The 115,343-nt window shown below is 59.4% G+C and carries 91 protein-coding genes, 4 tRNA genes, 3 rRNA genes and 3 pseudogenes (2 of these 101 cut by a window edge); 32 read left to right on the top strand and 69 right to left on the bottom strand.

The window, feature by feature from the left end:
* Together QF043_RS03230 and QF043_RS03225 are read right to left on the bottom strand one after the other, a co-directional pair.
* Nucleotides 1–290, bottom strand: the 5' end (the start) of a protein-coding gene (locus tag QF043_RS03230) for a MurR/RpiR family transcriptional regulator (RefSeq protein WP_307417488.1). Its footprint begins 571 nt before the window's first position; only the first 290 of its 861 coding nucleotides appear in the window; the start codon lies at nucleotides 288–290; its stop codon lies off the left edge, out of view.
* 39 nt (nucleotides 291–329) lie between these two features.
* Nucleotides 330–1,733, bottom strand: a complete 1,404-nt coding sequence (locus QF043_RS03225; RefSeq protein WP_307417487.1) for a gluconate:H+ symporter — start codon at nucleotides 1,731–1,733, stop codon at nucleotides 330–332.
* Between the two features lie 193 nt (nucleotides 1,734–1,926).
* On the opposite strand from QF043_RS03225, the gene QF043_RS03220 reads away from it, so the two are divergent.
* Nucleotides 1,927–2,319, top strand: a complete 393-nt coding sequence (locus QF043_RS03220; RefSeq protein WP_305455617.1) for a lysozyme inhibitor LprI family protein — start codon at nucleotides 1,927–1,929, stop codon at nucleotides 2,317–2,319.
* On the opposite strand, the gene QF043_RS03215 is transcribed toward QF043_RS03220, so the two are convergent.
* The 5 genes from QF043_RS03215 to QF043_RS03195 all read right to left on the bottom strand — a co-directional run bounded on the left by QF043_RS03215 (nucleotide 2,320) and on the right by QF043_RS03195 (nucleotide 7,366).
* Nucleotides 2,320–3,765 (bottom strand): SulP family inorganic anion transporter, encoded by a 1,446-nt coding sequence (locus tag QF043_RS03215; protein ID WP_307417486.1) that lies wholly within the window; start codon nucleotides 3,763–3,765, stop codon nucleotides 2,320–2,322.
* A 197-nt stretch (nucleotides 3,766–3,962) separates the two neighbouring features.
* Nucleotides 3,963–4,856, bottom strand: a complete 894-nt coding sequence (locus QF043_RS03210) for an NAD-dependent epimerase/dehydratase family protein (protein ID WP_307417485.1) — start codon at nucleotides 4,854–4,856, stop codon at nucleotides 3,963–3,965.
* A gap of 103 nt (nucleotides 4,857–4,959) precedes the next feature.
* Nucleotides 4,960–5,856: a LysR family transcriptional regulator gene (locus QF043_RS03205; protein ID WP_307417484.1), complete on the bottom strand. Its 897-nt coding sequence runs from the start codon at nucleotides 5,854–5,856 to the stop codon at nucleotides 4,960–4,962.
* Nucleotides 5,857–5,886: 30 nt separating this feature from the next.
* A complete protein-coding gene (locus QF043_RS03200; protein ID WP_056858355.1) occupies nucleotides 5,887–6,477 on the bottom strand; it encodes an NAD(P)H-dependent oxidoreductase in 591 nt (196 codons plus the stop codon).
* A gap of 124 nt (nucleotides 6,478–6,601) precedes the next feature.
* Nucleotides 6,602–7,366 carry a sulfite exporter TauE/SafE family protein gene (locus QF043_RS03195; RefSeq protein WP_307417483.1) on the bottom strand — a complete coding sequence of 255 codons (765 nt, stop codon included), beginning with the start codon at nucleotides 7,364–7,366 and terminating at the stop codon, nucleotides 6,602–6,604.
* Between the two features lie 190 nt (nucleotides 7,367–7,556).
* Between QF043_RS03195 and QF043_RS03190 the strand changes: the two genes are divergently transcribed.
* Nucleotides 7,557–8,447 (top strand): LysR substrate-binding domain-containing protein, encoded by an 891-nt coding sequence (locus QF043_RS03190; RefSeq protein WP_307417482.1) that lies wholly within the window; start codon nucleotides 7,557–7,559, stop codon nucleotides 8,445–8,447.
* Here QF043_RS03190 and QF043_RS03185 read toward each other — a convergent pair.
* Together QF043_RS03185 and kynU are read right to left on the bottom strand one after the other, a co-directional pair.
* Nucleotides 8,393–9,799, bottom strand: coding sequence for an amino acid permease (locus QF043_RS03185; RefSeq protein ID WP_307417481.1), 1,407 nt, complete (start codon nucleotides 9,797–9,799; stop codon nucleotides 8,393–8,395). The two genes, QF043_RS03190 and QF043_RS03185, sit on opposite strands and share 55 nt — an antisense overlap.
* 308 nt (nucleotides 9,800–10,107) lie before the next feature.
* On the bottom strand, nucleotides 10,108–11,358 hold the full coding sequence (gene kynU, locus QF043_RS03180; protein ID WP_307417480.1) for a kynureninase: 1,251 nt from the start codon (nucleotides 11,356–11,358) through the stop codon (nucleotides 10,108–10,110).
* A 144-nt stretch (nucleotides 11,359–11,502) separates the two neighbouring features.
* Between kynU and QF043_RS03175 the strand changes: the two genes are divergently transcribed.
* Nucleotides 11,503–11,976, top strand: coding sequence for an Lrp/AsnC family transcriptional regulator (locus QF043_RS03175; protein ID WP_016974903.1), 474 nt, complete (start codon nucleotides 11,503–11,505; stop codon nucleotides 11,974–11,976).
* 154 nt (nucleotides 11,977–12,130) lie between these two features.
* Here the strand turns inward: QF043_RS03175 and catA are convergent, their stop codons facing one another.
* The 3 genes from catA to QF043_RS03160 are packed head-to-tail and all read right to left on the bottom strand — an operon-like array spanning nucleotide 12,131 to nucleotide 14,532.
* Entirely contained in the window at nucleotides 12,131–13,060 is a 930-nt protein-coding gene (catA, locus tag QF043_RS03170; RefSeq protein ID WP_305455632.1) for a catechol 1,2-dioxygenase, read from the bottom strand.
* Between the two features lie 41 nt (nucleotides 13,061–13,101).
* A complete protein-coding gene (gene catC / locus QF043_RS03165; RefSeq protein ID WP_307417478.1) occupies nucleotides 13,102–13,392 on the bottom strand; it encodes a muconolactone Delta-isomerase in 291 nt (96 codons plus the stop codon).
* Nucleotides 13,393–13,404: 12 nt separating this feature from the next.
* Nucleotides 13,405–14,532: a muconate cycloisomerase family protein gene (locus QF043_RS03160; RefSeq protein WP_307417477.1), complete on the bottom strand. Its 1,128-nt coding sequence runs from the start codon at nucleotides 14,530–14,532 to the stop codon at nucleotides 13,405–13,407.
* 114 nt (nucleotides 14,533–14,646) lie between these two features.
* Here QF043_RS03160 and QF043_RS03155 point away from each other — a divergent pair, with 114 nt between their 5' ends.
* Entirely contained in the window at nucleotides 14,647–15,522 is an 876-nt protein-coding gene (locus QF043_RS03155) for a LysR family transcriptional regulator (RefSeq protein WP_307417476.1), read from the top strand.
* Between the two features lie 133 nt (nucleotides 15,523–15,655).
* On the opposite strand, the gene QF043_RS03150 is transcribed toward QF043_RS03155, so the two are convergent.
* Nucleotides 15,656–16,648 carry an AraC family transcriptional regulator gene (locus QF043_RS03150; protein ID WP_307417475.1) on the bottom strand — a complete coding sequence of 331 codons (993 nt, stop codon included), beginning with the start codon at nucleotides 16,646–16,648 and terminating at the stop codon, nucleotides 15,656–15,658.
* 313 nt (nucleotides 16,649–16,961) lie between these two features.
* On the opposite strand from QF043_RS03150, the gene antA reads away from it, so the two are divergent.
* From antA to QF043_RS03130, 4 genes and pseudogenes are all read left to right on the top strand, one after another.
* Nucleotides 16,962–18,353 carry an anthranilate 1,2-dioxygenase large subunit gene (gene antA / locus QF043_RS03145; protein WP_307417474.1) on the top strand — a complete coding sequence of 464 codons (1,392 nt, stop codon included), beginning with the start codon at nucleotides 16,962–16,964 and terminating at the stop codon, nucleotides 18,351–18,353.
* Entirely contained in the window at nucleotides 18,353–18,844 is a 492-nt protein-coding gene (antB, locus tag QF043_RS03140; RefSeq protein WP_307417473.1) for an anthranilate 1,2-dioxygenase small subunit, read from the top strand. The genes antA and antB overlap by 1 nt, the downstream gene beginning before the upstream one ends.
* A 150-nt stretch (nucleotides 18,845–18,994) precedes the next feature.
* Nucleotides 18,995–20,003: pseudogene (antC, locus tag QF043_RS03135) on the top strand (anthranilate 1,2-dioxygenase electron transfer component AntC).
* A gap of 72 nt (nucleotides 20,004–20,075) precedes the next feature.
* Nucleotides 20,076–21,476 carry an amino acid permease gene (locus QF043_RS03130; RefSeq protein ID WP_307417472.1) on the top strand — a complete coding sequence of 467 codons (1,401 nt, stop codon included), beginning with the start codon at nucleotides 20,076–20,078 and terminating at the stop codon, nucleotides 21,474–21,476.
* A gap of 145 nt (nucleotides 21,477–21,621) precedes the next feature.
* Here the strand turns inward: QF043_RS03130 and kynA are convergent, their stop codons facing one another.
* Both kynA and kynB read right to left on the bottom strand, forming a co-directional pair.
* The gene (gene kynA / locus QF043_RS03125; protein WP_307417471.1) at nucleotides 21,622–22,479 is read right to left on the bottom strand and encodes a tryptophan 2,3-dioxygenase; all 858 of its coding nucleotides are present in this window, start codon (nucleotides 22,477–22,479) and stop codon (nucleotides 21,622–21,624) included.
* Nucleotides 22,476–23,126, bottom strand: a complete 651-nt coding sequence (gene kynB, locus QF043_RS03120) for an arylformamidase (protein WP_307417470.1) — start codon at nucleotides 23,124–23,126, stop codon at nucleotides 22,476–22,478. The genes kynA and kynB overlap by 4 nt, the downstream gene beginning before the upstream one ends.
* Nucleotides 23,127–23,500: 374 nt before the next feature.
* On the opposite strand from kynB, the gene QF043_RS03115 reads away from it, so the two are divergent.
* On the top strand, nucleotides 23,501–23,845 hold the full coding sequence (locus tag QF043_RS03115) for a cupin domain-containing protein (RefSeq protein WP_003194115.1): 345 nt from the start codon (nucleotides 23,501–23,503) through the stop codon (nucleotides 23,843–23,845).
* Nucleotides 23,846–23,889: 44 nt separating this feature from the next.
* On the opposite strand, the gene mmsB is transcribed toward QF043_RS03115, so the two are convergent.
* Together mmsB and QF043_RS03105 are read right to left on the bottom strand one after the other, a co-directional pair.
* Entirely contained in the window at nucleotides 23,890–24,777 is an 888-nt protein-coding gene (gene mmsB / locus QF043_RS03110) for a 3-hydroxyisobutyrate dehydrogenase (protein ID WP_307417469.1), read from the bottom strand.
* Nucleotides 24,778–24,792: 15 nt separating this feature from the next.
* Nucleotides 24,793–26,310 (bottom strand): CoA-acylating methylmalonate-semialdehyde dehydrogenase, encoded by a 1,518-nt coding sequence (locus QF043_RS03105; protein ID WP_307417468.1) that lies wholly within the window; start codon nucleotides 26,308–26,310, stop codon nucleotides 24,793–24,795.
* 130 nt (nucleotides 26,311–26,440) lie between these two features.
* On the opposite strand from QF043_RS03105, the gene QF043_RS03100 reads away from it, so the two are divergent.
* Together QF043_RS03100 and QF043_RS03095 are read left to right on the top strand one after the other, a co-directional pair.
* Nucleotides 26,441–27,388 (top strand): LysR family transcriptional regulator, encoded by a 948-nt coding sequence (locus QF043_RS03100; protein ID WP_017137973.1) that lies wholly within the window; start codon nucleotides 26,441–26,443, stop codon nucleotides 27,386–27,388.
* A gap of 331 nt (nucleotides 27,389–27,719) precedes the next feature.
* Nucleotides 27,720–28,010, top strand: coding sequence for a DUF3077 domain-containing protein (locus QF043_RS03095; protein ID WP_307417466.1), 291 nt, complete (start codon nucleotides 27,720–27,722; stop codon nucleotides 28,008–28,010).
* Nucleotides 28,011–29,104: 1,094 nt separating this feature from the next.
* On the opposite strand, the gene QF043_RS03090 is transcribed toward QF043_RS03095, so the two are convergent.
* From QF043_RS03090 to mrcB, 20 genes and pseudogenes are all read right to left on the bottom strand, one after another.
* Nucleotides 29,105–29,596 carry an OmpA family protein gene (locus QF043_RS03090; protein WP_307417465.1) on the bottom strand — a complete coding sequence of 164 codons (492 nt, stop codon included), beginning with the start codon at nucleotides 29,594–29,596 and terminating at the stop codon, nucleotides 29,105–29,107.
* Between the two features lie 4 nt (nucleotides 29,597–29,600).
* Nucleotides 29,601–30,863: a diguanylate cyclase domain-containing protein gene (locus tag QF043_RS03085; protein ID WP_056858374.1), complete on the bottom strand. Its 1,263-nt coding sequence runs from the start codon at nucleotides 30,861–30,863 to the stop codon at nucleotides 29,601–29,603.
* Nucleotides 30,860–31,426: a YfiR family protein gene (locus tag QF043_RS03080; protein WP_307417464.1), complete on the bottom strand. Its 567-nt coding sequence runs from the start codon at nucleotides 31,424–31,426 to the stop codon at nucleotides 30,860–30,862. The genes QF043_RS03085 and QF043_RS03080 overlap by 4 nt, the downstream gene beginning before the upstream one ends.
* A gap of 142 nt (nucleotides 31,427–31,568) precedes the next feature.
* Nucleotides 31,569–33,639: pseudogene (gene recD / locus QF043_RS03075) on the bottom strand (exodeoxyribonuclease V subunit alpha).
* On the bottom strand, nucleotides 33,636–37,310 hold the full coding sequence (gene recB, locus QF043_RS03070) for an exodeoxyribonuclease V subunit beta (RefSeq protein WP_307417463.1): 3,675 nt from the start codon (nucleotides 37,308–37,310) through the stop codon (nucleotides 33,636–33,638). The pseudogene recD and the gene recB overlap by 4 nt, the downstream one beginning before the upstream one ends.
* A complete protein-coding gene (gene recC, locus QF043_RS03065) occupies nucleotides 37,307–40,759 on the bottom strand; it encodes an exodeoxyribonuclease V subunit gamma (protein ID WP_307417462.1) in 3,453 nt (1,150 codons plus the stop codon). Before recC ends, recB begins: the two co-directional genes overlap by 4 nt.
* Before the next feature lie 162 nt (nucleotides 40,760–40,921).
* Nucleotides 40,922–41,037 (bottom strand): 5S ribosomal RNA (gene rrf, locus QF043_RS03060).
* Between the two features lie 169 nt (nucleotides 41,038–41,206).
* Nucleotides 41,207–44,098, bottom strand: a 23S ribosomal RNA gene (locus QF043_RS03055).
* A gap of 237 nt (nucleotides 44,099–44,335) precedes the next feature.
* Nucleotides 44,336–44,411, bottom strand: a tRNA-Ala gene (locus tag QF043_RS03050).
* A 10-nt stretch (nucleotides 44,412–44,421) separates the two neighbouring features.
* A tRNA-Ile gene (locus tag QF043_RS03045) sits at nucleotides 44,422–44,498 on the bottom strand.
* A gap of 122 nt (nucleotides 44,499–44,620) precedes the next feature.
* Nucleotides 44,621–46,157 (bottom strand): 16S ribosomal RNA (locus tag QF043_RS03040).
* The 16S, 23S and 5S rRNA genes sit together here with 2 tRNA genes alongside, the layout of an rRNA operon.
* Nucleotides 46,158–46,645: 488 nt before the next feature.
* Nucleotides 46,646–47,266: a protein-methionine-sulfoxide reductase heme-binding subunit MsrQ gene (gene msrQ / locus QF043_RS03035; RefSeq protein WP_307417461.1), complete on the bottom strand. Its 621-nt coding sequence runs from the start codon at nucleotides 47,264–47,266 to the stop codon at nucleotides 46,646–46,648.
* The gene (msrP, locus tag QF043_RS03030) at nucleotides 47,266–48,279 is read right to left on the bottom strand and encodes a protein-methionine-sulfoxide reductase catalytic subunit MsrP (protein ID WP_236375197.1); all 1,014 of its coding nucleotides are present in this window, start codon (nucleotides 48,277–48,279) and stop codon (nucleotides 47,266–47,268) included. The genes msrQ and msrP overlap by 1 nt, the downstream gene beginning before the upstream one ends.
* Nucleotides 48,280–48,342: 63 nt before the next feature.
* Nucleotides 48,343–49,200, bottom strand: a complete 858-nt coding sequence (gene pssA / locus QF043_RS03025) for a CDP-diacylglycerol--serine O-phosphatidyltransferase (RefSeq protein ID WP_307417459.1) — start codon at nucleotides 49,198–49,200, stop codon at nucleotides 48,343–48,345.
* A gap of 144 nt (nucleotides 49,201–49,344) precedes the next feature.
* Complete coding sequence (ilvC, locus tag QF043_RS03020) at nucleotides 49,345–50,361, bottom strand: ketol-acid reductoisomerase (protein ID WP_307417458.1); 1,017 nt, start codon at nucleotides 50,359–50,361, stop codon at nucleotides 49,345–49,347.
* A gap of 47 nt (nucleotides 50,362–50,408) precedes the next feature.
* Entirely contained in the window at nucleotides 50,409–50,900 is a 492-nt protein-coding gene (gene ilvN, locus QF043_RS03015) for an acetolactate synthase small subunit (protein WP_003176102.1), read from the bottom strand.
* Nucleotides 50,901–50,902: 2 nt separating this feature from the next.
* Entirely contained in the window at nucleotides 50,903–52,627 is a 1,725-nt protein-coding gene (locus QF043_RS03010; protein WP_307417457.1) for an acetolactate synthase 3 large subunit, read from the bottom strand.
* Between the two features lie 431 nt (nucleotides 52,628–53,058).
* On the bottom strand, nucleotides 53,059–53,388 hold the full coding sequence (locus QF043_RS03005) for a YqcC family protein (RefSeq protein ID WP_056859780.1): 330 nt from the start codon (nucleotides 53,386–53,388) through the stop codon (nucleotides 53,059–53,061).
* Nucleotides 53,388–54,125, bottom strand: a complete 738-nt coding sequence (locus QF043_RS03000; protein ID WP_307417456.1) for a M48 family metallopeptidase — start codon at nucleotides 54,123–54,125, stop codon at nucleotides 53,388–53,390. Before QF043_RS03000 ends, QF043_RS03005 begins: the two co-directional genes overlap by 1 nt.
* A gap of 16 nt (nucleotides 54,126–54,141) precedes the next feature.
* Entirely contained in the window at nucleotides 54,142–56,466 is a 2,325-nt protein-coding gene (gene mrcB, locus QF043_RS02995) for a penicillin-binding protein 1B (RefSeq protein ID WP_056859778.1), read from the bottom strand.
* A gap of 118 nt (nucleotides 56,467–56,584) precedes the next feature.
* Here mrcB and QF043_RS02990 point away from each other — a divergent pair, with 118 nt between their 5' ends.
* The 3 genes from QF043_RS02990 (at nucleotide 56,585) to QF043_RS02980 (ending at nucleotide 59,054) form a co-directional block, all read left to right on the top strand.
* Nucleotides 56,585–58,141, top strand: a complete 1,557-nt coding sequence (locus tag QF043_RS02990) for a bifunctional aminoglycoside phosphotransferase/ATP-binding protein (RefSeq protein WP_307417455.1) — start codon at nucleotides 56,585–56,587, stop codon at nucleotides 58,139–58,141.
* 93 nt (nucleotides 58,142–58,234) lie between these two features.
* Nucleotides 58,235–58,579 (top strand): pentapeptide repeat-containing protein, encoded by a 345-nt coding sequence (locus QF043_RS02985; RefSeq protein ID WP_056859776.1) that lies wholly within the window; start codon nucleotides 58,235–58,237, stop codon nucleotides 58,577–58,579.
* Between the two features lie 202 nt (nucleotides 58,580–58,781).
* Nucleotides 58,782–59,054: a TfoX/Sxy family protein gene (locus tag QF043_RS02980; RefSeq protein WP_307417454.1), complete on the top strand. Its 273-nt coding sequence runs from the start codon at nucleotides 58,782–58,784 to the stop codon at nucleotides 59,052–59,054.
* 243 nt (nucleotides 59,055–59,297) lie between these two features.
* Here QF043_RS02980 and QF043_RS02975 read toward each other — a convergent pair whose 3' ends face one another.
* The 3 genes and pseudogenes from QF043_RS02975 to QF043_RS02965 form a co-directional block, all read right to left on the bottom strand.
* Complete coding sequence (locus QF043_RS02975) at nucleotides 59,298–60,065, bottom strand: heme ABC transporter ATP-binding protein (RefSeq protein WP_056859775.1); 768 nt, start codon at nucleotides 60,063–60,065, stop codon at nucleotides 59,298–59,300.
* Complete coding sequence (locus tag QF043_RS02970) at nucleotides 60,065–61,102, bottom strand: iron ABC transporter permease (protein WP_307417453.1); 1,038 nt, start codon at nucleotides 61,100–61,102, stop codon at nucleotides 60,065–60,067. Before QF043_RS02970 ends, QF043_RS02975 begins: the two co-directional genes overlap by 1 nt.
* Nucleotides 61,099–61,978 (bottom strand): annotated as a pseudogene (locus tag QF043_RS02965) (hemin ABC transporter substrate-binding protein). Before QF043_RS02965 ends, QF043_RS02970 begins: the two are co-directional and overlap by 4 nt.
* A 156-nt stretch (nucleotides 61,979–62,134) precedes the next feature.
* Between QF043_RS02965 and QF043_RS02960 the strand changes: the two are divergent.
* Nucleotides 62,135–62,452: a Rieske (2Fe-2S) protein gene (locus tag QF043_RS02960; protein WP_307417452.1), complete on the top strand. Its 318-nt coding sequence runs from the start codon at nucleotides 62,135–62,137 to the stop codon at nucleotides 62,450–62,452.
* Here the strand turns inward: QF043_RS02960 and sfsA are convergent.
* Nucleotides 62,449–63,162, bottom strand: a complete 714-nt coding sequence (gene sfsA / locus QF043_RS02955; RefSeq protein WP_307417451.1) for a DNA/RNA nuclease SfsA — start codon at nucleotides 63,160–63,162, stop codon at nucleotides 62,449–62,451. The genes QF043_RS02960 and sfsA overlap by 4 nt on opposite strands.
* Nucleotides 63,162–64,334 carry a pyridoxal phosphate-dependent aminotransferase gene (locus QF043_RS02950; protein WP_307417450.1) on the bottom strand — a complete coding sequence of 391 codons (1,173 nt, stop codon included), beginning with the start codon at nucleotides 64,332–64,334 and terminating at the stop codon, nucleotides 63,162–63,164. Before QF043_RS02950 ends, sfsA begins: the two co-directional genes overlap by 1 nt.
* A gap of 321 nt (nucleotides 64,335–64,655) precedes the next feature.
* Here QF043_RS02950 and dksA point away from each other — a divergent pair, with 321 nt between their 5' ends.
* The 14 genes from dksA to QF043_RS02880 all read left to right on the top strand — a co-directional run bounded on the left by dksA (nucleotide 64,656) and on the right by QF043_RS02880 (nucleotide 84,244).
* Nucleotides 64,656–65,099 (top strand): RNA polymerase-binding protein DksA, encoded by a 444-nt coding sequence (gene dksA, locus QF043_RS02945; RefSeq protein WP_003194150.1) that lies wholly within the window; start codon nucleotides 64,656–64,658, stop codon nucleotides 65,097–65,099.
* A 95-nt stretch (nucleotides 65,100–65,194) separates the two neighbouring features.
* A complete protein-coding gene (gene gluQRS / locus QF043_RS02940; RefSeq protein WP_307417449.1) occupies nucleotides 65,195–66,082 on the top strand; it encodes a tRNA glutamyl-Q(34) synthetase GluQRS in 888 nt (295 codons plus the stop codon).
* 62 nt (nucleotides 66,083–66,144) lie between these two features.
* Nucleotides 66,145–66,321, top strand: coding sequence for a hypothetical protein (locus QF043_RS02935; RefSeq protein ID WP_003176118.1), 177 nt, complete (start codon nucleotides 66,145–66,147; stop codon nucleotides 66,319–66,321).
* Complete coding sequence (locus QF043_RS02930; RefSeq protein ID WP_305455701.1) at nucleotides 66,305–69,259, top strand: sensor histidine kinase; 2,955 nt, start codon at nucleotides 66,305–66,307, stop codon at nucleotides 69,257–69,259. Before QF043_RS02935 ends, QF043_RS02930 begins: the two co-directional genes overlap by 17 nt.
* Before the next feature lie 22 nt (nucleotides 69,260–69,281).
* Nucleotides 69,282–70,712, top strand: a complete 1,431-nt coding sequence (locus QF043_RS02925) for a sigma-54 dependent transcriptional regulator (protein WP_305455703.1) — start codon at nucleotides 69,282–69,284, stop codon at nucleotides 70,710–70,712.
* 708 nt (nucleotides 70,713–71,420) lie between these two features.
* A complete protein-coding gene (locus QF043_RS02920) occupies nucleotides 71,421–72,824 on the top strand; it encodes a polynucleotide adenylyltransferase PcnB (RefSeq protein ID WP_305455705.1) in 1,404 nt (467 codons plus the stop codon).
* Nucleotides 72,825–72,826: 2 nt separating this feature from the next.
* The gene (folK, locus tag QF043_RS02915) at nucleotides 72,827–73,312 is read left to right on the top strand and encodes a 2-amino-4-hydroxy-6-hydroxymethyldihydropteridine diphosphokinase (protein ID WP_307417448.1); all 486 of its coding nucleotides are present in this window, start codon (nucleotides 72,827–72,829) and stop codon (nucleotides 73,310–73,312) included.
* A 369-nt stretch (nucleotides 73,313–73,681) separates the two neighbouring features.
* Nucleotides 73,682–74,482 (top strand): 3-methyl-2-oxobutanoate hydroxymethyltransferase, encoded by an 801-nt coding sequence (gene panB, locus QF043_RS02910; protein WP_069786517.1) that lies wholly within the window; start codon nucleotides 73,682–73,684, stop codon nucleotides 74,480–74,482.
* Nucleotides 74,479–75,330 (top strand): pantoate--beta-alanine ligase, encoded by an 852-nt coding sequence (gene panC / locus QF043_RS02905; RefSeq protein ID WP_058419971.1) that lies wholly within the window; start codon nucleotides 74,479–74,481, stop codon nucleotides 75,328–75,330. The genes panB and panC overlap by 4 nt, the downstream gene beginning before the upstream one ends.
* Before the next feature lie 224 nt (nucleotides 75,331–75,554).
* Nucleotides 75,555–77,219 carry a glucose-6-phosphate isomerase gene (gene pgi, locus QF043_RS02900; RefSeq protein ID WP_058419970.1) on the top strand — a complete coding sequence of 555 codons (1,665 nt, stop codon included), beginning with the start codon at nucleotides 75,555–75,557 and terminating at the stop codon, nucleotides 77,217–77,219.
* 105 nt (nucleotides 77,220–77,324) lie between these two features.
* On the top strand, nucleotides 77,325–79,262 hold the full coding sequence (acs, locus tag QF043_RS02895) for an acetate--CoA ligase (protein ID WP_307417447.1): 1,938 nt from the start codon (nucleotides 77,325–77,327) through the stop codon (nucleotides 79,260–79,262).
* A gap of 18 nt (nucleotides 79,263–79,280) precedes the next feature.
* Nucleotides 79,281–80,150 (top strand): oxygenase MpaB family protein, encoded by an 870-nt coding sequence (locus QF043_RS02890; RefSeq protein ID WP_307417446.1) that lies wholly within the window; start codon nucleotides 79,281–79,283, stop codon nucleotides 80,148–80,150.
* A gap of 56 nt (nucleotides 80,151–80,206) precedes the next feature.
* The gene (locus QF043_RS02885; protein ID WP_307417445.1) at nucleotides 80,207–81,223 is read left to right on the top strand and encodes a class I SAM-dependent rRNA methyltransferase; all 1,017 of its coding nucleotides are present in this window, start codon (nucleotides 80,207–80,209) and stop codon (nucleotides 81,221–81,223) included.
* 87 nt (nucleotides 81,224–81,310) lie between these two features.
* Entirely contained in the window at nucleotides 81,311–84,244 is a 2,934-nt protein-coding gene (locus QF043_RS02880) for a DUF748 domain-containing protein (protein WP_307417444.1), read from the top strand.
* Between the two features lie 307 nt (nucleotides 84,245–84,551).
* Here QF043_RS02880 and QF043_RS02875 read toward each other — a convergent pair whose 3' ends face one another.
* The 16 genes from QF043_RS02875 to rlmE form a co-directional block, all read right to left on the bottom strand.
* Nucleotides 84,552–85,172, bottom strand: coding sequence for a BON domain-containing protein (locus QF043_RS02875; protein ID WP_307417443.1), 621 nt, complete (start codon nucleotides 85,170–85,172; stop codon nucleotides 84,552–84,554).
* Nucleotides 85,173–85,468: 296 nt separating this feature from the next.
* The gene (gene pnp, locus QF043_RS02870; RefSeq protein WP_307417440.1) at nucleotides 85,469–87,574 is read right to left on the bottom strand and encodes a polyribonucleotide nucleotidyltransferase; all 2,106 of its coding nucleotides are present in this window, start codon (nucleotides 87,572–87,574) and stop codon (nucleotides 85,469–85,471) included.
* Between the two features lie 195 nt (nucleotides 87,575–87,769).
* On the bottom strand, nucleotides 87,770–88,039 hold the full coding sequence (gene rpsO, locus QF043_RS02865) for a 30S ribosomal protein S15 (RefSeq protein ID WP_003176135.1): 270 nt from the start codon (nucleotides 88,037–88,039) through the stop codon (nucleotides 87,770–87,772).
* A gap of 115 nt (nucleotides 88,040–88,154) precedes the next feature.
* The gene (gene truB / locus QF043_RS02860) at nucleotides 88,155–89,072 is read right to left on the bottom strand and encodes a tRNA pseudouridine(55) synthase TruB (RefSeq protein WP_017139248.1); all 918 of its coding nucleotides are present in this window, start codon (nucleotides 89,070–89,072) and stop codon (nucleotides 88,155–88,157) included.
* A 3-nt stretch (nucleotides 89,073–89,075) separates the two neighbouring features.
* On the bottom strand, nucleotides 89,076–89,471 hold the full coding sequence (rbfA, locus tag QF043_RS02855; RefSeq protein WP_003176137.1) for a 30S ribosome-binding factor RbfA: 396 nt from the start codon (nucleotides 89,469–89,471) through the stop codon (nucleotides 89,076–89,078).
* A 159-nt stretch (nucleotides 89,472–89,630) separates the two neighbouring features.
* On the bottom strand, nucleotides 89,631–92,156 hold the full coding sequence (infB, locus tag QF043_RS02850; RefSeq protein ID WP_056858280.1) for a translation initiation factor IF-2: 2,526 nt from the start codon (nucleotides 92,154–92,156) through the stop codon (nucleotides 89,631–89,633).
* A gap of 27 nt (nucleotides 92,157–92,183) precedes the next feature.
* Nucleotides 92,184–93,665, bottom strand: a complete 1,482-nt coding sequence (gene nusA, locus QF043_RS02845; protein ID WP_043051766.1) for a transcription termination factor NusA — start codon at nucleotides 93,663–93,665, stop codon at nucleotides 92,184–92,186.
* 47 nt (nucleotides 93,666–93,712) lie between these two features.
* Complete coding sequence (rimP, locus tag QF043_RS02840) at nucleotides 93,713–94,171, bottom strand: ribosome maturation factor RimP (protein ID WP_032865935.1); 459 nt, start codon at nucleotides 94,169–94,171, stop codon at nucleotides 93,713–93,715.
* Between the two features lie 140 nt (nucleotides 94,172–94,311).
* Nucleotides 94,312–94,388, bottom strand: a tRNA-Met gene (locus QF043_RS02835).
* Nucleotides 94,389–94,484: 96 nt separating this feature from the next.
* Nucleotides 94,485–94,570: transfer RNA gene (locus QF043_RS02830), tRNA-Leu, on the bottom strand.
* Nucleotides 94,571–94,592: 22 nt separating this feature from the next.
* Nucleotides 94,593–94,976 (bottom strand): preprotein translocase subunit SecG, encoded by a 384-nt coding sequence (gene secG, locus QF043_RS02825; RefSeq protein WP_010206600.1) that lies wholly within the window; start codon nucleotides 94,974–94,976, stop codon nucleotides 94,593–94,595.
* 4 nt (nucleotides 94,977–94,980) lie between these two features.
* Entirely contained in the window at nucleotides 94,981–95,736 is a 756-nt protein-coding gene (tpiA, locus tag QF043_RS02820; protein ID WP_307417439.1) for a triose-phosphate isomerase, read from the bottom strand.
* A 66-nt stretch (nucleotides 95,737–95,802) separates the two neighbouring features.
* Nucleotides 95,803–97,140, bottom strand: a complete 1,338-nt coding sequence (gene glmM, locus QF043_RS02815; protein WP_017139252.1) for a phosphoglucosamine mutase — start codon at nucleotides 97,138–97,140, stop codon at nucleotides 95,803–95,805.
* 16 nt (nucleotides 97,141–97,156) lie between these two features.
* Nucleotides 97,157–98,008: a dihydropteroate synthase gene (gene folP, locus QF043_RS02810; protein WP_307417438.1), complete on the bottom strand. Its 852-nt coding sequence runs from the start codon at nucleotides 98,006–98,008 to the stop codon at nucleotides 97,157–97,159.
* Between the two features lie 8 nt (nucleotides 98,009–98,016).
* On the bottom strand, nucleotides 98,017–99,927 hold the full coding sequence (ftsH, locus tag QF043_RS02805; protein WP_017478564.1) for an ATP-dependent zinc metalloprotease FtsH: 1,911 nt from the start codon (nucleotides 99,925–99,927) through the stop codon (nucleotides 98,017–98,019).
* 200 nt (nucleotides 99,928–100,127) lie between these two features.
* Entirely contained in the window at nucleotides 100,128–100,778 is a 651-nt protein-coding gene (gene rlmE / locus QF043_RS02800) for a 23S rRNA (uridine(2552)-2'-O)-methyltransferase RlmE (protein ID WP_017139255.1), read from the bottom strand.
* Nucleotides 100,779–100,883: 105 nt separating this feature from the next.
* Here rlmE and QF043_RS02795 point away from each other — a divergent pair, with 105 nt between their 5' ends.
* Nucleotides 100,884–101,192 carry a YhbY family RNA-binding protein gene (locus QF043_RS02795; RefSeq protein ID WP_017139256.1) on the top strand — a complete coding sequence of 103 codons (309 nt, stop codon included), beginning with the start codon at nucleotides 100,884–100,886 and terminating at the stop codon, nucleotides 101,190–101,192.
* A gap of 8 nt (nucleotides 101,193–101,200) precedes the next feature.
* Here the strand turns inward: QF043_RS02795 and QF043_RS02790 are convergent, their stop codons facing one another.
* The 8 genes from QF043_RS02790 to grpE form a co-directional block, all read right to left on the bottom strand.
* The gene (locus tag QF043_RS02790; RefSeq protein ID WP_307417437.1) at nucleotides 101,201–101,605 is read right to left on the bottom strand and encodes an MFS transporter; all 405 of its coding nucleotides are present in this window, start codon (nucleotides 101,603–101,605) and stop codon (nucleotides 101,201–101,203) included.
* A gap of 28 nt (nucleotides 101,606–101,633) precedes the next feature.
* Nucleotides 101,634–102,110 (bottom strand): transcription elongation factor GreA, encoded by a 477-nt coding sequence (gene greA / locus QF043_RS02785; protein ID WP_056858277.1) that lies wholly within the window; start codon nucleotides 102,108–102,110, stop codon nucleotides 101,634–101,636.
* A complete protein-coding gene (gene carB / locus QF043_RS02780) occupies nucleotides 102,107–105,328 on the bottom strand; it encodes a carbamoyl-phosphate synthase large subunit (protein ID WP_305455736.1) in 3,222 nt (1,073 codons plus the stop codon). The genes greA and carB overlap by 4 nt, the downstream gene beginning before the upstream one ends.
* A gap of 105 nt (nucleotides 105,329–105,433) precedes the next feature.
* Complete coding sequence (gene carA / locus QF043_RS02775) at nucleotides 105,434–106,570, bottom strand: glutamine-hydrolyzing carbamoyl-phosphate synthase small subunit (protein ID WP_305455738.1); 1,137 nt, start codon at nucleotides 106,568–106,570, stop codon at nucleotides 105,434–105,436.
* A 259-nt stretch (nucleotides 106,571–106,829) separates the two neighbouring features.
* Complete coding sequence (dapB, locus tag QF043_RS02770) at nucleotides 106,830–107,636, bottom strand: 4-hydroxy-tetrahydrodipicolinate reductase (protein WP_305455740.1); 807 nt, start codon at nucleotides 107,634–107,636, stop codon at nucleotides 106,830–106,832.
* A 10-nt stretch (nucleotides 107,637–107,646) separates the two neighbouring features.
* On the bottom strand, nucleotides 107,647–108,771 hold the full coding sequence (dnaJ, locus tag QF043_RS02765; protein ID WP_138813803.1) for a molecular chaperone DnaJ: 1,125 nt from the start codon (nucleotides 108,769–108,771) through the stop codon (nucleotides 107,647–107,649).
* 318 nt (nucleotides 108,772–109,089) lie between these two features.
* A complete protein-coding gene (dnaK, locus tag QF043_RS02760) occupies nucleotides 109,090–111,006 on the bottom strand; it encodes a molecular chaperone DnaK (RefSeq protein ID WP_305455747.1) in 1,917 nt (638 codons plus the stop codon).
* A 102-nt stretch (nucleotides 111,007–111,108) separates the two neighbouring features.
* Complete coding sequence (gene grpE, locus QF043_RS02755; protein WP_307417434.1) at nucleotides 111,109–111,669, bottom strand: nucleotide exchange factor GrpE; 561 nt, start codon at nucleotides 111,667–111,669, stop codon at nucleotides 111,109–111,111.
* A 254-nt stretch (nucleotides 111,670–111,923) separates the two neighbouring features.
* On the opposite strand from grpE, the gene recN reads away from it, so the two are divergent.
* A complete protein-coding gene (recN, locus tag QF043_RS02750; protein ID WP_017139265.1) occupies nucleotides 111,924–113,597 on the top strand; it encodes a DNA repair protein RecN in 1,674 nt (557 codons plus the stop codon).
* A gap of 98 nt (nucleotides 113,598–113,695) precedes the next feature.
* On the opposite strand, the gene fur is transcribed toward recN, so the two are convergent.
* The gene (gene fur / locus QF043_RS02745) at nucleotides 113,696–114,100 is read right to left on the bottom strand and encodes a ferric iron uptake transcriptional regulator (protein WP_017139266.1); all 405 of its coding nucleotides are present in this window, start codon (nucleotides 114,098–114,100) and stop codon (nucleotides 113,696–113,698) included.
* A 98-nt stretch (nucleotides 114,101–114,198) separates the two neighbouring features.
* On the opposite strand from fur, the gene QF043_RS02740 reads away from it, so the two are divergent.
* Nucleotides 114,199–114,726 carry an outer membrane protein assembly factor BamE gene (locus QF043_RS02740; RefSeq protein WP_017139267.1) on the top strand — a complete coding sequence of 176 codons (528 nt, stop codon included), beginning with the start codon at nucleotides 114,199–114,201 and terminating at the stop codon, nucleotides 114,724–114,726.
* Nucleotides 114,727–114,789: 63 nt separating this feature from the next.
* Here the strand turns inward: QF043_RS02740 and QF043_RS02735 are convergent, their stop codons facing one another.
* Nucleotides 114,790–115,092 (bottom strand): RnfH family protein, encoded by a 303-nt coding sequence (locus tag QF043_RS02735; RefSeq protein WP_058419958.1) that lies wholly within the window; start codon nucleotides 115,090–115,092, stop codon nucleotides 114,790–114,792.
* A protein-coding gene (locus QF043_RS02730; protein ID WP_056858270.1) for a type II toxin-antitoxin system RatA family toxin crosses the window boundary here: on the bottom strand, nucleotides 115,085–115,343 show its 3' portion. The gene runs 176 nt beyond the window's last position; 259 of the gene's 435 nt are visible here — the last part of the coding sequence; the start codon falls outside the window, past its right edge; its stop codon occupies nucleotides 115,085–115,087. Before QF043_RS02730 ends, QF043_RS02735 begins: the two co-directional genes overlap by 8 nt.

Here is a 115,343-nt window from a genome sequence, read left to right as displayed (position 1 = left end):
AGAATCTGCCGGTGAAACGCCGACTGTTCCGGCAACCCGGCCGGGTCGAGAAAGCGACTGCCCACGCCACTGGCCTGGGCCAATTGCAGGCGCAAATCGCGTAGATCGCGGCAACCGACGCTACGGGCAAACCGCGACAAGGTTGCCGTGCTGACCTCGGCCCGTTGCGACAACGCTTCCAGGCTGGCCGACGCGGCAAAGCCGACGTCATCGAGCATCAGCTTGGCGATGCGGCCTTCGCCGGCGCTGAACGAATCCTGGCGGGCGCGGATCTGGTAGAGGATGTCCATGGCGGCTCCGGCTTACAAAATGAGGCTTATAAAATGAGCTTATAGAACAAGAGAAAGGCCGTAAGTCAGACCAAACGCGACCAAAGAAATCAAAGTCTCCAACACGGTCCAGGTCTTGAAGGTCTGGATCACCGTCATATTGAAGTATTCCTTGATCAGCCAGAAGCCGCCGTCGTTGACGTGGGAAAAGATTACCGAACCCGCACCGGTCGCCAGCACCAGTAATTCAGGGTGTGGATAACCCAGGCCCAAAGCAACGGGCGCGACCACACCCGAGGCCGTGGTCATGGCCACGGTGGCCGAGCCGGTGGCAATGCGCATCAACGCGGCAAACAACCAACCCATCACCAACGGCGACAGCTGGAAGGCATGCGCCAGGCCAAGAATCTCATTGGTCACGCCCGCGTCCACTAGGATGCGGTTCAAGCCGCCGCCCGCGCCCACCAGCAAGGTGATGCTGGCGGTCGGCGCCAGGCACTCATTGGTGAACTTGAGGATCGCTTCGCGGTTGAAGCCCTGGGCCAAACCAAGGGTCCAGAAACTCACCAGCGTGGCGACCAGCAGCGCAATCACCGAGTTGCCGATAAACAGCAGGAATTGGTTGAAGCCAGTGCCCGGCGTGGAAATCACGTTGGCCCAACCACCAATCATCATCAGCACCACCGGCAACAGGATGGTGCCCATGGTCAGGGCAAAACTTGGCAGGCGGGTACGTGGCTCGCGCTCGATAAACTGGCGTTCCAGCGGGTTTTCCGCCGGCAGATGGATACGCGGCACGATGAACTTGGCATAGACGGGACCGGCGATGATCGCCGTGGGAATCCCGATCAGAATCGCGTACAGCACGGTCTGCCCCACCGAGGCGTTATAGGCCAGCACCGCCATCATCGCCGCCGGGTGTGGCGGCACCAGCGCGTGCACCACCGACAGACCGGCGACCATCGGCAAGCCGACCATCAGGATCGATACGCCCACGCGCCGCGCCACGGTAAAGGCGATCGGCACCAGCAACACAAAACCGACCTCGAAAAACAGCGGCAGCCCCACCAGGAACGCGATACACACCATCGCCCAATGGGCGTTGCGCTCGCCGAAACGGTTGATCAGCGTACGCGCCACCTGCTCGGCACCGCCGGATTCGGCCATCATCTTGCCAAGCATGGTGCCCAGCGCCACCACCAGGGCGATATGCCCAAGGGTCTTGCCGACGCCCGCCTCATAGGAGCCCATGATGGTGTCCGCCGGCATGCCGGCCATCAAGGCCAGGCCGATGGACACCAGCGTGATGACGATAAACGGGTTGAGTCGGTAACGTGCAATCAGCACGATCAATGCAATGATGGCGATGGCAGCGTATGCCAACAGCCCAAAGCCCAGTGGTGCGGCCATGCGGTACTCCTTGGAAAGGGTCACGTCGAATTGGTTGTGAAACTCATAAATCATTACCGGGTTGGGTTTTCAATTTTTATGAAAGTAATTTTCGCCCACGGATAAGCGCTGTCGTTCTGGGATATGCCCAACGCCAGCGGATGAAAATTCGGGGGGTGTTCTTACACGAAGTTTTTTGCGCGTGGAAACTCAGCTACCAGGGCCGAGTCTCAGATGGCAGCCCTACTCACAACCAGGAAAACCGACAATGAATCCCAAGACCCTGCTTGTTCCTTTCGCCGCCAGCGCACTGCTGCTCGCCTTTTGCGGCAGCGCCTCGGCCGATGACAGCCCGGCGCTGAAAAAATGCCTGGATGGCGCCAATACCACGGCGGATATGGTTGCCTGCAACGCCACCGAAGCCAAGATCCAGGATGCGCGCCTGAACAAGGCCTACAAAGCCGTCCTTGCACTTCAGGAAGGCAAACAAAAGCAGCAACTGCAGGACGTGCAGCGCCTGTGGATCAAGTACCGGGACGCCAACTGCGGCTTCATCGGCTCCGCGACCGGCGGCACCATCGATCAGGTCAATGGCATCGGCTGCATGCTGGACATGACCCAGACCCGCGCCCAGGAACTGGAAAATATGCTGCCGCTGTAATCAGTCGTGATGCACGCGGGCGCGCTTGAGCAGCTTCTTGCAGCGCTCTGACAAATGCAGCACGCGCACATGTTTGCCGGCCTTGGTGTAGCGCTCGCGCAGGGTCATCAACGCAGCAATCGCCGAGTAGTCGACAAAGCTCAGGTGACGACAATCGAGCGTCACCTGGGCCGGGTCGTTGGCCGGGTCGAACTGGTTCAAAAATGGCGTGGTCGAGGCAAAGAACAGCGTGCCGTGCAGGCGATACAGCTTGCTGCCGTCAGCTTCCAGATGCTCATCGGCGTACAACTCACGGGCCTGTTGCCAGGCGAAGTTCAGCGCCGCAATCACGATGCCGCACAGCACGGCGGTGGCCAGGTCGGTGAACACGGTAATCACCGTGACCGCAATAATCACCAGCACGTCGTTGACCGGCACCTTGTTGATCACCCGCAGCGACGCCCAGGCGAAGGTCTGCTGGGACACCACGAACATCACCCCCACCAGCGCCGCCAGCGGAATGCGCTCAATCAGCGGCGACAGAAACAAAATGAACAACAGGATCATCACCCCGGCAAACACCCCGGAGAAACGCCCGCGCCCGCCGGAGCTTAAGTTGATCACGGTTTGCCCGATCATCGCGCAACCGCCCATGCCGCCAAACAGGCCCGAGACCATGTTCGCCGCGCCCAGGGCCACGCTCTCGCGGTCGGGGTAGCCACGGGTTTCGGTGATTTCATCGGTGAGGTTCAGGGTCAGCAGGGTTTCCAGCAGGCCAACCATCGCCATCAGGAACGCGTAGGGCGCGATGATACCGAGGGTTTCCAGGGTCCAGGGGATCTGCGGCAACGCGAAGGTCGGCAGGCCGCCGGCGATGTGGGCCATATCGCCCAACGTACGGGTCGGCAAGCCCAACAAGTACACCGCCAGCCCGATGCCCAAAATCGCCACCAGCGCCGGCGGCACGGCGCGGGTCAGGCGTGGCAGCAGGTAGACAATCGCCATGGTGGCCGCCACCAGCCCGGCCATCACGTACAACGGCGTGCCGCTCAGCCAGGCTTCACCGCTTTTGAAATGCTCCAGCTGTGCCAGCGCAATGATGATCGCCAGGCCGTTGACGAAACCCAGCATCACCGAGTGCGGCACCATGCGCACCAGTTTGCCCAGCCGTAGCAGGCCGAACGCGACCATGATCAGCCCGCCCAGCAGCACGGTCGCGAGCAGATACTCCACGCCGTGTTGCACCACCAGCGCCACGATCACCACCGCCATTGAACCCGCCGCGCCCGAGACCATGCCCGGCCGGCCGCCGAACAAGGCCGTGAGCGTGCAGATGATAAAGGCGCCGTAGAGGCCCATCAGTGGGTTGAGATGAGCCACCAGGGCAAAGGCGATGCATTCGGGCAGCAGCGCGAAAGACGTGGTGAGGCCGGCCAGGGCATCGGCGCGCAGACGGGTGAGGTTCATGAGGTACCAGGGAGTAGCGAGGGATATGGCGGGGAATGGTACGGAATTGCGGCGGGTGGGGCTAGTAATGTGTAACAACACATGAACCGAGTCGCCTTCATCGCAGGCAAGCCAGCTCCCACATTTTGAATTGCGAATACCTTCAAGTGTGGGAGCTGGCTTGCCTGCGATGGCAGCGCCGCGGTGCTAAGCGAACATCACACCATCTCGTGACGAATCCACTCCACCACCGACGTGCGCTTCGGCGCCCAGCCCAGCAACTCACGCGCATGTTTGCCACGCACCCGGCTGTTGGAACCCAGGCCATAGTTGGCCATTTCATAGCCCCACTCTGCCTCAGCCTCGGCCAATGGCCAGTCCTGCGGCTCGCCCAGGTTCAGCGCTTGGGCAATCGCGGTGGTCATGTCGACAAATGCCGCTTCGCTGCTTTCCACAAAGTAGAACGTGCCCGGGACGTTTTTGGTCAGCGCCAGCAGATACAGGGCCACCACGTCGTCAATGTGCACGTTGGACCAGATGTTCTGGCCGGTGCCCACATGGCGCACCACGCCGCTCTTACGCGCCTGTTTGAGCAGTCGTGGCAATTGCACGCTGTCACGCTTCACGCCCAGGCTGTGACCGTAGATCAGGGTGTTGCAGATTACTGCCGAGTTAACGCCGTCTTTGGCTGCCGCCAGGATCAGGTTGTCGATGGCCACACGCGCGGCCTTGTCGACGGTCGGCTCCGGCAGGTTGTCTTCAACGTAGATGACATCGCTGGCGTTACCGCCCGACGCATCACCGACAATGCTCGAACCGCTGGTGTGCAGGAACGGCTTGTTCGAGCCTTTCAAGGCGGCCAGCAAGGTTTCGACGGCAGCGCGATGGTCGCTGCTGGCGGCGTTGATTACCGCGTCGGCCTGTTGCGCCTGCGCGGTCAACACGGCGGCGTCATCCAGCGTGCCGATCACGGGCGTGATGCCCAGGGCAGTCATTTCAGCCGCTTGCTCGGCGCTGCGCACCAGGCCAGTGACAGTATGGCCGGCCTTGACCAGGCCGGTGGCGATGGAGCCGCCGATAAACCCTGCTGCGCCGGTGACGAATACATTCATGGAGGTTGCTCCTGACGGGGTAAGTGATGGGCCCAGTATCAAGCACTCATTCCTGCCGAATAAGCCCATGTTGCCCAATTCAATCTTGCGCGCAGGTCACGAATCAGCAGGCATATCGCGCCAGCTTGGCCTGAATGAAGTCCAGGAAGCACTGGATGCGCAGCGCCAACTGCGAGTTACGGTAGAACACCGCGTGGATCGGCTGGCGATAGCCGCTGTTGAAGGCTTCCAGCACTGGCACCAGGCGGCCGGCATCGATGTCGGCGATGGTCATGAAGTTCGACAGGCAGCAAATGCCCTGCCCTTCCAGCGCCAACTGACGCACGGTTTCGCCACTGGAGGCGGCAATGCTCGGCTGGATCCGCCAGCGGTCGCCTTCCACGTGGCGCAGCGGCCAGTGGTTGAGGGTTTCGGTCTGGGTAAAGCCCAGCAGCGTATGGTCGGCCAACTCGGCCACGGTCTTCGGCGTGCCGAACTGCTTGAGGTAATCGGGGCTGGCGAGGATGTGCAGCGGCGTGCAGCCCAGTGAGCGTGCATGCAGGGTCGAGTCAGCCAGCGCACCGATACGGATGGCAATGTCAGTGCTTTGCTCCAGCAGGTCGATGATCAGGTCGTCGCTGTTCAGTTCCAGCTGGATATCCGGGTAGAGGCTGCGAAACTCGGCAATGTACGGCACGATCCCATGCAGCATGAACGGCACGGCCGCGTTGATGCGCAGGCGCCCGGAAGGGTTCTTCTGGCGCGACGACAGGCGCTCTTCCAGCGCGTCCATCTGCGCCAGGATCACCTTGGCCTGTTCGAAAAAATACTTGCCCTCTTCGGTCAGGTCCATGCGCCGCGTGGTGCGGTTGATCAGCGTGGTGTCGAGCTTGGCTTCCAGGCGCGACAAGGTGCGGCTGACTGCCGAAGGCGTCTGCCCGACCTGCTCCGCAGCCGCCGAAATCGAGCCGCACTCAATCACGCTGACGAAGATCTGTAGCTCATCGGATCGGGCTTTCACAGGCTGTCCTCTTTATCGGTTGCTGGCAGCTTACACCGAGAAATTGAACACCTGCGCCAGATGCTGCTCGTAGCGCGCCACGTCGGCCTCGATTGCCGGGCGTTTCATCACGTCCACACACAGAAAGGTCGGCAGGCTGGTCATGCCAAGAAACTCGTTGGCCTTGTGAAACGGAAAGTACACGGCGTCCACGCCCTTGGCTTCGAAGAAGTCGGTTGGGTCGTCAAAGGCCTGCTGTGGCGCGTTCCAGGTCAGCGAGAGCATGTACTGCTTGCCCTGGATCAGGCCGCCGCTGCCGTATTTCTGCGACGCATCGGAGCGCGTACGGCCGTCGCTGGCGTACAGGCTGCCGTGGCCTTCGGTAAAGACTTCGTCGATGTACTTCTTGACGATCCACGGCGCGCCCATCCACCAGCCGGGCATTTGGTAGATGATCACATCGGCCCAGAGGAACTTGGCGACTTCTTCAGCCACGTCATAGCCTTCATCGATATGGGTGACTTTGACGTCGATGCCGCCACGGTCGAGCACGGCCACGGCGGCGTCGTGCAAGGTGGTGTTATAGCGGCCGTCGGAGTGGGCGAATTTTTTGCCACCGTTAAGCAGGAGGACTTTTTTCATGGGAGGGATTCCAAAGGGTTGAACATATCTGCCGGCAGGCTATCGACATTCAACCCCTGGAATAAGCGGCGGCGCGGCAAAATACATTTGATCAAAACGCACGAATACGCAGCCTACTATTGATTTACCCGCCTATGAGCAAGTGACCGCCCAGCAACGCCATGCCGACGAAAAATACCCGCTTGAACAGCACCGCACTGATGCGCTGGCGCAGCACCTGGCCCAGCCACATCCCCAGCAACGCGGGTATCAGCGCCAACAGCGAGGCGCTCACTTCGCCACCGCCCAGGGTGCCACGCCAGGTCAGCGCAGCGGCCAACGCCAGCGTGGAAGCGGTGAACGCCAGCCCCAGCGCCTGCACCAATTGATCGCGGTGCAAACCCAGGGCTTGCAGATAGGGCACAGCCGGAATCACGAACACACCGGTCGCCGAAGTGATAAGGCCGGTGACCAGACCGCACAACGGGCCCAGCCAGCGCTCCGTTTGAGGCTTCACCTTGAAGGTCGGCAGGAACAACCCACTTAACGCATACAGCAGCAAGGCGCCACCTAGCGCGCGAACCACCCAGTGCCCGCCGTCCATGCCCAGCCACAAGGTGCCAAGCCCGGTGCCGAGGAAAATCAGCAGCAGCATCGGCCATAGGCGTTTGAGCAAGGCGCTCAAGTGGCCACCGAACGCCAGTTGCCAGAGGTTGGTGACCGTTGAAGGGATGATCAGCAATGCCGCAGCCTGCGCCGGGAGCATAGCCAGGCCGAGCATGCCCATGGCGACGGTGGGCAGGCCCAGACCGATCACGCCTTTGACGGTCCCGGCCAGCAGGAAGGTGCCGATTACCAGCAGGGTCAAGGCGGGGCCGAGGTTTTGGTAGAACGTCAGGAAGGTAGTCATGGGGTGATTTTGCAGGATTTCGTTGAGGTCGAAAATTCACCATATACTGAGGGAGCCTCTTGTTTTTCATGAGGCTGAAATTGCTATCGCAGGCAAGCCAGCTCCCACATGTTGATTGGTGAACACAGTCAAATGTGGGAGCTGGCTTGCCTGCGATAGGGCCAGTGAAGTCACTCGAGAACCCCCAGCCATGCACTTTGACCTGATCGACCTGCGCCTCTACCTGCACACCCTCGACACCGGCAACATCACCGCCGGCGCGGCGCGCAGCCATTTATCCCTGGCCGCCGCCAGCGCGCGCATCCGCGCGATGGAAGCATCACTTGGCATTGAGCTACTCGAACGTAACCGCCGTGGCGTCACCCCAACACCCGCCGGCAAAGCCCTGGCCCGTCACGCCCGCCTGTTGTTGCAACAGGCCGAGCACCTGCAACAGGACCTGGCCGAATACGCCAAGGGCATCAAAGGCCAGGTGCGCCTGCTGTGCAACACCACCGCCCTGAGCGAATACCTGCCGGAACTGCTGGCGGATTTTTTGCGCCAACACCCCAACCTCGATATCGACTTACAGGAGCTGCCGAGCCTGCGCATTACCCAAGCCTTGCGCCAGGGTACAGCAGACCTGGGGATTATCTCCGATGCGGTGGACACCCACGGCTTGCAGACCCTGCCGTTTCGCGATGACCCACTGGTGCTGATCATGCCCCTTGATCATCCGTTGGCGACGGCGAATTTTATCGAAAGCCTGCCATACGATTATGTAGGCCTGACCGCCAGCAGCGCGCTTTCGGTCTACCTGGAAGAACAGGCCTTGCACGCAGGCTTTCGCCTGCAAACCCGCATTCGCGCCGAGGGTTTTGATGGGTTGATCCGCATGGTCGCCGGCGGCGCCGGCCTGGGCATCGTGCCCCAGGCCGCACTGGAACGCTGGCCGACAGAAAAGCGCATCAAGGCCCAGCCATTAACTGAAGACTGGGCCTGTCGCAAACTACTGTTATGCGCCCGCGCCTTCGAGCAATTGCCGGGTTACGCCAAGGCCTTGTTCGACGCCCTGGCCCTGCCCTTGCGGAAAAACCCGTAATACACCGCCGACAGAATCAGCAGGAATGGCACCCCAAACACCAGTGTCATCTTGAAGGCCTCGGTGAAGTACGTGGTGATCATCACCGCCCCCATCAGCACCAGGCCCAGCAGCGTGCTGTAGGGAAACAGGCGCAGCTGGAACGACAGCTTCGGCCCGCCGTGGCGCTTGCGATAACGGCGGAAAAACAGGTGCGTGAGGAAGATCATGAACCAGGTGAAGATCGCGCCAAACATCGAAATCGCCATCATCAAGGTGAACGAGCTTTCCGGGTACACCACGTTCAGCAAGGTCGCCAGGGCAATGCCGGAGCTGGACAGCAGCAACGCGTTCAGCGGAATGCCGCTCTTGCTCAAGGCGCCCATGGACTTGGGCGCAAAGCCTGCACGCGACAGGCTGAACATCATGCGTGTGGTGATGTAGAGCTGGCTGTTCATCGCCGACAACGCGGCGATCAGGATCACGAAGTTCATCACCCCGGTGGCACCGGGAATGCCGATGGTCTGCATCACCGTGACAAACGGGCTCTGGGTCTGGCCGGCCTGGTTCCACGGCACAATGGCGAGCATCAACGCGAGCGTCAGCAGGTAAAACACCACCAACCGCACGATGGTGGCGCGAAAGGCTTTCTTCACCGCCTGCTCCGGGTCGGCGGCTTCACCGGCGGCCACGGCGATCATTTCTACGCTCAGATAGCTGAAGATCGACACGATCACCGCGATCCACATGCCGCTCAACCCATGGGGGAAAAACCCGTCATGGGCTGTGTAATTCTGTATGCCGTAGTCCGGGTTACCGGAACCGAACACCACGTACACGGCAAGGATGATGAAGCCGACGATCGCGGTGATCTTGATGGTCGAGAACCAGTATTCGAAGTTGCCGAAGGTCTTTACGCTGATGGCATTGAGCAGAATCAGCACACTGGAAAACGACACAATCCACACCCACTCCGGCACGTTGGCGAACCAGTACTTCATGTACATCGCCACCGCCGTGACCTCGGCGCCCACGGCCAGCACAATCGCCGCCCAGTAGGCATAACGCACCAGAAAGCCGGCCAGCGGGCTGATGTAAAACTCGGCATAGGCGCCGAACGAGCCCGAGGTGGAGTGCGCCACGGTCATCTCCGCCAGACAGCCCATCAGCAGCAAGGTGATCAACGCACCGATGGCGTAACTCACCAGCACACTCGGCCCGGCATAACCGATGGCGTAGGCGCTGCCCATAAACAGCCCGGTGCCGATGGCGCCACCGATGGCGATCATACTCATCTGACCGGAAGTGAGCTGGCGCCTCAGGCCCAGTTCGCGATGGGTGATCTCTGCAAAGCCTTTGTCTGGCGTGGTCACGTGGTGTGCCCCTTTATTATTGTGATTGCCCTGTTTGGATATTGACGCAGCCCCCCTGTGGGAGCGGGCTTGCCCTAATGCCAGTCAGTTAAGACATCGCCGTTAACTGTGGCGAGGGAGCTTGCTCCCGTTGGACTGCGTAGCAGTCCCATGCTTTTAAAGCAAAGAGCAGGGCCGCTTCGCGCTGGAGCGCCAGCCCGGCCCAGCGGGAGCAAGCTCCCTCGCCACAGGTCGCTGGTTGTCAGTTCTAGCTTTTAACTGACTGGCATTAGGGCTTGCCCGCTTCCACATTTTGATTCGTGTTGTACTTAAGTGACGCTGTTGCGCACTTTGAACTGCGGCTGGTCCCAGGTGTGGTTGTCGAGGATTTCGCCAAGGATCTCCACGGCATCAAATACCTCGGTAAAGCTTGTGTACAACGGCGTAAACCCAAAGCGCATGATGCGCGGCTCACGGTAATCGCCGATCACCCCTCGGGCAATCAAGGCCTGGATCACCGCATAACCTTCCGGGTGTTCGAAACTCACATGGCTGCCGCGTTTGGCATGCTCACGCGGCGTAATCAGCTGCAGCCCGTGGGCGGCGCAACGGGCTTCGACCAACGCGATAAACAGGTCGGTCAAGGCCAGGGATTTGCTGCGCAGGCTGGCCATGTCGGTCTGGGCAAAAATCTCCAGGCCGCATTCGACCATCGCCAACGACGTGATCGGCTGTGTGCCGCACAGGTAGCGCGCGATGCCGACGCTTGGCGCGTATTGAGTTTCCATGGCGAACTGGCGCGTGTGCCCGAACCAGCCCGACAATGGCTGGCGCACCACATCCACCAGCGCCGGGTTGACCCACACAAACGCCTGCGAGCCCGGCCCGCCATTCAGGTATTTGTAAGTGCAGCCAATCGCATAATCGGCCCTAGCCTTGTTCAGGTCGATGGGCACCGCGCCCGCCGAATGCGCCAGGTCCCAGATACTCAGCGCGCCGCATTCGTGGCTCAGGGCAGTGAGCGCCTGCATGTCGTACATGTAGCCGGTCTTGTAATTGACGTGGGTGAGCATCACCACCGCCACGTCCTGGTCGATGGCCTGGGGCAGTTCGTCCGGGCTGTTGACCAAGCGCAGGGAATAGCCCTGTTGCAACAGCTCGGTCAGGCCCTCGGCGATGTACAGGTCGGTGGGAAAGTTACTCGCCTCGCTGACGATCACCTTGCGCGCAGGCTCGCGTTGGCGCTGCACGCTCAAGGCAGCGCTGAGCACCTTGAACAGGTTGATCGAGGTGGTATCGGTAATCACCACTTCACCGTCACGCGCGCCAATCAACGGCGCCAAACGGTTGCCCAGGCGTTGGGACAAGTCAGCCCAACCGGCGCTGTTCCAGCTGCGAATCAAGCCATTGCCCCACTCCTCGGCGATCACCTGCTGCGCTCGCTCCAACGCCGCTACCGGGCGTGCGCCCAGAGAGTTGCCATCGAGGTAGATCACGCCCGCAGGCAAGGCAAACTGTTGACGCAGTGGCGCCAGCGGGTCCTGGGCGTCGAGGGCTAGGCAGTGGCTTAGAGTGGTCATGGGGCGTCCTGATTTTTATAAGTAAGGATGGACCAAATAATGAACGAAGCTTTAGAGAATTTTCGTGCAAAGTGGTAGGTAACAGGCTAATTAAGCTGTAGGAAATTCGAATTTAACCCCCAAACACGCGGATTTATTCTAACCATGATTCTCGACGCCACCGACCTGCGCCTCCTGCATTTTTTGCAACAGGATGGGCGCATCAGCAACCAGGAATTGGCGGAAAAAGTCGCCCTGTCGCCCTCCGCCTGCCTGCGCCGTTTGCGCCTGCTGGAGAGTGAAGGAATCATCAGCGGCTACCGCGCCGTATTGAATGCCGAGCAGCTGGGGATCGAGTTGGAGGCCATCGTGCACCTGTCGTTGCGCCAGGATGTGGAGGACTGGCACGAGACCTTTATCAAGAAGGTGCAAGGTTGGCCGGAGGTGGCCAGCGCCTATGTGATCACCGGCGCCAGCAACTATGTGTTGCGTGTGCAGGCGCGCAACCTCAAGCACTTTTCCGACTTTATCGTGAACCACCTGAACCGCACGGCCGGGGTGATGGATATTCGTTCGGAGATAGTGTTGCAGAAGATCAAGGATCGGGATGAAGTGCTGGACCTGGTCATCCGCAAATAGCCAGCCACACCACAGAAACCCAGTGGGAGCTGGCTTGTTGTGGCGAGGGAGCTTGCTCCCGTGAGCCGGCTTTTTGGGGGCGCTTCGCACCCCAGCGCAAGCAAGCTTGCTCGCCACAACAAGCCAGCTCCCACATTTTTTTGCCCGCGTTTAATCAGTCTTCGAGGGCACGAACGCGCTGCATGCGCTTTTGCTCTACCGGCGCGTCTGCCAGCTGCAACTCAAAGTCAAAATCAATCTGCGCAAACCGCCCTTGCACCCCAAACTCCCGCGCCAATTGCTGATCCTCACTAAACCGAATCTCGGCGATCAACTCATCGCGTGTCGCGTAGGCAAAATCATCATGCAGGTACGGGTCGTCCGACAGGTTGATCTGCGTGGTGAGGTGCCGATGCCCCGGCGCCGAGATGAAGAAGTGGATATGCGCCGGCCGCTGCCCATGGCGCCCCAGTTGGTCGAGCAGTTGCTGAGTCGGCCCGGTCGGCGGGCAACCGTAGCCCGACGGCACGATGCTGCGAAACCGGTAGTTGCCCTGGGCATCGGTCTCGATGCGCCGACGCAGGTTAAATGCTGATTGTGTCGGGTCAAACCACGAATAAGTGCCGCCGGTATTGGCCTGCCACACATCCACAATCGCGCCCGCCAACGGCTTGCCATCGGTGCCCCGCACTTGCCCGCGCATAAACAGCGGCACTGCATCGTCCTTGCCATCGTCCAGCCGCGCTTCGTAGTGGCTCAGCGGTGCGCCGGCCACGTACAGCGGGCCTTCGATGGTGCGTGGCGTACCGCCGGATTTGCCGGCCTCTTGGTCCGCAGCGTCCATCAGCAGGTCCAGGTAATGCTCAAGGCCCAAGCCGGCGGCGAGCAAACCCGCTTCCTGATGCTTGCCCAATTCGTTGAGGTAATTGACCGCCTTCCAGAACTCTTCCGGGGTCACTTCCAGGTCTTCGATGATGTTTACCGTATCGCGCAGGATCCGATAGATCAGCGCCTTGGCGCGCGGGTTGCCGCCGTCATTATGGTTGCCGCTGGCTTCTTCGAGAAACGCCTGGGCGTGGGCAGTCTGGGACAGTCGGATGGACATGGTGCAAATCCTCATCTTGTAATTATTGGGTGCAAACGGGCTTAACGGTCGTCCTCATGGATCGACGAAGGGTGGCGGCACAGGGCGTTCACTTCGATGGCCATGTAGGGAAAAAGCGGCAGTTGCATCAGCAGGTCGTGCAGGTCTTGCACGCTGTCGACGTCGAACACGCTGTAGTTGGCGTAGTGCCCGGCGATGCGCCACAGGTGGCGCCATTTGCCTTCTTGTTGCAGGCGCTGCGCCAGGGCTTTCTCCTCGGCCTTGAGGCTGGCGGCGCGCTCGGGGTGCATGTCCAGCGGCAGGTTCACGGTCATTTTTACGTGGAACAACATGGCAGGCGCCTCTTAGTGTGTGTCACGACGCAAGAACGCCAGGCGCTCTTCATCAATGGCCAGGCCCAGGCCCGGTGCGGTGGAAACATGCAGCTCAAAATCGCGATACACCGGCGGCTCGGTGAGGATGTCTTCGGTGAGCAGCAGCGGGCCGAACAGTTCGGTGCCCCACGCCAGCGTGTTCAGCGTAAGAAAGGCATGCGCCGACGCCAAGGTGCCGATGCCGCCTTCGAGCATGGTGCCGCCGTACAGGCCGATGCCCGCCGCCTCGGCAATTGCGGCGGTGCGCAACACCGCACGCGGGCCGCCGTTTTTGGCGATCTTGAGCGCGAACACTGAAGCCGCACCTTCGCGCGCCAGGTTGAAGGCGTCCTCCACACATTCAATCGATTCATCGGCCATGATCGGCGCCGGGCTCGACAGGTTGAGCCGGGCCATGCCGCCACGGTTGTTGCGCGAAATCGGCTGCTCGATCAGGTCGATGCCGTTGTCGCCCAGCACCTTGCAGGCGCGCAGGGCCACGGCTTCGTCCCAGGCCTGGTTGACGTCGACACGCACACTGGCGCGCTCGCCCAGGGCTTTTTTGATCGCGAGCACATGGGCCAGATCGCGGCTGACCTCACCGGCACCGATCTTCAACTTGAAGAGGCGATGGCGGCGCAGGTCGAGCATCTTTTCGGCTTCGGCGATGTCCTGTTCGGTGTTGCCGCTGGCCAAGGTCCAGGCCACCGGCAAGGCGTCGCGCACGCGCCCGCCGAGCAGTTCGCTCACCGGCAGGTTCAGGCGTTTGCCCAGCGCATCGAGCAAGGCGCTTTCGATGCCGGATTTGGCAAAGGTGTTGCCGCGAATGCTGCGCTCCAGGCGCAACATGGCCGCGTTGATATTGCTTGCGTCCTGACCGATCAGCAGCGGCGCGAAGTGACGGTCAATGTTGACCTTGATGCTGTCCGGGCTTTCGTTGCCGTAGCTCAAACCGCCGATGGTGGTGGACTCACCGATGCCTTCGATGCCGTCGGCGCAACGCAGGCGGATGATCACCAGCGTCTGGTTTTGCATCGTGTGCATCGCCAGCTTGTGCGGGCGAATGGTGGGGAGGTCGACGATGATGGTCTCGATCGACTCAATGGCGCAAATCGGCATGGCTATACCCGTTGGGTTCTTTATAGGTTTGAGCCGATTCTGTGCCGTATTTTTAAAGGCTTCCAATATAGAATGGGTCTCGCACGATACCCTCAAGGTATGAAAGGAGCCGTCATGGAACTGCGTCATCTGCGCTATTTCCAGGTGCTGGGTGAAACCCTCAACTTCACCCGCGCCGCCGTTCGCCTGCACATCGCCCAGCCGCCATTGAGCCGGCAGATCCAGCAACTGGAAGATGAACTGGGCGTGATTCTGCTGGAGCGCGGCCGCCCGTTGCGGCTGACCGAGGCCGGGCGGTTTTTCTATGAGCACGCCAATGTGCTGCTGGAACAACTGGCCAAGGTCTGCGACACCACGCGGCGTATTGGCCAGGGCGAAAAGACCTGGCTGGGCATCGGCTTCGCGCCCTCGACCCTGTACGGCGTGCTGCCGGAGTTGATTCGGCGGCTGCGCAACCATGAGGCGCTGGAGCTGGAATTGGGCTTGTCGGAGATGACCACCTTGCAGCAAGTCGAGGCGCTCAAGGCCGGGCGTATTGATGTGGGCTTCGGGCGCATTCGCATCGACGACCCGGCCATCGTCCAGCGCGTGCTGGTGGAGGATCGACTGGTGGCCGTATTGCCCGCCGGCCACCCCCTGCTCGGCGCGCCCGCCACCCTCGCACAATTGGCCGCAGAGCCGTTTGTGCTCTACCCCGGCAACCCACGCCCCAGCTATGCCGACCATGTAATCGCGCTGTTCGATGCCCATGGCTTGAGCCTCAAAGTGGCGCAGTGGACCAACGAGTTGCAGACGGCGATCGGGCTGGTGGGCGCAGGGATGGGCGTGACGCTGGTGCCGGCCTCGGTGCAGGTGTTGCACCGGGCGGATATTGGCTACACGCCGATTGTGGAAGCCACTGCGACCTCGCCGATTATCCTGAGCCGGCGCGTGAATGATCAGTCGCCAGGGCTGAGTCATTGTTTGCAGTTGGTTGAGGAGTTGATCTGAGTTCTGCCAAACGATGCAATTCCCCTGTGGGAGCTGGCTTGCTCGCGAATGCGGTGGGTCAGCCAGCACATGTATTGACTGACACACCGCATTCGCGAGCAAGCCCGCTCCCACAGTTTGATCCTCATTGTTTTCAGAGGCTGCGCAGGCGCTTGCGCTGCAGGGTTTGGCTGGGGGACTCATCGAATAGTTTGCGATACTCCGCCGAAAACCGCCCCAAGTGGGTAAAGCCCCAGCCCAGCGCGATCTCGGAGATGGTGCGGATGGAACCGTGCTCGAGGATCTCCTGGCGCACGGCACCCAGCCGGTACTTCTTCAGGTAAGCCATCGGCGACAGCGCAAAGTATTTACGAAACGCATCGAACAGTTTGAACCGCGACACACCCGCGGCCACTTCCAAATCCTCCAACTTCAACGCCTCGCGGGCGTTGTCGTGGATGTATTGCCGGGCCCGGATCAAATAGTGCGGCAGCTTCACGCCCAGCACGGCGCGCAGTTCTTCCGAATAGTTGTTCGGCTGGGCCAGGATCAACCCCTTGATCAACGAGCTTTCCAGATCCCGCGTAAACGCCGCCTGCTCATACAACTCGCTGCTGCACTCAAGCTCGGCAATAAAGTAGCGCGCCATGCGCCACCACGACGCCGAAGCACCGTCCACCGCGTCCATCACCGGCTCAAAACGCAGCGGCGCCTCGATAGGCCGTTGCAGCAAACCCTCCAGGGATTCACTCATCGCCGCCCGCGTTATCACCACCTGCAACTTGCGGCAGTCGCCGGATATTGCCAGCACCTGATGCTCGTTGGGCGACAGGATCACGCCCTGGTCACGGTTGGAACTGAGCTGCTGACCGTTCTTGCTCAATTCCTGCTCACCCACCAACGGCAGGCTCAGGCTGTAGCTGCTGAAGTGCTCGGCATCTTCGATATCAATGGTCACGTCGGTGCCGTACTCGATCACACCCAAGGTGGTGGCGCGGGACTTGAACACGTTGGCGCTGTGGTGAAAACGCAGGCGCTCGGGCGTGCTTGTCGCCAGGCGATGCGGCCCGCAAATCCCGGACATCCAGCTGCAGGCGCCTTCCAGGTCGAAGCGTTGAATATGGATTTCGCGTGTATGGCTACTCATCAGGGTGCACCCACGGCGGTTAGGCGGTTGCGCGCTCTGGCGGCGCGTCGTTGGCAATCGACAGCAAGTTCTACGCCACGCCCGCCTGAATGCAACCGGGTGGATAGCAACCGTCGACTATGTGGATAAGCCGCAGGCATTTGCGACCTTCCCTTGGTATGACAGTAGCGCATGGCGTCACCTGAGCGCACTGAGCTGGGTATTTGCTGCCCAATTTTGCGGCCTGCCTTCCCCCATTAAGCGGATAGCCCGCGGCCTGCCCCACTGCCTCTAATAACCCACCGATTAGCCCCTATCAAAAAAGGTGCCTCCCATGAGTGGTGCAAGAAGCGTCGAGCAGTGGAAAACGTTTATCGAAGGTTGCCTGGACTTTCGGCCGGTGGACGACGTGTTCCGCATTGCCCGCGACATGTTCACCGAGCCCGAACTGTTCGATCTGGAGATGGAACTGATCTTCGAAAAAAACTGGATCTACGCCTGCCACGAAAGCGAACTGGCCAATAACCACGACTTCGTGACGATGCGCGCCGGGCGCCAGCCGATGATCATCACCCGCGACGGCGAGGGCCAACTTAATGCGCTGATCAACGCCTGCCAGCATCGCGGCACCACGCTGACGCGCGTCGGCAAGGGCAACCAGTCGACCTTTACCTGCCCGTTCCACGCCTGGTGCTACAAGAGCGACGGCCGACTGGTGAAGGTCAAGGCGCCGGGCGAGTACCCGGAAGGTTTCGACAAAGCCACACGCGGCCTGAAAAAAGCCCGTATCGAAAGCTACAAGGGCTTTGTGTTCATCAGCCTCAACGTGCAAGGCAGCGACAGCCTGGAAGACTTCCTCGGTGACGCCAAAGTGTTCTTCGACATGATGGTCGCGCAGTCCGCCACCGGTGAACTGGAAGTGCTGCCGGGCAAATCCGCCTACACCTACGACGGCAACTGGAAGCTGCAAAACGAAAACGGCCTGGACGGTTATCACGTCAGCACCGTGCACTACAACTACGTGGCCACGGTGCAGCATCGCCAGCAGGTGAATAGCGAAAACGGCAGCGACTCCGCCAGCACCCTGGACTACAGCAAACTCGGCGCCGGCGACGCGAATACCGATGACGGCTGGTTTGCCTTCAACAACGGCCACAGCGTGCTGTTCAGCGACATGCCCAACCCCAGCGTGCGCTCGGGCTACGCCACCATCATGCCGCGCCTGGTGGATGAACACGGCCAGCAGAAAGCCGAGTGGATGATGCACCGCCTGCGCAACCTGAACATCTACCCGAGCCTGTTTTTCCTCGACCAGATCAGCTCACAGCTGCGGATTATTCGCCCGGTGGCGTGGAACAAGACCGAGATCATCAGCCAGTGCCTGGGCGTGAAAAACGAGTCGGCGGCCGACCGCGAAAACCGCATTCGCCAGTTTGAGGATTTCTTCAACGTCTCGGGCATGGGCACGCCGGATGATCTGGTGGAGTTTCGCGAAGCCCAGCGCGGTTTCCAGGGCCGCCTGGAGCGCTGGAGCGATATCTCACGGGGCAGCCATCGCTGGGAAACCGGCCCCACGCCGAACAGCGAAGCCATCGGCATTCAACCGGCCATGACCGGCACCGAATTCACCCACGAAGGCCTGTATGTAAACCAGCACCGTAACTGGCAGCAATTTCTGCTCAAAGGCCTGGACCAGCAAGCGCTGACACTGCGGGAGGTGAAGTGATGGATGCCCAATTGCAGTACCGGATCGAGCAATTCTTTTACCGCAAATCCGAGCTGTGCGACGCCCAGGACTGGGACGCCTACGTGCAGTTGTTCGACCCGCAGAGCGAGTTCCACCTGCCGCAATGGGACTCGGAACACGTGTACACCCGCGACCCCAAACGCGAGATGTCGCTGATCTACTACGCCAACCGTTCGGGCCTGGAAGACCGCGTGTTCCGTTTGCGCACCGGCAAGGCGGCGTCAGCGACGCCGATGCCGCGCACCTTGCACTTGATCAATAACGTGCGGATCGCCGAGCAGGCAGACGGCACGCTGGAGGTGAAACTGAACTGGCACACGCTGTTCTATCGACTCGCCACTTCAGAGCAGTTCTACGGGCTTGCCACTTACCACCTCAAGCCGGAGGGCGACAGCTGGCTGATCACTCGCAAGCACGCACTGTTACTCAACGACACCATCAATTCGGTGCTGGATTTTTATCACCTTTGATCAGGCACATCACACCCTGTGGCGAGGGAGCTTGCTCCCGGTGGACCGGGCTGGCGCTCCAGTGCGCAGCGCTCCCAAGATTTTGGGGCCGCTGCGCAGCCCAGCGCGAGCTTGCTCCCTCGCCACAGGTAAGCGCGTGGAGTTATGCGGATGAATCACAAAGTGGCCTTCAGTTTTGCCGACGGCAAAACCCTGTTTTTCCCGGTAGGCGCGAATGAAATCCTGCTGGATGCGGCATTGCGCAACGGCATCAAGATCCCGCTCGATTGCCGTGAGGGCGTGTGCGGCACCTGCCAGGGCCGTTGCGACTCCGGCGATTACACCCAGGATTATGTCGACGACGAAGCCCTCTCCAGCCTCGACCTCAAGCAACGTAAGATGCTCAGCTGCCAGACGCGGGTGCAGTCCGACGCTACGTTCTATTTCGACTTTGAATCGAGCCTGTGCAATGCGCCGGGGCCGGTGCACGTGCGCGGCAAGGTCAGCGAAGTGCAGCAGGTGTCGGCCAGCACGGCGATTTTGCAGCTGACCCTGGACGACTCACTGGACTTCCTGCCCGGGCAATATGCCCGTCTGTCGGTCCCAGGCACCGACCGTTGGCGTTCGTATTCTTTTGCCAACCGGTCGGGCAATCAATTGCAATTTCTGGTGCGCCTGTTGCCCGATGGTGTCATGAGCAACTACTTGCGCGAACGCTGCCAGGTGGGTGATGAAGTGCTGATGGAGGCGCCATTGGGTGCTTTCTACCTCAGGCATGTCACCCGGCCGCTGATCCTGGTGGCCGGCGGGCACCGGCTTGTCCGCCTTGCTGGGCATGCTCGATGAGCTGGCTGCCAGCGGCTGCAACCAGCCGGTCCATTTGTATTACGGCGTGCGCGGGGCCGAGGACTTGTGCGAAGCCCAACGCATCCAGGCCTACACCTCGACAATCCCCGGCTTTCGCTACACCGAAGTGCTCAGCGACCCGTCGCCCGAGTGGCCGGGCAAACGCGGCTACCTCACCGAACATTTCGACCTGGCCGAATTGCGGGACGGTTCGGCGGATATGTACGTGTGCGGCCCCCCTCCAATGGTCGAATCCATTCAACAATGGCTGGCGGATCAGGCACTTGATGGCGTTCAACTGTATTACGAAAAGTTTACGCAGAGTAATATCTGACCCCTCAGCGGTTCTGAGGGGCTGATGCGGCGTGCACTCACCCTCAAGAAAAACAAGTAGAAGGGAATGTTAATGGCGGATGACATGGTTAACCCGGTAGGCCTCAAGCGTGGTCTGAAGAACCGGCACATTCAGCTGATTGCCTTGGGAGGGGCGATTGGCACAGGGTTGTTCCTCGGTTCGGCCGGGGTACTCAAGTCGGCTGGGCCGTCGATGATCCTGGGCTACGCAATTGCCGGTTTCATTGCGTTCCTGATCATGCGCCAGCTTGGCGAGATGATCGTCGAAGAGCCGGTGGCCGGCTCCTTCAGCCACTTCGCCCACAAATACTGGGGCGGCTACGCCGGCTTCCTGGCGGGCTGGAACTACTGGGTGCTCTACGTGCTGGTGGGCATGGCCGAACTGACGGCCGTGGGCAAATACATCCAGTTCTGGTGGCCGGAGATTCCGACCTGGGTCAGTGCGCTGGTGTTTTTTGTCGCGGTCAACCTGATCAACACCCTCAACGTGAAGTTCTTCGGTGAAGCCGAGTTCTGGTTTGCGATCATCAAGGTGGTGGCGATTGTCGGCATGATCGTGCTCGGCTGCTACCTGCTGTTCAGCGGCACCGGCGGCCCGCAAGCTTCGGTGAGCAACCTGTGGAGCCACGGCGGGTTCTTCCCCAATGGCGGCATGGGGCTGTTGATGTCGATGGCCTTCATCATGTTCTCGTTCGGCGGCCTGGAGCTGGTGGGCATTACCGCCGCCGAGGCCAGCGAGCCGCGTAAAGTGATCCCCAAAGCCATCAACCAGGTGGTCTACCGGATTCTGATTTTCTACGTCGGCGCACTGACCGTGCTGCTGTCGCTGTACCCATGGGACCAACTGCTGCAAACCCTCGGCGCATCGGGCGATGCCTACAGCGGCAGCCCGTTTGTGCAGATCTTCTCGCTGATCGGTAACGACACCGCCGCGCACATCCTCAACTTCGTGGTGCTGACCGCGGCGCTGTCGGTGTACAACAGCGGCGTGTACTGCAACAGCCGCATGCTGTTCGGCCTGGCCGAGCAAGGCGACGCGCCCAAGGCGCTGATGAAGCTCAACAAGCAAGGCGTGCCGATTCGCGCCCTGGCCATTTCGGCCTTGGTGACGATGCTGTGCGTGGTGGTCAACTACGTCGCGCCGCACAGTGCGCTGGAACTGCTGTTCGCGCTGGTGGTTGCCTCGCTGATGATCAACTGGGCGCTGATCAGCCTCACCCACATCAAGTTCCGCAAGGCCATGGGCGAGCAAGGCGTGACGCCGTCGTTCAAGACCTTCTGGTTCCCGTTCAGCAACTACCTGTGCCTGGCGTTCATGGTGATGATCATCAGCGTGATGCTGGCGATTCCGGGGATTAACAACTCGGTGTATGCGATGCCGGTTTGGGTGGGGATTATCTACATTGCCTACCGGTTGCGGATCAGAAACGCGAAAGTAGCCGTGGCGCAGTAACCCCTGTGGGAGCCGGGCTTGCCCGCGATGGCGGTGGGTCAGTCAGTGGATCGGCTGGCTGATACACCGCTATCGCAGGCAAGCCAGCTCCCACATTTGAATGCATTCCAAATGTAGAAAGCCCCGGGATTCCGGGGCTTTTTGTTTAGAGCGTGGAACGCACTCGCCACAGTTCGGGGAACAACACCGTGTCGAGCATCTTGCGCAGATAACCCACGCCTTCCGTGCCGCCAGTGCCGGGCTGGAAGCCGATGATGCGCTCCACCGTGGTCACATGCCGAAAGCGCCACTGGCGGAATGAGTCTTCCAGGTCGATAAACTTCTCGGCCAACTGATACAAATCCCAATACCGGCTCGGGTCGCGGTACACCTCGCGCCACGCCGCCTCCACCGACTCATCGTGAACCGTGGCCGCCGTCGGGTCGCGTTCGGCGCGTTTGGGGTCAATCGCCAACCCGGCTTTAACCATCAGATTGATCGCCTCGTCATACAACGACGGCGTGGCAATCGCCACTTTCAACTGGTTCAACAACTCTGGGCGATGCGCATGCGGGCGCAACAGCGCTGCGCTTTTATTGCCGAGGATAAATTCGATCTCGCGGTACTGGAACGACTGGAACCCTGACGACTGCCCCAAGAAAGGGCGAATCGCCTTGTATTCCGACGGCGTCATGGTTGCCAGCACGGCCCAGGCGTGCACCAGTTGGTCGAAGATCCGCGACACCCTTGCCAGCATCTTGAAGGCCGGCGGCAACTCGCCCAGGCGCACGTGTTCGCGAGCGGCCTTGAGTTCGTGGAGCATCAGTTTCATCCACAGCTCCGAGGTCTGGTGCTGGATGATAAAGAGCATTTCGTTGTGGTCCGGCGACAGCGGGTGCTGGGCACTGAGGACTTTGCCCAGGTCCAGGTAATCGCCGTAGCTCATGGACTCGGAAAAATTCAGTTCGGCGTTATGCCATTCTTCCGGCGGCTGGTAATCAGCTGAGAAGGGACACTGGCTCATCGCGTGGGCTCCTTGAGCGGGCGCAGAATGGCACGGACGGGGCTGGCGTCCAGGTTGGCAAAACGCAGTGGCAGCGCGATCAACTCATAATCGCCCTCCGGCACGTCATCGAGCACGATGCCTTCGAGAATCGCCATGCCATGACGGGCCACGGCGTTGTGCGAATCCATGGTCTTGGACTGTTGCGGGTCCAGGGACGGCGTGTCGATACCGATCAGGCGCACGCCCAGGCTGGCCAGCAGCTCGATGGTTTGCGGGGCGATGGCGGTGAAATTCGAGTCCCATTCGGTCAGCGGTGCTTGTGGATAAGTGCGCAGCAGCACGCGCTCAGGCAAGTTATCCACACGCCCTTGCAATTGATGCGGCTGCACCAGCGCGCCGCTGCCCAGGCAATGCAGCACCCGGCATGGCCCCATATACACATCCAGCGACACCTCGCCGATCGGCGCGCCGTCGGCGCTGTAATGCAGCGGCGCATCCACATGGGCGCCGGTGTGCGGCGAAAAGGTCACGCGCCCCACATTCACCGGGCACTCGGGGCCGAACTGCCATACGCGCGCTTCCTGGAACGGCGTATCGCCCGGCCAGGTCGGCGTCGCCGCGCTCAAGGGCGGGCTGATATCCCACCACGTTTTTATTGGGTTCATTGCAAGGCTCTCACTCGTTCTTGGGTGAATGATACGAGGGCCAGCCGTGCATTTTCTTGCGAATTCCTGCGCAGGACGGGAAATATTTCGCAGTTACTGCGAGGAAACAGCGATTTACCGCGCAAACCTATCACTCATGAGTTCCTCCATTCCCTGTGGGAGCCGGGCTTGCCCGCGATGACGGCGGCACAGCTTGCAGCTCCAGCACCTGACACTCCGCTATCGCGGGCAAGCCCGGCTCCCACAGTGGTTTGCGGCGCCTGATGAATCACGGTGCACCTGCGCTTCTGGGCATCCCGATGTCGAGTTCAGACCACTGGCCCAACGCCCAAGGCCTTAGGGTGGACGCTTCCATTCCCTGCCTCGGAGCCGTCATGTCCAAGCCCATCACCGTACTGCGCGACACCCACCCGCTACCTGTCCTGGATGCCTGCAAGTGGGAAAAGCTCGAGGGCGACCCGCACACCGTCAACCTCAACGCCTACACCAGCGAAGACGGCAGCAAAATCATGGGCACCTGGATCTGCACGCCGGGCAAGTGGTACGTGGAATACGTGAAGTGGGAATACTGCCATTTCCAGGAAGGCTACTGCGTGATCACCCCGGAAGGCATGGCGCCGATTCACCTGCGCGCTGGGGATATCTTTGTGGTGGAACCCGGCATGAAGGGCACGTGGGAAGTGGTCGAGACGGTGCGCAAATATTTCGTGTTTGCGTGAGCTTCAACACTGTGGCGAGGGAGCTTGCTCCCTCGCCACAGTGTTTATTTAGGTTTGCGATAGCTGTTGATGATGGCCGAGAAGTCTAGGCCGCCTTCCCCGCGCTGACTCATCGATTGATACAACTGCTGGGCCACGGCGCCGAGGATTACCGGTTGCTTGGCCTGGCGCGCGGCTTCGGTCGCCAGGCCCAGGTCTTTGAGCATCAGGTCGGCGCCGAATCCACCGGTATACCCACGGGACGACGGCGCAGTTTCAATCACGCCCGGCCATGGGTTGTAGGTGTCGGAACTCCAGCAGCGCCCGGTGGAGCTGTTGATGATGCCGGCCAGCACTTGCGTATCGATGCCTAGCGCATCGCCCAGGGCCATGGCCTCGCTGACGCCGACCATGCTGATGCCGAGCAACAGGTTGTTGCAGATCTTGGCGATCTGGCCGGTGCCGACGTCGCCGCAATGCACGATATTGCGGCCCATCTGCGCCAGCACCGGTTGCAGGGTGGCGAACAGCTCCGGGGTGGCGCCGACCATGAAGGTCAGCGTCCCGGCTTGCGCGCCACCGGTGCCGCCGGAGACGGGGGCGTCGGCCACCACCACGCCTCGTTTTGCCGCCTCGGCGGACACATCGCGAATGGTTTGCGGGTCGATGGTGCTGCAATCCACCGCCGGCACGCCTTTGCCGATGCCAGCAAGCACGCCATCTTCATTCAGCCACACGCTGCGCACATGGGCAGCGGCCGGCAGCATGGTAATCACCAGCTCCGCGCCACTGGCCGCATCACGCGGCGAGTCGCTGATGGCGCCGCCCAGTTCGGCCAACTCCTTGAGCACTGTCTGGTTCAAATCAAACAGGTTAAGCGCATGGCCAGCCTTGATCAGGTTGCGGGCCATGGGCGCGCCCATGTTGCCCAGGCCGATAAATGCAATCTTCATGGTCTTCTCCCCAAATCAGCGCAGGTTGATGGTGGTGTTGACGCCATCGTTGACCGTGTCGTCGTCGAACCAGCGGCTGGTGACGGTTTTGGTCTGGGTGTAGAACTGCACCACTTGCTTGCCATACGGGCCGAGGTCGCCGAGCTTGGAGCCACGGGAACCGGTGAAGCTGAAGAATGGCACCGGCACCGGAATCGGGATGTTGATGCCGACCTGGCCTACATCGATTTCGCTCTGGAACTTACGCGCCGCCGCACCACTTTGGGTGAACAGGCCGGTGCCGTTGCCGAACGGGTTGGCGTTGACCAGCGCGATGGCCTCATCCAGCGTGGCGACTTCCAGCACCACCAGCACCGGGCCGAAGATTTCCTGGGTATAGATCTGCATATCGGTGGTCACGCCCGAGAACAGGGTCGGGCCGACGAAGTTGCCTTGCTCGAAGCCCGGTACCTTGATGTCGCGGCCGTCCAACTCCAGCTTGGCGCCTTCTTTCACGCCGCTTTCGATCAGTTCCAGGATGCGTGCCTTGGCGCGTTTGGAGATCACCGGGCCGACATCCGTGCCCGCTTCACTGCCGGCATTGACCTTGAGTTTTTGCGCCAGCGCTTTCAGGTCCGGCAGCCATTGCTTGGCCGCGCCCACCAACACCACCACCGAGGTGGCCATGCAACGCTGGCCCGCCGCGCCGAAACCGGCACCGACCAGGGCATTCAAGGTGTGTTCGCGGTTGGCGTCCGGCAGCACCACGGCATGGTTCTTGGCGCCCATCATCGACTGCACGCGCTTGCCGTGTTTGCCGGCCAAGTCGTACACGTGGGTGCCGACGGCGGTCGAACCGACGAAGGAAACTGCCTTGATATCTTTATGGGTGCACAGCGCATCCACCACATCCTTGCCGCCGTGCACCACGTTGAGCACGCCGGCCGGCACACCGGCTTCCAGCGCCAGCTCTACCAGCAACATAGTCGACAGCGGGTCCTGCTCGGACGGTTTGAGCACGAAGGTGTTACCGCAGGCAATCGCCATCGGGAACATCCACAGTGGAATCATCGCCGGGAAGTTGAACGGCGTGATGCCTGCACACACGCCGATCGGCTGGCGCAGGGTGTAGGTGTCGACGCCACCGGCGACGTTTTCAGCGAACTCGCCCATCTGCAAGGTGCCGATGGAGCACGCGTGTTCGACCACTTCCAGGCCACGGAAAATATCGCCTTCGGCGTCGGCAATGGTCTTGCCCTGCTCGGCGCTGAGGACTACGGCGATACGCTTGGAATGTTCGCGGATCAAGGCTTGCAGCTTGAGCATGATGCGCATGCGTGCGCCGATCGGCGTGAGCTTCCAGGTTTGAAAAGCGTGATGCGCGGCGTCGATGGCGGCGTTGACTTCATCGGCGGTGGCGAAAGGGACTTTGGCCAGCACCTCTTGAGTGGCCGGGTTAACGATGTCTTGCCAGTGGGTGGTCTTGGACTCGACCCATTCACCGTTGATCAGCAACTTGACCTGTTGCACGGAAATATCGGCAGAAGCGTTCATGTGGTCTCCAATCTTATATTTATGCAGAGACAAGGCGCGTAAGCCGCCTTGGGAAATGAGGCGTTCGGACTGTTTTTGGAGTATAGATGTGCAAATCTCTAATAAGAACGCACATAAAAGCCGGTCCAATATGCAAAAAAACATCACGTCATTGGGCTCCCTGAACTGGGATGACCTGAAGTTTTTCCTCGAAGTGGCCCGCACCCGCAAGGCCAGCGTCGCCGCCAAGCGCCTGGCGGTGGACTACACCACTGTGTCGCGGCGCATCAGCTCACTGGAAGTGTCGCTCGGCACATTGCTGTTCGAAAAATCCCGGACCAACGGCTTCGTGCTCACCACCGAAGGCCAGCGTTTGCTGGGGTATGCGGAGTCCATCGAAAGCACGTTGCACATGGCCTGCGAACAGGTTTCCGGCTCCGGCGTGGCGCTGTCCGGGCATGTGCGCATGGGCTGCACCGAAGGTTTCGGCAGCTTCTTCGTGACGCCGCAGCTCAGCCACTTTGTCGACACTTACCCGGCAATCTCGGTGGATATTTTGCCCCTGCCCCACTTCATCAGCCTGTCCAAGCGCGAAGCCGACATAGTGATCGCCCTGGAACGCCCGGAACACGGGCCGTATGTGTGCTGCAAACTGTGCGACTACAAACTGCAGCTGTACGCAACCCAGGACTACCTCGACCAACACCCGCCGATCCGCAAACCGGCGGATTTGGCCGAGCATCCATTTATCAGCTATGTGGATGATCTGGCGTTCAGCTCGGAGCTGTTGTACCTGGCCAATGTGGTGCCCGGCGCCAGCGCGAGCTTGCGCAGTACCAGCGTGATCGCGCAGTACGTGGCGGCGCAGCAGGGCCGGTCGATGGCGATATTGCCGTGCTTTCTGGCGGCGCAGGATCCACGGTTGTTGCCGGTGCTGGGGGAGCAGATTGCGATAACGCGGCAGTTCTGGATGTATTGCCGGGAGGATTTGCGGAAGCTGAAGCGGATTACGTTGTTGTGGGATTACATCCGTGAGGTGACGGAGCAGAACGCGGGGTTGTTGATGGGGGAAACGCGGGAGATGAGATTCGCGGATTAAAGGGCCATCAGCGACGATTCGCTTTAATTTGCAGGACGTTTCCTAGAGACTCTCTACCCTATTGCGCCTTACCGTTTGGGTCACTAGCCTCCTGACTTCGCTGCTCATCAGCGATCGGGTTTAGCGATCCGGGTTTCAGGCGTAACACTGCTCCCAACAGTATCAGCTGGCTCTCGTCAGCTTTTAGCGTTTTATGGCGGCTGTGTGCGGGAGACTTTCGAGTCTACCCGGGATGCGCTCTGGCCCGGATCGCTAACCTGCACACAGCTGCCACCCTCTTCATGTTTAGCGATGTGATGTGGCAGCTCTACTTCATATTAGAGTGATCATCATGAGCAAAGTCGTCCCCGATCCACCCCTTTCCTCCATCACCACCCTCGGCGTCGTCACCTTCGGCGATTACGGCGAAAACCAAAAACCGCTGTTCCGCGTCAATGCCGGCATGCCCATCGAGCAAGCCCTGGAACACGCCTCCACCCTGCTGTTTTACTCCAAGAAACTCGCCATGGAAGCCGCGATGGATGTACGCGGCGAACAATACGCCTGGGCCGCACACTACCTGTGTGAGATGGGCAAAGCCGTGGTGGATGACCTGACGCAAGCAATGACGCCGATCAGCTAAGCGAACACGCCAGCAAGCACACTGCAAAACAAAATGTGGGAGCGGGCTTGCTCGCGAAAGCGGTGGGTCAGTGAGTAAATCCTCAGCTGACCCACCGCCATCGCGGGCAAGCCCGCTCCCACATTTGGACTGTGGCGGGCACAGGATTCAGGTCTGGCACAAATAAGTGTGGGAGCTGGCTTGCCTGCGATGGCGGTGGGTCAGGCAGGTTATCTGCTGCTGATACACCGCATTCGCGGGCAAGCCCGCTCCCACAGTTGAACTGCGGCGAGCACAGGATTCAGGTCTGGCACAAATAAGTGTGGGAGCTGGCTTGCTTGCGATGGCGGTGGGTCAGGCAGCTTAGTTGCTGCTGATACACCGCATTCGCGAGCAAGCCCGCTCCCACATTTGGACTGTGGCGGGCACAGGATTCAGGTCTGGCACAAATAAGTGTGGGAGCTGGCCTGCCTGCGATGGCGGTGGGTCAGGCAGCTTGATTGTTACTGATGTACCGCATTCGCGAGCAAGCCCGGCTCCCACAGTTGAAAGGTGGTGGGCACAGGATTCAGGTCTGGCACAAATAAGTGTGGGAGCTGGCCTGCCTGCGATGGCGGTGGGTCAGGCAGCTTGATTGTTACTGATGTACCGCATTCGCGAGCAAGCCCGGCTCCCACACTTGAACTGTGGCGGGCACAGGATTCAGGTCTGGCACAAATAAGTGTGGGAGCTGGCTTGCCTGCGATGGCGGTGGGTCAGGCAGGTTATCTGCTGCTGATACACCGCATTCGCGAGCAAGCCCGCTCCCACACTTGAACTACGGCGGGCACAGGATTCAGGTCTGGTGCAAATAAGTGTGGGAGCTGGCTTGCCTGCGATGGCAGTGGGTCAGGCAGCTTGATTGTTACTGATGTACCGCATTCGCGGGCAAGCCCGCTCCCACAGTTGAAGGGTGGTGGGCACAGGATTCAGATCTGGCACAAATGAGTGTGGGAGCTGGCTTGCCTGCGAATGGCGGTGGGTCAGGCAGCTTATCTACTGCTGATACACCGCCATCGCAGGCAAGCCAGCTCCCACAGTTGACCGCATTGGCACGTTGGGATTGAGTGTGGTGCTTAGTCGGCAATCACGACGATCGACACGCGCCGGTTCTCGGTGCGGCCTGCCGCGGTGGTGTTCGACGCCACCGGCTCGCTGCTGCCCAGGCCGCGCAGTTGGACGTTTTCTTCTTTCATACCCACGCTGGTCAGCACCTTGCCCACGCTTTTGGCGCGGCGCAGGGACAGTTGCTGGTTGTAGGTTTCTTTGCCGGAGGCATCGGTGTGGCCGTCGACGCGTACGCGTTCGATGCCGGCGCCCGTCAGGGCTTTGCCGATGCGTTCGACGATGTCGGTGCTGGCTTTGTTGAGGCTTTCGACGTCGCTGCCGAACAGCACTTTGCCGGACAGGCCGAACGCCCAACCTTCGTCGGTCAGTTCAAAGCCTTGTTGTTTAAGCACGGCGATTTGTGCCGGGCTCAGGCCCTTGGGTGGTGGCGTCTGGCAGCCGCCGAGGGCTAAAAAGGCCACCAGCAAAGTGATAAACAGAACACGCGCTTTCGAGAACAAGGGATCAACTCCTGTGTTGAACATTGGCAGCGGTAGGCTCCGCCTCCGCCGTTTGCTGGCCGCCCTGGGACAGCCGCTTGGCTTGGTACATGGCCGCGTCGGCGGCATTGAGCAGGGTGCCGGGAGTGGCGCCATGATCGGGGTAGATGGCGATGCCGATACTGAGGGAGGTCAACACCTGGGTATTGCCGGGCAACGGGATCGGCTTGTCCATGCTGGCAATGATCTTGTCGGCGATGCGCTGGGCATCCTCGGCCTTGTGCAGCGGCGCCAGCAGGATCGCAAATTCATCACCGCCCAGCCGCGCCACCAGGTCATCCTCACGCAGTTGCGCACGTACGCGTTCGGCGACGGCGACCAGCACGGCATCGCCGGCGGCGTGGCCGAAGTTGTCGTTGATGTCTTTGAAGCGGTCGCTGTCGAGGAACAGCACCGCCACCTTCTCATTGACCTTGGCGGCGCTGCGCAGGGCACGGATCATGCGACCCTCGAAAAACGCGCGATTGGGCAAGCCGGTGAGGCTGTCGTGGCTGGCCTGGTGCGCGAGGGTTTCATTTTCACTTTGCAGGTGGCTTTGCCAGGCTTCCATCTCGCCGAGCAGGGCGTTGAAGTCGCTGCCGAGGCTGTCGAGTTCGGCGATCTGCGCCGGTGGCACGCGGCGGTCGAAATCGCGCTCGCTGCGGGCGGCGTGGGCCACGGCGGCGAGGCTTTGCAGCGGTTGGGTGATGCCTTGCAACAGGCGCCGCGCCAGGTACAACGCGACCCAGGCGCTGAGCGCGGTACAGATGAGAATCCCGGCCAGGCCACTGAGCAAAAAGCGCAGCAGGCTGCCGCCATGGCCGATCAAGTGAATGCTGCCGACGGGTTGGCCCTGGTGCAGGATCGGCTGGCTGATGGGTTGTTCGAGCAGGGTGTGCGCCACCGCCAGTTCAACCCTGGAGAGCATGCCGGTATCGGGCCGTATCCATTGCGCCAGCAGCTTGCCGTTGGCATCGAAGACTTCGGCCTGGGCCACTTCTTCGGTGGAGGCGATCAGGCTCAGGGCCTCAGTGGCGGCGGCACTGTCGTCGAACACCACTGCCGCCTCAACGGTATAGTTGATGGAGCGCGCAATCAGGTGCAGGTTGTGCTCGGCATACACGCGCAGCGCCAGCACGCCGAGCAGGGTCAGCGACACACTGGCCAGGGTCACGGCCACCAGTGCCAGGATCAAATGCCCACGGCCAATGACCGAACGCAAGGTCGGCCGCACTTTAGCGGTACTCATGGCGCTGGCGCTCGACGGCGGGACAGTTGCAACACGCTGGGGTGAATACGCACGCCACTGCGGGCGACGGAGTCCAAGTTAACCTCGAACGACACTTGCTCATCGCCCACGCGCAGGCAGAACAGGCTGCCCACGGTGCATTGGTCACCGCCTTCACTGATGCTGAGCACCGGGTGGCCGATCAATGAGGTGAACAGACGGCTGCGTTCATCGGCGGAGAGTTTGCCGATGTAAATGGCGTCGCAGGCGCTGACGATATTGGGATTATCGGCCAGCAGACGCTGCACCACCACCGGGCGGCCAGTGGCCTGGGTGGTGCCTTTGACCAGGTCGTCGGTGTATTGGGTGGGGCCGACGATGCACAAGCGCAGTTGTGCAGGCTCCACCGGCCAACGGGCATAGCTGAGGATGCCGAGTACCACTTGGGTGACCGCCTGGGCGCGGTGATCCGCCAGGCTGGGCGTCTGCGCAAATACGCGCGGGGCGAGCAGGCATAGCACCGCCACCAGTAACATGCGTCTCCAGCTCAAACTGCGCTCTGTGGGCGAGACAGCCACGTTCATGCAGCGATTCTCTCAGCTATTTTACAGGGTGATGCCGCAACGATAGCACAGCGGCGGAAAACCCCACGACTTGGGGGTTTATCAATGCCCGCTATTTTTTCAGAAAAATCAGGCAACTAAATCAGAAATATCTCATGACCCATCAGTCAGTTTTATCAGACGCTGCATCCAATTCCAGCATCAACCCGCTCAGGCGTTTGACCTTGCGCCGCACCGCTTCCTCAAACACCCCGCCTCGCGGTTCGATCAAACTGAACCAGCGTTTGGCGCGGGTGATGCCGGTGTAGATCAGCTCTTTGGTCAGCACCGGGTTCAGCGCATCCGGCAGGATCAGCGCCGTGTGGGTAAATTCCGAGCCCTGGGATTTGTGCACAGTCATGGCGTACACGGTTTCCACATCGTTCAGACGGCTGGGCAGTACAAAACGTACGCCACCCTGACCATCGTTGCGTGGGAAAGCCACACGCAGCACCTGCGGGCCGCCGTCGCTCTCGGGCAGCTTGAGGGCGATGCCGATGTCGCCGTTCATCAAGCCCAGGCCGTAGTCGTTGCGGGTCATCAGCACCGGGCGGCCTTCGTACCATTGGTCATCGCCTTCGATCAGCCGCACTTTGCGCAAGGCGGCGGTGATGCGCAGGTTTAAACCTTCCACACCCCACGGGCCTTTGCGCACGGCGCAGAGCAGCTGGAAGGCGTCAAAGGCTTGCAACAGTTGTTGCGCCCAGTGAGTCCAGGCGGCGTCTTCACGTGGGGTGTCGAGGGCCGGGCGCGCGCTGTGCAGCAGATTCAGGTAATAGCGATAACCCTGGGCATCGTCGCCCTGCCCGTCCAGCACCAGACGCTCAAGGGCGTGATCGTGTTCGCCCTTGAGGCTTAAGCAGAACAGGTCGCTGTGGCTGCGCGCGGCAAGCAGTTTGCGCGCCTCTTCGGCATTTTGCTGGTTGACCCAGCGCGCCAGTTGGCCGATGCCACTGCCTTCGCCGAAGCGTCGCGAGTAGCGCAGCATGACCACTTGCTGGGCGAGCGGATGACTGCCCTCGAGGTCTTCCTGCAGGCCGCTGGCGCTGAGGTCTTCGCCGCTGACCGCTTGCAGCCATTGGCGCGTGTTGGGGTTGTACCAGCCGGCTTCGGCATCACGGCACAAGTCGCCGAGCACGGCGCCGGCTTCTACCGAGGCGAGTTGGTCTTTGTCCCCGAGCAATACCAGGCGTGCGTGGGGCGGCAACGCGTCCAGCAGGTTAGCCATCATTTCCAGGTCGATCATCGAGGCTTCGTCCACCACCAGCACGTCCAATGGCAACGGGTTGCCGATGTGATGGCGAAAATGTCGCGTGCCGGGGCGGCTGCCGAGCAGGCGGTGAACCGTGGTGACCTGGGTGGGGATTTTTTCCCGCACGCTGTCCGGGACATTCAGCGACAACACTTGCTGGCTGATGGATTCGGTGAGGCGTGCGGCGGCTTTGCCGGTGGGCGCGGCGAGGCGAATGCGCAATGGGCTGCTGGCCTCTACGGCCGGGGCCTGCAACAGCGCGAGCAAGCGCACCACCGTAGTGGTTTTGCCGGTGCCGGGGCCGCCGGTGACAATACTGAAGGCCCCGCGTGTGGCCAGGGCGCAGGCGAGTTTTTGCCAGTCAATGACGCCGTCCGGCGGCGGTTGATCGAACAAGGTGTTCAGGCGCTGCGGCAAATCAGTGGCGACGGTTTCCCTGGGTGGCCAGGCGCAGGCGCAACGCCGTGTCGATGCGCCGTTCGTAGGTCCAGTAGCGGCGCAAATACAGGCGTTTGCCGGACAGCACCAGCGGGCGGCTTTGGGCCGATTCACTGCCATCCACAGCCAGCGCGACCAAGTGGCTGGCGGCCAGCGCATGGCACCAGTGGGCGCCATCAAGGCCGTCGAGCAATTGCGAGGGCAGCAGCATGGCGCCGGTTTGCAGGTCGCCTTCGGGGGGCAATGACAGGGCAAAGTCTGGCGCTTTAAGGGTTTCGAACAGGTCCAGGCAGACGTGGCCATGGCCCAGTTGGTGGCTGGTCAATGCGGCGGCCAGCAATACCAGCGGGTCGGCCTGTGGGTCGAGTTCGTGGAGGAAGCCGACGAAGGCTTTGTCCAATGCGCGCAGCCAGCCACGGTCGACCCAGCGTTCCAACAGTTGCACCAGGTCGGCGGCGCGGCTGAGGGGCAGCAGGTCCTCAAGCGGTAATGGCGACAGGCTCATAGCAGCACTCCTTGTTCCCAGGCGGGCTCAACCTTGGGCGGTATGGGTTTGCCCTGGAACAACAGGTCCAAGCCTTCGATCAGCTCCCGTGGCGGCCGGGTGAAATACGCGCCTTGGCTGGTGGCCTGGGTGCCACGCAGGAACAGGTACAGCGCGCCGCCGACGTGGCGGTCGTAGTCGTAATCCGGCAGGCGTGCCTTCAACTGGCGGTGCAGGGCCAGCAGGTAAAGTACGTATTGCAGGTCGTACCGGTGCTCGAGGATCGACTGTTCCATGGCGTCCTGCGTGTAGGCCGAATCGTCAGGCCCAAGCCAGTTGGATTTGTAATCGGCCACGTAATAGCGCCCGTCGTGTTCGAACGTAAGGTCGATAAAACCCTTGAACATGCCGTTGAGCAGCACCGGTTCGGCGGCCACTCGGGACACGCCTTTATGGGTGTATTGGCACACCAGCTTGTCGAGGGCCAGCACGTCGACTTTGTGGCTGGCGAACCAGAACTCCATTTCGATCTGGTAGTGCTGCAGGCTGCTGAGGGCGACTAGATCGTTATCTACCGGCAGCGGTGTTTGCAGCAAATGGCCGAGCCAGCCGCTGAGGGTGACGATCCAGCCTTCCCAGTTGCGTCGGTTACAGCGCGCGCCCACGGCTTTTTCGATGGCCTCGGGCGTCACGTTGAAACCTTCCTCGCCCGCCCATTCCAACAAGCCATGGAGAAAGGTGCCGGGGTTAGGGCCCCGTGGGAAACGGTGAATGTCACCGCCAGACGCTGCCACTTCACGCGGCGCGTCGGGGTCCAGGCGTTCGTCGTCGAACAGCTTCTGGGCTTGTGGGCTTTCTGGTGCTTCAAGGGTTGCGGCGCTCAAGCTGTCGCCAATTCTCAAAGCGCTGTAGGAAGCGATCCACCAATTTTCAGCGGCCTTGCGCTTGGGCAGTAGCGGTGCAAGCAAGGTGGCCTCGTTGCGCGGCGGGTGGAACAGGCTGTCTTGCGCATCGGGCACGGGGGTGTAGTGGATGGCAGCGCAGCCCTCCTGCAAGTCCAGCAGCCAGCGCGCCAAGCCGGCGGATTCGCCCAACGAGGCACCGCCACCGAGCAGATAACCCAGCGCGGACAGGTGCAAGACCGAGCTGCTGTTATTGCCCCGTTTAAGATCGGCAATGCCCAACCAGCACGCGTGTTTGGCGCGCGTGAGGGCGACGTAGAACAACCGCAGGTCTTCGGCGAGGCGCTCGTCGTCAGCTTGGGCAATCAGCTCGGCGGTCGGCCGCAGGCTGACCTGGGATTTGCCCTGTTCGTCGTGGTAATGCAGCGGCAAGCGACTGCCATCCACCGGCTTGGCCGAGCAGATAAACGGCAGGAAGACCAGGTCGTATTCCAGGCCCTTGGACTTGTGGATGGTCACCACCTTGACCAATTGTTCGTCGCTTTCCAGGCGCAGAATCTGTTCTTCACCGGCCTGGCCCGACAGCGCCAGGTGTTCGGCCAGGTGGCGAATCAATGCCTGCTCGCCGTCCAGCTCTGACGCGGCCTGTTGCAGCAATTCACTCAGGTGCAACAGGTTGGTCAGTACGCGTTCGCCGTCACTGCGGGCAATCAGGGTTTGCGGCAGCTTGAAATCATGCAGCAGGCGTCGCAGCATCGGCAGCACGCCTTGGGTACGCCAGATCGCGCGATAACCACGGAACTGCATCACGCGGGTTTCCCACGCCAGTTCGTCCTGGTTCAGACGCTCCAGTTCTGCCAGTGAAAGGTTCAAAGTGACGCAGGCCAGGGCGGCGCGCAGTGGGCGCTCGACGTCCGGCTCGGCGCAGGCCTTGAGCCAGGTCAGCAGGTCGTGGGCTTCCTGGGCGGCGAACACCGAATCCTTGTCAGACAGATAAACGCTACGTACACCACGGGCGGCCAGTTCGGCGCGCACGGCTTGGGCTTCCTTGCCGTCGCGCACCAGGATGGCGATGTCTGACGGGAGTACGCCTTTTAAGCTGCCATCCGGTTGTAGGAAACCCGCGCGGCCCTGCTGCCCGCCATTGAGCAATTCAACAATTTGTGTGGCACAGGCGGCCGCCAGTTGTTGGCGATAGACCGCGTTGGAAATCGGCTGGTCGGTGGGCAGGTGCCACAGGTTCATCGCCGGCAGGGTTTGACCATCGACCTGCAACTGCTCTTTGCGGCCTTGGGACAGCACCGAGTGGAACGGCACTGGGTTGTCGCCATTCGGTTCACGGAACAGGAACGCGCCACGGCCGGTCTCGGCACGCTGGAACACATGGTTGACCGCCTCGACCATCGCGTGGCTGGAACGGAAGTTGGTGCCCAGGGTGTGATGGCGGCCGGTGGTGGACTGGCGGGCGCGCAGGTAGGTGTAGATGTCGGCGCCACGGAACGCGTAGATCGCCTGCTTGGGGTCGCCGATCAGGAACAGGCCACTGTCGAGGTGGTTTTCTTCGATGCGGTAGATGCTGTCGAAGATGCTGTACTGCACCGGGTCGGTGTCCTGGAATTCGTCGATCAGGGCGACCGGGAACTGCTCACGGATCACACTGGCCAAGCGCTCGCCGCCGTCGGCTTGCAGGGCGGCGTTGAGGCGGATGAGCATGTCGTCGAAGCCCATTTCGGCGCGGCGGCGTTTTTCTTCTTCGAAGCGTTTACCGACCCAACCGGCGGCGTGTTGTAACACGGCGGCGTCGGGGGTCGGCAGCGCATCGAGGCTGGCCTTGAGGCTGGCCATGGCGTCGATGCCGGGGTGACGCGGCGGCTCGCCCTTCCAGGCTTCGGCCATGCCATCGGGGGTGAGGCGGGTGAAGCCGGTGCCGATGTCGAGTTGTTCGAGGGTTTCATCAGCGGCCCAGGTGCTGATCTTTTCGAACCAGGGTTCGAAGTAACGCGCCTGCATTTTGCGGCCGTCGACGGCTTTGGCTTCGACAGCCTGCAGGCAGATAGCGCGCAGCTCGATGGCCCATTGTTGCCAGGGTGCCTTGAGCGCGACCAGCGCTTGGCGGCGCTCTTGCAAGCAAGCGTTGATCAACTCGGCCGGCTCACGGGTGTCATCGGTGGGCCGCTCGCTGCCGAACAGCGCGCGCACGCGTGGCATCAGCGCGGCGGGGCCGCTCCAGTTTTTGCGTACCCAGTTGAGCGCATCGTCGTGCATTGGGTAGCAGAACAACCGCCAATAATCGCGCAGCACTTCGCCGAGCAGGTCGCTGTGGTCGGTTTCCAGGGTCTGGGTGAACAGGCTGCCGCTGTCGAACGCGTGTTCGCGCAGCATGCGTTGGCACCAACTGTGGATGGTCGACACTGCGGCTTCGTCCATCCATTGGGCGGCGATGTCCAGGCGATTGGCACAGGCCGGCCATTGTTCGGGCAGGTATTGGTCACGCAGGTCGGCAATCAGCGCGTCTGGTTGCTCGATTTCGTCACGAAAAAAACGTGCAGCTTCAGCCAGGCGGATGCGGATGCGTTCGCGCAGCTCTTTGGTGGCGGCGTCGGTAAAGGTCACCACCAGGATTTGCGGCGGCAGCAGCTCGCGGCCAAAGCCGGATTCGTCACCACCGTGGCCAAGCACCAGGCGCAGGTACAGCGCGGAAATGGTGAAGGTCTTGCCGGTGCCGGCGCTGGCTTCAATCAGCTGGCTGCCTTTGAGTGGGAAGGCCAGGGCCAAAGGTTTACTGATCATGCGCTGGCCTCCTCGCTGCTGAGTGATCGCCATGGGGCGTTGATCAAGGGCCGATACAGGGTTTCGGCCCAGCCTTCGAATTCTTCGCTGGCGATGAGCGAAGCGTAATCCGGGAATTGGCGGGTGAGCGCCGGGGTTTCGCGGCGTTCGCCGTCGGTGGTCAGGCCGTCGCCTTCGTAGGCTTTGCTGGCGGCTGCCTGCGCCTTGTCCGGATCGGTTTGGCCGAGCCAGGCGAAGGCGGTTTTCACGGCTACGGGCAGCGGTTTGCGCATGCCGGTGTGCCAGGCCAGTAACAGGTTGCCGAGTATGTCCTGGGCGATGGTTTTTTCCAGCGGGGCCAGCAGCAAGGTGTCGTCACTGGCGACCAGCCCGGTACTCAGTGGCAAGCCGCAGGCGCAGGCCACCACATGATTGACCCACGGGCGGATCAGGCGATGCCACTTGCGGGTTTTGATCGAGCCGATGCTGTTGGGAATGGTGGTGACGCTTAAAAATCCGCCATCACTGCGCCGATGCAGACCACTGATCCAGCCTTCCAGCTCGATGCCTTGATGCTCAAAACTGATCGGTTCGGCGGCGGTTTGTGGCGTGGGCCAGAGCGCCAGTAGATGTTGATAACGCTGCAATAGATCGGGCAATGGCTCGACCAATTCATTACGCAGGCATTCGCCGAAACCGACCATGGGCAGCAGGCCACTGCCTTGCAGGCGCAGGGCTTGGGCGTTCAGGGCCTGGTCTATGTGATCGGGCTGGGCCAAGGCTGCATTGAGCAGGCTGTCGCTGAGGCTGTAGCGCTGCAATGCATCGAGAACGAAAGGTTCTTCATCGGCCAGCGGGACTTCGGCGGCCTCGAAGAACACTTTCAGACGCTGGCTGAAGAAGTGTTTGACGGGGTTGCGCACAAAGTCTTGCAACTGACCGAGGCTCAGAGGTTCTTCCTGGTGGTGCTCTACCAGTTCGTCTTGATTGGCTGAGGCTACCGCAGCTTCGTGGAGCAGCTGCCATTCGCGGGCGTAGCTGAACAGCGCATCACCTTCGTGGAAGTAGCGGGCGCTGAAGGGTTGGAGTGGGTGCTCCTGAGTCATGGCTTCCAGCAGCGGTTCTTGTGTGTCTGCGTTATGCCAGCCGCTGGCGAGGTGGTCACGCAGCTGGCCGATCAATACCGAGGCCGGGCGGTCGCTGTTGTCGCGGATGCTGCGGCCTACCCAGCTGATATAGAGCTGATCGCGGGCCGACAGCAGCGCTTCGAGCAGCAGGTAGCGGTCGTCTTCGCGGCGTGAACGGTCGCCGGGGCGGTAGTCACTGCCCATCAGGTCGAAGTCCAGCGGCGGTTGGGCGCGCGGGTAATCGCCGTCGTTCATGCCGAGCAGGCAGACCAGCTTGAACGGGATGGCGCGCATGGGCATCAGGGTGCAGAAATTGACAGCCCCAGCGAGGAAGCGCTGGGACAGGCGGCCCTGGTCGAGGCCGGCGAGCCAGGCTTCGCGGACGACGGTAAGGGGTAACTCGTCCTGCAGGCCGACGGACTCACAGGTTTCCAGCCAGTCTTCCCGCAGCTGCTCAAGTTGGCCAAGCAGATAGTCGTCGTGCTCGCTGCTGGGCAGGAAGAACAGCTGCATCAGGCGTTGCAGGCGCTCGCCCCATTCTTGAGGTTTTGCCGGTTGCGACAAGGCTTGATGAGCCTGGTTTAGCGCATCGAGCAAAGCGACCAGTGGGCCGATCAACGCGGCGTCGAGGCCGCCGATTTCATCGTAGGGCTCAATGCCATCACAGGCGATTCCGGTGCCTACGGCATAACCCAGGAGCATGCGCCGCAGGCCGAATCGCCAGCTGTTTTGCTCAAGCTCCTGGGGCAGGCCGAGGCCGGCGCGCTGTTCGGCGTTGAGGCCCCAGCGGATGCCGGCGCCTTCGATCCAACGGTGCAGCGTGGGCAGGTCGCGTTCCTTGATGGAAAAACGTTCGCGCAGGGCGGGGACGTCGAGCAGGTCGAGGATTTCACTGACGGGAAAGCGGCTGTCGGGGAGCTTTAGCAGGTGCTCGACGGCGATCAGCAGTGGATCGCGGCCACGCTGGCCTTGGTCGGTGAGGGTGAACGGGATGAAACGCGGGTCGTTCCGCTCAAGCTGGCCGAAGACCGCGCGGATGTGCGGCGCGTAGCTGTCGACGTCGGGGACCATGACGATGATGTCACGCGGGCGCAGTGTGGGGTCGGCGCTGAAGCGTTGGAGCAATTGGTCATGGAGGATTTCCACTTCGCGTTGGGCGCTGTGGGCGATGTGGAAACGGATGGAGCTGTCGTGATTCAGATCGACGCCCGGCCACAGTTCGCGGGTTTCATTGAGTGGGCGCAGTTCGAGGATGTCGTCCTGCAACTGATTGAGCAGCGTGGTGGGTTGGCTGTCGCTGAACAGGTCGATGCGGCCATCACGGAAGGCGGCGCGGTAGCTGTTGGGGTCGTCGTAGCTGTCCAGCAGGCTGATGTAGTCACGGCCCTGTTTGCCCCAGGCGGCCAACAGTGGGTGCGCATGCTGGTGCAGGGTTTGCGGGTCGATGGTGACGGGCATACCGGCTTTGCGCGCCTGGCGTTTGTACTCGTTACGCAGCAGGTCTTTGTCGGCAACGATGTCGGACCAGTGGTGGCGGCAAGGGTTGTGTACGCACAGCAAGACTTGGCTGAAGCGTGCCAGGCCGGCAAGTGCTTCCAGCGCTTGGGCGGGCAAGGATGAGATGCCGAAAACGATGACTCGGGACGGCAGGCCTTGGGGGGCTTTTTCGAGGGAGTTGATCCGCTCGATAAAACGCTGATGAACACCGGCGCGGCTTTCGGCCATGCCCTCTTCGCCTACATCCAGTAGCAGTGCACGCCAGAGTTCTGCCTGCCAGCAATTCGCCGGGTTCAGGGGCTTTGTGTCGCCTCGGCCGTTGCGCAGTTGGTGGCGACCGGCCGCCCAATCTTCCAGCCAGTCGGCGCGGTAGACCTGGTATTGGTCGAACAAGTCGGCCAGGCGTTCCGCCAGTTGATAGCGTTTGCGCAGGTCGGTGTCGTCGGTAAGAAATCGCTGCAGGGGCTCGAAGTGCGGTTGGTCAATGAGCTCCGGGAGCAGGCGCATCAGGCGCCAAGTCAGCGGGGCTTTATCGAGCAGGGATTTGGGCGGGATTTCGTCTTTGCCCAAAACCATGCGATAGAGCTGCCACATAAAGCTGCCGGGGAGCTGCACGTCGATAGCCGCAGCGATGCCGCAGCCGCCCATATCATCTTCTTCGGGATCTTCGGCCAAGGCCAGCTTGAGCCATTGAGCAATGCCATTGCTCTGGACCAGGGCGATTTCGTTTTCCAGAGGAGCCAGGGGATAACGGCGCATCCAGCTGACTACCAGACTGCGCAGTTCGTCCAGGCGGTTGCCGTGAACCACCATGAATCCAGCGCTGAGGGACGTCGCATCCGGCATAACGGCTTCCTTGGGAAAAGCAAAATCGAGGCATGGACTTTAGCATTGAAGGCGGTCACAGACTGCAAGTGAGAAACGCTTGATACGTTGCGTGGCCACACTTTTCGACCGCCCAAAACAAAACCCCTGATTGCGTTAGCAATCAGGGGTTTCGGAATTTAATCTTGACGATGACCTACTCTCACATGGGGAAACCCCACACTACCATCGGCGATGCATCGTTTCACTACTGAGTTCGGGATGGGATCAGGTGGTTCCAATGCTCTATGGTCGTCAAGAAATTCGGGTACTGAGTCGTAGCCAGCTGGCTTCGCTTCAGCAAATTGGGTATGTGACAGCTTTCGGTGTTTTGTGAGCGTCGAACTTTCGGTTCATCTCGTCTTCACACACCGCAATCTGGACTCTTTCGTCTTTTCAACTAGGAGCATCAAATTGCTTGGGTGTTATATGGTCAAGCCTCACGGGCAATTAGTATTGGTTAGCTCAACGCCTCACAGCGCTTACACACCCAACCTATCAACGTCGTAGTCTTCGACGGCCCTTCAGGGGACTCAAGGTCCCAGTGAGATCTCATCTTGAGGCTAGTTTCCCGCTTAGATGCTTTCAGCGGTTATCTATTCCGAACATAGCTACCCGGCAATGCCACTGGCGTGACAACCGGAACACCAGAGGTTCGTCCACTCCGGTCCTCTCGTACTAGGAGCAGCCCCTCTCAAATCTCAAACGTCCACGGCAGATAGGGACCGAACTGTCTCACGACGTTCTAAACCCAGCTCGCGTACCACTTTAAATGGCGAACAGCCATACCCTTGGGACCGGCTTCAGCCCCAGGATGTGATGAGCCGACATCGAGGTGCCAAACACCGCCGTCGATATGAACTCTTGGGCGGTATCAGCCTGTTATCCCCGGAGTACCTTTTATCCGTTGAGCGATGGCCCTTCCATACAGAACCACCGGATCACTAAGACCTACTTTCGTACCTGCTCGACGTGTCTGTCTCGCAGTCAAGCGCGCTTTTGCCTTTATACTCTACGACCGATTTCCGACCGGTCTGAGCGCACCTTCGTACTCCTCCGTTACTCTTTAGGAGGAGACCGCCCCAGTCAAACTACCCACCATACACTGTCCTCGATCCGGATAACGGACCTGAGTTAGAACCTCAAAGTTGCCAGGGTGGTATTTCAAGGTTGGCTCCACGCAGACTGGCGTCCACGCTTCAAAGCCTCCCACCTATCCTACACAAGCAAATTCAAAGTCCAGTGCAAAGCTATAGTAAAGGTTCACGGGGTCTTTCCGTCTAGCCGCGGATACACTGCATCTTCACAGCGATTTCAATTTCACTGAGTCTCGGGTGGAGACAGCGCCGCCATCGTTACGCCATTCGTGCAGGTCGGAACTTACCCGACAAGGAATTTCGCTACCTTAGGACCGTTATAGTTACGGCCGCCGTTTACCGGGGCTTCGATCAAGAGCTTCGCGTTAGCTAACCCCATCAATTAACCTTCCGGCACCGGGCAGGCGTCACACCCTATACGTCCACTTTCGTGTTTGCAGAGTGCTGTGTTTTTAATAAACAGTCGCAGCGGCCTGGTATCTTCGACCGGCATGAGCTTACGGAGCAAGTCCTTCACCCTCACCGGCGCACCTTCTCCCGAAGTTACGGTGCCATTTTGCCTAGTTCCTTCACCCGAGTTCTCTCAAGCGCCTTGGTATTCTCTACCCAACCACCTGTGTCGGTTTGGGGTACGGTTCCTGGTTACCTGAAGCTTAGAAGCTTTTCTTGGAAGCATGGCATCAACCACTTCGTTAACTAAAAGTTAACTCGTCATCAGCTCTCGGCCTTAAGATCCCGGATTTACCTAAGATCTCAGCCTACCACCTTAAACTTGGACAACCAACGCCAAGCTGGCCTAGCCTTCTCCGTCCCTCCATCGCAATAACCAGAAGTACAGGAATATTAACCTGTTTTCCATCGACTACGCTTTTCAGCCTCGCCTTAGGGACCGACTAACCCTGCGTCGATTAACGTTGCGCAGGAAACCTTGGTCTTTCGGCGTGGGTGTTTTTCACACCCATTGTCGTTACTCATGTCAGCATTCGCACTTCTGATACCTCCAGCAAGCTTCTCAACTCACCTTCACAGGCTTACAGAACGCTCCTCTACCGCATCACTTACGTGATACCCGTAGCTTCGGTGTATGGTTTGAGCCCCGTTACATCTTCCGCGCAGGCCGACTCGACTAGTGAGCTATTACGCTTTCTTTAAAGGGTGGCTGCTTCTAAGCCAACCTCCTAGCTGTCTAAGCCTTCCCACATCGTTTCCCACTTAACCATAACTTTGGGACCTTAGCTGACGGTCTGGGTTGTTTCCCTTTTCACGACGGACGTTAGCACCCGCCGTGTGTCTCCCATGCTCGGCACTTGTAGGTATTCGGAGTTTGCATCGGTTTGGTAAGTCGGGATGACCCCCTAGCCGAAACAGTGCTCTACCCCCTACAGTGATACATGAGGCGCTACCTAAATAGCTTTCGAGGAGAACCAGCTATCTCCGAGCTTGATTAGCCTTTCACTCCGATCCACAGGTCATCCGCTAACTTTTCAACGGTAGTCGGTTCGGTCCTCCAGTTAGTGTTACCCAACCTTCAACCTGCCCATGGATAGATCGCCCGGTTTCGGGTCTATTCCCAGCGACTAGACGCCCTATTAAGACTCGCTTTCGCTACGCCTCCCCTATTCGGTTAAGCTCGCCACTGAAAATAAGTCGCTGACCCATTATACAAAAGGTACGCAGTCACCCAACAAAGTGGGCTCCCACTGCTTGTACGCATACGGTTTCAGGATCTATTTCACTCCCCTCTCCGGGGTTCTTTTCGCCTTTCCCTCACGGTACTAGTTCACTATCGGTCAGTCAGTAGTATTTAGCCTTGGAGGATGGTCCCCCCATATTCAGACAAAGTTTCTCGTGCTCCGTCCTACTCGATTTCATGACTAAGAGATTTTCGCGTACAGGGCTATCACCCACTATGGCCGCACTTTCCAGAGCGTTCCGCTAATCTCAAAGCCACTTAAGGGCTAGTCCCCGTTCGCTCGCCACTACTAAGGGAATCTCGGTTGATTTCTTTTCCTCAGGGTACTTAGATGTTTCAGTTCCCCTGGTTCGCCTCTTACGCCTATGTATTCAGCGTAAGATAACCATCTTATGATGGCTGGGTTCCCCCATTCAGACATCTCCGGATCAAAGTCTGTTTGCCGACTCCCCGAAGCTTTTCGCAGGCTACCACGTCTTTCATCGCCTCTGACTGCCAAGGCATCCACCGTATGCGCTTCTTCACTTGACCATATAACCCCAAGCAATCTGGTTATACTGTGAAGACAACATTCGCCGAAAATTCGAATTTCTCAATTAAGAGAACTCACAAATTTTACCTTAGCCTGATCCGTTACCAGTGAAAGTAACGTTCAGTCTATCTTTCTATCACATACCCAAATTTTTAAAGAACGATCTAATCAAAGACTAGAAATCAATATTCACTTCAGAATATTCATTTCTAAACTCTAACAGCAGAAGCAGTTAATGGTGGAGCCAAACGGGATCGAACCGTTGACCTCCTGCGTGCAAGGCAGGCGCTCTCCCAGCTGAGCTATGGCCCCATAACAAAATTGGTGGGTCTGGGCAGATTCGAACTGCCGACCTCACCCTTATCAGGGGTGCGCTCTAACCAACTGAGCTACAGACCCAATTTCGAGCGTCACTGATTAGCTAAGAGCTATCAGCTTGGAGCTTAAAGCTGCTTCTATCGTCTTCTTCAATGAATCAAGCAATTCGTGTGGGAACTTATGGAGCAGCTGATGTCGTCGATTAAGGAGGTGATCCAGCCGCAGGTTCCCCTACGGCTACCTTGTTACGACTTCACCCCAGTCATGAATCACACCGTGGTAACCGTCCTCCCGAGGGTTAGACTAGCTACTTCTGGTGCAACCCACTCCCATGGTGTGACGGGCGGTGTGTACAAGGCCCGGGAACGTATTCACCGCGACATTCTGATTCGCGATTACTAGCGATTCCGACTTCACGCAGTCGAGTTGCAGACTGCGATCCGGACTACGATCGGTTTTGTGGGATTAGCTCCACCTCGCGGCTTGGCAACCCTCTGTACCGACCATTGTAGCACGTGTGTAGCCCAGGCCGTAAGGGCCATGATGACTTGACGTCATCCCCACCTTCCTCCGGTTTGTCACCGGCAGTCTCCTTAGAGTGCCCACCATAACGTGCTGGTAACTAAGGACAAGGGTTGCGCTCGTTACGGGACTTAACCCAACATCTCACGACACGAGCTGACGACAGCCATGCAGCACCTGTCTCAATGTTCCCGAAGGCACCAATCTATCTCTAGAAAGTTCATTGGATGTCAAGGCCTGGTAAGGTTCTTCGCGTTGCTTCGAATTAAACCACATGCTCCACCGCTTGTGCGGGCCCCCGTCAATTCATTTGAGTTTTAACCTTGCGGCCGTACTCCCCAGGCGGTCAACTTAATGCGTTAGCTGCGCCACTAAAAGCTCAAGGCTTCCAACGGCTAGTTGACATCGTTTACGGCGTGGACTACCAGGGTATCTAATCCTGTTTGCTCCCCACGCTTTCGCACCTCAGTGTCAGTATTAGTCCAGGTGGTCGCCTTCGCCACTGGTGTTCCTTCCTATATCTACGCATTTCACCGCTACACAGGAAATTCCACCACCCTCTACCATACTCTAGTCAGTCAGTTTTGAATGCAGTTCCCAGGTTGAGCCCGGGGATTTCACATCCAACTTAACAAACCACCTACGCGCGCTTTACGCCCAGTAATTCCGATTAACGCTTGCACCCTCTGTATTACCGCGGCTGCTGGCACAGAGTTAGCCGGTGCTTATTCTGTCGGTAACGTCAAAACACTAACGTATTAGGTTAATGCCCTTCCTCCCAACTTAAAGTGCTTTACAATCCGAAGACCTTCTTCACACACGCGGCATGGCTGGATCAGGCTTTCGCCCATTGTCCAATATTCCCCACTGCTGCCTCCCGTAGGAGTCTGGACCGTGTCTCAGTTCCAGTGTGACTGATCATCCTCTCAGACCAGTTACGGATCGTCGCCTTGGTGAGCCATTACCTCACCAACTAGCTAATCCGACCTAGGCTCATCTGATAGCGCAAGGCCCGAAGGTCCCCTGCTTTCTCCCGTAGGACGTATGCGGTATTAGCGTCCGTTTCCGAACGTTATCCCCCACTACCAGGCAGATTCCTAGGCTTTACTCACCCGTCCGCCGCTCTCAAGAGGAGCAAGCTCCTCTCTACCGCTCGACTTGCATGTGTTAGGCCTGCCGCCAGCGTTCAATCTGAGCCATGATCAAACTCTTCAGTTCAAACATCTTTGGGTTTTTAAGAAACCCTAAACTTGGCTCAGCAATCGTTGGTTACATCTTTGATTTCTCGCGGAGTAACTTGTGATGCTGATAATCTTGTTGACTATCAGTCTGACTCCACAAGCACCCACACGAATTGCTTGATTCAGTTGTTAAAGAGCGGTTGGTTAAGATCTTTCGTCTCAACCGAGGCGCGCATTCTACAGCAGCCTCATTTGCTGTCAAGTGGTTATTTTCAGAAGTTTTCGAAGAATTCTTCAACAACTTCAACCACTTGCGCTTACGATCTCTCGTTAGCGGGAGGCGAATTCTACAGCGTTACACGCTGCTGTCAACACCTCTTTTTCAACTTCCTTCTGGCTTCGATGAACTGAAGCAACTTGCTGCCGAAAACTTCATAACTCTTTGTTTACCAAGGAGTTTTACGTTTCGACTGCGCCGGAAGTGGGGCGAATTATAGACAGATATAAAACGCCGTCAATCCTTAATTACGTTTTTGTCGCAGAAAGTGGTTTTTTCGCAATAAGGCGGGGAATCCGGCGCATCACTGGCGGGATCCGCAGCACCAGCAGCAGCGCCCCTATAGATGCATAGACCGCCCACTCCTTCAGGTCGGCCCGCACAATCCACAACATATGCAACAAACCGAGCCCAAGAATTACGTACACCAGGCGGTGCAGCTTCTTCCAACGACTGCCCAACCGACGCTGGCTATAGCGATTGGATGTCACTGCCAGTACCAACAAGCCAAGGAAACCCAACGCACCGACAATAATGTAGGGCCGTTTACGCAGCTCCACGCCGAACTGCGACCAATCCAGCCCCAGGATAAAGACGCAGTACGCGGCCAGATGCAGCGCCACATACGCAAAACACCACAGCCCCAATTGTCGGCGCACCGCAATCCACCCTGCCCACCCGCTGAGCTTTTGCAACGGCGTCATGCCCAACGTGATCAGCAACAGGATCAAGGTGCCAAGCCCCAACCGATCCATCAACACTTTGCCTGGATCAGGCCCGAGCACAGAACTCCACGCCTCGTACAGCCAGAAAAATGGCCATATCGCGGCGGCTATAAAGACGCCAATGCGCCAGATTAGATAACGCATCAGTAGTTCTTCCGCAGATCCAGGCCCGTATAGAGAGAAGCGACCTCATCCGAATAGCCGTTGAACATTTGCGTCTCGCGCACATTCGGGCTGAACAGACCGCTCGGCAAACGGCGCTCACGCGCCTGAGTCCAGCGAGGGTGGTCGACGGTCGGATTCACATTTGCGTAGAACCCATATTCATTGGCCGCAATACTTTGCCAAGTCGTCTTCGGCTGCTCGCTGACCAAGCTGATCCGCACAATCGACTTCACGCTCTTGAAGCCGTACTTCCACGGCACTACAAGACGCAATGGCGCGCCGTTCTGGTTCGGTAATTCCCGTCCATACATCCCCACGGCCAGGATCGCCAACGGATTCATTGCTTCATCCAGACGCAGCCCTTCTACATAAGGCCAGTCGATCAAGCCGAAGCTGGAGCGCTGGCCCGGCATGCTTTTGGGATCCTGCAGCGTTTCAAAGCGGATGTACTTGGCTTTAGCGGTCGGCTCAACCTGCTTGAGCAAGGCTGAAATAGGAAAGCCCATCCACGGGATCACCATCGACCACGCCTCGACACAACGCAGACGGTAGATACGCTCTTCCAATTGATAAGGCTTCATGAAGTCTTCCAGGGCATAGCGCCCGGGTTTACCGACTTCTCCATCAATCACCACACTCCAGGGTTCAGTCTTGAGTGAACCGGCATTCTTTGCCGGGTCGCCCTTGTCCGTACCGAACTCATAGAAGTTGTTGTAGTGGGTGGCGTCCTTGAACGGGGTGATGGCTTCGTCTTTTACCGTAACCGCCTGCCATTGGGTATTGGGCAGTTTCTCGGCAAACCAGCCTGGGGCATTGCCCGGCTCCACATCGGCATAACGCGCCGCATCGTCGGCACTGGCCCAACGCGGCAGCGCAGTGGCCGCAACGCCCGCAAGCGCACCGCCGAGCAAGCTGCGACGAGAAAGATAGAAGGATTCAGGCGTGACATCCGACTCGTGACAATCGGACGCTTTAGGGATCTTGATTAACATGGCAACTCCGCAGCATTGGAGAACTGATGCACCAATAGACTGCGGAGTATGGGGGAAATTACATTAAGACAATGTTTTGTCGCGGCGCAGATGCAACAGGTATTGAATCGGCCCCGAAGCGGCATACACCAGGAACGCCAGCAGCAGAATACGCGGCGGATCACTGAAGACGACCGCAAACACCAGCACAACCACCAGGATCGCCACGAAAGGCACGCGCCCCTTGAGGTCGAACTCCTTGAAGCTGTTGTACTTGATGTTGCTGACCATCAGCATGCCGGCGGCTGCAACCATCAAGGCCACCAGGAACGACATCTTCGAACCCTGGATACCGTAGTCACTGAACGCCCAGACGATACCGGCCACTACACCTGCCGCCGCCGGGCTGGCCAGGCCGATGAAGTAACGCTTGTCGGCAGTACCCACTTGGGTGTTGAAGCGTGCCAGACGCAACGCGGCGCCGGCGACATAGATGAAGGCAACCATCCAGCCGACCTTGCCCATGTCACCCAGCGCCCAGGCAAACGCCAGCAGTGCCGGCGCAACGCCGAAGGCCACCATGTCCGACAGCGAGTCGTACTCGGCACCGAAAGCGCTTTGGGTATTGGTCATGCGCGCCACCCGGCCATCCAGGCCGTCGAGCACCATGGCCACGAAGATGGCGATAGCGGCAAAGCCGAAATACTTGCTGGCACTCGCCGCATCACCCGCCGCCAATGCGCTTTGCGCACTCATGGAGTTGATGATGGAGTAGAACCCGGCAAACAGGTTCGCCGTGGTGAACAGATTGGGCAGAAGATAGATGCCACGATGCCGGACCTTGCGACCTTCCGCATCATGCCCTTCTTCGACATGCTCATCGATCGGTAGCAGGCTTTCGGCGTCAGAGGCCTGGTTTGGCTCTTCGGGACGTTCGGTCATGGACTTTACCTTGCAACGGTGTGAAAAGAATTCGACAAATACTTGCAGGGCGTGTTCGCCCGCAAACGATGCAGCTTTATACCAGAACCCGCCCCCAAACGAAAAAACGCGGCCTAAGCCGCGTTTTCTCTTGATGCGTACGACTTAGTTTTTAGCTTTGTCGACGATCTTGTTGGCACCGATCCACGGCATCATGGAGCGCAGTTGCTCGCCGATCACTTCGATACCGTGAGCGGCGTTGTTACGACGCTTGGCGGTCATCGAAGGGTAGCCGGTAGCGCCTTCGCTGATGAACATTTTGGCGTATTCGCCGTCCTGAATACGTTTCAGGGCGTTGCGCATGGCCTGACGGGATTCGGCGTTGATCACTTCCGGGCCGGTCACGTACTCGCCGTATTCGGCGTTGTTGGAGATCGAGTAGTTCATGTTGGCGATACCGCCTTCGTACATGAGGTCAACGATCAGCTTCAGTTCGTGCAGGCATTCGAAGTAGGCCATTTCCGGCGCGTAGCCAGCTTCAACCAGGGTTTCGAAACCAGCTTTTACCAGTTCAACGGTACCGCCGCACAGAACGGCTTGTTCGCCGAACAGGTCGGTTTCGGTCTCGTCCTTGAAGGTGGTTTCGATGATGCCGGTACGACCGCCACCCACGCCGGCGGCGTAGGACAGTGCAACGTTTTTGGCGTTGCCCGAAGCGTCCTGGTAGATCGCGATCAGGTCAGGGATACCGCCGCCTTTGACGAACTCGGAACGCACGGTGTGGCCCGGTGCTTTCGGCGCGATCATGATCACGTCGAGGTCATCGCGTGGCACAACCTGGTTGTAGTGAATCGCGAAGCCGTGGGAGAAGGCCAGGGTGGCGCCCTTCTTGATGTTCGGCTCGATTTCGTTCTTGTACAGCGCGGACTGGAACTCGTCCGGGGTCAGGATCATGACCAGGTCGGCAGCGGCAACGGCGGAAGCCACGTCAGTCACTTTCAGGCCGTGGGCTTCAGCTTTGGCAACAGTGGTCGAGCCTTTGCGCAGGCCGACAGTCACGTCAACGCCGGAATCTTTCAGGTTGCACGCTTGGGCGTGGCCCTGGGAACCGTAGCCGATGATGGCGACTTTCTTGCCCTGGATGATCGACAGGTCACAATCTTTATCGTAATAAACTTTCATGAGGTTCCTCTATATATCCAGGCCGTAAGGCCATTCGCTAATTTGGGTTAGATGCTGAGTACTTTGTCGCCACGGGCAATCCCGGTGACACCACTGCGTACCGTTTCCAGAATCGAGGCCGTCCCGATCGACTGGATGAAGCTGTCCAGCTTGTCGCTTGTACCGGTCAGTTGAACGGTATAAACGCTGGCGCTCACATCGACGATCTGCCCGCGATAAATATCGGTGGTGCGTTTGATCTCGGCACGTTGGGCACCCGTGGCCTTGACTTTAACCAGCATCAGCTCGCGCTCGATGTGGGCACTTTCCGACAGGTCGACCAGCTTGACCACTTCGATCAGCTTGTTGAGGTTCTTGGTGATCTGCTCGATCACCTCATCGTGGCCAACAGTAGTCAACGTCAGGCGCGACAGGGTCGGGTCTTCGGTCGGCGCCACGGTCAGGCTTTCGATGTTGTAGTTGCGTTGCGAAAACAGGCCGACAACACGAGACAGAGCGCCGGGTTCGTTCTCCAGAAGCAGGGAGATAATGTGCCGCATGATTAGGTACGCTCCGTCTTGTTCAGCCACATGTCGCGCATAGAGCCGTCTTTGATCTGCATCGGGTAGACGTGCTCGCTGGTATCCACTTGAATATCGAGGAACACCAGGCGGTCCTTCATGGCGAACGCCTCTTCCATCTTCGGCTTCAGATCTTTCAAATCGGTGATGCGCATGCCGACGTGGCCGTAGGCTTCAACCAACTTGATGAAATCCGGCAGCGATTCCATGTAGGAATGGGAGTGACGGCTGTTGTAGCTCATGTCCTGCCACTGACGAACCATGCCCAGCACGCCGTTGTTCAAGCACACGATCTTCACCGGAAGACCGTACTGCAGGCACGTCGACAGTTCCTGGATGTTCATCTGGATGCTGCCCTCACCCGTCACGCAGGCGACGTCGGTGTCCGGGAAGCTCAGTTTGATCCCCATGGCCGCAGGGAAACCAAAGCCCATCGTGCCCAGGCCACCGGAGTTGATCCAGCGGTTAGGCTTGTCGAACTTGTAGTACTGCGCGGCGAACATCTGGTGCTGGCCTACGTCGGAGGTCACAAAGGCGTCGCCCTTGGTCACTTCGCACAGGGTTTCGATCACGGTTTGTGGCTTGATGATGCTGCCGTCGCCCTTGTCGTAAGGGAACAGGCCGCGGTCACCGCGCCATTCGTCGATCTGCTTCCACCAGCTGGCAACCGATTCCTTGTTCGGCGTTTCGCCGATGTCCTTGAGCGCCGCAACCATTTCGGTCAGCACGCTTTCTACCGGACCCACAATCGGCACGTCGGCCTTGATGGTCTTGGAGATGGACGCCGGGTCGATGTCGATGTGGATGATTTTGGCATTCGGGCAGAATTTGCTCGGACCATTGATCACACGGTCATCAAACCGCGCGCCCACCGCCAGGATGACGTCGGCGTGGTGCATGGCCAGGTTGGCGGTGTAGCTGCCGTGCATGCCAAGCATGCCGACGAACTGACGGTCCGTACCCGGGAATGCGCCGAGGCCCATCAGGGTATTGGTCACCGGCAGGTTGAGCAGCTTGGCCAATTCGGTCAGAGGTGCAGAACCGCCGCCCAGAATCACGCCACCGCCGGAGTACAGCACTGGGCGCTTGGCCGCCAAGAGCATTTCTGCCGCCTTGCGGATTTGCCCCGAGTGCCCACGAACGGCAGGGCTGTAGGAACGCAGCTTGGCTTTCTTGGGAAAGATGTATTCGAATTTCTCGGCCGGGTTGGTCATGTCTTTCGGGATATCAACCACTACAGGGCCCGGGCGACCGGACTGTGCGAGGTAGAAGGCCTTTTTCATGACTTCCGGGATTTCCGACGCGTGCTTGATCATGAAGCTGTGTTTCACGATCGGCCGGGAGATACCGATCATGTCGGTTTCCTGGAATGCATCGGTCCCGACCATGGTGCTGGGCACCTGGCCAGAAATGATCACCATCGGGATGGAGTCCATATAGGCAGTCGCGATGCCGGTAATGGCATTGGTTGCGCCTGGGCCGGAGGTGACCAGTACCACACCGGCTTTACCGGTGGCACGGGCGTAGCCGTCAGCCATATGGGTCGCGGCCTGTTCGTGGCGAACCAGGATGTGGGTAACAGCCGGTTCCTTGAACAGTGCGTCGTAAACATGCAGCAGAGCACCACCTGGGTACCCGTAGATATAGTCGACGCCTTCGTCACGCAAAAAGCGGACGAGCATCTCACCGCCAGATAAAAGCTCCACGTTGTTCACCTCTAAAACGCCAGAATACCGTCCGTTAAAAACCGACGGGTCTTAATAGGTTTACTTCTCAACAGAGCATGAGCGACGGTGGTCGCCGACTACGTCAGCACTGACTGAGCAAGTATTGGGATCGTCCCAAGTGTTGCGGGCTTTTCCCACCCAGCGCGAGGTAACGCGTTGCGGGTGTTACAGGTCGGCGCGGATATGCGCCTCATGATCTGCTGAGCGGGCCTGCTTCTGGCAGTCCCGATACAGCGGACTTTGGATTCTTCTGTTTCAGCCCCTTCAAGTCAAGCAATAATTGCGCTTTTTTCCAACTAAGCGCATGAGAACGAAGATTAAAGGGGTTTGAGGAGGGATAAAACTCGCCTGAATGTCGTCAAGCGGTAGAAATGTGCGCAAGACTGCCGGAAAACCCGGCAGTCAGGCAATTAACGAGCGTCGACGATCAATTGGTCGAACTTTTTCAGCGCATTGCGTAGGCCAATGCTCTCAAGCGGGCGATCGGCGTAAACCATCTCCGCCATCTCGAGTATTCCCGATGCATTGGGCAATGGCAGGTCCTGCTCGAGGATCTGCTTCATGCGCACCAGGAAGATCCATTGCAGCCACTGGTGAAAGTCCAGCGTGTCCACCGAAAACGGCTCGACGCTGCCAAGCGCTTCAGCGCTGGGGGACACCTCGTCCCACCAACCCTGCACCCGTAACTCACGCTCAATCAGCAACAGCTGTTCGGCAATTGCCGGAAACCGTGCATCCATCAGAGGCTGACCTTGGCTTTTTGCCGCGCCTGGGCAGCACCGGCGGCGTCGCCTTGTGCGGCACGCGCGTCACCAATCAAAGCCCACAGGTTGGCTTGCAGGTCGGGGCGACCGTTGGCCAACGTCAGGCCGCGACGGGCGAACTGCTCGGCTTGCGGCGCGTCGCCTTGGGCCAGGCGCACCTGGGCCAGGCGATACAGCACTTGCGGCTCACGCGGCGCCACACGCTGGGCGCGCTCAAGGCTCGACGATGCCCCGTTCAGGTCACCACCGGATTGTTGCTGCTGGGCGGTGGTCAGCAAAGCCAGCACCGGCCCGTCCAGTTGCTCGTCAGCCGACAGGCCGCCCGCGTTAGATGAAGACGGAATACCGCTCGGCGTCGACGGCGGCATGTTGTAAGTGCCCTGATTGATCGGCGCCGTCTGGATCGGTGCGGAGTTGGCCGGCCCCGATGTGCTTGGCCCTGGCGTCCAAGGCTCGGCACTGATCGGCGCCGACGTCGCAGCACCGCCGCCCGGCACCATCACCACCACACCCGAATCCTGCGGTATGGACTGAGGCGTAGCTTGGGCAGGACGCTTGACCACGGTCTGACGGAAACCGCCAGTGGCCGAGATACGGTCGTTATTGGAAACGTTCGTGCTTGAGTCCACCACGGGAATGGAACCGCGCTGCACGCTGGAGCAACCGCCGAGCATAACCAGGGCGGTAATAGCTGGAATCCACAACTTGTTCACTTGAAACCCTCTTTGCTTAATGCATCCAGCCCTTGACCCAATCCATCACCGAATCCGCGTCAGCGGGGGCACTGCCACCGCACGCAGCACCAGCAGGTGGCTCGCTGCCGCGAATATACGGCATCTGTACCGCGCCCGGACAGTTGGCGTCGGAGCCTTGTCCGGTGTGCGGATCAATCCACGCCTGCACGATGTTGTCCGGCTGCGGCATGTTCAGCGGCAACGGATCGGCCTTGCGCATGAAACTGGTCCACACCTGCAGCGCACCGGTCGCACCGGTGAACGGGGTTTTGCCGTTATCGTCGCGGCCCAGCCACACCACGGCCAGCACATCCTGGCCGAAGCCTGCGAACCAGCTGTCACGCGAATCGTTACTGGTGCCGGTTTTGCCCGCCAGCGTCAGGTTCGACGGCAGCACGCTGTACACCGAACGCCCGGTACCTTCACGCATCACGCGCTGCATGGCGTTCTGGATCAGGTAGATGGAGCCCGCGTCAAAGCGCTGCTGGATCTGGAATGGGTAACGCTTGAGCGGCTCGCCCTCGGCGGTCAGCACACTGCGAATGCCGCGCATCGGGGTATTGAAGCCACCGTTGGCGAGGGTCTGGTACATCGTCGCCACTTCCATCGGGGTCATGGCGCCAGCGCCCAGCAGCATCGATGGGAACGCCGGGAACTCACGGGTGATGCCCAGTCGCCCCAGGGTTTTCAGCACATTCGGCACGCCCACTTCAAGCCCAAGGCGCGAGGTAGAGATGTTGTAGGAATGCGCCAGGCCCTGGTACAGGAACACAGTGCCGTGGGAGCGACGATCAAAGTTCTGCGGCGTCCACACCTGGCCATCCGCGCCCTTGACCGACAGCGGGTCATCCGACAGCCAACTGGTCAGGGTGTATTTGCTTGGTTTTTCCAGGGCCGTGAGGTAAACCGCCGGTTTGACCAGCGAGCCGATCGGCCGCACCGCATCTAGCGCACGGTTGAAACCGGCAAAACTGGCCTGGCGGCTGCCAATCATGGCCTGCACTTCACCGGTTTCCGGGTTGGTTACCACCATCGCCGCTTCGACTTCATCCGAGCCTTTACGGCCGGTCAGGCGCTTGAAGGTGTCGTTGACCGACGCTTCGGCTTTCATCTGCAAGATCGGGTCAAAACTGGTGAAGATCCGCAGGCCCTCTTCGGTCAAGTCTTCGTCGCGGTAGTCTTCACGTAGCTGGCGTTTGACCAGATCGATAAAGCCCGGGAATGAACTGTCGGCCAGCTTGCCGCGAGTGGTAACACCCAGTGGCATTTTTTTCGCCGCCGCGACTTGTTCAGCGGTGGCCACGCCCTGCTGTTCGAGTACATCCAGCACCAGGTTACGGCGCTCAAGCGCACGTTCCGGGTTGCGGCGCGGGTTGTAATAGGACGGGCCCTTGACCATCCCCACCAGCAACGCGACTTGATGCAATTTCAATTCGGACAAAGGCTGGCCAAAGAAGAACTGGCTGGCCAAGCCGAAACCGTGCACGGCGCGCTGCCCATCCTGGCCGACAAAGACCTCGTTGAGGTACGCCTCGAGAATCTCCTGCTTGCTGTAATGCAGCTCCAGCAGCATGGCCATCATGGCTTCGGTGAGTTTACGGGTCAGGCTGCGCTCGTTGGTCAGGTAAAAGTTCTTGACCAATTGTTGCGTGAGCGTACTGCCGCCCTGGGTCATCTTGCCGCCGGAAGTGTTGACCCAGATGGCGCGGGCAATCGACTTGGGCGACACCCCCCAGTGGCTGTAGAAATCGCGGTCTTCAACGGCGATCAGCGTATCGAGCAGGTACGGTGGCACCTGATCGAGCTTGATCAGGATACGATCTTCGAGGTTCTTGGGGTAAATACCGCCGATCATCAGCGGTTCCAGGCGCACCACAGGTAACTTGGAGCCATTGAGCGACGACAGCTCGGCAACGTAGTCGCCGGAGAAGCGCACGCGTACCGGCTGGGCTTTCTCCAGGCCTTCATAGAACTGGAAGCCACGGGTATTCAGGTCGACGGTATTGCCGCTGACCGCGGCGGCGCCAGGGCCGTTACTCACGGGTTCGCGGCGATAGCCCAAGGCGTCGAGTTCGGTAAGGAAGTCTTCCTTGCTCAGCTTTTGGCCGGTGAACAATTCCAGCGGGCGTGCATACACCTTGGCCGGGATGGTCCAGCGCTTGCCGGAGAATTTCTCCTGGACCACGGCGTCGAGGTACACCGCGAAGCCTGCGAGCACCACAAGGCCTACCAGGCTTAGCTTGATGGCCCAGCCCAGCCACGGGCGCAGGCCGCGTGAAGGAGGTTTTTTACGGGAACGGGGAGATCGGGTTCGAGTCATGGCGGCGGATTATACGCACTTTATTGACGATCAACATGAGCCGGACAGCGGTTTGCACGACCGACTGTAACCGCCATAATGCCGGCCATGATTTCCCCCAGACTTTGAAGGATCGCCCGTGAGCCAGTCCCTGATCGCAGCCCTGCAAAACCCGGCTTTGTATCCCCATCCGGTTGAAGCGTTCCAAGTCATTGAGACCCATATTTCCTGGGTCATACTGACCGGCCCGTATGCTTATAAGCTGAAGAAGCCGATGAACTTCGGCTTTCTGGATTTCACCCATCTGGACGACCGCGGCCACTTCTGCCGCGAAGAGCTGCGCCTTAACCAGCGCCTGACTGAAGATTTGTATCTTGACGTGTTGCCAATCACCGGCAGCGCCGAAGCCCCGCAATTGGGCGGAGATGGCCCGGTCATCGAATACGCGCTGAAAATGCGCCAATTCCCGCAAAGCCAGCTGCTCAGCACCCTGCAAGCCAATGGCGAGGTCACCAGCGCGCACATTGACGACATGGCCAAGCAGATTGCGCACTTCCACCTCAGCGCCCCGAAAGTGCCGCAAGACCACCCCGCCGGCACGCCGGATGAAGTGATGGCGCCGGTTCGCCAGAACTTCGACCAGATCCGCCCGTTCCTCAGCGACAAGGCCGACCTGGCTCAACTCGATGCCCTGCAAGCCTGGGCCGAAGCCAGCTTCGAACGCCTCAAGCCACTGCTGGCCCAGCGCAAGCTCGAAGGGTTCACTCGCGAATGTCACGGTGATATCCACTTGGGCAACGCCACCTTGATCGATGGCCAGGTGGTGATCTTCGACTGCATCGAGTTCAACGAGCCGTTCCGCTTCACCGATGTGTATGCCGACACGGCCTTCCTGGCGATGGACCTGGAAGACCGCGGCCTCAAATCCCTGGCGCGCCGTTTTATCAGCCAGTACCTGGAGCTGACCGGCGACTATCAGGGCCTTGAAGTGCTGAACTTCTATAAAGCCTACCGTGCACTGGTGCGCGCCAAGGTGTCGTTGTTCAGCATGCCAAGCGAGGCCAGCCCGGTGCAACGCGCCACCACCCTGCGCCAATACCGCAACTACGCGAACCTGGCGGAAAGCTACAGCACCATTCCATCGCGCTTCCTGGCGATAACCCACGGTGTTTCGGCCGTCGGTAAAAGCCACGTGGCCATGCGCCTGGTGGAAGCCTTGGGAGCCGTGCGCCTGCGTTCGGACGTGGAACGCAAGCGCCTGTTTGGTGAACAGAAGGTCGAGAACACCCCGCAAGCCGGTATCTACGCCGCCGAAGCCAGCGCTGCCACCTACGCTCGCTTGAATGAAATCGCCGATACCGTCTTGCGTGCTGGCTACCCGGTGGTGCTGGACGCGACCTTCCTGAAAAGCGCACAACGCAACGCCGCCGCCAAGATTGCCGAGGCCACCGGCGCGCCTTTCCTGATCCTCGATTGCAACGCACCGCAAGCCGTTATCGCTAGCTGGCTGGCGCAACGTCAGGCGGATAAAAACGATCCTTCCGACGCGACACTCACCATTATCGAAGAGCAACAGGCCAACCGTGACCCGCTGACCGCCGAAGAACTGCTGCTGAGCAAACGCGTGGAAACCAACGAGAGCGGCACACTCGACGCTCTGGTGGCGCACATTCGCCAGCGCCTGCCCGGCCTGTAAGAAATATTTCTTGGTCGTGTCGCCGATCTTCGGTGCACGACCGAGCAATAGTGGCACTATAATGGCGTCATAATTCCAACAGGAGTCGCCGTCATGAGTCAGCCCAAGCTTCTTGATACCCCGCTCTACGCACTCCTGCATAAAGACGACATTCGCGGCTTCAACCAGGAGCGCCCCAAAGACGGCACCATCGACATGCGCGGTGGCGACTTCCGCGGCCTGGACCTGCGTGACCTGAACGCCACGGGCGTGGATTTCACCGACGCCTACTTCCGCTCTGCCGACCTGCGCGGCCTGGACCTGCGCGAGTGCTCATTGGAAGGCGCCAGCCTGGCCCATGCGCAGATTTCCGGCACCTACTTCTCCCCCGAACTGACGGCTGACGAGATCCTGATGTCGGTCAATTTCGGCACTCGTTTGCGCTACCGCACCAAGTAACCTCATCTTTCGGGCCCCAGCTACGCCTCACGCGTAGCGGCGCCTCCTGCCTGCTTGTCGGCAATACCTTCAAAAATTCTTATAAGCTTTTCAGCCGTTCCTGACCAAAGAACCACGCTTTTCCTACTGAGCGCTACACTCCTTTTCAGGCTTGCCTGGTCACGATACCCACCGCACCATTCGGCCGTCGCAAGGAGGCTTGATGAACGATGAGCTGCAACACCTGAAAAACCTGGGCAAGACGTCGGCGCAGTGGCTGCATGCGGTGGGCATCCACAGTGCGTCCGACCTACGCCGCCTGGGAGCTGTAGATGCCTACCGAGCCGTTCGCACTCGCGGGTTTCGGGCCTCGAAAGTGCTGCTGTATGCAATTGAAGGAGCCTTGATGGACGTGCACTGGAACGACATCCCGACGGAGCGCAAGGAGGCATTGAACCGTCAGCTGGAGGCGATTTCAGTGCGCCAGAAGATTTAGGCCTGCAAGAATTTCCAATGTTTACGGCCAGTTCGAACGTGTGTTTGAGAAAAACCGCAGAGCATTGAAAAACAGAGGTTGACTCTCAAATGAGAATCGTTATGATTATCACAACTGGTCGCGAGATCAGCCGATAACTGACAGACCATTGGTTCGGACTCTCAGATTATCTCCTCATCAGGCTAATCACGGTTATTTGACCCGGCTCTTGCCGGGTCTTTTTTTACCTGTAAAAAAGCCGATTCAGCGCGCAATGATCAATGGATGACCGCGCTCCGGGTGCGGCTGTACCAACACCTCCAAACCAAACACCGCTTTAAGTGGCTCAGGCCGCATCACCTGCGCCGGTGTGTCCAGCGCGTGTGGGCGCCCTTGCTCCAGCAACAGAATCCGGTCGCAATAACGCGCCGCCAGGTTCAGGTCATGGAGAATCACCAGCACCGCAGCGCCGCGATCAGCGAAAGTACGTATAGCCTGCAGGGTCGTGTGTTGGTGCAAGGGGTCAAGCATCGAGGTCGGCTCATCCAACAGCAGCGTCTGCCCGGCTTCCCCCGGCCATAACTGCGCCAACACTCGCGCAAGATGTACACGCTGGCGTTCGCCACCCGACAACGCCAGGTAGCTGCGCCCGCTCAAATGGCCCACGTCTGCCGCGTGCAGCGCCGCCTGGATGATTTCGTCATCACGCACGCGTCCGGTCTGATGGGGCAAGCGGCCCATGCCTACAACCTCCTCGACACGGAATGCGAAATCCAGCGTGGAAGTCTGCGGCAACACTGCCAAACGTTGGGCACGTTGCGGCCCGCTCCAGTCCGTCAAGGCTTGCTGATCCAGCCACACCTTGCCCTGATCCGGCTTCAACTCACCGCACAACGCACCGAGCAGCGTGCTCTTGCCTGCTCCGTTAGGGCCGAGCACACCGAGCACTTCACCCGGCAGCAAGTCCAGGGTGACATCCGCCAGCACGGTTTTATCGCCACGCCGGACCTGCAACGCTTCTACTCGCAGCATCAGGCGCGCCCTCGCAACAACAAATAAAGAAAAAACGGCGCGCCGATAAAGGCCGTCACGATGCCGATCGGCAGTTCAGCCGGCGCCAGCGCCAGGCGTGCCACCAAGTCAGCAAACAGCAACAGGCTCGCGCCCGCGAGCACAGACGCCGGCAACAGCACCCGATGATCCGGCCCGGCCAACAAGCGCACCAGATGCGGCACCACCAGCCCGACAAACCCGATCATGCCCGCCGCCGCTACCGCCGCGCCCACACCCAGGGCTGTGCAGAACACCAGTTCACGCTTGAGCCCTTCAACATCGATCCCAAGGTGATTGGCCTCGGACTCACCCAGCAGCAGTGCATTCAAGGCTTTTGCCCGACGCGGCAACCACAGCGCCACACCGGCGCTCACCAACAGCAATGGCCACAACCGCGAATAGCTGGCGCCATTGAGGCTGCCCAAGTTCCAGAAGGTCAGGGTACGCAAGGTGGCGTCGTCGGCCAGATAGGTAAACAACCCCACCGCCGAACTGGCCAAGGCGGTAAGCGCGATACCGGCCAGCAGCATTGTCGCGACATTGGTCTGACCGTTACGGCGCCCCAGGCGATAAACCAGAGCCGTAACGCCCAAGCCGCCAAGAAACGCGCACAACGACAACAGGTAAGGCCCGACCGCATCCGGCAGGCCACCAAAAAAAGAACCGCCGACGATCGCAACAGCCGCACCCAGCGCCGCACCGCTGGACACACCGACCAACCCCGGATCGGCCAACGGGTTGCGAAACAAGCCCTGCATCGCCACGCCCGACAATGCCAACACACCGCCCACCGCCAAACCCAGCAAGGTTCGCGGCAAACGAATCTGCCCAAGGATCAATTCGGCCTGCTCCAGGCCTTGGGCTTCAATCGGTACGCCCATCAGGCGCAAGGCGGCCTTGAGCGTATCCAGCAACGGCAGGCTGACCGGCCCCAACGCCAATGAAAGCCAGGTTGCCAGAAGGCATAACAGCGCCAGCCCGATAAACAGCGTTTTCGGTTTAACCAGAGTCGTCATTGGGCAGGTTTAGCCTGGGACGGATAAAAACCCGGCAGACAGTTGCACCAGGCTTTGCGGCAAACGCGGCCCAAGCCCACCGACCAGCAGGGTCGGGTCCAGCTCAAACACGCGGCCATTTTTAGCCGCCGGCGTTGAGGCCAGAATCGGGTTTTCCTTGAACAAGGCCGCCCGCGCCGCATCGCCGGTGAGGGCACGATCAGCAAACACCAGCACATCGGGGCTCAGACCGGCCAGCGACTCCACCGAAAACGGCTTATAGCCGGTGTGGGTCGCGAGGTTATGCCCGCCCGCCTGCTGCAACAGCCAATCCGCGGCCGTGTCCTTGCCCGCGATCAGCGGCTTGCCGCCTGCATGCCCGAGCAACAGCAGCACACCCGGCGCCTTCTGCGTGGCCTGGGCCTTGGCGACCCAGGCTTTCTGCTGATCCAGCTTTTGTTCATATCCGGTAAACAATTCGTTGGCCTTGGTTTCATCACCCAACAGCTTGCCCAGGTGCTGAAGGTTGCCTTTCAACGTCGGCAAATCCGGCTCGGCCGAGAACATCTCCACCTGCACGCCCGCACCGCGAATCTGCGCCAGCACCGGCGGCGGCCCCATTTCTTCAGTGCCCACCAACACCTGCGGGCGCAGGCTTAAAATCCCTTCCGCGGACAATTGGCGCTGGTAACCAATGCTCGGCAACGCCTTGAGCGATTCAGGGTGCTGACTGGTGGTATCCACGCCCACCAGCTTTGGCTCCCCGCCCAGCGCCGTGACCCATTCCGATAGCGCCCCACCGGCACTGACCCAGCGTTGCGGCAGTTCAGAGGCGTATGCCCCGTGGTTGACCAGCAGTGAGGCAACAAGCGCAATAGCGCTGGTACTCAGGCGCATAACAGGGTTTCCTTCCAAGGGCAGGGCCACTCAAGCACTCATGGATGTGACAGTTAAACCCTGTCTGGCATCGTACAGAGCACCCAATCAGCTAACGGGCGAAGCCGGCATTTGATAATTGTTTGCATTTGAACGTCAAGGCACTTAAGGATCGTTATGAAGTTTCTCTGCCCCTCGGATGCACTGGCGCCCAACAGTAGCCGCGGTTTTGAAATAGACGGTTGCAAAGTAATGGCCGTGCGCCGTGACGGCGTTGCCTACTTCTACCTCAACCGCTGCCCCCATCGCGGCATCCCACTGGAATGGCAGCCTGACCAGTTCTTGGACAGCAGCGCCAGCCTGATCCAGTGCGCCACCCACGGCGCCTTGTTCCTGATCGAAAGCGGCGAGTGCATTGCCGGGCCATGCGCGGGCCAAAGCCTTAAAGCCCTGCCCGGCCGTGAAGACGCGCAAGGCCTGTGGGTTGAACTCTAGTCGCCGATCATCACGTCCAGACGCCGGTCGATGATAATTTCCTGCGGCGTGACCCTCGCACCGTAGGCCAACACCTCTACGCCGGCCGCCTTGGCCTCGCGCAGCGCAGCGGCGTAGCCCGCATCGATTTCCACCGCCGGGCGTACAGCGTCGATCCCCGACAGGTTTACGCAATACAACTGCACCGCACGCACACCCTCACGCGCCAGGTGCGCCAATTCACGCAAATGCTTGGCGCCACGCTGGGTCACCGCGTCGGGAAAGGCCGCCACCGACGAGCCGTCAAAGCCCAGGGTGACGCTTTTGACTTCCACATAGGCCGCGCCGTGTGGGTAATCCAGGCGAAAATCGATACGGCTTTTTTCCTGGCCATAAGGCACTTCGCGCTTGAGGGCAGTAAAACCGTTGAGTTCAGTGATCACCCCGGCGCGCAACGCTTCTTCCACCAGTGGGTTGGCGCGCGCAGTGTTGACGCACGCCAGCCGGCCTTGGGGGGTTTCGGCAATTTCCCAGGTGCCCGGCAACTTGCGTTTGGGGTCTGTGGAGCGACTGAACCAGACCTGGCCGCCCTCCACCATGCAATTGAGCATCGAGCCGGTGTTGGGACAGTGAATGGTCAGCAACTCGCCGGTCAGCGTTTCGATGTCGGTGAGAAAGCGCTTGTAACGGCGGATCAGCCGCCCTTCTTCGAGGGGAGGATTAAAGCGCATCAGCCTTGCCAGCTCCGCAAGCCACGGGCGATGCGTTCTACCGCTTCCTGTAGCCGATCAAGGTTTTGCGTGTAGGCAAAACGCACATGGTGGCCGGCCTGATAACGACCGAAATCCAGGCCTGGCGTAAACGCCACATGCTCGGTTTCGAGGAAATGACGGCAAAACGCGAAGGCATCACCGCCGAACGCGCTGATATCGGCGTACAAGTAGAACGCGCCTTCGGGCTCTACGGCGATGCCGAAACCCAACTCGCGCAAGGCTGGCAGCAGGAAATCCCGGCGGCGCCCGAACTCGGCGCGGCGCTCTTCCAGAATGCTCAGGGTTTGCTCGGTGAAACACGCCAGCGCCGCGTACTGGGCCATGCTCGGCGCGCTGATGTAGAGGTTTTGCGCCAACTTCTCCAATTCGCCCACCGCCGCCGGTGGCGCCACCAGCCAGCCGAGGCGCCAGCCGGTCATGCCGAAATACTTCGAAAAACTATTTAAGACGAAGGCCTCGTCGTCGACTTCCAGCACGCTGGCGGCATCGGTGCCGTAGGTGAGGCCGTGATAGATCTCGTCCACCACCAAATGACCGTTACGCGCCTTGATTGCACTCGACAACCCCGCCAGTTTGTCGCGGCTGAGAATCGTGCCGGTGGGGTTGGCCGGTGAAGCAACCAGCGCGCCAACGCTGTCTGCATTCCAGTGTTTGGCCACCAGCTCGGCGGTCAATTGGTAGCGCACGTCCGGGCCAACCGGCACCAGCTGCGCAGCGCCTTCTACCAACCGCAGGAAATGTCGGTTGCACGGGTAGCCTGGGTCGGCCAACAGCCAATGCTTGCCCGGATCGACCAGCAGGCTGCTGGCCAGCAGCAACGCGCCAGAGCCACCGGGCGTGATCAGAATGCGCTCGGGGTCGACGCTCAGGCCGTAGCGCTGCTGGTAAAAACCACTGATGGCGTGGCGCAACTCGGGCAGCCCACGGGCCGCGGTATAACGCGTCTTGCCGTTAGCCAGCGCAGCCTGGCCGGCCTGGATAATAGGCTCGGCCGTAGTGAAATCCGGCTCGCCGATCTCCAGGTGGATAACATCATGGCCGGCCGCCTGCAGCTCATTGGCTCGCGCCAGCAACGCCATAACGTGAAAAGGTTCGATGGCGCGACTGCGCGCACTGTAGGGCTGAGCCATTAGCCTTCCTTAGACGGTGAGGACAAAATTCGGATTCTACCGAACCCGCGCGGTAAAACATGCTCTATTGCCTGCTCGGTCATCCGTGATGAACCGAGCAAGCGCCTGCAAAACGACTAAAATCAACCTTCGAGACACGCTATACCCAGCCATGGCGGGCTATGACAGTTTGCAAGCCTGCCACGTTGGGCCTCGACAACCGGGAGTGGCGCACCCCGAATCTATCTGGTAAGTTCGCCCGCTTGCAGCCGCAGGGCCGGCAGGTGTCGGTGACGTTGCAATCCTGCGCAATGGATTAGAAGAGTGAGAGGCGGTCTATTCATGTCCACCCAAGCAAAGCAACAGCAGACTCAAGGCCTCGGCGGCTTCGAACCCTATGTGGAAAAAAAGGGCGAGGAGTACATGGGCGAGCCCATGCGCGAGCACTTCACCAAGATCCTGAACAAGTGGAAACAGGACTTGATGCAGGAGGTTGATCGTACCGTTGACCATATGAAGGACGAAGCAGCCAACTTTCCTGATCCGGCCGACCGTGCGAGCCAGGAAGAAGAGTTCGCCCTTGAACTGCGAGCGCGTGATCGAGAGCGCAAGCTGATCAAGAAGATCGACAAGACCCTGCAGCTGATCAAGGACGAGGAATACGGCTGGTGCGAATCCTGCGGCGTCGAGATTGGTATTCGTCGCCTGGAAGCCCGCCCAACCGCGGACCTGTGCGTAGACTGCAAGACCTTGGCTGAAATCAAGGAAAAACAGGTCGGCAAGTAATCCTGCCGAGCTGAATGCAAAAAACAAAAAATGGGGCGTGCAAACGCTCCATTTTTGTTTCTGGCGTTCAGTGGTTTTCCAGTAGTATCCGGCCCATGACAGCCTCTACCTATATCGGGCGTTTCGCCCCCACGCCCAGCGGCCACCTGCACTTCGGTTCGCTGGTTGCCGCCCTCGCCTCCTACCTTGATGCCCGCGCCAATCACGGCCGCTGGTTGATGCGCATGGAAGACCTAGACCCACCCCGTGAAGAACCCGGCGCGCAGGCGGCGATCCTGCACGCCCTGGAAAGCTATGGCTTCGAGTGGGATGGGGAACTGGTCCGACAAAGCGAGCGGCATGAGGCCTACGCCAAAGTCTTTAACGACATGTTCAACCACGGCCTGGCTTACGCCTGCACCTGCTCGCGTAAACAGTTGGAGCCCTACCACGGGATCTATCCAGGCCTGTGCCGCAACCTCGGGCATGAGCAGCAAGACGCGGCGATCCGCTTGCGCGTACCGGAGCTGGAGTATCACTTCACCGACCGCGTGCAAGGCGAATTCCGACAGCACCTGGGGCGTGATGTGGGCGATTTCATCATCCGCCGTCGCGATGGCCTGTATGCCTATCAACTGGCGGTGGTGCTTGATGATGCCTGGCAGGGTGTCACCGACATCGTGCGCGGCGCCGACCTGCTCGATTCCACGCCGCGCCAGCTGTACCTGCAGGAACTGCTGGGCCTGCGCCAGCCGCGTTACCTGCACGTGCCGCTGATCACTCAGCCGGACGGCAACAAGCTGGGCAAATCCTACCGCTCGCCGCCGTTGACACAAGGCCAGGCCACCCCTTTGCTATTAAGAGCGCTGCGCGCCCTCGGCCAGCAACCCGGCAACGAACTGCTGCACGCCAGCCCACGGGAACTGCTGGATTGGGGCATTGCACACTGGGACGCCAGCCAGATCCCGCGCACACTGACGCTGGCCGAAGCGCAATTGAGTTGAAGGCGCTTGCAGCTTGCCAAGCATCCGTTACCATCGCGGCAGTTTTTTAATCAGAGGCCAACATGTACATCTATCGATTGGTCCTGCTGCTGGTCGTCGGGATCTACCTGTTTTCCCCCGCCATCATGGATTGGTGGATCGACGCCACGGGCGCCTGGTATCGCCCTTATCTGCTGTGGCTGATCCTGATCGTCGTGACCTTCATCCTGCAGAGCCAAAAAGATGCCGATGAGCTTTAGCCTCACCCAGATGCTGCTGATCAGCGCCGCCTACCTGGCCGCGTTGTTCGGGGTTGCCTGGATCAGTGAGCGCGGAATGATTCCGCGGGCGATCATTCGCCATCCGTTGACCTACACCTTGTCCCTGGGCGTCTACGCCAGCGCCTGGGCATTTTATGGCACCGTGGGGCTGGCCTATCAGTATGGCTACGGCTTTCTGTCCAGCTACCTGGGCGTGTCCGGCGCGTTTTTGCTGGCGCCGGTGTTGCTGTACCCGATCCTGAAAATCACCCGCACCTATCAGCTGTCGTCCCTGGCGGACCTGTTTGCCTTCCGCTTTCGCAGCACCTGGGCCGGCGCGCTGACCACGATCTTCATGCTGTTGGGCGTGCTGCCGTTGCTGGCCCTGCAGATCCAGGCCGTGGCCGACTCCATCAGCATCCTCACCCGCGAACCGGTACAGCACCGCGTCGCCCTGGCTTTTTGCGCGCTGATCACGCTGTTCACGATTTTCTTCGGTTCACGCCATATCGCCACGCGCGAGAAGCACGAAGGCCTGGTGTTTGCGATTGCCTTCGAGTCGGTGATCAAGCTGATAGCCATCGGCGGTGTCGGGCTTTATGCGCTGTATGGCGTGTTTGATGGCCCGCAGCAGCTGGAGCTGTGGTTGCTGCAAAACCAGACCGCGCTCGCCGCCCTGCACACCCCGTTGCAGGAAGGCCCATGGCGCACATTGCTGCTGGTGTTTTTCGCCTCGGCGATTGTGATGCCGCACATGTACCACATGACCTTCACCGAGAACCTCAACCCGCGCTCATTGGTCAGCGCCAGCTGGGGTTTGCCGCTGTTCCTGCTGTTGATGAGCCTGGCGGTGCCGCTGATCCTGTGGGCCGGCCTCAAGCTCGGCGCCACGACCAACCCCGAATACTTCACCCTTGGCGTCGGTATTGCCGCCAACAGCAAATCCCTGGCATTGCTGGCTTACGTCGGCGGTTTGTCGGCGGCCAGTGGCTTGATCATCGTCACCACGCTGGCACTCTCCGGCATGGCGCTCAATCACCTGGTGCTGCCGCTGTATCAGCCGCCAGCCGAAGGTAATATCTACCGCTGGCTGAAATGGACGCGCCGCGCGCTGATCGTCGCCATCATCATGGCCGGCTATGGCTTCTACCTGCTGCTGGGCGCCGGGCAAGACCTGGCCAACCTCGGCATCGTCGCATTTGTCGCGACCTTGCAGTTCTTGCCGGGTGTGTTGTCGGTGCTGTACTGGCCCACAGCCAACCGTCGCGGCTTTATCGCCGGGCTGCTGGCAGGCATTCTGGTGTGGATGGTGACCATGCTGCTGCCGCTGGTCGGCAACTTGCAGGGCTTCTATATTCCGCTGCTGAACATGATCTACGTGCTGGACGACACCAGCTGGCACATGGCGGCGATCGCCTCTTTGGCCGCCAACGTGCTGATGTTTACCCTGATCTCGCTGTTCACCAACGCCAGCCCCGAAGAGACCAGCGCCGCCGAGGCCTGTGCGGTGGACAACGTGCGCCGCCCGCAACGTCGCGAGCTGCACGCGGCCTCACCGCAAGAGTTCGCCACCCAGCTGGCCAAGCCGCTGGGCGCCAAGGCTGCACAAAAGGAAGTCGAGCAGGCGCTGCGCGACCTTTACCTGCCGTTTGACGAGCGCCGCCCGTATGCCCTGCGCCGTTTGCGCGACCGCATTGAGGCCAACCTGTCCGGCCTGATGGGCCCGAGCGTGTCCCAGGACATGGTGGAAACCTTCTTGCCCTACAAGGCCGGCGGCGAAAACTACGTCACCGAAGACATCCATTTCATCGAGAGCCGGCTGGAGGACTACCACTCACGCCTCACCGGCCTTGCCGCCGAACTCGACGCCCTGCGCCGTTACCATCGCCAGACCCTGCAGGAACTGCCGATGGGCGTGTGTTCGCTGGCCAAGGATCAAGAGATCCTGATGTGGAACAAGGCTATGGAAGAACTCACCGGCATCGCCGCACAACGTGTTGTGGGTTCGCGTCTGAACACCTTGGGCGAGCCCTGGAAAGAACTGCTGCAAGGCTTTATCAACCTGCCCGACGAGCACTTGCACAAACAGCACCTGGCGCTGGACGGCCAGACCCGCTGGCTCAACCTGCACAAAGCCGCGATCGACGAGCCGCTGGCACCCGGTAACAGTGGCCTGGTGCTGCTGGTGGAAGACCTGACCGAAACCCAGATGCTCGAAGACAAGCTGGTGCACTCCGAGCGCCTGGCCAGCATTGGTCGCCTGGCCGCGGGTGTGGCCCATGAAATCGGCAACCCGATCACCGGTATCGCGTGCCTGGCGCAAAACCTGCGCGAAGAGCGCGAAGAAGACGCCGAAATCACCGAAATCAGCGGGCAGATCCTCGAGCAGACCAAGCGCGTGTCACGCATCGTGCAGTCGCTGATGAGCTTCGCCCACGCCGGCGCGCATCAGAACCTGGACGAAGCGGTGTGCCTGGCGGAAGTGGCACAGGATGCCATTGGGCTGCTGGCCTTGAACCGGCGCAATTTCGAAGTACAGTTTTTTAACCTGTGCGACCCGGACCACTGGGTCGACGGCGACTCCCAACGCTTGGCGCAGGTGCTGATCAACCTGCTTTCAAACGCCCGTGACGCAACCCCTGCCGGCAGTGCGGTACGCGTCAAGAGCGAGGCTTTCGAGCACACGGTCGACCTGATCGTGGAGGATGAAGGCAGCGGTATTCCACAGAACATCATGGACCGATTGTTCGAACCTTTCTTCACCACCAAGGACCCGGGTGAAGGTACCGGTCTGGGCCTTGCACTGGTCTATTCCATCGTTGAAGAGCATTATGGACAAATCACCATCGACAGCCCGGCTGACACCGAAAGCCAACGCGGCACCCGTATTCGGGTGACCTTGCCGCGTCATGTCGAAGCGACGTCCGCTGTGAACTGAGACCGTCGAGAGAATTGAATCAATGCCGCACATTTTGATCGTCGAAGACGAAACCATTATCCGCTCTGCCTTGCGTCGCCTGCTTGAACGTAATCAGTATCAGGTCAGCGAAGCCGGCTCGGTGCAGGAAGCCCAAGAGCGTTTCAGCATTCCCACGTTCGACCTGATTGTCAGCGACCTGCGCCTGCCGGGCGCACCGGGCACCGAGCTGATCAAGCTTGGCCAGGGCACGCCTGTGCTGATCATGACCAGCTATGCCAGCCTGCGCTCGGCGGTGGACTCGATGAAGATGGGCGCGGTGGACTACATCGCCAAGCCTTTCGATCACGACGAAATGCTCCAGGCTGTTGCGCGCATCCTGCGTGACCGTCAGTCGGCTGGCAGTGCGCCGGCCGAGCAGCGTCCTGCCGGCAAGGCTGCCGAGAAGCCGGGTGTCGACAACAGCAACGGCGAGATCGGCATCATCGGCTCCTGCCCACCGATGCAGGACCTGTACAGCAAGATCCGCAAAGTAGCGCCCACCGATTCCAATGTATTGATCCAGGGCGAGTCGGGCACCGGTAAAGAGCTGGTGGCCCGCGCCCTGCACAACCTGTCCAAGCGCGCCAAGGCACCGATGATTTCGGTGAACTGCGCGGCGATCCCCGAATCGCTGATCGAGTCCGAACTGTTCGGCCACGAGAAAGGTGCCTTTACCGGTGCCAGCGCCGGGCGCGCAGGTTTGGTCGAAGCGGCGGACGGCGGCACCTTGTTCCTCGACGAAATTGGCGAACTGCCCCTGGAAGCTCAGGCGCGCCTGCTGCGCGTGTTGCAGGAAGGCGAGATTCGCCGCGTCGGCTCGGTGCAATCACAGAAGGTCGATGTGCGCCTGATCGCCGCGACCCACCGTGACCTCAAGAGCCTGGCCAAGATCGGCCAGTTCCGTGAAGACTTGTATTACCGCCTGCACGTCATTGCCCTCAAATTGCCGGCCTTGCGCGAGCGTGGCGCCGATGTCAACGAGATCGCCAACGCGTTCCTGCTGCGCCAGAGCGCGCGCATCAACCGTACTGACCTCAAGTTTGCCGCCGACGCCGAACAAGCGATTCGGCATTACTCGTGGCCGGGTAACGTGCGCGAACTGGAGAACGCGGTCGAGCGTGCAGTGATTTTGTCGGAGAGCCCGGAAATTTCCGCCGAGCTGCTGGGTATCGATATCGAGCTGAGCGACCTGGAAGACGACGACTTCATCGGCCTGGCCCCGCAACAGGGCGGTGGCAGCAATACCAGCCATGAGCCGACAGAGGATCTGTCACTGGAAGACTACTTCCAGCACTTCGTGCTTGAGCATCAGGACCATATGACCGAGACCGAACTGGCGCGCAAGCTGGGCGTGAGCCGCAAGTGCCTGTGGGAACGCCGCCAACGCCTGGGCATTCCACGGCGCAAGACCGGGGTGGCCAGCGAAAGCTGAGGGCGCGCCCCCACAGGTAACACCCTCAGATGTGAAAAAACTGTTACCGCAGCTTTTTCACGTAACAGAAGCCGGGGCTTACGGTAACGAAGCCCCGGCTTTTTTTCGCCCCTCCAAAAGCCAAAACCAGCTCAAACCCCCGGTTTTGCTGGGCGGCACAAAAGTTGGCACGCACCCTGCTATATGCTTAGTACAAAAACAATAACAAGCTTTGTACAAGACAATAAAAATAAGACGAATCGACTCACGCATAACAAAAACAACACGGCGGAGGCGCAGCTAACTGATTCTTTTGGAGAGGCGTTGCATTTGGGGCTTGCCCCGCAACCAGGCCGAGAACAACAAAAACTGCCCTAAGGCAGAGCCTGAACTGGTTGGATCGTAGATCAGCAACACAGCGACCAAAGCAATCCGTTTGCTCTTGGCTCCCGATTGGGAGTGTCATGAAGGTGAAGCTTCATGGCGAGGGCGATCAACAAAAACAAAAAGCCCGCAACCATAATAAAAATAGAGCACGCAACTACTTCTGGGGGAGCTTCGGCTCCCCTTGTAGTTTCCGGCATTTGACCCGCTCACACCTTTCTTTAAGCTTCTGGCTCAAGCCTTGCAGCTTGTTCCTACACCATCCCTCGACTAAATGCTAGAATCCCCGCCCATCATGCGGTCATTCTTCGTTATGGCCGAACATTCCTTCAAACAGTGCATCCCATGCTGAAGAAGTTGTTCCAGTCATTCCGTTCCCCCTTGCGTCGTACGCAACACATTCGCAGCACGCCTGAAGTGCTTAACAGCAATCAGCATTCATTGCAGCGCGCTCAATTCAGCCGTTATGCAGTGAACATCGTCGAACGTTTGCAGAACGCCGGCTACCAGGCTTATCTGGTGGGCGGCTGCGTACGTGACATGCTGCTCAATATCACGCCCAAGGATTTCGACGTCGCCACCAGCGCCACGCCGGAGCAGGTGCGTGCCGAGTTTCGCAATGCGCGAATCATCGGCCGCCGCTTCAAGTTGGTGCACATCCACTTTGGTCGCGAAATCATCGAGGTCGCGACGTTCCGCGCAGGCCATCCGCAAAACGATGATGAGGAAGACACCAATCAGTCTTCCCGCAACGAGAGCGGCCGTATCCTGCGTGACAACGTGTACGGCACCTTGGAAGAAGACGCGCAGCGCCGCGACTTCACCATCAACGCCCTGTATTACGACCCGGTCAGCGAGCGCATCCTCGATTACGCCAATGGCGTACACGACATTCGCAACAACCTGATCCGTCTGATCGGCGACCCGACCCAGCGTTACCAGGAAGACCCGGTACGCATGCTGCGCGCCGTGCGCTTTGCCGCGAAGCTGAACTTCGGCATCGAGAAACACACCGCTGCGCCGATTCGCGAGCTGGCGCCAATGCTGCGGGAAATCCCTTCGGCGCGCCTGTTCGAAGAAGTGCTGAAGTTGTTCCTCTCGGGTTATGCCGCCGACACGTTCGAAATGCTGGTCGACCTGCAACTGTTCGATCCACTGTTCCCGGCCAGCGCCGAGGCTCTGGAATACAACCCGACGTACACCCACACGCTGATCAGCGAAGCGTTGGTCAACACCGACCTGCGCATCAAGCAGAACAAACCGGTAACGCCGGCGTTCCTGTTTGCCGCCCTGCTGTGGCCCGCCCTGCCCAAGCGCGTATTGCGCCTGCAAGACCGTGGCATGCCGCCGATCCCGGCCATGCAGGAAGCCGCTCACGAGCTGATCGCCGAGCAATGCCAGCGCATCGCCATTCCCAAACGCTTCACCATGCCGATCCGCGAGATCTGGGACATGCAGGAGCGCCTGCCGCGTCGCAGTGGCAAACGCGCCGACCTGTTGCTGGACAACCCGCGCTTCCGTGCCGGCTACGACTTCCTGCTGCTGCGCGAAAGCGCCGGCGAGCAGACCGACGGCCTGGGCGAATGGTGGACTGATTACCAGGACGCCAATGACAGCCAGCGCCGCGACATGATTCGCGACCTCGGCAGCAAAGGCGATGGTGAAGGCGCCGGCCCGAAAAAACGTCGGCGCAGCGGCACCAAGCGCAAACGCAGCGCGGCCGATACCTCGGGCGCTGCGGGCGAATAAACGTGGAACGTATCTACATTGGCATGGGCAGCAATCTCGCTGCCCCGGACCAGCAATTGCACAGTGCTGTCGAAGCCCTGGCGCAATTGCCCGGAACAGCCCTCGTTGGCGTGTCGGCGTTCTATCAAAGTGACTCCCTGCTCCCCGGCCAACCGCGCTACACCAATGCGGTCGCCGCGCTGAACAGCGATCTTGCGCCACTGGATCTGCTCGATGCATTGCAAACCATCGAGAACGACCAGGGCCGCGAGCGCCTGGAACGCTGGGGCCCACGCACCCTGGACCTGGATATCCTGCTGTTTGGCGAGCGCCTGATCGACGCACCGCGCCTCAAGGTGCCGCACTATCAGATGCACCTACGCGCGTTTGTGCTGTACCCGCTGGCAGAACTGGCACCCGCCGACCTGCAACTGCCCAATGGCCAAACACTCAGCGAGCTGCTGGCAGCCTGCCCGTTTGTCGGCCTGGAGCGCCTGCCCGCAACTTGATGCAAGCCCCTGTGGGAGCGGGCTTGCTCGCGAACGCGGTGTATCAGTAAGCATCCAGGGTGGCTGGCCCACCGCATTCGCGAGCAAGCCCGCTCCCACACTCGATCGGACGCGCCTTTAAGAATGGCGTTTCACAGGCTGAATCGAGTCAGTAACAGCGGTAACACCCCACTCGTAACAATGCGGTAACACATCCAATTGACTTCCCGTGTCCTCATCACGACTATAGGCGTCCCGCTGCCGCCAACCCGGCGCTGAAGGGCGCAATCCAGGCCTTATAAGCACTGCTCTCAAGACAGTGCGCCTGTATAAACGAAGACTCACGCGCGTTACTCGCTGTTTCCAAGCGCCTGAACGAGGACCCTTTCCATGCCAGACATTACCCTGACCACCTTGCAGAGCCTCAAGCTCAAAGGTGAAAAAATCACCATGCTGACCTGCTATGACGCCACCTTCGCCCACGCCAGCTGCGAAGCCGGGGTTGAAGTGCTGTTGATTGGCGATTCACTGGGCATGGTTCTTCAAGGGAATGACAGCACCCTGCCGGTCACCACTGACGAACTCGCATACCACACGGCCAGCGTCAAACGCGGCAACAACGGCGCCTTCATCATCGCTGACCTGCCGTTCATGGGTTACGCCACCCTTGAACAAACCTTCCAGAACGCCGGCAAGCTGATGCAAGCCGGTGCCCACATGATCAAAGTCGAAGGCGCGGTGTGGCTGGCGGAGTCGATCCGGCTGCTGGCTGAGCGTGGCGTTCCGGTGTGCGTGCACATGGGCCTGACACCGCAGTCGGTAAACATCTTCGGCGGCTACAAGGTGCAAGGCCGCAATGAAGCCCAGGCGCGGCAGATGCGTGCCGATGCCATTGCCCTGGAGCAAGCCGGCGCCGCGATGATCCTGCTCGAATGCGTGCCCAGCGAACTGGCGGCAGAAATCACCCAGGCCGTCAAAGTGCCGGTAATCGGCATTGGCGCAGGCTCGGCCACCGACGGCCAAGTGCTGGTGGTACATGACATGCTCGGCCTGTCGCTGACCGGCCGAGCGCCCAAATTCGTGAAAAACTTCATGGCCGGCCAAGACAGCATCCAGGCAGCCCTGGCCGCTTACGTGCGTGAAGTCAAAGCCGTGACCTTCCCAGCCGACGAACACGGGTTCTCTGCATGAACACCGTTAAAACCGTAAGAGAACTGCGCGCCGCCGTCGCCCACGCACGCAGTGCCGGCAAACGCATTGGCTTTGTGCCCACCATGGGCAACCTGCACAGCGGCCACGCCACCCTGGTGACCAAGGCCGCACAGCAATCGGACTTTGTGGTGGCGAGCATCTTCGTCAACCCGCTGCAGTTCGGCGCCGGCGAAGACCTGGACAAGTACCCGCGCACGCTGGCGGCCGACCAGGAAAAGCTGCTGCAAGCCGGTTGCAACCTGTTGTTCGCGCCCAGCGTCGACGAAATGTACCCCGGCGGCATGACCGGCCAGACCCGCGTGAGTGTCCCGCAACTGTCCGAAGGCCTGTGCGGCGCCAGCCGGCCTGGGCACTTCGAAGGTGTGGCGACGGTGGTGAGCAAGCTGTTCAACATGGTCCAGCCGGACATGGCCGTGTTTGGCCAGAAGGACTACCAGCAACTGGCGGTCATCCGCGCCATGGTGCATGACCTGAACATGCCTATCCAGATCATCGGCGAGCCTACCGTGCGTGCCGCCGACGGCCTGGCGCTGTCGTCGCGCAACGGTTACCTCAACGAAGAACAGCGCGCGATTGCGCCAGTGCTCTACCGCAGCCTCAGCCAGATTGCAGCAGCTATAAAAGGCGGTGAGCAGGATTTCGCCAAGCTGCGTGCCGAGCAGATCGCGCAGATCGAAGCCGCCGGGTTGCGCATGGATTACCTGGAGGTGCGCCAGGGCGTGCACCTGCGTGCGGCCACGCCTGAGGATCGGGATATTGTCATCCTCGTGGCTGCCTATCTGGGTGCGACACGCCTGATCGACAACCTGCATTTAACCCTCAACTGACCCCGCCAGGCACCTCGCCTGTTGCCCTGATGGCTGTGCCGGTATAAAAAAGTACCGGCAACAGCGCAGACAAAGCCAAGACATATCGACACGCTAGGTTTAATGTAATCGCCCTGCGCCATTGTTGGCGCTGACCGGACTCAAACGCCTGATGAAAGACTCAACGTTCCGGATTTAGAAGTGTCCTAAAGGCAAGTCCCCGTAATAAAAGGAAACCCGCAGCGATGGCGTACTACCGCACTCCTCATGACGTTACCGCTCTGCCCGCTTGGCAAGCGCTCAATCAACATCGCCAAGCCATGCAGGATTTCAGCATGCGCGACGCGTTCAATGCCGATCCCCAGCGCTTTTCCCAGTTCACCTTGAGCAGCTGCGGGCTTTTCCTCGATTACTCGAAAAACCTGATCACTGCCGAAACTCGCACCTTGCTCGTGAACCTGGCCAATGAAGTCGGCCTGAAAGACGCGATCAACGCGCTGTATGCAGGCGAACCGGTCAACTCTTCCGAAGGCCGCCCGGCCCTGCACACCGCGCTGCGCCGCCCGGTGGGCGACAAGCTGTCGGTCAACGGCGTGAACATCATGCCGGACGTGCACAAGGTGCTGAACCAGATCACCGACCTGGTCGGCCGCATCCACGACGGCCTGTGGCGGGGTTACACCGAGAAGCCGATCACTGACGTGGTGAATATCGGCATCGGTGGTTCGTTCCTCGGCCCGGAGCTGGTCTCCGAGGCCTTGCTGTCCTACGCCCACAAAGGCGTGCGCTGCCACTACCTGGCGAACATCGACGGCAGCGAGTTCCACGAGCTGACCCAGAAGCTGCGCGCCGAGACCACGCTGTTTATCGTTTCATCCAAATCCTTCAACACCCTCGAAACCCTGAAAAACGCCCAGGCGGCCCGCGCCTGGTACCTGGCCCAGGGTGGCTCGGAAGCCGAGCTGTATCGTCACTTTATCGCCGTATCGAGCAACAACGCGGCGGCCGTGGCGTTCGGTATCCGTGAAGAGAACATCTTCCCGATGTGGGACTGGGTCGGTGGCCGTTACTCGCTGTGGTCAGCCATTGGCTTGCCAATCGCCCTGGCCATCGGCATGTCCAACTTCAAAGAGCTGTTGTCCGGTGCCTACACCATGGACCAGCACTTCCAGAACGCCTCGTTCGAGCAAAACATGCCGGTGCTGCTGGGCCTGCTGGGCGTGTGGTACGGCAACTTCTGGGGTGCGCAGAGCCATGCGATCCTGCCGTATGACCATTACCTGCGTAACATCACCAAACACTTGCAACAGCTGGACATGGAGTCCAACGGCAAAAGCGTGCGCCAGGACGGCACGCCGGTGTCGACCGATACGGGCCCGGTGATCTGGGGCGGCGTCGGCTGCAACGGTCAGCATGCTTACCACCAGCTGCTGCACCAGGGGACCCAACTGATCCCGGCCGACTTCATTGTGCCGATCGTCAGCTTCAACCCGGTGTCCGACCATCACCAGTGGCTGTACGCCAACTGCCTGTCCCAGAGCCAGGCACTGATGCTCGGCAAGACCCGCAGCGAAGCCGAAGCCGAACTGCGCGAAAAAGGCCTGCCGGAAGCCGAAGTGCAGAAGCTGGCGCCCCACAAGGTGATCCCGGGCAACCGTCCGAGCAACACCATTGTGGTCGAGCGCATCAGCCCACGTCGTTTGGGCGCACTGGTCGCCATGTATGAACACAAAGTGTTTGTACAAAGCGTGGTCTGGGGCATCAACGCCTTCGACCAATGGGGCGTAGAGCTGGGCAAGGAGCTGGGCAAAGGCGTCTACAACCGCCTGACCGGCGCCGAAGAAACCCTGGCTGACGATGCGTCGACCCAGGGCCTGATCAACTACTTCCGCGGTCGTCACCGCGGCTGAGGCCGGTACACCAAGGCCAACGTCCGTTTGGACGTTGGCCTTGAACCCTCTCCCCACAGCGTGCATCTTTATGCCTTGTCGCTAAAACAAGAATAAGGACCGCTCATGTTCGATATCCGCACATTCCCCCGCGCCGATGCCGTCCGCCAGGCCGCGCAGCTCAGTCAAGACGAGTACCAGCGCCTCTATCGCCAATCCATTGAGCAACCCGATACCTTCTGGGCCGAACAGGCCAAGGGCTTTCTCGACTGGATCAAACCCTGGCACACCGTGCAGCACTCAGACATCACCACCGGCGCTGCCCAGTGGTTTGCCGGTGGCCAACTGAACGTCAGCTACAACTGCATTGACCGTCACCTGGCGCAACGCGCCGACCAGCCAGCCTTTATCTGGGAAGGTGACGATCCTGCAAAGTCCTCCAAAATCTCCTACCGCCAACTTCATCAAAACGTCAGCCGCCTGGCCAATGTGCTGAAAAGCCGTGGGGTGAAAAAAGGCGACCGGGTGTGTATCTACATGCCGATGATCCCGGAAGCCGCCTACGCCATGCTGGCCTGCACACGGATTGGCGCGGTGCACTCGGTGGTGTTCGGCGGCTTCTCTCCGGATGCTCTGCGCGACCGCATCCTCGATGCCGACTGTCGCACCGTGATCACCGCCGATGAAGGCGTGCGCGGCGGCAAGCCGGTGGCCTTGAAAAAGAACGTCGACAAAGCCTTGGCCAGTTGCCCGAACGTCAGCACGGTACTGGTGGTGGAGCGCACGGGTGCGGAACTTGGCTGGGTAGAAGGCCGCGACCTCAAGTATCAAGCCGCCCTGGACGCTGCCAGCGCTGATTGCCCGCCCGAGCCAATGGACGCCGAGGACCCGCTGTTTATCCTCTACACCTCCGGCAGCACCGGCAAACCCAAAGGCGTGCTGCACACCACCGGTGGTTACCTGCTGCAAGCGGCGATGACCTTCAAGTACGTGCTCGACTACCGTGACGGCGAAGTGTTCTGGTGCACCGCCGACGTGGGCTGGGTCACCGGCCACAGCTATATCGTGTACGGCCCGCTGGCCAATGGTGCCACTTCGCTGATGTTCGAAGGCGTGCCGAGCTACCCGGACAGCTCGCGTTTCTGGCAGGTCATCGATAAACACCAGGTGAATATCTTCTACACAGCGCCCACCGCACTGCGTGCGCTGATGCGTGAGGGCCACGGGCCACTGGAGAACACCTCGCGCGCCAGCCTGCGCCTGCTGGGCAGCGTCGGTGAGCCGATCAACCCCGAGGCCTGGGATTGGTACTTCAACGCCGTAGGCGAGCAGCGTTGCCCGATTGTCGATACCTGGTGGCAGACCGAAACCGGCGGCATCATGCTCAGCCCGCTGGTCAGCGCGCAACGGATCAAACCCGGTTGCGCGACCCAACCGATGTTTGGCGTACAGCCAGTGCTGCTGGATGAACACGGCAAGGAGCTCAGCGGCGCCGGCAGTGGCGTGCTCGCCATCAAGGCCAGCTGGCCGGGGCAGATTCGCAGCGTCTACGGCGACCCGCAGCGCATGCTCGACACCTATTTCAAACCCTACCCCGGCTACTACTTCACCGGCGACGGTGCGCGCCGCGATGAAGATGGCGACTACTGGATCACCGGCCGCATTGACGACGTGATCAACGTGTCCGGCCACCGCATCGGCACCGCCGAAGTGGAGAGCGCGCTGGTGCTGCATGACCAAGTGGCCGAAGCCGCTGTGGTCGGTTACCCCCACGATGTCAAAGGCCAGGGCATCTATGCCTTTGTCACCCCAATGAACGGCGTCGAGCCCAGCGATGAGCTGAAAAAACACCTGCTGGAGCTGGTCAGCAAGGAAATCGGCAGCTTTGCCAAGCCGGAACTGATCCAATGGGCGCCTGCCTTGCCGAAAACCCGTTCGGGCAAGATCATGCGGCGCATTTTGCGCAAGATCGCCTGCAACGAACTCGACAGCCTCGGCGACACCTCGACCCTGGCCGACCCGAGCGTGGTGGACGGCCTGATCGATAAACGCCTGAACCGATAGGAGCCACCCAGAGTCGCCATGGAATTTATCCGCAGCCGTATCGAAACCCAGCTGATGAGCCTCACCGGCTTGTCACTGGGCCAGTTGGACCTGGAAAACCCCAAGGGCGACCCTGGCCTGTTTGGGCCGGACTCTATCAGCTGGCAGGTGCATGGCGACTTCAGCAGCATGCTGATCGGCGGCATCAGCGCGTTGATGCTGCAAGCCTTGCACCCGCTGGCCCTGGCGGGCGTGTGGGACCACTCCAACTTTCGCCAGGACATGCTCGGGCGCTTGCGCCGCACCTCGCAGTTTATTTCCGGCACCACGTTCGGCTCGCGCCAGGACGCCGAATGGCTGATTGAAAAGGTGCGCACCATCCACCTGCAAGTGGTCGGGCATGCGCCGGATGGTCGAGCGTATGCGGCCAGCGACCCGGAGCTGCTGACGTGGGTACACGTGGCGGAGGTCAGCAATTTCCTGGCGGCGCACCTGCGTTATCGCAACCCGCACCTGTCGGGGCGCGACCAGGACCGCTACTACAGTGAAATTGCCTTGGTGGCCGAGCGACTGGGCGCCCGCCACGTTCCGCGCTCGCGGCAGGAGATTTCCGAATATCTGGTGCGTATTCGTCCGCAACTGCTGTGTGACGATCGCAGCCGCGAAGTGCTGCGCCTGCTGGTCAATGCACCCGCGCCCAGCACCTTGGCCAAACCCTTTGGCAGCTTGATGATGCAGGCCGGCATCGACCTGCTGCCGGACTGGGCCAGCGCTATGCTCGGGCAACACCAAAGCTCGATGCAACGCTTGGTGATCCGCGCAGGGGTGAAACGCAGTGCGCCCTTGCTGCGCTGGGCGATGCGCAATGGTTCGGTGCAACGCGCCCAGCGGCGGATGGGGTTGATGTAGACGACGGCCCATAGCTGTTAAACTTCGCGCCCTCTTTTACCCGCAAGGCGCGCTCCATGACTCCCTTGAATCAGGCGCTGCGCGCCGCTCTCAACCATCGCCAAGACCTGATCAGCGAGTTGCACGCCCAAAGCACCGACTGCTACCGGCTGTTCCATGGCAGCCAGGAAGGCGCCGGCGGCTTGACCATCGACCGTTACGGCCCGCAATTGCTGGTGCAAAGCTTCCACCACTCGCTGCAAACCGAAGAACTGCTGGACCTGCATCAACAGGTCAATCAGTTCATGGGCCTGGAATTGCAGCTGGTGTACAACGACCGTTCCCGTGGCAACTCGCGCATCGACCGTGAAGACACGGTGTACCGCGCCGAGCCCGCGGCATTGGCAGATCAGGTCGGCCACGAATGGGGCCTCAACTACCGTGTACGCGGGCGTCATGCCGGGCAAGACCCACTGCTGTTCCTGGACCTGCGCAACACCCGTGGCTGGGTCAAGGACCACAGCGCCGGCAAAAGCGTGCTGAACCTGTTCGCCTACACCTGTGGCGTAGGCCTGAGCGCCGCGGCCGGGGGCGCAAGCGATGTGTGCAACCTGGACTTCGCCGAAGGCAACTTGGCGGTCGGGCGCGAAAACGGCCTGCTCAACCCGCACTTGCCGACCATGGAATTCGTGCAGTCCGACTACTTCCCGGCGATTCGCCAACTGGCCGGTTTGCCGATCACCCAGCGCCGTGGGCAGAAGCTGCCAGGTTATCCACGCCTTGAGCAGCGCCAGTTCGACCTGGTGCTGCTCGACCCACCTGCGTGGGCCAAGAGTGCTTTCGGCACCGTCGACCTGTTGCGTGACTACCAGAGCCTGCTCAAACCCGCACTGCTGACCACCGCCGACAATGGCGTGCTGATCTGCTGCAACAACTTGGCAAAAGTCAGCATGGAGGACTGGCGCGAACAGGTGCTGCGTTGCGCCGAAAAAGCCGGCCGACCGGTTCGCGAGTGGCAAATCATGACGCCGGGGGCTGACTTCCCTTCGCAAGATCAGCAGCCACCGTTGAAGACCCTGATCCTGCAGTTGTAGTACTTTTCCCAAGGAGCCCGGTACTTCGGAACCGAAAACCCGTGCCATACTCCAAGGCATTCTCGTTCTACATAGATGGCGTCACTCATGCCCAAAGGATTGATCCGCGCCGCTGGCGCCTTGTTGACCGCCCTGGCTCTGTACAGCTTGCTGGGTTTTCTGATTCTGCCGGGCATTGCCCTACGCATTGCCAACCAACAACTGGCCAATTACGCCACGGTGCCGGCCCGTATCGAGCGTATCGAGCTCAACCCGTTCAGCCTGGAACTGACGCTGTGGGGCCTGAAGCTCGGCGAGCCGGGCAAGGAACAAGTCGGTTTCGAGCGCCTGTACGCCAACTTGCAGATCGACAGCCTGTGGACACGCGCCCTGCACCTGGCAGATGTGCAGCTGGACCAGCCGAAGACCGAAGTGCTGTTCGACAAATCCGGTCAGTTGAACCTGGCGCAGCTGTTCAAACTGCCGCCGAGTGAGCCGACCCCGGCCGACCCGAATGCCAAGCCGTTCCCGCTGCGCATCGACAGCATCAAGCTGGCCGGCGGCTATGTGTACTTTCGCGACTTGCGCCCCAGCGAGCCGATCGAATTCCTCTACGACAAACTCGACTTCGAGCTGAAAAACCTCAGCACCTTGCCCGAAGACAACGCCGACATGACCCTGGTGGCCGCCGGCCCTGAGGGCGGGCAGATCGACTGGAAAGGCAATTTCAGCCTGGTGCCGATCACTTCAGAAGGCACCTTGAAAGTCACCGATGGCAAGATGAAAGCCTGGTGGCCGTACGTGCGGGATGCCCTGCCGCTGGTGCTTGAAGACGGCGTGCTGAACTTCAGCACCGACTATAAATTCAGCCTGGCCAAAGAAACCGAACTGAACCTGACCAACACCGCCGCCAGCATCGCGCCTTTTGCGATCAAGGCGCCGGATGGCCGGCCACTGGTGCGCCTGGAGCGCCTGGACGTCAGCGACACCACGGTGGACCTGGCCAAGCAACAAGTGGTGGTCGGCAAGATCCGCAGCAACAAGCTGGAAACCTGGGCCGCCCGCGAAGCCGATGGGCAACTGGACTGGCAGAAACTGTTTGCCAGCCAACCGAGCAAACCGGCCAAGGAACTCAAGCCTGCCAGCGCACCTGCAACCGCCGATACGCCAGACGCCCCAGCTGCCGCCCCCAGCAAACCCTGGCAAGTGCTGCTCAAGGACGTGCAACTGCGCAACTATCAAGTGCACCTGGCGGACCGTGCTGCCAAACCGGAAGTTGCATTGGAGCTGGGCCCGCTGAATGTCGATATGCAGAACTTCGACAGCCTCAACCGCAGCCCCTTTACCCTTAAGGTCGACTCCGGCCTGGGCAAGCAAGGCAAGATCAGCGCAACCGGTGAGGTCAACCTCAACCCGGTCAGCGCCAGGTTGAAAGTGAGCACCCAGGACATCGACCTGCGAGTCGCGCAATCCTATATCAGCCCGTTTATCCGCCTGGAACTGCGCAGCGGTATGTTGGGCAGCAACCTCGATGTGAACCTTAAAAGCACCGAGCCATTGGCGCTGCAGGTCACCGGCCGCGCTCAGGTCGACCAATTGCACACCCTGGACACCCTCAAGACCCGCGACTTTCTCAAGTGGCAGCGCCTGGTACTCGAAGGCGTGAACTACCAGCACGGCGACAGCCTGTCGATCGACAAGGTCAACCTGCTGCAGCCGTATGCGCGCTTTATGATCAACGATGACCGCACCACCAACATCGATGATTTGCTGATCCCGCAACCGGCCGACAATGGCGCCAAGTCGGCAGCCAAGCCGGCGGCGGGCAAAGACAAACCGTTGGGTATTCATATCGGGCAGATTGCGATCAACGACGGTTCGGCCAACTTCGCCGACTTCAGCCTCACGCCCAACTTCGCCACGGCTATCCAGCAACTCAACGGGCAGATTGGCACTATCGACAGTCGCCAGGCCAAACCGGCCAGCGTCGACATCAAGGGCAAGGTGGATCGCTACGCGCCGGTGACGATCAAGGGCAGCGTGAACCCGTTTGACCCGATGGCGGCGCTGGACATCGCCACCAGCTTCAAGCGCGTCGAACTGACCACGTTGACCCCGTATTCCGGCAAGTTCGCGGGCTTCCGCATTCGCAAGGGCCGGCTTAACCTCGATTTGCACTACGTGATCACCAAAGGCCAGTTGAAGGCTGAAAACAAAGTGGTGGTTGAGCAGTTGCAGCTGGGTGAGAAGGTCGACAGTGCCGATGCCGTCGATTTGCCGATTCGCCTGGCCATTGCGCTGCTAAAGGACACTGACGGCAAGATCTCCATCGAACTGCCAGTGACCGGCGACTTGAATAACCCGCAGTTCAGCGTCATGCCGATTGTGTGGCAGACCCTGCGCAATCTGGTGGTGCGCGCAGCCACGGCGCCGTTCAAATTTATCGGCGGGCTGGTCAGCGGTGGCGGCTCGGAAGACCTGGGTAACGTGTCGTTTGCCGCAGGCTCCAGCGAGCTGAACAAAGATGCCGAGGGTGCCCTGAACACCTTGGCCAAGGCACTCAAAGAGCGCCCTACCCTGCGCCTTGAAATCGAAGGCACGGCAGCCGCCAGCAGCGATGGCCCATTCATCGCCGCAGATCGCCTGGAGCGTGAATACCAATACAACTACTACAAAATCCTTCAGCGTCGCGGCGACAAGGTGCCGGCCCAAGCGTCATTGCTGGTGGTGCCGGAGAAAGAAAAACCGCCATTGCTCGAAGGCATTTACCGTACCCGTCTCAAGCAACAACCACCGGCCGAATGGAAAGACCTGAGCAGCGATGATCGCACTGCGAAGCTGCGTGATGGCTTGATCAAGTTCTGGGGCGCCAGTGATGTGTTGCTGCGCCAACTGGGGCAGGACCGTGCCAGCACTATCAAGGACTACCTGGTGGACAAGGGCCAGCTGGAAGATGACCGGGTGTATTTCATTGATGCCAGCGTGGGGCAGGCGGAAAAGGATGGTCGAGTGGTAACGCCGATGCATCTGGATGCTGAGTAACCTTCAGCTAAAACAGATCTAAATGTGGGAGCGGGCTTGTGTGGGAGCTGGCTTGCCTGCGATAGCATCACCCAGGTTTAACTGAACAACCGAGGTGTTTGCATCGCAGGCAAGCCAGCTCCCACAGTTGATCTTCATTTGTCCTGCGAATCTTTCCGACCCCTGAATAGAACAGGCCCCGACACAAGTGCCGGGGCCTGTAATGACCACATCCGTGTGGTCGGTCGCATGAACTTTAGAGGTGCATCGGGTGGATATCTAACTCACCCTAAGCCGCCGCCGTCTAGCTCAGACGATGCTTGTAGCGTTACTGAACGGTCAGACCATCAGCCGATACAGATTTAACGCCTTTGATTTTCTTGGTGATCGCAACTGCGGTGTCTTTCTGAGCCTGGGTCACAGCAGCAGTCGACGACAGCGACACTACACCTTTGTTGGTTTCGACTTTGATGTCGGTACCAGGAATGCCTTTTTCGGTAACCAGGTCAGCTTTTACCTTGGTGGTGATCCAAGTGTCCGAAGTGGACTCTTTGGCACCTGCTGCTGCGCTTTTGGATTTGTCGATGTTATCTGCCTTAGTGGCACCGCCAGCCAGCAGGCCATCAGCGGAAACAGCGGTAACACCTTTGATTTTCTTGGTGATCGCTACGGCAGTGGCTTTCTGCGAATCAGAGATAGCGACTTTAGAGGACAGGGAAACCACGCCTTTGTTGGTTTCAACCTTGATGTCCGAACCAGGAATGCCTTTCTCGGTCAGCAGATCGGATTTAACTTTGGTGGTGATCCAAGTATCCGAAACGCTTTCCTTAGCCGCGGTGGCTTCACCAGCCGCCAGGGTCATTGGGGCTTGGGAAGTCTGAGCAAAGGCTACGTTAGCACCCATGGCCAGAGTCAGAGCGGTAGCAGTAGCGAGAGCGAACTTCTTCATACGAGTAACTCCTGTTTTATGAAAAGTCTGCAGCGTGTAAACCTTGATGCTGCAGCGTTAACAGGGTTATTGCAGGCAGTGTGCCAAGTCATAGAATAAGATTAATTCCTTTATAAACAACAACTTATAAAAACAGCTAATTTTCGAAATCGTGCATCTTGCATGAAGTTGACCGTGCCTGCATGCAAGTTGCGGCTTTTGGAATTTACTAAGCGACTGATTTACCGGTACTTTCCTACGGGCATAAAAAAAGGACTCCGAAGAGTCCTCTTTTTCAGCGTAAAGCCAGCGGGTAATTAAACGCCCGAAGCCTTGGCTGCTGCTACGTCCTTGATGGACAGCTTGATACGGCCACGGTTGTCCACGTCCAGTACCAGCACTTCCACTTCCTGGCCTTCTTTCAGAATGTCGGTCACTTTCTCAACACGAGCGTCGCTCAGCATGGAGATGTGTACCAGACCGTCTTTGCCCGGCAGGATGTTGACGAATGCGCCGAAGTCGACGATGCGCTCAACCTTACCCACGTAGATCTTGCCGATCTCGGCTTCAGCGGTGATGCCCAGAACGCGCTGACGTGCAGCTTCAGCAGCTTCCTTGGTTTCGCCGAAGATCTTGATCGAGCCGTCGTCTTCGATGTCGATCGAAGCCTTGGTTTCTTCACAGATCGCACGGATGGTCGCGCCGCCTTTACCGATAACATCACGGATTTTGTCGGTGTCGATTTTCATCGCGATCATGGTCGGAGCATTTTCCGACAGCTCGGTGCGGGACTGACCAATGATCTGGTTCATCTGACCGAGGATGTTCAGGCGCGCTTCCAGGGCTTGGCCCAGAGCGATTTCCATGATTTCTTCGGTGATGCCCTTGATCTTGATGTCCATCTGCAGCGCGGTAACACCTTTAGCGGTACCGGCTACCTTGAAGTCCATGTCGCCCAGGTGGTCTTCGTCGCCCAGGATGTCGGTCAGGATGGCGAACTTCTCGCCTTCTTTAACCAGGCCCATGGCGATACCGGCAACCGGTGCCTTCATCGGTACACCAGCGTCCATCAGTGCCAGGGAAGCACCGCAAACGGAAGCCATGGAGCTGGAACCGTTGGACTCAGTGATTTCCGACACAACACGGATGGTGTACGGGAACACGTCGGCAGCAGGCAGCATCGCAGCGATCGAACGACGAGCCAGGCGGCCGTGACCGATTTCGCGACGACCAGCGCCGCCCATGCGACCACACTCACCTACCGAGAACGGAGGGAAGTTGTAGTGCAGCATGAACGGGTCTTTTTTCTCGCCTTCCAGGGTGTCCAGCAGCTGTGCGTCACGGGCAGTACCCAGTGTTGCAACGACCAGGGCCTGGGTTTCGCCACGGGTGAACAGCGCCGAACCGTGAGTCTTCGGCAGAACGCCGACTTCGATGTTCAGTGGGCGCACAGTGCGAGTGTCGCGACCGTCGATACGTGGCTTGCCGTTAACGATGTTTTCGCGAACGGTGCGGTATTCGATTTCGCCGAAGGCCGCTTTGACTTCGCTGGAAGAAGGCTGGCCTTCTTCACCGGCCAGCTTGGCCACAACCTGATCCTTCAGCTCGCCCAGGCGCGCGTAACGGTCGGCCTTGACGGTGATGGTGTAGGCGTCGGAGATGGCAGCACCGAACTCGGAGCGGATAGCGCCCAGCAGTTCAGTCGCTTCAGCTTGTGGAGCCCAGGCCCATGTCGGCTTGGAAGCTTCGGCAGCCAGTTCTTTAACGGCTTTGATCACGGACTGGAATTCGTCGTGAGCAAACAGTACAGCGCCCAGCATCTGGTCTTCGGTCAGCTCTTTGGCTTCCGATTCAACCATCAATACGGCTTCAGAGGTACCGGCAACGACCATGTCCAGGCTCGACGCTTTCTGTTGCTCGTAAGTCGGGTTCAGCAGGTAGCCGGTGCTTTCGTGGAAAGCAACGCGCGCCGCGCCGATCGGGCCATCGAAAGGAATGCCGGAGATGGCCAGGGCAGCCGAGGTACCGATCATCGCAGCGATGTCCGGATCGGTCTTCTTGCTGGTGGAAACGACGGTGCAGACAACCTGCACTTCGTTCATGAAGCCTTCTGGGAACAGCGGACGGATCGGACGGTCGATCAGTCGGGAAGTCAGGGTTTCTTTCTCGGAAGGACGGCCTTCACGCTTGAAGAAACCGCCAGGGATCTTACCGGCAGCGTAAGTCTTTTCCTGGTAGTGAACGGAAAGAGGGAAGAAGCCTTTGCTCGGGTCAGCGGTCTTGGCGCCAACAACGGTCACCAATACGGTCACGTCGTCGTCAACGGTAACCAGCACTGCGCCGGAGGCTTGACGGGCGATACGGCCTGTCTCGAGGGTAACGGTCGACTGACCGAACTGGAATTTTTTGATAACCGGGTTCACGGTGTCCTACCTTCTTTGTGGCTCTTGGGGGAACTTGTCTTCTTGCGAAATTCTTGGGCAATGCCGGGAATCGGCCCGACGCTCGTCCAGGGTAAAACGTGTATCCAGATAAAACTTGAGGCTGGGAGCCTGCCATGGGCCAGCGGGAATCCCACTGACACACGGCAGACAACCAACCTCTAGCGCAATCGCTTATTAGCGACGCAGACCCAGGCGACCGATCAGAGCCTGATAACGACCCAGATCCTTGCCTTTCAGGTAGTCCAGCAGCTTACGGCGCTGGTTTACCATGCGGATCAGACCACGACGGGAGTGGTGATCTTTACCGTTGGCCTTGAAGTGACCTTGCAGCTTGTTGATGTTGTGGGTCAGCAGTGCAACTTGCACTTCTGGCGAACCAGTGTCACCAACAGCTTGCTGATAGTCAGCAACGATTTGTGCTTTTTCTTGAACGTCGAGAGCCATGAGGCAATCCTTTTTTCAGGAAACCACCCAAAGGGCAGTTTCAACAGGCCAGGGACAAATCCCTGTATCTAAAAATGAGTGTTGACCGTGCCTGTTAACAGCCACACTCGTTCGGTCATTCTGACCGAATCAGTCGACGCGGCGCTATACGCCCGTCTTCGCTCACTTCACCGATACCGATAAAGCGACCGTTATGATCCTGTACCCGCACCATACCGAACTTTGGAGCGTCCGGGGCACGTACCGGTTGGCCGTTTAGCCAGTAGAACGCGCTGTGCTCCGAGAAGTGCAGCAATGGCCAATCCAGCAAACCGCTGTCCGATGGCATCAGGAAGCGATCAACCGCTTCATTGCCGCCCTCGGCATGTACCGCTTCCAACTCTTCCAGCGTGACCGTCTGGGCCAGGGTGAAAGGTCCGGCTTGAGTACGTCGCAACTCTGCAACGTATGCACCACAGCCCAGTTGCTCACCGATATCTTCCACCAGGGTACGAATATAGGTGCCTTTGCTGCAGTCCACCGACAGTCGTGCGGTGTCGCCTTCACTGGCGAGCAATTCAAGCCGCGCAATAGTAACAGAACGCGGTTCACGCTCCACTACTTCGCCCGCACGTGCCAGCTTGTAAAGAGGCTGGCCATCACGCTTGAGCGCCGAGTACATCGGCGGTATCTGACTGATTTGCCCACGAAAAGCGGGTAAAACGGCCTCGATATCAGCACGACCAACGGTCACGTCGCGAACCTGCAGAACATCACCTTCGGCATCGGCCGTGGTGGTGGTCTTGCCCAGTTGCATGAGGGTTTCGTAACCCTTGTCGGAATCGAGCAGGTATTGCGAGAACTTGGTGGCCTCGCCAAAGCACAACGGCAGTACGCCGGTGGCCAATGGGTCGAGGCTGCCGGTGTGCCCGGCCTTCTCGGCATTGAGCAGCCAGCGAACCTTCTGCAGCGCGGCATTGGAGGTAAAGCCAATGGGTTTGTCGAGCAGAATGATGCCGCTGACGTTGCGACGGATACGTTTGACCTGAGCCACCGCTTACTCCTTGGCGTCTTCAGGTGTGGACGGGTGCTGGCTGTCTTCAGCCACGGCGCGCTCGATCAGTGCCGACAGGTGCGCACCACGCACGACGCTTTCGTCGTAGTGGAAGTGCAACTGGGGAACACTGCGCAGCTTCATTTCACGGGCCAATTGCATGCGCAGGAAGCCAGCAGCCGAATTGAGCACCTTGATGCTTTGCGCGATTTCTTCGCTGTTGTCCTGCCCCATCACGGTGATGAAGATCTTGGCGTGACCCACGTCACGGCTCACTTCAACGGCGGTGATGGTGACCAGGCCAACGCGCGGGTCTTTGACTTCGCGACGGATCAGTTGGGCCAGCTCACGCTGCATCTGATCGCCGATACGTTGGGTACGGCTGTATTCTTTTGCCATGTCTTGTTACCTGTTACTGCCACACGGTGAAACCCGTGGGGTCTGAAAGCGGCAAACGCCCGGCCTGACAAAAGCCAGACCGGGCGTTGCGTTTAGAGTCCGTACGCTGCGCGGGGCATTTGCATGCCCACACGCGGCGTGGCTCCGGAAGTGCGCGAGTTAGAGGCTGCGAGCAACCTGGACCTTCTCGTAGACTTCGATCTTGTCGCCAGCCTTGACGTCGTTGTAGCTCTTGACGCCGATACCGCATTCCATGCCGGCACGTACTTCGGAAGCGTCATCCTTGAAGCGGCGCAGGGATTCCAGCTCGCCTTCGAAGATAACGATGTCTTCACGCAGTACACGGATCGGACGGTTACGGTACACAGTACCTTCGATAACCATGCAACCGGCGATCGCACCGAATTTCGGCGAGCGGAACACGTCACGCACCTCGGCAACACCCAGGATGTTCTCCCGGACATCGCTGCCAAGCATGCCGGTAAGGGCTTTCTTGACGTCTTCGATGATGTCGTAGATGACGTTGTAGTAACGCATGTCCAGGCCTTCCTGCTCGACGATCTTGCGAGCGCCAGCATCGGCACGCACGTTGAAGCCGAACAGTACAGCGTTGGAAGCCAGTGCCAGGTTGGCGTCGGATTCGGTGATACCACCGACACCGCCACCCACAACGCGCACTTGCACTTCGTCGTTACCCAGGCCATTCAAGGCGCCGTTCAACGCTTCGAGGGAACCACGAACGTCAGATTTGAGGACGATGTTAAGCGTCTTCTTCTCTTCCTGGCCCATGTTCTCGAAGATGTTTTCCAGCTTGCCGGCGTGAGCACGGGCCAGCTTGACTTCGCGGAACTTGCCTTGACGGAACAGAGCCACTTCACGGGCTTTCTTCTCGTCGGCCACTACGCTCATCTCGTCGCCAGCGTCCGGGGTACCGTCCAGGCCGAGGATCTCGACCGGGATAGCCGGGCCGGCTTCCTTGATTGGCTTGCCGTTCTCGTCGAGCATGGCACGTACACGGCCGTAGTTCGAACCGACCAGCACCATGTCGCCTTGGCGCAGGGTACCGTCTTGAACCAGAACGGTCGCAACCGGGCCACGGCCCTTGTCGAGGCGCGATTCAACCACAACACCACGGCCAGGAGCCGATGGGGTAGCGGTCAACTCGAGTACTTCGGCTTGCAAAAGAACGGCTTCGAGCAGTTCGTCAACGCCAGTACCCATTTTCGCGGATACCGACACGAATGGCGTCTCGCCACCCCACTCTTCAGAAGTCACGCCGTGAACCGACAGTTCGCTACGGATGCGATCGAGATCGGCGCCCGGCTTGTCGATTTTGTTCACTGCAACCACCAGCGGTACGCCAGCCGCTTTCGCGTGCTGAACAGCTTCGATGGTTTGCGGCATCACGCCGTCGTCAGCTGCAACGACCAGGATCACGATGTCGGTGGCCTTGGCACCACGGGCACGCATTGCGGTAAACGCAGCGTGACCAGGGGTGTCGAGGAAAGTCACCATGCCACGCTCGGTTTCAACGTGGTACGCGCCGATGTGCTGGGTAATGCCGCCGGCTTCGCCTGCAGCAACCTTGGCACGACGGATGTAGTCGAGCAGGGAAGTTTTACCGTGGTCAACGTGGCCCATTACGGTCACAACCGGTGCACGGGAAACAGCCTCACCTTCAAACTTCAGGGACTCGGCCAGGGAATCTTCCAGGGCGGTGTCGCTGACCAGGGTCACTTTGTGGCCCAGCTCTTCAGCAACCAACTGGGCAGTTTCCTGGTCCAGTACCTGGTTGATGGTGGCTGGAGTGCCCAGCTTGAACATGAACTTGATGATTTCAGCTGCCTTGACCGACATCTGCTGGGCGAGATCGCCAACAGTGATGGTCTCGCCGATCTTCACTTCACGCACGACAGGGCCGGTTGGGCTCTGGAAACCGTGGGCGTTGCGTTTTTTCAGCTTGGCCTTGCCGCGACCACCACGACGGAAGCCATCGCTTTCTTCGTCGGTAGTACGTGGGGCAACGCGTGGAGCAGGCGCTTTCTCTTTGACCGAGGCGCGATGCGGAGCGTTTTTACGCTCGCCGTCGCCACCACCACCGCGACGATTGTTATCGTCGGCACGTGGCTTGTCCGGACGACGAGGTTCGTCGCGCTTGCGAGCGTCAGCTGCAGGAGCAGGTGCGGCGGCAACCGGAGCGGCCTCACGCACAGCTTCAACAGGCGCACCAGGCGCGGCGACTGCTTCAGTAGTAGCAGTTTGCGCAGCTGCAGGCTGGCGACGCGCTTCTTCTTCGGCGCGACGCTTGGCTTCTTCTTCAGCCTTCTGACGAGCAGCATTTTCTACTGCGCGACGCTCTTCCAGCTCGCGTTTGCGCTCGGCTTCGATTTCTTCCGGGCTGCGCTGTACGAAGACTTTCTTCTTGCGTACTTCAACGCTGATGCTCTTGCTACCCGCAACACGCAGGGTGCTGGTGGTTTTGCGCTGCAATGTAATCTTGCGCGGTTCTTCCACTTTCGCCTTGTGGCTGCTCTTCAAGTGAGTCAGCAAAGACTGCTTCTCACTATCGCTCACACCTTCGTCGGCGGCGGTGTGCGGCAGACCTGCCTCACGCATCTGCTGCAACAGGCGCTCTACCGGTGTTTTGACCTCATCGGCCAGTTGTTTCACCGTGACTTGCGTCATGCACTTCTCTCCTCAGGCCGCGCCTAGTTACTCGAACCAATGGGCTCGGGCGGCCATGATCAACTTGCCGGCACGATCATCGTCAATGCCGTCGATGTCGAGCAGATCGTCAATAGACTGCTCGGCCAGGTCTTCGCGGGTAATTACGCCGCGCACCGCCAGTTCCATCGCCAAATCCTTGTCCATACCCTCAAGCGAGAGCAGGTCTTCGGCCGGATGGGCGTCTGCCAGCTTTTCCTCAGTAGCGATGGCTTTAGTCAACAAGCGATCCTTGGCCCGAGCGCGAAGCTCGTTGACGGTGTCTTCGTCAAAGCCGTCGATGTTGAGCATTTCTTCCAACGGTACGTAGGCAATCTCTTCCAGGCTGGTGAAGCCTTCATCAACCAGTACCTGTGCCAGGTCTTCATCGACTTCCAACTCTTCGATGAAGTTGCGCAGGATGTCACCGGTTTCAGCTTGCTGCTTAGCCTGGATGTCCGATTCGGTCATCACGTTCAGGGTCCAGCCGGTCAGTTGGCTGGCCAGACGCACGTTCTGACCACCACGACCAATGGCCTGAGCCAGATTGTCTGCGCCAACAGCGATGTCCATTGCATGGGCATCTTCGTCAACGATAATTGCCGCCACTTCAGCCGGCGACATGGCGTTGATCACGAACTGCGCCGGGTTATCGTCCCACAGGACGATGTCCACACGCTCACCGCCCAACTCGCCCGACACTGCCTGGACGCGCGAACCGCGCATACCAATGCAAGCACCTTGCGGGTCAATGCGCTTGTCCTTGGAGCGGACCGCGATCTTGGCGCGCGAACCCGGGTCGCGGGACGCAGCCATGACTTCGATCAGGCCTTCGGCGATTTCCGGCACTTCGATGCGGAACAGCTCGATCAGCATTTCCGGCGCGGTACGCGACAGGATCAGCTGAGGGCCGCGGTTCTCGGTGCGGATTTCCTTGAGCAGCGCACGCAGACGCACGCCGACACGGAAGGTTTCGCGAGAGATGATGTCTTCGCGGGCCAGCAACGCTTCGGCGTTGTTGCCCAGGTCGACGATCACGTTGTCGCGGGTCACTTTTTTCACGGTGCCGGAGATGATCTCACCCAGGCGTTCGCGATAAGCGTCAACGACTTGAGCGCGCTCAGCTTCGCGAACCTTCTGCACGATGACCTGCTTGGCGGTCTGTGCAGCAATACGGCCGAACTCGATCGACTCGATCTTTTCTTCGACGACATCACCGACCTGGGCGCCCGGATGCGTTTGCGCAACCTTGCTCGGCCAGGTTTCGATGGCCGGATCATCAAGATCGGCTTCTTCGACGACCGTCCAGCGACGGAAAGTCTCATAGGCACCGGTGTGGCGGTTGATTTCCACACGCAGATCAACTTCGTCTTCAAAACGCTTTTTGGTAGCAGTGGCCAGGGCCAGCTCCAGCGCTTCAAAAATCACGTTTGCCGGTACGCCCTTTTCATTGGATACCGACTCAACAACCAGCAGTACTTCTTTGCTCATCGTACGCCTCGCCTTTCGCAAGCCATTGGATCCGCGGGATCCGCGTCTCAGTCAAAACTGGGAATAATGTTGGCCTTGTCGATCATATCGATCGGCAACAGGAATTCATGGTCTTCTACCTGCACCACGACATCCTGTTCTTCTACACCGCGCAGAAGGCCCTGAAAGTTGCGTCGCCCTTCAAAGGGAGAGCGCAGCTTGATCTTCACTTGTTCACCGGCAAATTTTGCAAACTGATCAATAGTGAACAGTGGGCGTTCCATGCCTGGCGAGGAAACTTCGAGGGTGTATTCAACGGCGATTGGATCTTCAACATCCAGGACACCGCTGATCTGACGGCTGACAATGGCACAATCGTCCACCAGCACGCCGCCCTCTTTATCGATATAAACGCGCAACATTGAGTGGCGACCTTGAGCCGAAAACTCAATACCCCAGCATTCATAGCCTAGGGCCACGACCACCGGGGCCAGCAAGGCCTGCAACTCTTCTAGCTTGCTCGACACCTGAACCCCCTCGTGCATGTATGTGCATGCTGTGCAAAATAAAAAAATGGGCGAAACGCCCATCCTTGAAACGCCGTCGAACAGCGGCGTTGAAAGTGTCCAGCTAACAAAAAGCCCCTTAAAAGGGGCTCCGCTAAAACTGGTTGCGGGGGCCGGATTTGAACCGACGACCTTCGGGTTATGAGCCCGACGAGCTACCAGACTGCTCCACCCCGCGACAAAGCTGGGGCGGAAGTATACGACCGATCCCTTACAGGGTCAATGTAACCTTCCACCTACAAGAAAGCCCGCAACAGCGGGCTCTCCTGATAATTGGTACCGAGAAGGGGACTCGAACCCCTACACCCTATGGGCACAACCACCTCAAGGTTGCGTGTCTACCAATTCCACCACCTCGGCAATACAGCGTTTACAACCCTTCTTACTTCTGCTCTTGAGCTGGAGGTACGTCAGTCGCTGGCGTAGCCGACTTTTGCTCTTGAAGCACCGGGACATCATCAGAAGCCGGTTTTGCTTTTGGTACTTCCAACACTGCTGGGTTTGGGAGACCTACTTGAGTCAGCACATGAGCTTTCTCTTTAGCAAAGTAACCTAACCCCAAGCTGGTTATGAAGAAACCGGCGGCAAGTATAGCAGTAAACTTACTAAGAAAGGTAGAGGAACCTTGGCTTCCGAACACAGTATTTGAAGCACCTGCACCGAAAGACGCACCAGCATCCGCACCTTTACCCTGTTGCAACAAAACCAGGGCAACTACGCCCAGGGCAGCCAACAGATGAAAAACGACTACGACTGTTTCCAGCATTTTTTCAGTTTCCCGCGGCGCGACAAATCGCACCGAACTCATCTGCATTCAGGGAAGCTCCACCAATGAGCCCCCCATCGATATCCGGCATGCCGAACAGTTCGACCGCATTGGCCGCCTTCACGCTGCCGCCGTATAGAAGCCGCACACCTTGTGCGACTTCAGAATTCTCTGCCGCTAACTGCGCGCGAATGGCTGCATGCACATCCTGCGCCTGTTGCGGTGTAGCAGTCAGCCCGGTGCCAATGGCCCAGACCGGCTCGTAAGCGATTACTGCCTTTGCAAACGCACCAACACCCAGCTCCTCGATGATGCTGCTCAGCTGACGCGAGACAACTTCAAGAGTCTTGCCCGATTCACGCTGCTCCAGGGTCTCCCCTATGCACAACACTGGAATCAAGCCACAAGCCTGTGCCGCTGCGAACTTGCGATTGAGTGTCCCATCACGCTCGCCCATCATCTGACGGCGCTCGGAGTGCCCGACAAGCACATAGGAACAACCCGCATCAACCAGCTGACTCGGTGAAATCTCACCGGTCAACGCACCTTGCATGGGTTCCACTGCAGAGTTCTGCGCGCCGACCTGAATCGACTTGCCTTTCAAGCCGTCAACCACTTGGTTGATATGCAAGCAAGGCGGGAAAACCGCAACATCAACACCGCTAGGCAAGGCCAAGTGACGAAGGCCATTGATCAGCTCAGCGACACTGGCGCGGGTACCGTGCATCTTCCAGTTACCAGCTACCATAGTGCGACGCATGCTGTACCTCGTCGGTCAAAGTGGGCGCAGATGTTACCCAACCACATCATCACTGGCAAGCCGAATTCAGGCGCAAATTTCAGTTACCAGTTTTGCCAGGTCTTCGGCGTGGCCGCGAACCTGGGTTTCGTCCTCGCCTTCGACCATGACACGCACCAACGGCTCTGTGCCGGACTTGCGCAACAACACGCGGCCACGCCCCGCCATTGCAAGGGTCACACGCTCACAGGCGTCTTTGACAGCAGGGTGCTCGATAGGGTTTTCGCCACCGGCAAAGCGCACATTCAGCAGAACCTGCGGGCATTTGCGCAGCGCCTGGCGCGCTTGAGCCAGACTCTCTTTGCGACGACGCAACGACAGCAGTACCTGCAGCGCAGCAATAATGGCATCGCCCGTGGTGGTGTGCTGGAAGCAAACCACATGCCCCGAGTTCTCTCCGCCCACCAACCAGTTACGCTCCAGCAGCTCGGCGATGACATAACGGTCACCGACATTGGCGCGTACAAACGGAATCCCCAGCTCGGCCAAGGCCAACTCAAGCCCGAGGTTGCTCATCAGCGTGCCAACCACACCGCCTTGCAGCTTGTCACGCTCATGCAGGTCGCGGGCAATGATGAACAACAGCTCATCGCCATCCACCACTGCGCCGGTGTGATCCACCATCAATACGCGGTCACCGTCGCCATCGAAGGCAATACCGAGGTCAGCGTGCTCAGCCAGGACAGCAGCCTGCAGCTGCTCCATATGCGTCGAGCCGCAGTTATCGTTGATGTTCAAACCATTTGGCTGGGCCGACAGCACCGTCACATCGGCGCCCAGCTCCTTGAATACGCTGGGAGCCACTTTGTAGGTTGCACCGTGCGCACAGTCGACAACAATTTTGAGGCCGGCAAAATTGGTGCTGGTCGGCACACTGCTCTTGCAGAACTCGATGTAACGGCCCGAGGCGTCATTGATACGCGAGACCTTGCCCAGCTTGCTGGACTCAACCACGGTCATCGGCGCATCCAGCAACTCTTCGATCATCAGCTCGATCTCGTCCGGCAGCTTGGTGCCCTGACCCGAGAAGAACTTGATGCCGTTGTCATCATGGGGATTGTGCGAGGCACTGATCACGATACCGGCTTCAGCGTGGAAGGTACGCGTCAGGTAAGCGATTGCCGGCGTCGGCATGGGCCCCAGCAACATGACATCGGCGCCGGCGGCAGACAGCCCCGCCTCCAGCGCAGATTCGAACATGTAACCCGAGATGCGGGTGTCTTTGCCCACCAGGATGCGGCAAGCGCCCATGCTGCGGAACGCCATACCGGCCGCCCAACCCAGCTTGAGCATGAAATCAGGAGTAATCGGGAATTCGCCGACCCGGCCACGAATACCGTCGGTGCCAAAATATTTTTTAGTCATAAGTGCTCCATCATTCTTATTCGGCTGATTCTACCGCGGCCAGCATGCGCACCACATCAACCGTCTCGGCGACGTCATGCACCCGCAAAATACGCGCGCCCTTGGTCACGGCAAGTGCCGCCAACGCCAGGCCACCGTACAACCGCTCACCCACCGGGCGATTCAGGGCCAGCCCTATCATGCTCTTGCGCGACACGCCGACCAACAGGGGTCGACCAAGTGCGTGCAAGGCTTCCATATGCTTGAACAGGCTCAAGTTGTGTTGCAAGGTCTTGGCGAAGCCAAACCCGGGATCCAGGATAATCTTTTCGGCGGCGATACCCACCTTGGTGCACTCAGCCATTCTTTGCGCAAGAAACCCACTCACCTCACCCACGAGATCATCGTAGTGCGGGTTGTCCTGCATATTGCCGGGCTCGCCCAACATATGCATAAGGCACACCGGCAGCCCGGTGGCCGCCGCCGCATCCAGGGCGCCATCACGCTGAAGGGAGCGCACATCATTGATCAGCCCGGCACCGAGGCGCGCCGTCTCGCGGATTACGGCGGGAGTCGAGGTGTCCACCGAAATGATCACGTCCAGCTCACGGGCAATTCGCTCGACAACTGGCGCAACCCGCTCAAGCTCCTCCAAGGGGGAAACCACGCGAGCGCCCGGCCGAGTTGACTCACCACCGACATCAATCAATGTCGCGCCGGCCGCCACCATCGCTTCGGCATGACGCAACGCGGCATCCTGCTGGCTGAAGCGGCCGCCGTCAGAAAAAGAATCGGGGGTTACATTAAGAATGCCCATGACATGCGTATGGGCCAAATCAAGAACCCGGTTGCCGCAAGGCAACCGGGTGGAGGACAGCACAGAAGTCATTTCAAACCTTAGTGGTCAGCTGCGGGGCCGCCGATCGGGGCTTCAGGGCGCTCGTTCTGCACCACAGGCGGGGTGCCCGAAGTGCCCGAACCACCTTCCCAATCACGAGGCTCACGCGGTGTGCGACCCGCCATGATGTCGTCGATCTGATCGGCATCAATGGTTTCGTACTTCATCAACGCATCAGCCATTGCATCCAGCTTGTCGCGGTTATCCGTCAGGATCTGCTTGGCCGTGCCGTAGCACTGGTCAATGATGCTGCGCACTTCGGAGTCGATCAGCTTGGCCGTCTCACCCGAGAAGCTGGCAGCTTGACCGCCACCACCACGCCCCAGGAACACTTCGCCTTCTTCCTCGGCATACATCAAAGGACCGAGTTTTTCCGACAAGCCCCACTTGGTCACCATGTTCCGTGCGATCTGGCTGGCACGCATGATGTCATTGGAAGCACCGGTGGTCACACCGTCGAAGCCAAGCGTCATCTCTTCAGCAATCCGGCCGCCATACAGAGAACAGATTTGGCTGATCAGCGCCCGCTTGGAGAGGCTGTAACGATCCTCTTCCGGCAGGAACATGGTCACACCCAGCGCACGTCCACGAGGGATGATCGACACTTTGTAGACCGGGTCATGCTCAGGCACAACGCGACCAACAATGGCGTGACCGGCTTCGTGATAAGCGGTGTTCTGCTTCTCTTTCTCGGACATGACCATGGATTTGCGCTCGGCGCCCATCATGATCTTGTCTTTGGCCAGTTCGAACTCTTTCATTTCAACAATGCGCTTGCCGGTACGGGCAGCGAACAACGAAGCCTCGTTGACCAGGTTGGCCAGGTCAGCACCGGAGAAGCCTGGCGTACCACGGGCAATCACGGCCGGAGCCACGTCGTCACCCATTGGCACTTTGCGCATGTGTACTTTCAGGATCTGTTCGCGACCGCGAATATCCGGCAGACCGACCACGACCTGACGGTCGAAACGGCCTGGACGCAGCAACGCCGGGTCGAGTACGTCCGGACGGTTAGTCGCGGCGATGACGATGATGCCGTCATTCATTTCGAAGCCGTCCATCTCAACCAGCAATTGGTTGAGGGTCTGCTCGCGCTCATCATGACCGCCACCCATGCCGGCGCCACGATGGCGACCCACAGCATCGATTTCGTCGATGAAGATGATGCATGGTGCGTGCTTCTTGGCCTGTTCGAACATATCGCGAACACGGCTGGCACCGACACCGACGAACATTTCGACGAAGTCAGAACCGGAAATGGTGAAGAACGGCACCTTGGCTTCACCGGCAATTGCCTTGGCCAGCAAGGTTTTACCGGTACCCGGAGGACCGACCATCAGCACGCCGCGAGGAATGCGGCCGCCCAGGCGCTGGAACTTGCCCGGATCACGCAGGAACTCAACCAGCTCGCCGACTTCTTCCTTGGCTTCATCACAACCTGCGACGTCAGCCAGGGTGGTTTTCACCTGATCTTCGGAAAGCAGGCGCGCCTTGCTCTTGCCGAAACTCATCGGCCCGCCCTTGCCTCCCGCACCACCTTGCATCTGGCGCATGAAGAACATGAACACGGCGATAATCACCAGGATCGGGAAGCTCGCTACCAACAGCTGAGTCCAGATGCTCTGCTGCTCAGGCTGTTTGCCTTCAACCACTACGTGGTTATCCACCAAGTCGCCGATCAGACCGTTATCCTGGATTGCCGGACGAATGGTCTTGAAGCTGTCGCCATCGTTGCGCTTGCCGGTGATCACGTAGCCATCAACCGCTACGCGCTCGACCTTGCCATCCTTAACTTGCTGGATGAAGTCGGAATAGTTGAGGGTCTGCGGCTCGTTAGGGCTGGAGAAGTTGTTCATCACCGTCACCAGGACAGCCGCGATGATCAACCACAGGATCAGATTCTTTGCCATATCGTTCAATTAACTACCCTCTGAAGCAAGCTCCGCTAGTGGCGCGCGCTTCGCATGATATTCACCGGCCTAACTTACTACATTACCTACAACTCTGGCAGGCGCCGTCTGTAACCCTTTGTGAAACTTTGACTACACAATATTCGTAAAGCTTCGTGACGAAAGCGATATAAAAAAACCTATCGCCCTCCTCGAATTCCTCAAAAACGCTCTTCGCTCTCAGCCCCTTCAACACCACGGAAGCCGCGGCACAGCAGGTATTGCTCGCGTGACCGGTCTCGCGAAGAGTCAGGTTTGCGCGTCTGTACCTTGTCGAACAGCTTGCGGATGTTCTTGTGGTACTCGTCAAAACCTTCGCCCTGGAAGACTTTCACCAGGAAATCACCGCCCGGACGCAAAACCCGACCCGCCAGGTCCAGTGCCAACTCGCACAGGAACATGGCTCGCGGCATATCAACGGCCGGTAATCCACTCATATTGGGGGCCATGTCGGAAATCACAAGGTCTACCTGCGAATTTCCCACAGCCTCGAGGATCTCGGCCAACACCGTGTCCTGGGTGAAGTCGCCGTGTACAAAGGTCACATCCGGGATGCTGTCCATCTCAAGGATGTCGGATGCGATCAATCGACCTTGCCCACCAATCAGACGACTGGTCACTTGGGACCAGCCACCAGGGGCTGCGCCAAGGTCAATAACGCTCATGCCTGGACGAATCAATTTGTCCTTGTCCTGGATCTCCAGCAGCTTGTAGCTGGCCCGGGAACGGTAGCCGTCCTTTTGCGCCTTTTTGACGTAAGGATCGTTGAAATGTTCTTGTAGCCACTTAAGGCTGGTTTTGGAACGGGCCACGGGCCACCTCGAAAATAAAACGGGTCGTGATTAACTGGGCGGTCCCGGACTCGCTCGGGTAAACTGGCCGCCGCTTTTTACAAGATCAGACGCAGGGGTCAGATTATGCCGCTCACTCAAGAGCAGAAGAAACAGTACAAATCCATTGGCCACCATCTGAAACCAGTTCTGATTGTGGCAGACAACGGTTTGACTGAAGGTGTGTTAGCCGAACTGGAACGCGCATTGGGCGATCACGAACTGATCAAGATCAAGGTCAACATCCTTGACCGCGAAGCGCGTTTGGCCGCCATTGCAGAACTGTGCAAGGTCGGCAAAGCGGACCTGGTACAGGTCATCGGCAAGATGGCACTGCTGTATCGCAAGAACTTCAGCGTCAACAAGCAGCTGTCGAACGTACACCGCTTCAAGTAATACAAGGGTCACGGGCGTGCTTCGCGCGCCCTGCCGCTCCATCCCGGCGCCGGCTGTATAACCAGCACCAGGCCGGAGAACCCTAGCACAAGATAGCTGAATAGCTGCCAGCGCAACGCTTCCGGCAGCCACACATGCACCACGCAAAACATTGCGCACGCATACAGCGCCATCAACAGCAGTTGGCCGCGAATATCCCGCCACAAGCTCTCCAAACCCTCGGCCTTGACCAGCACCAATGCCTGGAGCGTCACGCACGCCGCTGCAAAACCCACCAGCAGCGCACTCAGCATTCCGCCGAGCTCATCAATCAGCAGCGGCGCCAGGCCAATCAGGCCCAACACCGGCAGCACACCGATGTGCAACAACCACAGGCCACCCACCCACAGCATCTGGGCAAGCTGCCAAAGCATGGCGCCCGCACGAAGCGGGCGCCGTCTTTCAGATGTGACGAACTTCAACTATCTCGTACTCGATTACACCACCGGGCGTTTTCACAGCCACCACGTCACCCTCTTCCTTGGCAATCAAGGCGCGGGCCAGTGGCGAACCGACGGAGATTTTGCCGAGTTTGAAGTCGGCTTCGTCTTCACCGACGATGTGGTAAACCACGCGTTCGTCGGTCTCGACGTTGGCGATTTCCACGGTAGTGCCGAAAATCACTTTGCCAGTCTTCGGGATGGTCGTGACATCGATGATGACCGCATTCTGCATGCGACCCTCGATATCACGGATCCGCGCCTCGACCATACCTTGCTGCTCACGAGCAGCGTGGTATTCGGCGTTTTCCTTCAAGTCACCCAGCTCGCGGGCCGTACCGATGTCCTGGCTCAGCTTCGGGCGGACGACCTTGGTCAAATGGGCGTGTTCTTCTTCCAGGGCTTTGGCGCCCTGGACGGTCATTGGGTATTTGGTCATGCCTTCAATCCTGCGTGTAGATCCTGCAAGCGACGCACGGTCTTTTCCGGACCGAACTTGAGCGCTTCGCAGATGGCTTCGCCAGCAGCAATGGTGGTGGTGCAGTAGATCTTGTGCTGCAAGGCATTACGACGAATGGAATAGGAGTCCGCGATCGACTGGCGACCTTCGGTGGTGTTGATGATCAGCGTGACTTCGTCATTCTTGATCATGTCGACCACGTGCGGACGGCCTTCCGTCACCTTGTTCACGCGACGTACTTTCAGGCCGGCAGCCTCGATCAGCTTGGCCGTCCCGGCAGTCGCCACGACTTCAAAGCCCAAGTTGATCAGATCACGGGCCACGCCTGCAACCAGTGGCTTGTCATCATCACGCACGCTGATAAACGCAGTACCGCCGGTCGGCAGCACTTCGCTGGCGCCCATCTGGGCCTTGGCGAACGCTTCACCGAAGGTATCGCCCACGCCCATCACTTCACCGGTGGACTTCATCTCCGGGCCCAGGATCGGGTCCACGCCAGGGAATTTGGCGAAGGGGAACACCGCCTCTTTCACGCTGTAGAAGTTCGGAATGATTTCCTTGGTGAAGCCGATTTCCTTCAGGGTCTTACCGGCCATCACGCGGGCAGCGATCATGGCCAGGGACACACCGATGCACTTGGAAACAAATGGCACGGTACGCGAAGCACGTGGGTTCACTTCGATGACGTAGATGTCTTCGCCTTGCAGCGCCAACTGAACGTTCATCAGGCCAACCACGCCCAGCTCCAGGGCCATTTTCTTGACCTGCTCACGCATCTCGTCCTGGATGTGCGCCGGCAGCGAGTACGGCGGCAGCGAGCAAGCGGAGTCACCGGAGTGAACGCCAGCCTGTTCGATGTGCTGCATGATCGCGCCGATGACGACGTCAGTGCCGTCGCACACCGCATCCACGTCCATTTCGATGGCGCAGTTGAGGAAGTGGTCCAGCAGCACCGGGCTGTCGTTCGACACTTTCACCGCGTCACGCAGGTAGCGCTTGAGTTCTTCTTCTTCGTAGACGATTTCCATCGCCCGACCGCCCAATACGTAGGACGGACGCACCACCAGCGGGTAGCCGATCTTGCTGGCGGCGCGGATGGCTTCATCTTCGCTGCGCACGGTGGCGTTTGGCGGCTGACGCAGGTTCAGGCGTTCAACCATTTGCTGGAAACGCTCACGGTCTTCAGCACGGTCGATGGCGTCAGGGCTGGTGCCGATGATCGGTACGCCGGCCGCTTCCAGGGCACGCGCCAGTTTCAGCGGGGTTTGGCCGCCGTACTGCACGATCACGCCTTTTGGCTTCTCGACGCGGCAGATTTCCAGCACGTCTTCCAGGGTGACCGGCTCGAAGTACAGGCGGTCGGACGTGTCGTAGTCAGTGGAAACAGTTTCCGGGTTGCAGTTGACCATGATGGTCTCGTACCCGTCTTCGCGCAGCGCGAGGGCGGCGTGTACGCAGCAGTAGTCGAACTCGATGCCCTGGCCGATACGGTTCGGACCGCCACCCAGGATGATGATCTTGTCGCGGCCCGACGGCGCAGCTTCGCACTCTTCCTCATAGGTGGAGTACAGGTACGCGGTGTCGGTGGCGAACTCGGCGGCGCAGGTGTCAACGCGCTTGTAGACCGGGAAGATATCCAGCTTGTGGCGATGAGTGCGCAGGTTCTTCTCGGTCACACCCAGCAGCTTGGCCAGGCGCTGGTCAGAGAAGCCTTTGCGCTTGAGGCGGAACATCAGGTCGCGGTCGATAGCGGACAAGCCCAGGGTCTTGACCTTCTCTTCTTCCTTGATCAGATCTTCGATCTGCACCAGGAACCAAGGGTCGATCATGTTCATGCCGAAGATATCTTCAACGGTCATGCCGGCGCGGAACGCGTCAGCCACGTACCAGATACGCTCGGCGCCCGGCACAGTCAGCTCGCGCTTGAGCACGCTCATGCTTTCCGGGTTGCTCAGGTCGAGCTTCTCATCCAGGCCGCAAACACCTACTTCCAGGCCGCGCAAAGCTTTCTGCAGGGATTCCTGGAAGGTCCGGCCGATGGCCATGACTTCACCAACCGACTTCATCTGAGTGGTCAGGCGAGCATCGGCCTTGGCGAATTTCTCGAAGGCAAAGCGCGGCAGCTTGGTCACAACGTAGTCGATGGACGGCTCGAAAGACGCCGGCGTGGCGCCGCCCGTGATTTCGTTTTGCAGCTCGTCCAGGGTGTAGCCGATCGCCAGCTTGGCAGCGATGCGCGCAATCGGGAAACCGGTCGCTTTCGATGCCAGCGCCGAAGAACGCGATACACGCGGGTTCATCTCGATCACGACCATGCGGCCAGTGTCCGGGCAGATGCCGAACTGAACGTTGGAACCACCGGTTTCAACGCCGATCTCACGCAGTACCGCCAACGAGGCGTTACGCATGATCTGGTATTCCTTGTCCGTCAGGGTCTGCGCCGGAGCAACGGTGATCGAGTCGCCGGTGTGCACGCCCATCGGGTCGAAGTTTTCGATGGAGCAGACGATGATGCAGTTGTCCTTTTTGTCGCGGACAACCTCCATCTCGTACTCTTTCCAGCCGATCAGGGATTCGTCGATCAGCAGCTCTTTGGTCGGCGACAGGTCCAGACCACGGGCGCAGATTTCTTCGAACTCTTCACGGTTGTAAGCGATGCCGCCACCGGTGCCGCCCATGGTGAAGGACGGACGGATAATGCATGGGAAGCCCAGCTTTTCGAGAACCGCGTTGGCCTCTTCCATGCTGTGGGCAATGCCGGAGCGCGGGCAGTCAAGGCCGATGGACTTCATGGCCTTGTCGAAACGCGAACGGTCTTCAGCCTTGTCGATGGTGTCGGCATTGGCGCCGATCATCTCTACGCCGAACTTCTCCAGAACGCCTTCGCGCTCCAGGTCCAGGGCGCAGTTCAGTGCAGTCTGGCCACCCATGGTCGGCAGCAACGCGTCCGGACGCTCCTTTTCGATGATCTTGGCAACGGTCTGCCACTTGATCGGTTCGATGTAGGTGGCGTCGGCCATGTCCGGGTCGGTCATGATGGTGGCCGGGTTGGAGTTCACCAGGATGACGCGGTAACCCTCCTCGCGCAGGGCTTTACAGGCCTGGGCGCCGGAGTAGTCGAATTCGCAGGCCTGGCCGATCACGATCGGGCCAGCGCCGAGAATCAGGATGCTTTTTATGTCTGTACGTTTTGGCATGGGTTTGTCACTCAAATCCGCAGGTCAGTCGGCAAGCCGTCTTGAACAATCGTTGAAGAGCCTGTGGGGGCCACCGAGGTTCGGGGCCGCCCGCAGGCTACTCAGTCAGCGTCGCTTGGCCATCTCATTGATGAAACGGTCGAACAGCGGCGCCACGTCGTTCGGGCCAGGGCTGGCTTCAGGGTGGCCCTGGAAGCTGAACGCGCTCTTGTCGGTGCGCTCGATGCCTTGCAAGGAGCCGTCGAACAGCGACTTGTGAATCGCGCGAACGTTGCTCGGCAGGGTGGCTTCATCCACCGCAAAACCGTGGTTCTGGCTGGTGATCATCACAACGCCGGTGTCCAGGTCTTGTACCGGGTGGTTGGCACCGTGATGGCCGTGGCCCATTTTCAGGGTCTTGGCGCCGGAGGCCAGGGCCAGCAGCTGGTGACCGAGGCAGATGCCGAATACCGGAATCTCGGTTTCCAGCACGTCCTTGATGGCCTGGATGGCGTAGTCGCATGGCTCAGGGTCGCCCGGGCCGTTGGACAGGAACACGCCGTCCGGTTGCAGGGCCAGCACGTCGCTCGCAGGGGTTTGCGCCGGCACCACGGTCACGCGGCAGCCGCGCTCAACCAGCATGCGCAGGATGTTGTACTTCACGCCGTAGTCGTAGGCCACAACATGGTAGGGCAGCTCGCTGGCGTCGATGGTCGCGTGACTGTCGGTCTTCAAGTCCCACACAGTGGAGCGCCACTCGTACTTCTCTTTGACGCTGACAACTTTTGCCAGGTCCATGCCTTTCAGGCCAGGGAAACCTTGCGCAGCGGCGATCGCCGCCTCTTCGGAGATAGTGTCACCGACCATGATGCAGCCGTTCTGCGAGCCTTTTTCACGCAGGATGCGTGTAAGGCGGCGCGTATCGATACCGGCGATCGCCACAACGTTGTTGGCTTTCAGGTAATCGGACAGCGACATCGTGTTACGCCAGTTGCTCGCAACCAGGGGCAGGTCACGAATCACCAGACCGGCCGACCAGACACGATCAGACTCGACGTCTTCCGGTGTAGTACCGGTGTTGCCGATGTGCGGATAGGTCAGGGTAACGATCTGCTGGGCGTAGGAAGGATCGGTAAGGATTTCCTGATAGCCGGTCATGGCAGTGTTAAACACTACCTCTCCAACGGTTTGACCGTCGGCTCCAATGGCTTCGCCGCGAAAAATGCTGCCATCAGCAAGGGCGAGTATGGCTGGCTTAGTCAAGAAGACCTCCCGTAAATAAAGCCTGAAAGGGCGATCGCAGGTTGTAAAAAAGCGGAGTGACGTATGGACACGTCACCCCGCTTCTTCACTGAATTATTCTGCGCGCTTTTAGTGGACACACTAAAGCTGTAGCTTACAGAAAAAGGCTTTTTTGGTCCACCGCTAATGAGCCTTAAAGGCAGGGGAATGCGACAGGACGTCGCTTAGCGGGTAAAAACGGGGCCTAAGCATAAGCTTGAGGCCCGGTTTTAGCTACTGATTAGTGCAGATCCAGCACGTCGCGCATGTCGTAAAGAGCAGGCTCACGACCTTCCAGCCAGAGCGCGGCACGCACCGCACCCTTGGCAAATGTCATGCGGCTGGAGGCCTTGTGCGTGATCTCCAGGCGCTCGCCTTCACTGGCAAACAGCACGGTGTGATCACCGACCACATCACCACCGCGCACAGTAGCAAAGCCAATGGTGTCACGGGCCCGCGCACCGGTATGGCCTTCACGCCCGTAAACAGCGACTTTGGACAGGTCGCGCCCCAGGGCATCGGCAATCGCCTCGCCCATGCGCAACGCGGTACCCGACGGCGCATCGATCTTGTGGCGATGGTGGGTCTCGATGATCTCGATATCCGCCTCATCACCCAACACGCGCGCGGCCAGATCCAGCAACTTGAGCGACAGGTTCACGCCAACGCTGAAGTTGGCGGCGAAGACGATCGGAATATCCTTGCCCGCCTCCACCAGCAATTGCTTCTGCTCGGCATTCAAACCCGTGGTGCCGATGACCATGGCCTTGCCCGCCTTGCGGCAGAACGCCAGGTTTTTCAGCATCACTTCCGGCAAGGTGAAGTCGATCAGCACATCAAACTCGTCAGCCACCTGCTCCAGGTTGCCCGACAACGAAACACCGATACGACCCAACGAGGCCAGCTCACCGGCGTCCGCACCGATCAGCGTGCTGCCGGGGCGAACAATCGCCGCCGTCAGCCCGGAAGCCGGCGAGCGCTGCTGCACCGCCTCGACCAGCGTCTTGCCCATGCGCCCGGCAGCGCCCATTACGGCTATACGTCGCATATTCACGTCCTTACAAGTCGCCGAAGAAGCGCTTCACGCCATCGAAGAAGCCGGTGGTTTTCGGCGAATGGGAGTCATCGCCTTCCAACGAGCTGCGGAACTCTTCAAGCAGTTCGCGCTGACGACGACCGAGGTTGACGGGCGTTTCCACGGCCACACGGCACATCAAGTCGCCAGCACCGCCACCGCGCACCGGCGCAACGCCTTTGCCACGGATACGGAACTGCTTGCCGGTCTGAGTGCCTTCCGGGATCTTGAGCTTGACCCGACCATCAAGGGTCGGAATTTCCAGCTCGCCACCCAATGCCGCGTCGACAAAGCTGATCGGCACTTCACAGAACAGGTGCTTGCCATCACGCTGGAAGATCGAGTGCTCACGCACATTGATCACCACGTACAGGTCGCCCGTCGGGCCACCTTGAGTGCCCGCCTCGCCTTCGCCCGACAGGCGAATACGGTCACCGGTATCAACACCCGCCGGCACTTTCACCGAAAGGGTCTTGTACTCTTCGACACGGCCTTCGCCATGGCAGGAGTCGCACGGGTCGGAAATGATCTTGCCCTGGCCATGGCAGCGCGGGCAGGTCTGCTGCACCGAGAAGAAGCCCTGTTGCATGCGCACCTGGCCAATACCGCCACAGGTTGGGCAGGTGATCGGCGAGGAACCCTTCTTGGCCCCCGAACCGTCGCACGGCTTGCAATTGACCAGCGTCGGCACACGGATATTGACCGTGGTGCCGCGCACAGCTTCCTCCAGGTTCAGCTCCAGCGTGTAGCGCAAATCACTGCCGCGCTGGGCACCGCCGCGCTGACCGCCACGGCCGCCGCCAAAGAAGTCACTGAACACATCGCCGAAAATATCGGAGAAGTTCTGACCACCAAAACCGGCACCACCGCCGCCCATGCTCGGGTCGACACCGGCATGGCCATACTGGTCGTAGGCCGCGCGCTTATTGGGATCAGACAAGCATTCGTAGGCCTCATTGGCCTCTTTGAACATCTCTTCGGATTCTTTGCTATCCGGATTACGGTCCGGGTGGTGCTTCATCGCCAGGCGACGGTAAGCCTTTTTCAGGTCCGCCTCGCTGGAGCTGCGCTCCACACCCAACACTTCGTAATAGTCACGCTTTGCCATAAGTCTTTGCACTCTTAAGGACGTCCAGCCCGGCCCTCCTGAGCCTTGCCAAACTCGTTGAGCCCCAATACAGGCCCGGACCCAACTCACGTCAATTCAACGATCCTGGTCATAACTACTTTTTAGCCAGGGACCCGGCCAAAGATGCGGTATTTACTGCTCGGAAAGCAGGAGCATTCCCGATCACACCGCCAGCATCCGAACCTTGTCGCATGCTGTAAAAATTCGCATACCCCAGACACGCCAACGCGGGAGCAAGCTCCCGCGCGGCGACATCCTACCAGTCACCGCTTGATAGCGGTCAACCGGGCGACCAACTTACTTCTGGTCTTTGACTTCTTCGAACTCGGCATCGACAACATCGTCGTGCTTGGCTTCAGGCTCTGCGTGCTGTGCAGCGCCTTCTGCCGGCTGGCCTTGCTCGGCGTACATTTTCTGGGCAACCGGCGCGGAGACTTTCGACAGCTCCTCAACCTTGGCTTCGATAGCAGCCTTGTCGTCGCCTTTAACGGCGGCTTCCAGGGCAACCAGAGCAGCCTCGATCGCGGTTTTCTCTTCGGCGGTCACTTTGTCGCCCGCTTCGGAGATCATTTTGCGTGTCGAGTGAACCAGTGCATCACCCTGGTTACGGGCAGCGGCCAGCTCTTCAAACTTCTTGTCAGCCTCGGCGTTGGTTTCAGCATCACGAATCATCTGTTGAATTTCTTCATCAGACAGACCGGAGTTGGCCTTGATGGTGATCTTCTGCTCTTTGCCGGTCGCCTTGTCTTTGGCACCTACGTGCAGGATACCGTTGGCGTCGATGTCGAAGGTCACTTCAATTTGCGGCACGCCACGTGGTGCTGGTGGAATCTCGGCCAGGTCGAACTTGCCCAGGGACTTGTTCTGAGCGGCTTGCTTACGCTCACCTTGCAGCACGTGAATGGTCACAGCGCCCTGGTTGTCGTCGGCGGTCGAGAACACTTGCGATTTCTTGGTAGGAATCGTGGTGTTTTTCTCGATCAGCGCGGTCATCACGCCACCCATGGTTTCGATACCCAGGGTCAGCGGGCTGACGTCCAGCAGCAGCACGTCTTTCACGTCGCCGGCCAGTACCGCACCCTGGATCGCAGCACCCATGGCAACCGCTTCGTCCGGGTTCACGTCTTTACGTGCTTCTTTACCGAAGAACTCGGTGACCAGCTTCTGAACCAGTGGCATACGGGTCTGACCGCCAACCAGGATCACGTCGTTGATCGAGCCAACGTCGATACCGGAGTCTTTCAGCGCGATGCGGCAAGGTTCGATGGTGCGTTGAACCAGGTCTTCAACCAGCGCTTCCAGCTTCGAACGGGAGATCTTCACGTTCAAGTGCTTAGGACCAGTGGCGTCTGCAGTGATGTATGGCAGGTTCACGTCGGTCGACTGAGCCGAAGACAGCTCGATCTTGGCTTTTTCAGCGGCTTCTTTCAGGCGCTGCATCGCCAGCGGGTCACCCTTAAGGTTCATGCCGCTTTCTTTCTTGAATTCGTCAACGAGGTAGTCGATCAGACGAATATCAAAGTCTTCACCACCCAGGAAGGTATCGCCGTTGGTGGCCAACACTTCGAACTGGTGCTCGCCGTCAACTTCAGCGATCTCGATGACGGAGACGTCGAAAGTACCACCGCCCAGGTCATAAACGATCACGGTGTGGTCGCCCTTGGCCTTGTCCATACCGTAGGCCAGAGCGGCTGCGGTTGGTTCGTTGATGATACGTTTTACGTCCAGGCCAGCGATGCGGCCGGCGTCTTTGGTCGCCTGACGCTGGCTGTCGTTGAAGTAGGCCGGAACGGTGATCACCGCTTCAGTCACGGTTTCACCGAGGTAGTCTTCGGCGGTTTTCTTCATCTTTTTCAAGATTTCAGCCGAGATTTGCGGCGGCGACATTTTCTGGCCGTTTACTTCAACCCAGGCGTCACCGTTGTCAGCCTTGGCGATTTTGTAAGGGACCATCTTGATGTCTTTCTGTACGACTTCTTCGTCGAACTTACGACCGATCAGACGCTTAACCGCGTACAGGGTGTTGTGCGGGTTGGTCACAGCCTGACGCTTGGCCGATTGACCGACGAGGATTTCACCGTCGTTGGCGTAAGCAATGATCGACGGCGTGGTACGCGCGCCTTCGGCGTTTTCGATAACTTTAGCAACGCCGTTTTCCAGCACGGAGACGCAGGAGTTGGTAGTCCCCAGGTCGATACCGATAATTTTGCCCATGATTTACTCTCCCGAAACTTTAATTTGGTTGCCGCAGCAGTGGTGGCTAACTGCGGTAGCACTTAAACGCTTGACTTATAGATGGGGCCGTTACGACTGATTTCAAGCCTGCTCATCAATAGAAGGTGCAACGGGTGCAGGAGCCTTGCTCACCACCACCATCGCCGGGCGCAGCAAACGACCGTTCAGCACATAACCCTTCTGGAACACTTTCAATATGCTGTTGGGCTCCAGGTCATGGCTTTCCTGCATGGCCATGGCTTGGTGATGCTCAGCATTGAACGGCTCACCGCCTTGTGGATCGATGGCTTCCAACTGATAACGCTTCAGGGTGTCCTGGAACATTTTCAGGGTCAGCTCGATCCCTTCGCGCATCGGACGGATGTTTTCGTCGTCCGGGTTGGACAACTCAAGGCCACGCTCCAGGCTGTCGATAATCGGCAGCAGGTCGTTGGCGAATTTTTCCAGCGCGAATTTGTGAGCCTTTTCGACATCCTGCTCGGCACGGCGGCGGACGTTCTGCAGATCGGCGGCAACACGCAAAGATTGATCCTGCGCAGCGGCCAATTGCTCTTCTAGCACTTGCACACGAGTCGCCAGTTCATCACCGGCAGCCGAATTGGCGTCTGGAGTTTGCGTATCCTGCGTCTGTTCGTCAGCCATAGATTTCTCCTTTCAAAATCATGCGCGAACTCAACTCGCGCTTCTGTTCCGGTATATGGGGCCACAATTTTCAGGTTCAAGGGCGCAGGCGTTACCAAAAGTCTTTCAGTTGCCCTGGATCAATTCCGGTAGCGTCATTCCGCTTCGCGCTAAAAAATACGTCCACTCAAGCAAATTGAGCTAAGCATCAGGATTGTCAGCCCTGAATAAAACACTGTATAAATAACCAGACCTAAAGCCTGGGAGCGGCCGTCATGCTGGTGCACCTGTCCGTACATAACTACGCCATCGTTGAACATCTGGACCTCGAACTGGATCGCGGGATGAGCGTAATCACAGGCGAAACCGGCGCCGGCAAATCGATCATGCTCGACGCCCTGGGCCTGACCCTGGGCGACCGCGCCGACAGTGGCGTGGTACGCCCAGGCGCAGACAAGGCCGACATCCTCGCCACTTTCGACCTCGCCGATATTCCCGAAGCCGAGGCCTGGCTGGCCGAGCGCGACCTTAATAATGAAGGCCCGTGCATCCTGCGCCGCGTCATCACGGCGGAAGGTCGTTCACGCGGCTACATCAATGGCACACCCTGCCCGCTCGGCGATTTAAAGGCACTGGGCGAACTGCTGATCGATATCCACAGCCAGCACGAACACCAGTCCCTGCTGAAAACCGACACCCATCGCCGCCTGCTCGACGAATACGCCGGCGCCACCGACTTGGCGCGCCAGGTGCAGCTTGCCGCCCAGCGCTGGAGGCAAACCCGCCAGGAGCTGGAGCGACTCTCCAACTCCGGGGACGAACAACGTGCTCGCCATCAACTGCTCAGCTATCAGCTTGAAGAGCTGGAAAGCCTAGGCCTTGGCGAAACCGAGCTGGAGCAACTGGAGCAGGAACACAAGAACCTGACCAACGCCGAAACCCTGCTGGGTATCTGCCGGCAAGTGGTGGAGCAATGCAGCGAAAGTGATTCGGGCAATGTACTCAATGCACTCACCGCCAGCCTCAATCGCCTATCGAGCGTGAACAGCGGTTCGGGCTCCTTGAGCGAGGCCACCACCCTGCTGACCAGTGCGCAGATCCAGGTAGAAGAAGCCGTTGGCGAACTGAATCGTTTCCTCGATCACTTCGACGCCGACCCGGCGCGCCTGCAGGAAATCGAAGAGCGCCTGGACACTATCTATACCCTGGCGCGCAAACACCGCATTCAGCCGACCGAAGTGGCGACGATGCAGCAAAAGCTGCTGGATGAGATCGAAACCCTCAACGCCAACGACGAGTCGATTGAACGGCTGGGCGATGAACTCGCCTCCTTCGCCCGCCACTACCAGGAAAAGGCCCGCGAACTCAGCGACCTGCGCCAGCAAGCCGCTACCAGCCTGGCCAGCGCCGTGGAGCAGGAAATTCAACGACTGGGCATGCCTGGCGGGCGCTTCACCATTGAGCTGCACGCCAACACCAGCAACGAGTTGCAACCCCATGGCCTGGAACAGGTGGAGCTGCTGGTCAGCGCCAACCCTGGCCAACCGCTCAAGGCACTGGCAAAAGTGGCGTCCGGTGGTGAGCTGTCACGGATCAGCCTGGCGATTCAGGTTATTACTGCCCAGACCTCACGGGTACCCACACTGGTATTCGACGAAGTGGACGTGGGGATCGGCGGGCCGACGGCAGAGATTGTCGGCCAACTGCTACGCCGCCTCGGCGAACGTGGCCAGGTGCTCACCGTGACTCACTTGCCGCAAGTGGCCGCCCAAGGGCATCAGCATTTATTTGTACACAAAGTGCGCGGCAGCGATGCGACGCATACGGCCGTGTCCAAACTGAATAAATCGGAACGGGTAGAAGAGGTGGCGCGGATGTTGGGCGGTATCGACCTGACGAAAGAGTCCCTGGCCCACGCGAAGAAAATGGTGGTGGCCGCCAAGGCCTGAATCGAGCTTTTTTCGCTCTATTTTCTCTCTTATAGAAAGCACGAAGGCGACCCTAAGGTCGCCTTCTATCGTTTCACAGAGCAAATCTGTGTCGATTTTTACTTTTTCTTACGGATGTACAGGACCAGATTATGGTCCACCAAATCGAATCCATGCTGCTCAGCGATCTGGTGCTGGAGCTTCTCGATTTCCGGGCTGGTGAACTCGATAACCTCATTGGTATCCAGGTCAACCATGTGATCGTGATGACCACCGTCAGCCAATTCGAACACTGCATGACCGCCGTCGAAATTATGACGAACCACCAGCCCTGCGGCTTCAAACTGGGTCAGCACACGGTAAACCGTGGCCAGGCCAACGTCCTCGTTAGACTCCATCAGCGCCTTGTAAACATCCTCGGCACTCATGTGGCGCTGCTCAGCAGAATCGAGCATTTGTAGAATCTTGACTCGTGGCAGAGTCACTTTAAGACCGGCTTTGCGTAGTTCGCTATTTTCAACCATGGTTAGCTTTCTCGCGGATGCTGCTTCGCAGCTTCTCTTAATACGGGTATGATCGGCGTTTACGTTGTCCCAGCCAAGATAGTGGAAGTCGCCCACCGATGCAAAACACCAAGCTCTTGCTAACCAGTTTCACCCTTGTGGGACTGCTCGCACTCGCCGGTTGTTCATTCCCCGGGGTTTACAAAATCGACATCCAGCAGGGCAATGTCGTCACGCAGGACATGATAGACCAGTTACGCCCGGGAATGACCCGACGGCAAGTACGGTTTATTATGGGCAACCCCCTGCTGACCGACACTTTTCATGCCGATCGCTGGGATTATCTCTATAGCATCCAGCCAGGTGGCGGTGAGCGCCAGCAGGAGCGCGTCAGTGTCATCTTCAATGGCAATGACCAGCTTGTGAGCCTGTCCGGTGACTTCATGCCCGGCGTAAGCCGTGATGAAGCCTTGCTCGGCAAGGACAACGGCACCAATGTGACTGCGCCAGCGCAGGAAGCAGAGAAGCCTAAGTCCGAAGTGCCGGCCAAGCCTGGCTCCTTGCTGGATCAGATCCAGAAGGACGTCGACGGCGTGCAGACCGTTCCTGTCCCGACGCCACAGCCTCTGGACACCAGCCCGCAGTAATTTTGCGGCGCTCGATAAAAAGCCCGGCATGCCGGGCTTTTTGTTGCCTGCCGATTGGCAGCCTTATGGGTTCTGCTGCCGCGCCAAGGCCGCCTTGGCCGCACGCAGCCTGCGCACTTCCTTGGGGTCTGCCAGCAAGGGCCGGTAAATCTCGATTCGATCACCTGGCTGCGCAACACGCACGTGCGCATCGGCGACCACTTTGCCGAATATACCCAGCGGGCAATCCGCTAATACCAACCCTGGAAACTGCTCAGCAATCCCCGACGCCAGCACCGCGGCCTTCAGGCTAGTACCCGCAGGCACCGTCACCGCCAGCAAGACCTGGCGATCCTCGGCGGCGTACACCACTTCAATCTCAACCATGCAGTTGTTTGGCCCGCTGGCAGAATGCATCCACCAGGGTGTTAGCCGCCTGGTTGAACAATGGCCCCAAGGTCGCCCGCACAATCGGGCCGGCGTAATCGAAGGACAGGTCCAGGCTGATCTTGCAGGCCTTGTCGGTCAGCGCCTTGAATACCCATACCCCATGCAACTGGGTGAATGGCCCTTCCTGCAAGTTCATCTCAATGGACTTGCCCGGCACCAACACATTGCGCGTTACAAAATGCTGGCTA

It is taken from the genome of Pseudomonas sp. W3I7, from assembly GCF_030816095.1.
Lineage (GTDB): Bacteria > Pseudomonadota > Gammaproteobacteria > Pseudomonadales > Pseudomonadaceae > Aquipseudomonas > Aquipseudomonas salomonii.
Note: the sequence above shows the minus strand (reverse complement) of the source record. Positions and strands in the feature narration are given on the sequence as shown.

Bases quoted from the DNA above. Each gene is read 5' to 3' on its own strand.
- QF043_RS03225 (WP_307417487.1), bottom strand. From the start codon at position 1,733: ATGATTTATGAGTTTCACAACCAATTCGACGTGACCCTTTCCAAGGAG.
- QF043_RS03220 (WP_305455617.1), top strand. From the start codon at position 1,927: ATGAATCCCAAGACCCTGCTTGTTCCTTTCGCCGCCAGCGCACTGCTG.
- QF043_RS03215 (WP_307417486.1), bottom strand. From the start codon at position 3,765: ATGAACCTCACCCGTCTGCGCGCCGATGCCCTGGCCGGCCTCACCACG.
- QF043_RS03210 (WP_307417485.1), bottom strand. From the start codon at position 4,856: ATGAATGTATTCGTCACCGGCGCAGCAGGGTTTATCGGCGGCTCCATC.
- QF043_RS03200 (WP_056858355.1), bottom strand. From the start codon at position 6,477: ATGAAAAAAGTCCTCCTGCTTAACGGTGGCAAAAAATTCGCCCACTCC.
- QF043_RS03195 (WP_307417483.1), bottom strand. From the start codon at position 7,366: ATGACTACCTTCCTGACGTTCTACCAAAACCTCGGCCCCGCCTTGACC.
- QF043_RS03190 (WP_307417482.1), top strand. From the start codon at position 7,557: ATGCACTTTGACCTGATCGACCTGCGCCTCTACCTGCACACCCTCGAC.
- kynU (WP_307417480.1), bottom strand. From the start codon at position 11,358: ATGACCACTCTAAGCCACTGCCTAGCCCTCGACGCCCAGGACCCGCTG.
- QF043_RS03175 (WP_016974903.1), top strand. From the start codon at position 11,503: ATGATTCTCGACGCCACCGACCTGCGCCTCCTGCATTTTTTGCAACAG.
- catA (WP_305455632.1), bottom strand. From the start codon at position 13,060: ATGTCCATCCGACTGTCCCAGACTGCCCACGCCCAGGCGTTTCTCGAA.
- catC (WP_307417478.1), bottom strand. From the start codon at position 13,392: ATGTTGTTCCACGTAAAAATGACCGTGAACCTGCCGCTGGACATGCAC.
- QF043_RS03160 (WP_307417477.1), bottom strand. From the start codon at position 14,532: ATGCCGATTTGCGCCATTGAGTCGATCGAGACCATCATCGTCGACCTC.
- QF043_RS03155 (WP_307417476.1), top strand. From the start codon at position 14,647: ATGGAACTGCGTCATCTGCGCTATTTCCAGGTGCTGGGTGAAACCCTC.
- QF043_RS03150 (WP_307417475.1), bottom strand. From the start codon at position 16,648: ATGAGTAGCCATACACGCGAAATCCATATTCAACGCTTCGACCTGGAA.
- antA (WP_307417474.1), top strand. From the start codon at position 16,962: ATGAGTGGTGCAAGAAGCGTCGAGCAGTGGAAAACGTTTATCGAAGGT.
- antB (WP_307417473.1), top strand. From the start codon at position 18,353: ATGGATGCCCAATTGCAGTACCGGATCGAGCAATTCTTTTACCGCAAA.
- QF043_RS03130 (WP_307417472.1), top strand. From the start codon at position 20,076: ATGGCGGATGACATGGTTAACCCGGTAGGCCTCAAGCGTGGTCTGAAG.
- kynA (WP_307417471.1), bottom strand. From the start codon at position 22,479: ATGAGCCAGTGTCCCTTCTCAGCTGATTACCAGCCGCCGGAAGAATGG.
- kynB (WP_307417470.1), bottom strand. From the start codon at position 23,126: ATGAACCCAATAAAAACGTGGTGGGATATCAGCCCGCCCTTGAGCGCG.
- QF043_RS03115 (WP_003194115.1), top strand. From the start codon at position 23,501: ATGTCCAAGCCCATCACCGTACTGCGCGACACCCACCCGCTACCTGTC.
- mmsB (WP_307417469.1), bottom strand. From the start codon at position 24,777: ATGAAGATTGCATTTATCGGCCTGGGCAACATGGGCGCGCCCATGGCC.
- QF043_RS03105 (WP_307417468.1), bottom strand. From the start codon at position 26,310: ATGAACGCTTCTGCCGATATTTCCGTGCAACAGGTCAAGTTGCTGATC.
- QF043_RS03100 (WP_017137973.1), top strand. From the start codon at position 26,441: ATGCAAAAAAACATCACGTCATTGGGCTCCCTGAACTGGGATGACCTG.
- QF043_RS03095 (WP_307417466.1), top strand. From the start codon at position 27,720: ATGAGCAAAGTCGTCCCCGATCCACCCCTTTCCTCCATCACCACCCTC.
- QF043_RS03085 (WP_056858374.1), bottom strand. From the start codon at position 30,863: ATGAGTACCGCTAAAGTGCGGCCGACCTTGCGTTCGGTCATTGGCCGT.
- QF043_RS03080 (WP_307417464.1), bottom strand. From the start codon at position 31,426: ATGAACGTGGCTGTCTCGCCCACAGAGCGCAGTTTGAGCTGGAGACGC.
- recB (WP_307417463.1), bottom strand. From the start codon at position 37,310: ATGATCAGTAAACCTTTGGCCCTGGCCTTCCCACTCAAAGGCAGCCAG.
- recC (WP_307417462.1), bottom strand. From the start codon at position 40,759: ATGCCGGATGCGACGTCCCTCAGCGCTGGATTCATGGTGGTTCACGGC.
- msrQ (WP_307417461.1), bottom strand. From the start codon at position 47,266: ATGCGTTATCTAATCTGGCGCATTGGCGTCTTTATAGCCGCCGCGATA.
- msrP (WP_236375197.1), bottom strand. From the start codon at position 48,279: ATGTTAATCAAGATCCCTAAAGCGTCCGATTGTCACGAGTCGGATGTC.
- pssA (WP_307417459.1), bottom strand. From the start codon at position 49,200: ATGACCGAACGTCCCGAAGAGCCAAACCAGGCCTCTGACGCCGAAAGC.
- ilvC (WP_307417458.1), bottom strand. From the start codon at position 50,361: ATGAAAGTTTATTACGATAAAGATTGTGACCTGTCGATCATCCAGGGC.
- ilvN (WP_003176102.1), bottom strand. From the start codon at position 50,900: ATGCGGCACATTATCTCCCTGCTTCTGGAGAACGAACCCGGCGCTCTG.
- QF043_RS03005 (WP_056859780.1), bottom strand. From the start codon at position 53,388: ATGGATGCACGGTTTCCGGCAATTGCCGAACAGCTGTTGCTGATTGAG.
- mrcB (WP_056859778.1), bottom strand. From the start codon at position 56,466: ATGACTCGAACCCGATCTCCCCGTTCCCGTAAAAAACCTCCTTCACGC.
- QF043_RS02985 (WP_056859776.1), top strand. From the start codon at position 58,235: ATGAGTCAGCCCAAGCTTCTTGATACCCCGCTCTACGCACTCCTGCAT.
- QF043_RS02980 (WP_307417454.1), top strand. From the start codon at position 58,782: ATGAACGATGAGCTGCAACACCTGAAAAACCTGGGCAAGACGTCGGCG.
- QF043_RS02975 (WP_056859775.1), bottom strand. From the start codon at position 60,065: ATGCTGCGAGTAGAAGCGTTGCAGGTCCGGCGTGGCGATAAAACCGTG.
- QF043_RS02970 (WP_307417453.1), bottom strand. From the start codon at position 61,102: ATGACGACTCTGGTTAAACCGAAAACGCTGTTTATCGGGCTGGCGCTG.
- QF043_RS02960 (WP_307417452.1), top strand. From the start codon at position 62,135: ATGAAGTTTCTCTGCCCCTCGGATGCACTGGCGCCCAACAGTAGCCGC.
- sfsA (WP_307417451.1), bottom strand. From the start codon at position 63,162: ATGCGCTTTAATCCTCCCCTCGAAGAAGGGCGGCTGATCCGCCGTTAC.
- QF043_RS02950 (WP_307417450.1), bottom strand. From the start codon at position 64,334: ATGGCTCAGCCCTACAGTGCGCGCAGTCGCGCCATCGAACCTTTTCAC.
- dksA (WP_003194150.1), top strand. From the start codon at position 64,656: ATGTCCACCCAAGCAAAGCAACAGCAGACTCAAGGCCTCGGCGGCTTC.
- gluQRS (WP_307417449.1), top strand. From the start codon at position 65,195: ATGACAGCCTCTACCTATATCGGGCGTTTCGCCCCCACGCCCAGCGGC.
- QF043_RS02935 (WP_003176118.1), top strand. From the start codon at position 66,145: ATGTACATCTATCGATTGGTCCTGCTGCTGGTCGTCGGGATCTACCTG.
- QF043_RS02930 (WP_305455701.1), top strand. From the start codon at position 66,305: ATGCCGATGAGCTTTAGCCTCACCCAGATGCTGCTGATCAGCGCCGCC.
- QF043_RS02925 (WP_305455703.1), top strand. From the start codon at position 69,282: ATGCCGCACATTTTGATCGTCGAAGACGAAACCATTATCCGCTCTGCC.
- QF043_RS02920 (WP_305455705.1), top strand. From the start codon at position 71,421: ATGCTGAAGAAGTTGTTCCAGTCATTCCGTTCCCCCTTGCGTCGTACG.
- panB (WP_069786517.1), top strand. From the start codon at position 73,682: ATGCCAGACATTACCCTGACCACCTTGCAGAGCCTCAAGCTCAAAGGT.
- panC (WP_058419971.1), top strand. From the start codon at position 74,479: ATGAACACCGTTAAAACCGTAAGAGAACTGCGCGCCGCCGTCGCCCAC.
- pgi (WP_058419970.1), top strand. From the start codon at position 75,555: ATGGCGTACTACCGCACTCCTCATGACGTTACCGCTCTGCCCGCTTGG.
- acs (WP_307417447.1), top strand. From the start codon at position 77,325: ATGTTCGATATCCGCACATTCCCCCGCGCCGATGCCGTCCGCCAGGCC.
- QF043_RS02890 (WP_307417446.1), top strand. From the start codon at position 79,281: ATGGAATTTATCCGCAGCCGTATCGAAACCCAGCTGATGAGCCTCACC.
- QF043_RS02885 (WP_307417445.1), top strand. From the start codon at position 80,207: ATGACTCCCTTGAATCAGGCGCTGCGCGCCGCTCTCAACCATCGCCAA.
- QF043_RS02880 (WP_307417444.1), top strand. From the start codon at position 81,311: ATGCCCAAAGGATTGATCCGCGCCGCTGGCGCCTTGTTGACCGCCCTG.
- QF043_RS02875 (WP_307417443.1), bottom strand. From the start codon at position 85,172: ATGAAGAAGTTCGCTCTCGCTACTGCTACCGCTCTGACTCTGGCCATG.
- rpsO (WP_003176135.1), bottom strand. From the start codon at position 88,039: ATGGCTCTCGACGTTCAAGAAAAAGCACAAATCGTTGCTGACTATCAG.
- rbfA (WP_003176137.1), bottom strand. From the start codon at position 89,471: ATGGCAAAAGAATACAGCCGTACCCAACGTATCGGCGATCAGATGCAG.
- infB (WP_056858280.1), bottom strand. From the start codon at position 92,156: ATGACGCAAGTCACGGTGAAACAACTGGCCGATGAGGTCAAAACACCG.
- nusA (WP_043051766.1), bottom strand. From the start codon at position 93,665: ATGAGCAAAGAAGTACTGCTGGTTGTTGAGTCGGTATCCAATGAAAAG.
- secG (WP_010206600.1), bottom strand. From the start codon at position 94,976: ATGCTGGAAACAGTCGTAGTCGTTTTTCATCTGTTGGCTGCCCTGGGC.
- tpiA (WP_307417439.1), bottom strand. From the start codon at position 95,736: ATGCGTCGCACTATGGTAGCTGGTAACTGGAAGATGCACGGTACCCGC.
- glmM (WP_017139252.1), bottom strand. From the start codon at position 97,140: ATGACTAAAAAATATTTTGGCACCGACGGTATTCGTGGCCGGGTCGGC.
- folP (WP_307417438.1), bottom strand. From the start codon at position 98,008: ATGACTTCTGTGCTGTCCTCCACCCGGTTGCCTTGCGGCAACCGGGTT.
- ftsH (WP_017478564.1), bottom strand. From the start codon at position 99,927: ATGGCAAAGAATCTGATCCTGTGGTTGATCATCGCGGCTGTCCTGGTG.
- QF043_RS02795 (WP_017139256.1), top strand. From the start codon at position 100,884: ATGCCGCTCACTCAAGAGCAGAAGAAACAGTACAAATCCATTGGCCAC.
- QF043_RS02790 (WP_307417437.1), bottom strand. From the start codon at position 101,605: ATGCTTTGGCAGCTTGCCCAGATGCTGTGGGTGGGTGGCCTGTGGTTG.
- greA (WP_056858277.1), bottom strand. From the start codon at position 102,110: ATGACCAAATACCCAATGACCGTCCAGGGCGCCAAAGCCCTGGAAGAA.
- carB (WP_305455736.1), bottom strand. From the start codon at position 105,328: ATGCCAAAACGTACAGACATAAAAAGCATCCTGATTCTCGGCGCTGGC.
- dapB (WP_305455740.1), bottom strand. From the start codon at position 107,636: ATGCGACGTATAGCCGTAATGGGCGCTGCCGGGCGCATGGGCAAGACG.
- dnaJ (WP_138813803.1), bottom strand. From the start codon at position 108,771: ATGGCAAAGCGTGACTATTACGAAGTGTTGGGTGTGGAGCGCAGCTCC.
- dnaK (WP_305455747.1), bottom strand. From the start codon at position 111,006: ATGGGCAAAATTATCGGTATCGACCTGGGGACTACCAACTCCTGCGTC.
- grpE (WP_307417434.1), bottom strand. From the start codon at position 111,669: ATGGCTGACGAACAGACGCAGGATACGCAAACTCCAGACGCCAATTCG.
- recN (WP_017139265.1), top strand. From the start codon at position 111,924: ATGCTGGTGCACCTGTCCGTACATAACTACGCCATCGTTGAACATCTG.
- fur (WP_017139266.1), bottom strand. From the start codon at position 114,100: ATGGTTGAAAATAGCGAACTACGCAAAGCCGGTCTTAAAGTGACTCTG.
- QF043_RS02740 (WP_017139267.1), top strand. From the start codon at position 114,199: ATGCAAAACACCAAGCTCTTGCTAACCAGTTTCACCCTTGTGGGACTG.
- QF043_RS02735 (WP_058419958.1), bottom strand. From the start codon at position 115,092: ATGGTTGAGATTGAAGTGGTGTACGCCGCCGAGGATCGCCAGGTCTTG.